Genomic DNA, 115,343 nt, shown 5'->3' on the forward strand with positions numbered 1-115,343 from the left:
TTTATGAGTAAGTTACTTTCACATTTTTACTGTTTTACTTCCTCATGGACCTGTTCTGAGTATGTTTTTCAACAAGAAAGAAAGTTCACCCCTAAATCAGGATGAACCTTCACTTGCAGAAAAATCAGATTATTTAATTGTTACATCGTTAATCTCTAAATAGCCTGAAGGGCTTATTGAGAAGCCTTTTACATTTTTCGAGATTGCAGCGACATTTTCGATTACTCTTACAGGAATATAAGGTGAATCATCCATTTCAATTTCTTGTGCTTTAGCGTAAATTTCTTTTCGTTTTGCTTCGTCTTTTTCTTTTCTTCCAGCATTAATTAAGTCATCAACTTTTGGATTGCTATAGAAGAATGTGTTTCCTGCAGCTCCGCGTGAGTCTGAGTGGAATAGGTTGTACTGATTATAATCAGCATCTCCTGTTGCGTTTCTCCAGCTTATAATAAACATTTCTGATTGTCCTTTATTTACTTTTTCAACAAACGAACCGTATTCCATCACTTGTACTTTTAAATTAATGCCAATTCCTTTTAATTGTGATTGAATAACTTCTGCTAAATTTACTCTTTCTTTACTATCCATCGTAAGGATCGTTGCATCAAATCCATTTGGATATCCTGCTTCTGTTAATAGTTTCTTTGCTTCTTTTAAATTGTAATTGTAAGCTTTTAATTGCTCATCGTATCCGAATACTTTTGAGCCCATTGCTGAATTTGCTTTTTTACCAACATTATTAAATACACCTTTAATAATCGAATCCATTTCAACTGCATGAGCGATTGCTTTACGTACTCGTACGTCATTAAACGGTTTTTTTGTTACATTGAATCCGATATACTCTGTTCCGTAACCTTCACTTCGGTATACTTCCATAGCCGAGGATGATTCAACTTGATTCATAACTGCTATTGGGAGTGGTTCTGCTATTTGAGCTTCTCCTGTTTCAATCATTGAAATTCTTGTTGAGTCTTCTGGAACGACCTTGAAATCAACCTTATCAATCTTTGGTTTTTTCCCCCAGTAATCTTCATTTTTAACTAGTATAATATCCTGTCCTGGAGACCATGATTTAAATTTAAATGGACCTGTTCCGTTTGGTTCTTGAATAATGTTTTTACCATATTTATCAATTGTTTTAGGACTTATAATTCCACCTTCATGATTTGCTAAAATTGAAAGAAGTGGTGAGAATGGTTCGCTTAAAATAAATTGAACAGTATATTCGTCGACTACTTTAACTTCTTTTACCATTTTAAATACAACTGCTCTTGGTGAAGCAACTTTAGGATCTAATAAACGATCAAATGTTTTCTTTACAGCCTCTGCATTAAATGGTGTACCATCGTGAAACTTCACATCATGTCGTAGTTTAAATTCCCAAGTTTTATCATTGATTTGATTCCATGACTCTGCTAGCATTGGTTGAATTTCATTATTTTCATCTCGTTGGACTAGACCTTCATAAATTTTATGATGGGTAACGCTTGCTGCATTTATTGTAGACATAAATTGCTGATCTAAATTTTCGGCATCTGATAACCGAGCAATTACTAGCGTGCTTCCTCCTTTGGAATCATTTGCTTGTCCATTTGCTTTCGTACCTACGTTTTGATTAGATGAACATCCTGTAATTGTGATAGCAGAAAATAATACTAGTAAACATTTACCTATTCCTGATTTTAGTTTCAATGGCACTGCCTCCCTGTTTAAAGTTTGTCTTACAAATATTTATCTAATTATATAAAATATTCTGATAATTATTTTTGAATATCTTTACCTGTTTTTTCAGTTTCTTTACTTATTTTTAATTATTTGACTTTGCTTCTAGTTCTTTAATTGATTCAAGCCTTTTAAAAGATGATGGAAATAGATCATTTTCAGGAAGTTGTTCGTAATCCCTTTCCATATATCCTCTTCTCATCTTATTAAAATACACTTGACCTTTTTGCTTTAAAACCTCTATATCAAGATTAGGAATTACTTGATCTTTCATCACAATTCTTCCATTTATAATTGATAGTTTTACATCTCTACCTGAACCACTTACAAACATAGTACGAATTGGGTCATCAATAACGCCCATATGGAATCCATTTAAATCAATCGCAATGATATCCGCTTTTGCTCCGACTGCTATTCGGCCTATATCTTCGCGATGCAGAAATGCCGCTGCTCCTAGAGTGATAGAATTGAAGAAATCAGCGTATGTCGATCCTTCAACTTCTTTTTCTACAAGTCTTGAAAGCATACTACCAGTACGTACATTTTGAAAAATATCTGGAGGGAAAGTATCAGTACCTAATGCAATATTGACTCCCTCCTTCCTATATTTTGCATATGATTCAAGTCCTTCTCCGTGTCTTCCTATAATAAGTGGACAATGGATAACAGTAGTATTTGTTTCTTTCAGAAGTGAAATGTCATTATCAATATTGTAATTCGCTCCACTATAGCCCGATACAAAATGAGCGTGGGGTATTCCTGTATTTGGACCTAAAAATCCAAGATTATATAAATATTTAATTGGTGTAACTCCGTGTTCTTTTAAAATAGTATTAAATTCAAAACTTCCTTGCGCAGCATGGAGCTTGATTGGAACGTTTAATTTGTCACTATAATATTTTGTTTTTATCAATATTTCTTCAGTCTGTGATTCTATTCTTTCTGGAGCTAACATCCCTCTGACCAATCCATCAAATGCACCATCGAAGGTTTCAACAAACTTTACTGCTCTTTCTAATCCTTCCTCGCCCGCTTTTTCATCCCAATGAATTTTAATGTTTCCATCTGGTTCGACAACTCTAATTCCAGCTTGATAGCTTGGTCCAAGGTAAATTCTCAATCCTAATTTTCCTGCATGATTCGCTGCAGCTTCCAACTCTTCAAAAGTTTCAGCCCAATTTTTGTAAAAAACGGATGTAATCGGCATAGCAGTAGTAATTCCATTTAAAATAAGCTGCGAATAAGCATATAAAGATTTAAATGCTTCTTCCTCCTCACTCATTAGCTCATGATGTCCATTTTTTACAAATTCCTCCGACCAAAGGAGATTTTTTTGTCTATTTGATTTCGCTTCTAAATGCAAAATATCATGGTCAATGTCACCTAAGGCATTTAAATCAATAAAACCAGGACTAAGGATTGCGTTTCCAACGTCAATTACTTGATCTACTTCTTCTGTATAGTTTTTTCCAACATACAAAATTGTCTCTTTTTCATATACAATCTCTGCATTTTCCAATATGACATGTTCACTTCCGTCAAACCCAATCACATATCTTCCCTTTAGCTTCGTTTTCATTTTTTCTCCCTTCGAATTTTTAATTTTTATTTTAGTTTTCAACATATCTCATCTCGTCAACATAGGCACGGGCATGTCCCCAGAAATACTTTGTAGGTTGCATATATTTTTCTAGTCCAGCGCGTTTAATCGTTGCAAAGGCTTCTTCATTTGCTTCATTTAAAACTGTGCTTTCATGAACGGTTTTTACATTTCTGCCTTCCATAATAAGTTTTCCATCTACAATGACATGGTCTACATCATTTGCTACTGTTTGAAATACTAAACGATGAACATGCATATATTCTGGAGTCAAATGTGGTTGATGAAGATTAACTGTTATGACATCTGCTTTTTTTCCAATTTCAAGTGAACCAATTTCATCATCCCAACCAATACATTTTGCTGCATCAATCGTGATCATTTCTAAAAGCTTTCCAGGTGGTAAATAGTAATAGTCTCTGAGCGCTGCTTGATGTACAAACTGTGTTTTCCTCATCGCTTGGAATAAGTCAAAGCTCGTAGATGGTGAGGTACCGTCTGTAGAAATGGCAACTGTTGCTCCCATTTCAATTAATTCTGTAATTGGTGTACGTGCATTAACTTGTCCAAAACCTGGAGAAGCACTAATATTTGTACCAGTTTCAGCTAATATTTTGGCTTCGTCGAATGAAATTCCTCGACAATGCTGAAGATGGACATCGGGACCTAATAGTGCATTTTCTTTATCTTGAATTGCTAAGTGAATCATTCCACCAAATGCATCTGAGTGAATTCTTGTATTATATTTCCTAGCAATCTCTCTTATTTTTTTAGCTTGATAAAGATCATGTTTTGTTAGTCCGTAAAGTCGATCTGGGGAAGTCGGATAGGAAGGATCTACGGACGTTACAATAACAAATGGTGTAATAAAGGCTCTTGTTCGATCATCATTTGCGTGATTTAATGCCTCGATAACCGCTTCGGCACCTTTTAAAACTTCTTCATATGTAACTTCTTTCTCAATTCTTTTCCCGTCAACCCATCTACTAAATGAATGTGGCCAAGGTGGGTTACACGGACCTGTACAAACTACTTCACGAACTCCTACTTCGTTGTAAGCTTTTGCATGATTTATTGCAAATATGGGATCATCAGATCTCGGCACTGAGCCTAACACACTAACGCCTGTTGTAATACCCGCTTTTAATCTTTCAAGTGCTGACAGCTTTCCTTCGTAGTACCAAAAATCATCCGTCACATAATGCTTATACGTTTTCGTCATAATCGGCATCCAAAAATCGATATTCTCCATCGCGATTGTTTTAAACATTGAATGACCACCATGACCATGAACATCTATTAATCCAGGTAGAATACATTGATGACTACAATCAATTACTTTTTTTGCCTCATACTTGGTATTCAAGTTTTCAGTCAAATCAACATCTACAATTCTTCCATTATGAATTGCAACTGCACCTTTTTCTATAATTCTTCTTTCTGTATCCATTGTGATAACAGTTCCATTAACTAATAGCAAATCAATCATTTTTATCCTCCTATTGCAAACTTCTCTTTAAAAACTGAAACAGCATAATAAATTATGCTGTTCCATTGAATTACTTATTTCACTGTTACATCATCAAGCATTAAATAACTTGCTGGGTTTAACCAAAGTCCTTTAACTGATGAGCCAGTAACTGCTAAATGCTCATAGTTACGAATAGGTACATATGGTACATCTTTGTTTTCAATTTCTTGTGCTTGAGCATAAAGTTCTTTACGTTTTTCGCTATCCGCTTCTTGACGAGCTGATTCAATTAATTTATCAACTTCTGGGTTGCTATAGAATGAACTATTTCCTGCTGCACCTTGGGATTTACTATCAAATAAGTTAAATTGGTTATAGTCGCCATCACCAGTAGCATTTCCCCATCCACCAATTGAAACTTGGTGTTGACCTTTTGCAATTGCATCAATATAAGCTCCGTATTCAAGTACTTGAATTTTCACATTAATACCAATCCCTTTTAATTGAGATTGAATAACCTCAGCCATATTTATTCTTTCTTTACGGTCACTAGTTGTAAGTGTAAATGATAGGCCGTCTTTAATTCCTGCTTCTTTTAATAGCTTTTTAGATTCATTAATATCGTAATTATAGCCTTTAATATTCGGATCATATCCAAATACTTTTGGACTCATTGTTGAATTTGCTTTTGTTCCAACATCGTTATATACACCTTTAATAATTGAATCTACTTCAATTGCATGTGCAATCGCTTGACGGACACGAACATCATTAAATGGTTTTTTCTTTGTATTGAAGCTTAAATATTCAACAGCTAGTCCATCTGTACGGTATAAATCCATTGTGTCAGAAGCTTCAATTCGATCGATTTCTGTTACAGGCACTTGATCAGTTACATGTGCTTCACCAGTTTCGATCATTGCTAGTCTTGTAGCATCTTCAGGAACTACTTTAAAGACTACACCATCAATTTTAGGTTTATTACCCCAGTAATCTTTATTTTTTTCAATTTTAATTTCTTCTCCTGATTTCCAAGATTTAAATACATAAGGACCAGTTCCAACTGGATTTCTCCCAATTTTATCACTGTTTTCTTTAATCGATTTTGGACTAATAATATCTCCTTCATTACTCATTAAAATTGATAAAAGTGGAGCATATGGGTATTTCAAAATAAATTGTACAGTTGAATCGTCTACCACTTTAACTTCTTTTATCATTTCAAATTTACCAGCTTGTGGTGATGCAGTTTTCGGGTCAAGAACTCGATCAAAATTTGTTTTAACTGCATCTGCATTAAATGGTGATCCATCTTGGAACTTAACGCCTTTGCGTAATTTGAATTCCCAAGTCACGTTATCTATTTGCTTCCATTCTGTTGCTAAAAGAGGTTTTGGCTCCATATTTTTATCTGGTTCAACTAATGTTTCATATACCTTTTCATAAACAACGTTAGCTGATGGTATATCAGTAATAAAATGTGGATCTAATGTAGTCGCATCAGATAGTCTAGCAACGACCAATGTTCCCCCTGCTTTTGCCTTTGTTCCTGTTGCACTACTGCTTGTTTGGTCTGATGTACAACCTGCAAGCGCAGTAGAAACTGTTAATAATGATGCAAATAATACTCCAGCTGTCTTTTTCTTCATTTTTTTCTTCCTCCTCTTATACTTGCCCCCATGATTCTCTTGTTCACCATTTTTCCTGAGTACGTAGGCTTATTCAAATTATAAAAAAAAATAAAATTTTATATTTTCAGAATCTTTACTCGTTTTTTAATTATCTTTACTGCTTTTCCGCATTATATTTACTTCAATTCTAATTTTGAATAAATTTAAACAAAGAAAAGGGGGAAAAAGAATGAAAACAGAGATTGTATTGAATAACAATGAAATCAAATTAGAAAAAAAAGAATCTCAAAAACTAAAAAGATGGAAAGTATTTTATAAGAAGTTTAAAAAAAATAAATTGGCACTAGTTGGTGGATATATCGTACTTTTTTATATTTTAGTAGCTTTTTTGGCACCACTTATTTCACCGAAGGATCCTTTTGCGATTGATTTAATGCATAAGCTACAACCTCCATCACTAGAACATTGGATGGGAACAGATGATAAAGGAAGAGATATTTTAAGTAGAATCATTTATGGAAGTCGTCTTTCAATTTCTGTTGGTTTCGTATCTGTCTTATTTGGTGCAATTTTCGGAATTACTCTAGGGTTGATTGCAGGTTATTACGGAAAATGGGTTGATACGATCATTATGAGAGTTGTTGATATATTACTAGCATTCCCAGGTATTCTACTAGCACTTGCGATCATTAGTGCACTAGGTCCTAGTCTAATTAATGTAATGGTTGCTGTCGGTATCTTTTCAATCCCAACGTTTGCACGAATCGTTAGAGGATCTACATTATCCGTCAGAAAGCTTGAGTATATAGACGCAATTCGTGCATTAGGTGCAACTGATTCAACAATTATATTCAAACATATTTTCCCGAATATTCTTTCACCAATAATTGTCCAAGCTACGTTAAAACTTGCTACAGCTATTCTTTCAGCAGCAGGCTTATCATATCTAGGATTAGGTGCTCAGCCTCCATCACCAGAATGGGGAGCGATGTTAAGCAGTGGACGTGATTACTTATTTACCGCACCACACATTGCCTTATTCCCGGGTATTGCGATTTCAACACTTGTATTAGGATTTAATATTTTCGGAGATGGACTAAGAGATGCTCTTGATCCAAGAATGAAAAAATAAGGAGGAAAGTACATGTTTCTATTTATTGTCAGAAGAATTATACAAACTATTCCAGTTTTACTTGGTGTAAGTTTAGTCGTTTTTTTAATCATGCAGATGGTTCCTGGTGATCCAGCAACACTACTTGCTGGTGAAGGTGCTACGAAACAAACAATCGAAATGATTCGTCATCAACTTGGACTTGATCGTCCTGTCATTATTCAGTATTTCGACTATGTTGTTCATGTATTACAAGGAGATTTTGGTGAATCGCTTCGAAATAATCGTCCAGTATTAGATGAGATTATGATTCGTTTGCCTATTACAATTGAACTTGCACTGGCTAGTATTTTCATTACAGTTGTACTTGGTATGCTAGCAGGAATTATATCAGCGACTAAACAGTACTCTGCAGCTGATATTACAATTATGATTGTCGCTTTACTAGGAATCTCTTTACCAAGTTTCTGGTTTGGTTTAATGCTGATCTACTTCTTTTCAGTTAATCTTCATATATTCCCAGTTGCTGGCTGGGGAACGTTTAAACATATGGTACTGCCAGCATTAACATTAGGTGCAGGTGGTGCTGCAATAGTAGCTAGAATGACTAGATCAAGTATGTTAGAAGTTGTTCGTCAAGACTATATGCGTACAGCAAGAGCAAAAGGATTAAAAGAACATGTCATTATTTATAAACATGGTTTAAAGAATGCTCTTATTCCTGTTATTACTGTTGTTGGACTTCAGTTTGGTGCATTACTTGGTGGTACCGTTTTAACAGAGTCAGTTTTTGCAATTAATGGACTTGGTAGATTAATTGTTGATGCAATTAGGACAAGAGATTTACCGATGGTTCAAGGTGGCGTATTAATCGCTTCAGTTATCTTTGTATTTATGAATCTAGCTGTTGATATTCTCTACCGTTACTTTAATAAACGAGTTGACTTGAATTAAGGAGGTACTACTATGAAAAAACAATTTGATGAAACAATTCTTGAGGTTAAAAATCTACAAACCTACTTTTATACAGATGAAGGAATAAGTAAAGCTGTTAATGGAATTAGCTTTAAATTAAAAAAAGGTGAAACACTTGGAATAGTAGGAGAATCTGGAAGTGGTAAAAGTATTACATCATTATCACTATTAGGATTAATCCCATCTCCTCCAGGAAAAATAACTGGTGGTAGTATTCTTTTTAAAGGTGAAGATTTACTAGCAAAAACGGAAAAGCAAATGCGTTCCATTCGAGGGAATGAAATTTCAATGATTTTTCAAGAGCCAATGACATCTTTAAACCCAGTTTATTCAGCTGGCGAACAAATTGCAGAAGCGATTCGTCTTCACCAAAAATTAGGCAAAAAGGAAGCTTGGGAGAAAGCAGTTGAAATGCTTCGACTTGTAGGGATCCCATCTCCTGAAAAACGTGCAAAGCAAGAACCACATGAACTTAGTGGTGGTATGAGACAAAGGGTTATGATTGCAATGGCACTTGCTTGTCATCCAGAAGTGCTAATCGCAGATGAACCGACTACTGCTCTTGATGTGACAATTCAAGCGCAAATTCTGGAATTAATTAAATCACTCCAAAAAGATTTAGGTACAGCTGTCATACTAATCACGCATGATCTAGGCGTCGTTTATGAAACTTGCGATCGAGTGGCTGTCATGTACGCTGGAAGAATTGTTGAATATACATCAGCAAAAGAACTTTATAATAACCCTAAGCACCCATACACAATCGGGTTATTAAACTCTCTTCCACGTCTTGATATGGATCAGGATGAATTAACAACAATACCTGGTACTGTACCTAGTCCATTTAATATGCCTAAGGGCTGTAGTTTTGCACCACGCTGTGCACATGCAAAGCCAATGTGTCATGAATCAGTGCCAGATTTACTAACACTCGACAAAAATACTGAAGTCAGTTGTTGGATGTATACATCACAATGGGAAACTGATCATACCATCATAGAGAAAGTAGGGATTGAATAATGGCATTACAACTAGTGGATAAAAAAATACTACTTAATGTAGATCATTTAAAACAATACTTTCCAATTAAAGGAGGCATTTTAGGAAGAACGGTTAATCATGTAAAAGCTGTAGACGATATTAGCTTCCACATTTACGAGGGGGAAACTTTAAGTATAGTTGGAGAATCTGGTTGTGGTAAGTCTACTACTGGTAGAGCCATTCTAAGATTAGACGAGCCTACAAGTGGGAGTATTCATTTTAAGGAAAAAGATTTATTAAGCTTAGGAAAAAAAGAAATGCGTAAAATAAGAAAGGATCTACAGGTAATCTTCCAAGATCCGTTTGCCTCACTTAACCCTAGACAAACAATTGGACAAATTTTAGGTGAAGCATTAGCCATTCAAAATGTCGTTCCAAAAGAAGAACGTAAAGCTAGAATTGAGGAATTATTAGGACATGTTGGGTTAAGACCAGAAGCAATGGAACGTTATCCTCATGAATTTAGTGGCGGTCAACGTCAGCGTGTCGGAATTGCACGTGCACTTGCTGTTGATCCAAAACTAATTATTTGTGACGAAGCAGTTTCTGCACTAGATGTTTCAATCCAAGCCCAAGTATTAAACTTATTAAAATCGTTGCAGAAAAAATTCTCACTTACCTTTCTTTTTATCTCACATGATTTAGGTGTAGTAAGACATATTTCTGATCGAGTAATGGTAATGTATTTAGGAAAAATTGTTGAGATTGCTGATAAAAAATCAATATTCGAAAATCCTCAGCATCCTTATACACGTGCCCTATTATCTGCTATTCCAGTACCGAACCCGGTACATCAAAGAGAAAGAATTATCTTAACAGGAGATGTCCCTTCTCCAATCAATCCTCCAAGCGGCTGCCGTTTTCACACAAGATGCCCTTTCGCGATTGATATTTGCAAAACAAAAGCACCTGAATTAAAATTATCTGAGCAAAATCATCAAGTTGCTTGTCACATCATTAATTAAATAGTATTCTTATAGGCATGAAGTGAAGGAAAAGAAGAGAATTGATCCTGCCATGTAGAGATTCTACTTCTAATAATTAGATATAAATGCTTATAAAATTGGATTATAAATCGAATGTTGATTCGATTAAGATATTGTAAGGCTCCTATGGAAAATACGCGAAGATTAGAGACTCCTCTAAGAAGCTCCAATAGGATGCTCAGCTTTCGTTCCCTTCCATTGGAGCAACTTTCGTTGAAATCACCTAATTATAAACAAAATTTTCAAAAAAATTAAAAATATTATTAAAAAAACTAATTGAGGTTCTTCATGCTTAGTTACGAGGGATTTACTTTACTAATTATGCTATTTATTTTAGCTCCTATTATGGGAGCTATTGCTTTATTATTTTTGTTTATCTTTGAAAAAAGAATTGACTTACTTGAAAATAAAAATAGAGAAATTCGGTTAGAACATGCATTACAAGAAGCTCAATACAATAAATTAAATCAGCAAATTCAACCGCACTTTTTATTTAATACACTTAATGTCATATTAAGCTTAGCGCGTTTAAATCGAACTTCGGAATTAATCCGAGCCCTAGAAACGTTCTCTCAATTTTTAAAATTTAAATATAAATCATCCGAGCCCTTAATCCAGTTAAATCAAGAAATACAATATACTCAATATTATTTAGACATTCAAAATCTACGGTTTGGTGATCGTCTTAAAACAGAGTTAGATTGTCCAAAAGATTTATTTAATGCGCTAGTTCCCCCTTTCATTTTGCAAACCTTAGTAGAAAATTCATTTAAACACGGTTTAGAAAAAAAGATTGGAGAAGCTTTACTGGATATACGATTTTATCAAGATTCCGAGCTAGTCTGTTTAGAAGTTATAGATAATGGTTTAATGGGAATGACTAATACTTTTTCTAATCAAGAAGGCCATGGATTAGATAATATAAAAAAGAGATTACAACTATATTTTGGTAATAGTGGTCATGTACTGATTACTTCAAATGAATCAGGAACAAATGTTAAGGTCGTCTGGCCTCTTATATATGAGAGTAAAGGAGGGAAAATAAATTGAATGTGTTATTAGTAGATGATGAACCATTAGAGCTTGAACAGATGGAATATTTAATAAAAAATATGTTTCCATTATGGAAGTTTTTTAAAGCTGCTGATGCATGCCAAGCCATCACAATTAACCAAAACCATAAAATTAATATTGCGTTTCTAGATATTAATCTACCTGGACGTTCAGGACTGGAGTTTGGTGAAGAGCTTAGAGCACTAAATAAAGACGTAGATATTATTATGGTTACAGCATATCAAAGTTTTGATTATGCACAACAGTCAATCCGAATCGGCGTTCTAGATTATTTAACTAAGCCAATAATAGAAAGTGAATTATATAAAGTTTTATCTAAATATAGTGAGACCGACACATCAAACCAATATTCTAGTTTAATCCATCAAACTCTTTTATATATTCATGATCATTTCGCTGAAAAACTTTCTCTTTCTGATGTTGCTCGAGAAGTTCATACGAATCATACTTATTTAAGTAGAAAATTTCACGAAGAAGTCGGTGTGTCGTTTTCAGAATATTTAATAGACTATAGAATACAAGCAGCCAAGCGATATTTAACAAATAATCCAAATTGGAACATTTCAGATGTAGCAGAAAACTCAGGCTTTAATAGTCAGCATTACTTTAGTACTTTATTCCGCAAAATTGAGGGCATTACTCCGAAAGAGTATCGTGAGAAAGGAAAATAAACCGTGAATTCACGTTCATTTAGAGAATACGTACAAGGACCTATTCAAATTGGAATGGGAATGGGAATTATTTCTCTCTTGGCACGTTGGGTAACAGGAACTACGATATTATCTTCGCCAGAATCAATGATTAAATATGGTGTATTTGGTGGAATTGGATATGCATTTTTAGGTGCGATTGCATTATTTGTATTTAGTTTTATCGGGAAAAAAGTTCGACAGGAGTACCCTGATGGTTTAACAATTGGAGATTATTTGAAGAAGAAACTACATCCACTTGGTTATTGGATTATGATTTGTATTTTAATATTAACTAGTTTACACATATTATATATACAGTCGATGACCGCATCTACGTTATTTCATTTTCTTTTTAATTTACCGTTGTACATAGAAATAATCATATTTATAAGCTTTTGTGTACTTTTTGCAGGTTTTGGTGGATTAAAGATGATACATGGATTAGCTGGATTCCAAGTCATTACAATGTTTGCAGCGGCAATTTTAATTCCGTTGTATTTTTTCGTAAAAGAAGGCGTTCAACCCGTATATGATGGGATTAAACTATACCATCCATACATGCTAGTCATTGATCATTACGATTTATGGGGTTTTTTATTTTCAGGTTTATTAGTTGGATTTGGTCAGTTTTTCTTTGACATTACTTCATGGCACCGATTATTTATGATTGAATCGAAAAAACTACCTTTAACATTCTCAATATCCGGCTTAATTTGGTGTATTTTCCCACTTTCATTTTCATGTCTTTTTATTATTGTTATATTTACAGGTGGATTTACAGATATTCAATCAATTTTAGTTGGTTTAGCAAATAAAATTACAACACCATTTTTTTTCATACTCTTTGTTTTATGTGCATTTAATGCGATTACATCAACATTTGGTGCGGTATTACATTCGCTTGCTAGTTTAATCATTATCAATATAATCGAACCATTTCGCACGATAAAAAATGATCAAAAAAAAATAAAACTTGCTTATCTTCTATCCGTGATGATTGGGGCGATCATCTTTTTCGCTACAATTATTCAATCAAAAAAAATTATTGAACTATTATTTTACTCAGGAAATGTCTATTCTGCATTGTTATTTCCAATTTTAGTTATTGTCTTTAGTAAGGGGAAAGTCGGTAATTACATTCCAATTAGTATTGTAATTAGTATCATACTTTCTTATATTGTTCAGCCGTATGTAGGTGAATTTCAAAGTATTTGGTTGAGTTTATTATTTTCTATTGTGATTATTATTTTAGGTTTTACAATCCAATTTTTTAGTAAGAAAGAGTCTGTAAATATGTCATAAAGAAGAGCTAATCAGTTGAATTGATTAGCTCTTTACGCTGTTGAAAAACAATCTTGTCAATTAAATTACCAANNGCACCCCTCCGTTCCAATCACCATATTCATCAAAAAAAGACTGCTATAAAAACCTAATCAACTATCCTTTACTTAGAGTAATAAAACAATTGTTTATTAATCAATTTGTAGGTCAATTAATATCAAACATTAATTTATAAACTAATCAATTGAATTTGTTTTTCTAAAAGATAGCTCAGGATTTTCTAATATTCACTTACATATTTTGAACGTTTATTTTTCAGTTTTAAATTGCTTAAAAATAATTTATCATTTATTATTTGCCCATGAGACTAAAGCGATGAAAATAGATTATGGAGGTTACATTATGAAGGTTTTACTTTTTGGAGCAACAGGAATGGTTGGTCAAAGTGTATTAAGAGAATGCTTACAAGATTCTTCTGTTAGCTCGATTTACTCAATTGGTCGTAGTATTACAGGGATTCAACATGAAAAATTGTATGAAATTAAGCATTCTAATCTACTTGATTTATCTCCAATTGAAAGTCAATTATCTGGATTTGATGCATGTTTTTTTTGTTTAGGTGTTTCATCATTTAGAATGACAGAGGAAGATTATCGTAAGATTACATATGACCTTACCCTATCCATCGCACGTACATTATCAATGTTGAATCCACAAATGACTTTCATTTATGTCACTGGATCAGGTACCGATAGTACTGAGAAAGGTCGTATAATGTGGGCTAGAGTGAAGGGGAAAACAGAAAATGACTTATTAAAGTTACCGTTTAAAGCTGCATACATGTTTAGACCAGGTGCAATTATTCCACATAAAGATATAAAATCAAAAACTAAACTATATCAATACGGCTATAACATAACGAAACCTATTTATCCGATCCTAAAAAAATTCTTTCCAAATTCAATAACGACTTCAGAACAAATAGGTCGTTCAATGATCAATATTGCAAAAGCTGGTTATCATAAGCCATTAATTGAGGTTGAAGATATTAATAAGACAGCAGAAAAAAGATAAGTAAAAAGAGAGTATAGGGAAAAGATATTTCCATCTTTCCCCCATTCCTCTCACCATTAAGTATTTAAATATGGAGCTCCTCGTCTTGTGTTAGCTGCAGAAGATGCGTCTTCACTTGTATCTAGGTATGGACTGCCACCATCGTCATAATTAATTTTATTAGAATCGTCGTTTTCACTCGTGTCTAAGTATGAGTTGGTAGCAACGTGGATATGGTTGTCATCAGTTTTTCTTGATCGATTATCTTTTGACATGATTATTTCACCTCTGTATTTATATTGTGTATAGATATAAATTTAAAATTACAGGTAGTTTGAGGGAATTAATTTTTAACTCTATTTCAAAGGTTTACTCTTCTTGAACTACTTATTTCTTAATAAGAAATCAGACAAAATTGCTCTTGGTAATAATAAAAAAGGATAGATAATCCAGATATATTCTAGATTATCTATCCTTTTATTTATTTTATCCTTAGTTAACAGCTACATCTTCTAATACTCGGACAAATTCACCTTTATTAACTGGATAACCAGCTTCAGCGATTTTAACTTTTACAATTTTACCGATCATGTCTTCTGTTCCTTCGAACACGACTTTCAGATAATTATCTGTGTAACCAATTAATAGTCCTTCTACACCATTTTCTGTATACTTTTCTTCCGGAATGACTTCTAAAACATCTCCATCAAACATTGAAGCGTATTCTTTTGCAAGCTGATTTGATAATTCAATTAAACGATGTACTCGTTCATTTTTAATTTCTTCGTCAACTTGATCTTCCATACGTGCAGCTGGAGTACCTGTACGTTTAGAGTATGGGAATACGTGTAATTCAGAGAATTTATTGTCGCGAATGAAATTGTACGTTTCCATGAACTCTTCTTCAGATTCACCTGGGAAACCTACGATTACATCAGATGTAATTGAACAGTTTGGTAATACTTCGCGTAGTTTTTCAATTCTTTCAGCAAATTCAGCCATTGTATATTTACGACGCATACGTTTTAGGACTGTATCTGATCCTGATTGTAGTGGTACGTGTAAGTGACGAACAACAATATTTGAATGACGAAGAACTTCAATTACTTCATCTGTGATTTGGCTAGCTTCAATTGAAGAAATACGAACACGTTTTAATCCTTCAACTGTTTCTAAATCTTTTAATAACATTGCTAAGTTGTAATCTTTCATGTCTTGACCGTATCCACCAGTGTGAATACCAGTTAAAACAATTTCCTTATAGCCTGATTCAACTAATTGCGTAGCTTGTTTTACAACTTCTTTTGGATCACGAGAACGCATTAAACCACGTGCCCAAGGAATAATACAGAACGTACAGAAGTTGTTACAACCTTCTTGAATTTTTAATGAAGCACGTGTACGGTCAGTAAAAGCAGGTACATCTAGCTCTTCATAAACTCGTGCTTTCATGATATTCCCTACGCCATTAATTGGCTGACGCTCTACACGATATTGCTCGATATAATCTAGCATTTTAGTACGGTCCTGTGTACCAACAACGATATCCACCCCAGGAATTGCCATGATTTCGGCTGGAGATGTTTGTGCATAACATCCAGTTACACAAATTACTGCATCTGGATTTTTGCGCACGGCACGACGGATTACTTGTCTACTTTTTTTGTCACCTGTATTTGTAACTGTACAAGTATTAATTACATAAACATCAGCTTTTGACTCGTATTCAGTACGGTCATAACCTGCTGCTTTAAACAGTTGCCAAATTGCTTCTGTTTCGTAATGGTTAACTTTACAGCCTAATGTATGAAAAGCTACTTGTGGCATTTCTTCACCCCATTAATTCAAAATGAAAGGAGGCAGCAGCTAAAACATAAAATGGTGCTGTTTCTGTTCGTAGAATTCTTGGTCCAAGTCCACAAAGCTTAGCACCTTTTTCTTCTAGCTGATTAACTTCTTTCTCCGACAAACCACCTTCTGGTCCGAAAACTACTAATAATCGTGATCCTTCTTTTAATGACTGGAATGTCTGAACAAGTCCTGCTGATTCTCCTGTTTTTGCACTTTCTTCATATGCAACAATACACGCATCATAATACTGTATTGAGTTAAGTAATTGTTGAAAAGATGCTGGCTGTTCCACGGTTGGTACAATAAATCGATATGATTGTTCAGCCGCTTCTTTTGCAATTTTTTGCCATCTATCAACCTTTTTACTAGCTTTTTTATCATCTAATTTAACAATTGATCTAGCTGCAGCAAAAGGTAAAAAACCAGAAGCACCAAGCTCCGTACCTTTTTGTATGATTAACTCTAGTTTATCACCTTTTGGTAGTCCACTAGCAATCGTAATTGATATTGGCAGTTCATTTGTATTCTCAACATATTCTACAACAGCTGCCGTTATTTGTTCACTAGAAATATTTGTAAGTGTACAACGAACAGTTGAAGAACCTGGAACTGTACAAATGATTTCTTGATCTAGCTTCATTCGCATAACATTTGCGATATGATGAGCATCATCACCAGTTATTGTAACAAGATCATTTTGAAGCTGCGTTTCTTCTATAAAATATCTTTGCATCTTACATTCCTTGTTCTGGCTTTTTTGCAATAATTGCAACCCAGTCCTCTAAATGTAATACTTCCTTCACTTCAAAACCAACTCGTTTAAGCTCATTTTCGATGTCTTCTTGTTTAGCACCAATAATTCCTGATGAAATAAATGTTCCACCTGGTTCTAAAACATTAAACACATCGTCTACGAAACGTAGAATAATTTCAGCAAGTAAGTTTGCAACAACTACTTGGAACGGACCTTCAATTCCTTGTAGTAAGTTACCTTGTCCAACTTTTATAACATCGTCAACTTTGTTTAATACAACGTTTTCTCTTGCACTTCGAACAGCTACATCGTCTAAGTCATAAGCTTCTATATTTGTAGAGCCAAGTTTAGCAGCTGCAATACTTAATACTCCTGAACCAGTACCTACATCGATTACACGGTCCGTTGATTTAACAACTTTCTCAAGTGCACGAATACACATAACAGTTGTAGGATGAGTACCAGTACCAAACGCCATTCCCGGATCTAGTTCGATAATTAATTCGTCTGATGATTTGACTTCATACTCTTCCCAAGAAGGTACAATTGTAAAACGATCTGAGATTGAAATTGGATGATAATATTTTTTCCATGCAGTGGCCCAATCTTCTTCGTTTACTTCATGCACAGCAAATGTATTTTTTCCTAAATCAATATCATATGAAATTAAATTATTAATTGCTTCTTTTATACCGTCGATTGTATCGTTTAAAAAACTATTCACAGGAAGGTATGCTTTAACGATTACACCTTCCTCTGGATAATCTTTTGGGTTAAGTTGGTAGATTTCACCGTAAACCTGTGCTCGCTCCTTCGTCAAATCAAACACATCCTCTATGACAACACCACTTGCACCAGCTTCGTGTAAAATGTTAGAAATCGGTTCAACCGCATCCTGTGTAGTGTGAATACTTAATTCTGACCATTTCATAAACTACCAACTCCATTCATACTCTCTTCTTTACTTGGCAATACCCTCTAATCATAGTCAGAATTAGAGGGTGCCATTTAAATTACTTCTTCTATTTAGTGTTTCCACTTTTTACCTTAACTAACGTACTGAATTAATAACTTCTTTATTGTTCGCCAAAATTCTTAACTGCACGCTTTAACTTTGTAAAGAAAGAGTCGTGTTTGTCGTCTTTTTGACCTTTGCCAATATTATAAAACTCCTCAAGCAATTCTTTTTGACGGCTTGTTAGTTTTGTTGGTGTGATAACTTTTACGATTACGTGCTGATCACCTTGACCATAACCACGTACATCCTTGATTCCTTTACCTTTTAAACGCATTCTAGTACCAGTTTGCGTTCCAGCAGGAATTTTCGTTTTTACTTTACCATGCAATGTAGGAACTTCAACTTCATCACCTAATGCAGCTTGTGCAAAAGTTAATGGAAGCTCGCAGTAAACGTCATTTCCATCACGTTCAAAGAATTCATGCTCACGAACATGGAATGCAATATATAAATCTCCAGCAGGACCACCATTTTTACCTGGTTCACCTTGGCCTGAAAGTCGAATTTGTTGTCCATCATCGATACCAGCTGGTACTTTAACCATAATTTTCTTACGAGTTTTCACTCGGCCTGCACCATGACAAGTATTACATTTATCTTTAATAATCTGACCAGTACCTTGACAGTGTGAACATGTCGTACGGTTCACAATACGTCCAAATGGAGTATTTTGTTCAACACTCATTTGTCCTGAGCCATGACAATGATTACATGTTTCTTTTGATGTACCAGGTTTTGCACCTGAACCACTACATGTATGACATGTTTCTTCAGTTGGAATTTCAATTTCTCTTTCCATTCCAAATGCTGCTTCTTCAAACTGGATCGTCATTGTATATTGTAAATCAGCTCCAGCTCTTGGTGCGTTCGGGTCACGACGACGTCCACCGCCACCGCCACCAAAAAACTGACTGAAAATATCTTCAAATCCACCGAATCCGCCGCCGCCAAATCCGCCGCCGCCGAAACCTTGGTTTGGATCTGTATGACCAAACTGATCATAATGAGCACGTTTTTGATCATCTGATAAATTTTCGTATGCTTCTTGCACCTCTTTAAACTTTTCAGGTGCATCAGGATCCTTATTAACGTCCGGATGATATGTTTTTGCTAATTTACGAAACGATTTTTTTATTTCATCTTGTGATGCACTTTTACTCACACCAAGCACATCATAGTAATCACGTTTACTCATAGTATTACAATCCGCTCCTTTCACATAAAGAATATTTTAACATATCCTGTGCATTTCTAAAAGAAAAAGAAAAAGTCAAAGCCAAGGCTACCCTGACTTTGACTTCCCTTTTTTAGATATATATATATTGTCTAGTTCCAGGCGTTAGCCCCTCGAGGTCATAAGCCCAATAACGGTAAAAGTTATAAACCAAACTTTTTCCGTTATTGTTCTTATGCTTGTCGGGGCTGACCGAACGCCTTCCACTTTTCGTTATTGTCTAGTTCCAGGCGTTACTGACCAAACGCCTTCCTCTTTTCGTTATTATTTTTCGTCCTTAACTTCAGTAAACTCAGCGTCTACTACATCGTCTTGTTTCGCTCCGCCTTCAGCTCCACCTGCAGCTTGCTGTGCAGCAGCAGCTTGCTCATAAAGCTTCATTGATAAAGCTTGAACGATTTCAGAAAGAGCATCTTTCTTCGTACGGATATCATCTAAGTTACCAGCTTCTAAAGCTGCTTTTAATGCGTCTTTAGCTTCGTTAGCTTTTGTAACCTCTGCTTCTTCAACTTTTCCTTCAAGATCTTTTAAAGTTTTCTCTACTTGGAATACTAATTGATCAGCTTCGTTTTTAAGATCTACTTCTTCTTTACGTTTTGCATCTGCATCAGCATTTAATTCTGCTTCTTTTACCATGCGTTCTACTTCTTCATCACTTAAACCTGAAGAAGATTGAATTACGATGTTTTGTTCTTTTTGAGTTCCTAGGTCTTTCGCACGTACTGTTACGATACCATTTTTGTCGATATCGAATGATACTTCAATTTGAGGAATTCCACGTGGTGCTGGTGGGATATCCGATAATTGGAAGCGACCTAATGTTTTATTGTCATTAGCCATTGGACGCTCACCTTGTAGTACGTGAATGTCTACAGCAGGTTGATTGTCAGCAGCTGTTGAGAAAACTTGAGATTTACTTGTTGGGATTGTTGTATTACGTTCGATTAACTTTGTAAATACTCCACCCATAGTTTCGATACCTAATGATAATGGAGTTACGTCTAGTAATACTACGTCTTTTACATCACCAGTTAATACTCCACCTTGAATTGCAGCACCTAATGCTACTACTTCATCAGGGTTTACACCTTTATGTGGTTCTTTTCCTGTTTCTTTTTTGATTGCTTCTTGAACAGCAGGAATACGAGTTGAACCACCAACTAAAATGACTTTATCAATTTGACTAGCAGTTAAGCCTGAATCCTTCATTGCTTGACGAGTTGGGCCTAAAGTTCTTTCTACTAAGTTGTGAGAAAGCTCTTCGAATTTTGCACGAGTTAAGTTTAACTCTAAGTGTAATGGACCAGCTGCACCCATGCTAATGAATGGTAATGAAATTTGAGTTGAAGTAATACCTGATAAGTCTTTTTTCGCTTTTTCAGCAGCATCTTTTAAACGTTGTAATGCCATTTTATCTTGGCTTAAATCAACACCATTTTCTTTTTTGAATTCAGCTACTAAGTAATCAATGATAACTTGGTCGAAGTCATCTCCACCTAAACGGTTGTCACCAGCTGTAGCTTTAACTTCAAAAATTCCATCTCCTAATTCAAGGATTGAAACGTCGAATGTACCGCCACCTAAGTCATAAACTAAGATTGTTTGGTCTTCATCCATTTTATCTAAACCGTATGCTAATGCAGCCGCAGTTGGCTCATTGATGATACGTTCTACTTCTAAACCAGCGATTTTACCAGCATCTTTAGTTGCTTGACGCTCAGCATCATTGAAGTATGCAGGTACTGTAATAACTGCTTTCGTTACTGCTTCACCTAAATAAGCTTCAGCAGATGCCTTTAAGTTTTGAAGAATAATTGCAGAAATCTCTTGTGGAGAAAAATCTTTACCTTCAATGTTTTCTTTATGTGTAGTACCCATATGACGTTTAATAGACATGATTGTGTTAGGGTTTGTAATTGCTTGACGCTTTGCTACTTCCCCAACTTGACGCTCACCATTTTTGAACGCAACAACTGACGGAGTTGTACGTCCACCCTCTGGATTCGGAATTACTTTTGGCTCTCCACCTTCTAATACTGCGACACAAGAGTTAGTTGTACCTAAGTCAATACCAATAATTTTACTCATTGCATGTTCCTCCTAAAATTTACATAAGTTATATTTTAGTTTTAAAAAATAATTTTATATTTATGTTAGCGATTTAAATAGACGCTTAACTAATTACTCGTTTACTTTTACCATTGATGGACGAATTACTCTGTCCTTTAGCTTATAGCCTTTTTGGAATTCTTGTAAAACTTCATTAGATGGCTTAGAATCATCACTTTCTTGCATTACAGCTTGATGGACATTCGGATCGAATTGTTCACCAAGTGCTGGGATTTCTTCTACACCTTCTTTTTTCACAGCTTCAACAAGTAAACGGTAAACCATTTCCATACCTTGTTTTAAAGAAGCAGTTTGCTCGTCTGTTGCTTCAACTTGTAGTGCACGTTCGAAATTATCTAGTACTGGTAATAAATCAGTTACTAAGCTTTGCGCACGATAAGTCATTAAAGATTGTTGGTCTAAAAGTGCACGACGTTTATAATTTTCGAAATCAGCATGTAGACGTAGGTACTTATTTTCCTTCTCATCTACTTCAGCACGAAGTTTTTGAAGCTCTTCTTCAGCAGAATTCACATTGTCAGTTTTCTCTTCTGTAAAGATTGAAGGCTCTTCAACAGTAGTTTCTTCATTCACTACTTCTTCATTTAAAAGTTCTTCCTGACGTTCTGTCATGTCACCTTCACCTCCTATTTTTTTATATGTAATCCATTGTTTCTTTTCACAATGGATTTATTCAACATCCTTAGATGAAAATAATAAATTCAATTGCCCTGTTATTAAATGCATTAATGAGATTACTCGGGAGTATTCCATTCGAGTTGGTCCTAATACTGCGATTGTACCAATTTGATCTTCACCTAATGAATAGGTTGCGCTAATGATACTTACATTTTCTAAGCCAGACTTTTCATTTTCCTTACCAATTTTGACACTTAAACCCATCTGTTCAAAAGGAATAATACTTTTTAGTTCATCCTGCTTTTCAATCATGTTTAACAAAACTTTCATTGTCTCCACATTATGAAATTCTGGTTGAGCTAAAATATTCGTTTTTCCACTTAAAATCAGCTTTTGTTCAATCGGTACGTCAATAGTGCCACCAATCATCTTAATAACACTCTCATAATTCGAAATATGCGTACGTAAAATCATTGCAATTTCTTTATAAAGTTTGTCATTTATTTGATGAATTGGAACATTTACTAGTCGCTCATTTAATATATTTACCATTTTCTCAATATCACTCATAGACACACCAGGTGGTATAGTTACTGTTCGATTTTTAACAATACCTGTGTCCGTCACAATAATTGATACTGCTGTATTAGGTCCTATTGGAATAAGCTGAATATTTTTAAGCTTATTTTCAGTAACTTTTGGTCCCAGTGCAATTGTTGTGTAATTTGTTAAATCAGAAAGTATATCAGCTGAATTTTTCACAAGCTTTTCTATTTCAAAAATACGCTCGGCAAAAATACCTTTTATCGAACGAACATCATCGTCATTAACAATTTGTGGTGATAATAGATGGTCTACATAAAAACGATACCCTTTTTCAGAAGGGATTCGACCTGCAGAGCTATGAGGCTTTTCAATATAACCAAGTTCCTCTAAATCAGCCATCTCATTTCGTATCGTTGCTGAACTAAATGAAATACCTTCCTTTTTAGATAAACTCCTTGAACCAACAGGTTGTGCCATGCGAATAAAGTCATCGATAATAATTTGGAGTATCAATAACTGTCTTTCAGTCAACATGTTTATCACCTCTATTAGCACTCTTATCTAGTGAGTGCTAAATATATTATTAACTTAACAAATCCTTTATACGATGTCAAGAAGTTAAGGGCAGGAATAAAGAAGTACAGAATTAATGGATTAAGAAATAGTAAATACATCAGATTGATCTATTCTCCCTTATCTAATCCGCTTTTCCTGCTGCTTACATTTACTGCTTTTATAGTAAAAATGCTTGAAATACTTCGTTTCCTAGTAACTTTCCTTTGTGGGATAATCGAAGATATTCTCCATTCATCTCGACTAATCCATCCTTCATTAGTTTTTCAATTACGTTCGGAAATACTTCATTAAAGTTTGAACCAAATTTTTCTTGGAACTTTCTTTCCGAAACTCCCTGCATTTTACGTAGTCCTAAAAACATTTCTTCTTCCATTTTTTCTTGCTTCGTTACCGTATGCTCATGAACAATTGGGACTCCAGTATCATCGATCAACTGGAAATATTTCTTTAATGGTCCTGCGTTTGAATATCGAATTCCATTAATATAGCCATGTGCTCCTGCACCAAATCCAAAATACTCTTCATTATTCCAATAAACAAGATTATGCTTACTTTCTAAGCCATTTTTTTCAAAATTGCTGATTTCATATTGATGAAAGCCATTTTTCTCTAAATAGTTCATTAAAAAGTCATACATAGCCGCTTCATCTTCTTCTGGGGCTGGTTTAAGCTTGCCCCTATTCATTTCTATGTAAAAAACCGTTTTTGGTTCAATAATTAATGAATATGCTGAAATATGTTGAATCGGTAACTTCATTGCTTTATCTAAAGAATCAACGAATTGTTCCATTGTTTGACCAGGTAATGCATACATTAAATCCAGATTAATATTATCAATTCCAACTTCTTTGGCAGTTTGAATTGCTTCTTCTATTTCATTTGGTGAATGTGTTCTTCCAATCTTTTTCAGTAAACCTTCATCAAATGTTTGCGCTCCAAAACTAATTCGATTCACACCACCATCTTTTAAAATCTGAAGCTTCTCTTTTGAAATTTCATTCGGATTACTTTCAAAAGTCATTTCGATTTCTTTATTCCCTTTAATGATGTGTTTATTAATCATATCAACTAACGTTTGAGTTTGGGGCAAAGTTAATGCTGTAGGTGTTCCTCCACCTACAAAAACTGTTTTCAAATCTATAATCGGATTTCTTTTTAAACTTTCAACAATTTCTTTCTCTAGATACTCTAAATACTGATCAACCGGCTGTCGGTCCATCATAAATTTATTAAAATCGCAGTAGTAACAAATCTGCTGACAAAATGGTATATGAATATAAACGGAAGATGCCATACCTTCTCCTCTTTTCTATATGAAAAGCCCCTGATCCAATACCATCTCCGGTGCAGATTCAGGGACTTTTGTTGATTTTAACTTTATGATTGTATATTTTCTTATCCTATTTGTCTAATTAATCGCTTTACTGTTATTAATCATTATTTACAACTTACTTTTTATTAATAACAATTTAAGTAAAAAATTAATGAATCTAAAATGAAAAATGCCACCATAAATAAATTACGGTGGCAACTTTAGATAATCATCAACTCTATAATTGATGAATCCTGTTAATTATTAGTCATCCATACGTAAAACAGCCATGAATGCCTCTTGTGGAACCTCTACAGATCCAACAGCTTTCATTCGCTTTTTACCTTCTTTTTGCTTATCTAATAGCTTACGTTTACGAGAGATATCCCCACCGTAACATTTTGCTAATACGTTTTTACCCATTGACTTAATTGTTGAACGAGCAACGATTTTTTGTCCGATTGCCGCTTGAACTGGTACTTCGAACTGTTGTCTTGGAATAAGTTCTTTTAATTTTTCAACGATAATTTTACCACGATCATAAGCAGCGTCTCTATGAACGATAAATGATAGAGCATCTACTTGTTCACCGTTTAATAAAATATCCATTTTCACAAGTTTAGAAACTTTGTAGCCAATTAATTCATAATCAAATGATGCATAACCTTTTGTACTTGATTTTAATTGGTCAAAGAAATCATAAACAATTTCAGATAATGGAATTTCGTAAGTTAACGTTACGCGGTTCGCATCTAAATATTGCATATCGATAAAGTTTCCGCGTTTCTTTTGGCAAAGCTCCATGATTGCTCCAACAAAGTCATTTGGAACCATGATTTTTGCTTTTACATAAGGCTCTTCTACTCGATCAATTGATTGAGGGTCTGGCATATGAGCAGGGTTATCAACGATAATCATTTCATCTTTTGTTGTGTAAACATTATAAATAACACTTGGTGCTGTTGTAATTAAATCAATTTTGAATTCACGTTCAATACGCTCTTGAATGATTTCCATGTGTAATAATCCTAAGAATCCACAACGGAAACCAAATCCTAAAGCTTGTGAAGTTTCTGCTTCAAATTGTAAAGCAGCATCATTTAATTGAAGCTTTTCAAGTGCATCACGTAAATCATTATATTTAGAAGTATCAATTGGATATAATCCACAGAATACCATTGGATTTAATTTACGATAACCTGGTAGTGGCTCAGTTGCTGGATTCTCCGCAAGGGTAATTGTATCACCAACGCGAGTATCTCCAACATTTTTAATAGAAGCTGTTAAGAAACCTACGTCACCTACAGTTAATTCATCTCGTTGTGTTGTACGAGGAGTAAACACTCCAGCTTCAACTACTTCGAATTCTTTACCTGTAGCCATCATTCTAATTTTTTGCCCAACTTTCACAGTACCTTCTACGATACGAATATAAGCTACAACACCACGGTATGGATCGAATAATGAATCAAAAATAAGTGCTTTTAAAGGCGCATCTGGATCGCCTGTTGGAGCAGGTACTTTTTCTACGATTTGCTCTAGAATTTCTTCTATTCCGATTCCTGCTTTAGCAGATGCTAATACCGCTTCAGATGCATCTAATCCAATTACTTCTTCAACTTCTTGTCTTACACGTTCAGGCTCTGCACTCGGTAAGTCAATCTTATTAATAACTGGTAAGATTTCTAAATCATTGTCTAAAGCTAAATATACGTTCGCCAATGTTTGTGCTTCGATACCTTGTGCAGCATCAACTACAAGAATTGCGCCTTCACAAGCTGCTAAACTACGTGAAACTTCATAAGTGAAGTCGACATGTCCAGGTGTATCAATTAAATGAAGAATATATTCTTCTCCATTTTTAGCTTTATATTGTAACTGCACAGCATTTAATTTAATGGTAATTCCACGTTCACGCTCTAAATCCATTGAGTCTAATAGCTGAGACTTCATCTCACGCTGAGTTAATGCATTTGTTTTCTCAAGAATTCTATCTGCTAATGTAGATTTTCCATGGTCAATGTGTGCGATGATTGAAAAGTTTCTAATTCTCTTTTGTCTTTCTGATCTTGACTCTTTATTCATTTCATCACTCCTAAATTTCTCGACAGCATAGATAGTTTTGATTATATCAAAAAAATAGGGAAATATTCAATCTCTATTAGCAGTATATGTCGAATGAAGTTTAGAAGGTCTAATTAAAGCTATCAATAATAGAAGGAATTTTTTCAACAATCTTAACCCCTTTTTCAGTTACATATGTAACAAAATGGGATAGTCCTTTACCAACAACTGTAAAATAATTAAATGCCCCTAATCTTTCTAAATGATCTTCTCTAATTGCTAGTCCTTCTTTCGTGTAATCTTTTCCAAAAAGTACTGGACCAGCTTTCCCATCTTCTTTTGAGATTTTTACTACATCGTCTACATGATAGTAATCAGTCGAAGTAACTTTACTTATTCCGTCTTTCGCAACTTGCATACAAGTAATGATTGTTATCGAAAAAATAATGATTAGCGTAAAATACCGAACCATATATTTCATTTGTTTCTCCTCACTTACGAAATATTAATGAGTATATGAGCCAATATTGTCTTGATTAATTTTAGAATGCAGAGCTGCGTTCATACCGCCAGCAATAATATTTGCCATATCTTCAATAAATGTATCCACTTCTTTTGGTGTAACCATTAAGTTATGACCGAGTGGTGATAGTACCTCATGAATTAATTTTCGTTTTTCATTCTCTTCAAGTGTTCCTACAATCCCCATAAATGCCATTCGTTCCTTTTCATTAGGCATATCTTCATCGGTATACTTTTTCTTTTCTCCAAATGCCATTCCTGAAGGGATTAACGCTTTAGCAGGCTTGTCTCCCTCTTTTATTTCTCGTCCAAAATGTTTTAAAATGAAGTCAATTGTATCACTTGTAATAGCAACAGCATCAACAACAGTTGGAACGCCTATAGCAACTACTGGAATACCCAGTGTTTCTTTGCTTAATTCTTTACGTTTATTCCCTATTCCAGAACCCGGATGAATACCGTTATCTGTAATTTGTATTGTTGTATTAACGCGCTCAATGGACCTAGCTGCAAGTGCATCGATCGCAATGACAAAATCTGGTTTTACTTTATCAATGACACCTGAAATAATATCGCTCGTTTCAATACCAGTTATCCCCATTACACCAGGGGATAGAGCACAAACTGGACGATAACCATCTTGTACACTCTCAGGCTGTAATTCAAAAAGATGCTTCGTAACTACTAAATTTTCAACAACCATTGGACCAAGTGCATCAGGCGTCACATTCCAATTTCCTAATCCGACTACTAAACAAGTTTGGTCTTCCGTAATGCCTAAATTTTTTAGGAATGCAGAAAACTCGTTTGCAAAAACTTTTTCAACCTTTTCTTGAAGTTCAGTATCTTGTTCACGAATACCTTGAACTTGAAGTGTTAAATAATTCCCTGGCTTTTTACCAATTCTTTCAGATGCCGATTCTTTAATATGAACATGAGAAATACTTACACCATCTTCTTCACGTTCTTTAACGATTACGCCGGTAATTTCTTCCTTAGATTGTTCACGCTCCTCGAGCATCTCTTTTGCCTCTACTGCTAAATCTGTTCGAACACTATATTGACTTAAATCTAACTCACTCATTTATCTAGCCTCCACAATACTCATCAAAATTTAACAATTCTCTTCTTAACTAGTTTAGCTAGATGTTACCAATTCTAAACGAGTTGTTTATTTTTCTTTTGAAAAGGCGAAAATAGCTTTATGAATTCTATTGCCAAATGGGACTTGTTTTGATAAAATAAGTTTTGTTCTATTTGTATTCGAGGCAAATTTCTCGACTGCATTCGGGAGGTGAAAGGTATGCCAAATATTAAATCAGCTATTAAACGTGTAAAAACAGCTGAAGCTCATCGTGCTCACAACGCATCTCTAAAATCAGAAATGCGTACTGCAGTGAAAAATGTTGAAGCTTTAGTTACTAATAACGAAACTGAAAAAGCGCAAGAAGCTTTATTAACTGCTTCTAAAAAATTAGATAAAGCTGTTAACAGCAATCTAATCCACAAAAACGCTGCTTCACGTCAAAAGTCTCGTTTAGCTAAAAAAGTTAACGCTATGAACGCGTAATGAATTAAATGGTGTCTCATCTGAGACACCATTTTTTCGTGCAATAAAATTACAGCTAGACGTTTTTTAAAATTTTGTAATCGATAGTATGTTATACCTTATCGAATAAGTTTATTACATTCTTTAATCATAAACTCCATATAGTCAATTGCATCTTTTCTTCTTGTAAAAATAGATTTGTAATATGATTTTTTATTATCGGTTCGTAATCTCATTGATTCCTTAATAATCTTATGCCACCTTTTGGGTACCGCCTCTAAAACATATTCACCTGCTCCTACTTTCGATGTAATATCTTTTTCTTTAAATGTGTAATAAAGTCGAGAAACTCCCAAAATTCCCCATTCAATACTTCTTAAACTTACAAATAAACTTAAGTATTTAACTGTAGGGAACTTCTTACTGTTTTTTAACCAGCTAAGCCAATATGAATTAAGATTATCTCTCATATTAGTTTGTATTGTATCCCAGTTTACCGAAATATCTACATGATCAATATTTAGCCCTCTTACAGTTATTCCGTATTTTTTTAATTGAAAAGCATCTATGGAGTTGATTTTAAATTTATGTAATCCTTGAAACTTCCCATCATTGAAGCGAATACATAAATTTCCTTCTTCGTTTAAGGACTCGATATCTTCATTAAGAATATACCACCCATCCAAAATTGAATTAGGAAACTTCCTTTGTACATCTTTATGAATTTCTTTCAGTATAATTAAATCGTCATCTGATACTTTGCGCTTAACAACAGCAATAAAATCGATATCACTAAATCCATTCTTAAAAGCACCTAAAGTAATCGATCCATAAAGATAAAAAGAATGAATTAAATTGGGTAATTTTACATCTAAATAATGAAAGTATGTATCTAATACAACGTTTATTTCTTTAGGAATTTCCTTCATACACCCATCCCCCAAATACTACTTCTTGGTAAATATTAACAATTACTACATTATAACAAATTGTAAAAGTTGTAGACTGAATTTCGTATTCTTTTTATAACACAAAAATGGCAGTCCATTTAACGCTATCGGACTGCCGTTTGATTTGTTATTTAATTATAATACTCATTCAAGAACTGGATTTCTTACTATTTTTTATTTAATTGAAGAATCAACATTTCAAGGATCATTAACTTATCTCCTTGACCAGTCTTCATTTTGTAATCAACTTCAGCAATTAATCGTATTGCTTCTTTCAATTCACTTGTTTGAAAGTTATTCGCTTGCTTTTGTCCATAAAACACTCTTCCTGGTGATACACCTACTGAAGAGGCAATTTGATTATTTGAATATCCACTACTAGATAATTGTTTTATTCCGTACAATAATCTAAACTGACTAGCTAATAATGCAACTATTTTTATCGGTTCTTCACCTATAAATAATAATTCATGAAGGATTTTAAGTGCCTCAGTTGTCTGTCTTACTGCTGTTTTTTCTATAAGAGAAAAAACGTTTTGTTCAATGGTTTTTGCTACCATCATCTCTACTAGATCAGCATCCACTTCTCCTTCATTCCCGATAAACAATTGTAGCTTCTCACATTCAAGTTTTAGAATTGATAAATTATTTCCAACGAGTAATTTTAATTGATTAATTGCTTCTTTCGTTATCGTTACATTCCCAGCAAACTGCTCTTTAATCCAGCCGTCTAAATTACTCGTTTCAACAGGATGACATTCAACTAGCTCTACTTGTTTTTTTATCGCTTTTGTTACTTTTTTCCGCTCATCCAATTTTTCAAAAGGAGCAACAAAAACAACAGTAGTAAAAGGTGCAGGATTTTCAATATAATCAAATAGTGGTTCTATATCTTGTACAATTTTTTCTTTTTGAGCTGTTAAAAACAAACATGATTTTATGATGATGACTTTGTTTCCACCGAAAAAGGACGGTGTTTGAGCATCCTCAAGAGCTTCACTTAAATAAGACTCTTTTAAATCATATGTTTGATAGTTAAAATCATCAATTTCTCCTTGTAAAGCTGCTTTCACGATTAAGTTTTCTGCTTCTTGAAGTAAAAAATCTTCAGTACCTACCAATAAATACATTGGAGACACATTCTTTTTCAATTTTTTATGTAAATCATTAATCATGTTTTGCACCTCTACACTAATTTTCTTAGTATAGTATAACATGTCCTACATGAGAAGGAAGAGATTAGTAAATACTAATCTCTAATTTATATTAACGTTTTAAATAAAGACCCGGTTTCTTCATTTAAAACGGTATAACTAAACAAACATACTATGGATTTTTTAGTTATATTGATTTATACTAAAATTGAATTAGGAGGGGTTATTTGTGAATACTTTTGAAAAAAATGTTCAAAGCAAACGTAATGATTCAACAGATTCTGGCGTTGGCTTTGCTGTTTCATTTGGTTTCTTCGCTACTCTATTTATCATCGCAACAATTGTGGAGTATGTTACGCGATAATACATAGAATCAAATGACTGGACTGCCTCGGCAGTCTTTTTAATTTCCTTCTTGGTTTCTGTTATTTGTTTTACGATATGCTTTAAATGTATATATGGTACCTTGTCCACTTTTAAATTCATAAGTTATTGCCCCAAATTCATCAGTACGTAAGATTTTAACATTGTACTTTTTTAATCGATCAATTACTTCTTTTGTCGGATGACCATATCGATTTTTTTCTCCAACTGAAATAATGCCAATTTTAGGCATAACTGCTTTAATAAATTTTTCGGAAGTAGATGTTTTACTCCCATGATGCCCTATTTTCAAAACATCTGACTTTAAATCAGGATATTTAGAGATCAATCGATTTTCTCCATTTTCATCTAAATCACCAGAAAACATCCAACTCTTCCCGCCTATTGCTGCCTTTAAAACAATTGACCCTTGGTTTTCCTCACCTTCATAGTCTTTAATTGGCGAAATCACTTCAAAATAATCTGCACTGATTTTCCAACTCATACCTTCGCTTATTTTTTTAATCTCGACTCCTTTTTTTATGGCTATATTCATTCTTTCTTTTTCTGCTGAAGTAAATTTTGTCTTGTCACCTACGATTAATTGTTTTACATTAAATGACTGTAGTACCTCTTTTCCACCTCCAATATGATCAATATCACCATGTGTAAATATTAATTTATCTATTTTACTAATACCTTCTCCTTTTAATATCGGGATCAATAAATCATTGCCAGTTGAAAATGGTTTTTTACGCTTCATCCATGTTTCTTCTTTTCCAGTTAACTTTCCTCCAGTATCAATTACATAATTCCCTTTATTAAAAGGTAATTTTATAAGTATACAGTCACCCTGACCTACATCTATAAACATAATCTTGCCAACAGGATTAAGAAAGGGATATAACAAATGCCCGAAAATAAGAATAAAAAATCCAATCAGGCAATTCATCAATAATTTCTTCTCTTTCTGTGTTTCCATAAAGTATAAAATTAAAAATATTAGCACGATATATATAATCAGAATTCCTTTTGAAGGATGTATAAAAATCAACTTAATAAACGGTAATTGCATGCAAATACTTAATAATTTATCTGACATGTTAATAAAGAATGATAATAGTAATGTTAACATTTCGCTAATTTCTAAATTAATAAAACTTAAACCAAAACAAAAAATACATAGTGGCATTATAATAAAACTAATATAAGGAATGAAAAGTAAGTTAATTATTATACTGTATGGTGATAATTCGTGAAAATTAAAAAGTAATATAGGGATTGATACTAATTGGGTAATACTCGATGTAAATAGAGCCCTTGCATACCAAGATTTGTAATTTAAAATTTGTTCAGAAGTTAAAATTAATACAAAACTCGTTACAAAGGAAAATTGAAATCCAATATCATCAATATAATTTGGTTTTGCAAATAACATGATTATACAAGAAGTGAATAATAATGAAGTAATGTCAACTTTCATTTTTGCTAACTTGTAGAAGCAAACTAGAACACCAATAATAACTGCCCTGACAACTGATGCTGAAGCACCTGCTAGAAAGCCGTAGGACATAATACACAAAATTGTTATAAATAAGCTGCTTTCCTTTGTTACACCAAATCTAATTAATAAAAAATAGATGCCAAGACTTAATAAACTAATATGCGAACCACTAATCGCAAGTAAATGCACAATTCCAACTATTTGATATTGAGATTCTGTTATTGCATTCATTTTTGAACGTTCCCCAAATAGTAGAGCATTAATATAACCTTCTGTATTAGAATTAAAATTAACCTCTACATATTTAGTTAAGGCATGTCGACTATAATTTATTGATTGAATGATGGTTCGTTTTCCATTTTTACAATCCCCTAATTCATCTGGATTAGTAGTAATAATCCAGTGAATCCCTTGATTTAATAAATACTTCTTATAATTAAATAAGTATGGGTTCGAGCTTTCTAAAGGCAATTCAACCTCACCTTTCACTTCACATATTTCACCTATTTTTCTTTTTTGAAAAACTTTTAATTGTTCTTTTGTATTAGCAAAACTATTTAGTAAGATTTCTTGATTTTGGAGTTTATATGTAAACGAAACCTTATTACCATCTATTATTGGAGTAGAAGTGATTTCACCACGAACATTTGCTGAGGGCTTTGGTTTAGGGGAATTCATATTATTGTTTTGTAGGTAACATATACTAGACGTAATACTTAGCGAAATAATACAAATCAATAAAAGGAGCCATTTTTTCTTTCCAACTAAAAAAATCATTAAAATGAGTAATATTAATATAAAGAATAAATTAAAACTGTTAAAAAAGACAATTGTTAGTATTTGTACAAAAATAATATAAGCCAGATAAATACTCATATTAATTTAATTTAGCGAATGACAATATACTGAGTTATTTTTTCAAGGGATTTTTTTCCGATTCCATTTACAGATTCTAATTGTTCTACTGAAGTAAATGGTCCGTTTATATCAATATAATCTAAAATATTTTTAGCTTTTGCTGGACCAACACCTGGAATTTTTTCCAATTCTGACTGTGATGCATGGTTTATATCAATCGTATCATTTTGTTTAGTTTCTTCTTCCTTTTTAGTAATTAGAGTTTGATCGGTTTCTTCACCAACAAACGGTACATAAATGACCATCTCGTCAATTATTTTTTCAGCTAAATTAACTTTATTAACATCAGCTTTTTCTTTAAATCCTCCCGCCAATCTAATCACGTCAAAAACACGTTCTCCTTCGTTACATCGGATTACACCTGGTTTTTGTATTGCACCTTTTACATCAACCATAAATACTTTCGAATTCACTGGCTTACTAACTTCTTTTTTCTGCTCATCGTTCTTTTTTACTATTTCTTCTTCAAGTGATTGCTTTGCAAAAACTACTTCATTTTTACGCTCAGTTTGATAAAAATTCACGACTAAAATACCGACAATTACGAGGCAAATCCAAACTAATTTATTATGAATTAACTTTTTCATTATTAGTCCTCCATTTTAACTTATATCATTATTTTCGACCTTGCTTCATATAGTGTAGGAGAGAATGTATGCAAAGGAAGGGATGTACTCATGAACGTAGGAATCATAGGTACAGGAAATATGGGCACCATTTTGCTCAATGGATTTATAAAATCAAATGCCGTGAAGCCCTCCGAATTAACTGTTACAAACCGTTCAATGTATAAAGCTTATGAGCTAAAAAATATATATCCTGATTTAAATGTTGTTGAGACAGCCAAAGAAGTAATTACGGCTTCAGAAATTGTATTAGTGTGTGTAAAACCTTTAGAAATTCAACCACTATTATCATCTTTACAAAAACATTTCACTAAAAAGCATTGTGTTATCTCGATCACTAGTCCGATTAATGTTGAACAATTAGAGGCGATATTACCATGTCAAGTTGCACGAGTTATTCCAAGTATTACGAATCAAGCTTTGAGTGGTGTAACTTTAGTCAATTTCGGGAAGAGGTGTACGGCCAAAAGTAAGGAACAAATAATCGAACTTTTTTCAAACATATCTAAGCCAGTCATGATTACAGAAGACATCACAAGAGTTTCATCAGACATCGCAAGCTGTGGACCCGCATTTTTTAGTTACTTGCTGCAAAAATTTATCGATGCGGCTGTTTGTCAAACCTCAATATCAAAAGAGCAGGCAACGATTTTAGCAGAAGAAATGATTATTGGTTTTGGAAAACTAATTGAACAAAAACATTTTACGCTTGAAACACTTCAAGAAAAGGTATGTGTAAAAGGTGGAATAACTGGTGAAGGTATTAAAGTATTAGAAGCACGAGTAGGAGATTTATTCGAAGAAATTTTTGAAAAAACACATGATAAGTTTGATAAGGAAATTGAGCGAGTAAAGGAACAATTTTGATTAACTTAAAAATGATTATACCGCTTTACTCCATTTGTAACAAAAATATAAAATACAATTTTGTACGACTAATAAAGTAAAAAAACCCTTTAAGAAAAGGAATTTTCTTAAAAGGGTTTTTTATTTTTTCATTGCTATAAAAAAGATTCGTTCAGAAGTATCATCTACAGCTTCATCGAAATCTGCTATGATTTCTTTCACTTCAAATCCAGTTTGATTTAACAATGATGTATACGTATTTATTGGAAATGTTCTTTGATTGTGATACTCTTCGAAGCGTTCATATAAATCACGATTTTCTTCTTTCATAAAGAAAACTAAATCATGTTCAACGCTTAATGGATGTTCCCCTTGCGTACAAGACCAGACTAAGCTTAACTCTGCATCATCAATAAAGAATGTCTCTTCACCAAAGATTTCTTCAATTTTATAAGGAGAATGGACATCAAATAAAAATAAACCATTATCTTTTAAGCTTTCATTTACTCTAATAAAGGTTTGTTTTACTTGATCTTCTGTTTCTAAATAATTAAGTGAATCACAGAAAATCGTTACACAATCTAATTGATTAAACCCTTCTAATTCCACCATATTTTGTTGAAAAAAAGGGATATTAACTTTTTCTAGCTCTGCTTTTGCCATTGCGACACTTAACATTTCCTCAGATAAATCAACCCCGCTAATTGAATAATTCAATTTTGCCAATGAGATGGGTAATGTACCTGTTCCACAACCAATATCTAAAATTGAAGGCTGAAGCATTTCATATTTTTGAAATACATCTTCTAGAAATTGAACCCATCTTTCATATGGGACATCATTCATTAATTGATCATACAAATACGCGAAGCGATTGTATGTCATGAAAGAAGCTCTCCGTAAACATCAAGAGAAGGTGCATCTCCCCAAAGTTTTTCTAAGTTGTAATAATTTCTTTCGTCACGATGGAAAATATGAACAACAACGTCACCGATGTCTACTAAAACCCAACGAGCTTCGTCAAATCCTTCTAAGCGTTTAACATCTAGACCATTTTGTTGAGCTTGATCTTTCACTTCTCTTGCAATAGCCTGAACTTGCTTATCTGAATTACCGTGACAAATAATGAAATAATCTGCAATCGCAGAGATCCCTTTCATATCTAATACGACTAAATCCTCGGCTTTTTTATCGTCAGCAGCATTTACAGCTAGCATCATTAATTCTTTTTCATTCATTCTTTTATTCCCCCTGGCTTTTAACTTGCTTTAATATTGAGTTATATGTTTTAACCGTTAATGGGTAGACTGTTTGTTCTTTATCAATCAAAAATGTAATTGTATTTTTTAATGCAAATAATAAAGCTCGATCTAAATCTTGATCCGCTAATTCACGAGCTTCCTCTACACCTGGAAAACTACGGTTAGGTTCAATATAATCTGCTACATATATTACTTTATCTAATAAATTCATCTCTTTATGACCACTTGTATGATATGTGATTGCTTGTAAAATCTCTTGATCATCAATTCCATATTCATGTTCAGTAAGATATGCACCAACAGGAGCATGCCATAATTCTTTATTGTACTTTAAAAGCTTTAATGAAAGTTTATTTTCTTCCATAATTGATTTTAAGTCCTTAATCGGCATGCACTTTGCGACATCATGGAAAATTGCAGCTAGTTCTGCTTTTTTTACATCCGCACCGTACTTTTCGGCTAGTCTAACTGCAGTTTCCATCACACCAATAGTATGTGTAAAACGCCCGTTCGTTAGTTTTTCTTTTACAAGTGAAAGTGCTTTTTGTTTATCCATTAATCCGCTTCTCCTCTAATTAACGGTATTTTCCATATTAAGGTAGTACGATTGTTTTATTTTCTTCAGACTCTTTATATAAAACAATTGTATGTCCAATTACTTGTACTAGTTCAGCGTTTGCACCTTCAGCTAGCTGATCTGCTACATCATAACGATCATCATCACAATTTTGAAGTATACTTACTTTTAAAAGTTCTCTTACTTCAAGCGCTTCTGAAATTTGCTTAACCATATTTTCATTAACTCCACCTTTACCTACTTGAAAAATAGGGTTTAAGTGATGAGCTTTCGAACGTAAAAATCTTTTTTGTTTACCTGTTAACATTTTGTTCCTCCAAGTTTTCTTTCTAATAATGAGTATGCATCAATCGTATTTGGAAAAATTCCCGTCCACTCTTGAAATGCTAATGCTCCTTGATAAATAAACATCGGTAATCCGTTTTGTATAGTCGCATTTCTTTCTTCAGCTTCTTTTAAGAATACTGTTTTAAATGGGCTATAAATTAGGTCCGATACAATTGCATCTGGTGATAAATTCGTTAGTGCTAATGGCGTACTATTTTCATTTGGCTTCATTCCAACAGAAGTTGTTTGAATGATAAGAGAAAAGTGACCTAAATGTTCTTCAGCATCTGAAATAGACATAATATTAACTTCATTCATCAGCTTACCATCTAGTAGATCTTCTGCTTTTTCTAACGTACGGTTAGTGACTGTAATATGCTTAACACCTAAGTGCAGTAAACTATAAAGAATTGCTCTAGCAGCACCGCCTGCACCGATGATTAAAATCTTTTCATCTTCAATCGGATTTTTCAAAACATAAGATAAGCCTCTACAATAACCGATTCCATCAGTATTTTTACCATAAAGTTTTCCATTTTTATTGATGACAGTATTAACTGCCCCAATTGCTTTTGCTAATGGATCAATTTCATCTAAGTACTGCATAATTTCTACTTTTAGTGGTGCTGTAACATTAAATCCTTTAACAGTTGAACGAAATTCTGTCATAACTGATTTTAATTCTGTTATCCCAACTTCTTTTGCAGAATACTGACCCGAAATATGATTAGAGCCAAACCATTCATTATGCATAGTTGGTGACATTGAATGACCAATCGGTTGACCGATTACATAATATTGGTCTTTCATTTCTCTTTAGCCCCCAATTTATTCTTATATAATAGAATTACGAAGAGTAACAGCTACACCTTTTGGTACATAAGCAACAATTATAGCACCTGGTTCATTCACTGTAATCCAACCTAACCCTGAATAAACTATATCAGTTTTAGCATCCTTTATCATAAATTCATGCTTCACTAATTTTGGAAGCTCCTCTATTTGTTCACCATATGGTGGAACTAATAATTCCCCAGCTTGTCTTTCATATAAATCATCAGCATTTTCTTGTTTAGTACGATGAATTGATAATTCGTTAGAGAAGTGACAAGTAAAAGAACGTCTTCCACCTTCTAAATAATCAAAACGAGCTAATCCACCAAAGAATAATGTTTGTCCTTCATTTAATTGATAAACCATAGGCTTAATTTCTTTTTTCGGTGTAATTATCTTTAAACCTTTTTTATCAACGAAATGAGCCATTTGATGGTGATTAATTATACCTGGTGTATCAATTAGATCACTCTGATCATCAAGTGGTATTTGAATCATATCAAGCGTTGTACCCGGAAAATGCGATGTTGTAATGATATTACTATTTTCTTCACTATAACGTTTAATCATCGTATTGATAAATGTTGATTTTCCAACATTTGTACAACCTACTACGTATACATCCTTACCTTCACGGTACTTCTCAATACTTTCAGCTAATTCGTCGATACCAGTGCCTTTTACTGCACTAATTAAATGAACACCTACAGGTTTAAGTCCCCAACGTTTTGCCGTTCCGCTCATCCATTGCGTAAGCTTATTTTTCTTAACTGACTTCGGAATTAAATCTGCCTTATTACCAACTAATAATATTTTGTTGTTTCCAACGAATCGATTAATTCCATTTAACCAGCTGCCAGAAAAATCAAAAACATCAACTACTTTAATAACAAGACAATCCTTAGAACCTATCCCATTTAAGATACGAATAAAGTCCGAATCAGTCAACTCTACATCTTGAATCTCATTATAGTTTTTTAAACGGAAACAACGTTGGCAAATAATCTCTTCTTTTTCTAATGAAGATGGAGGTGCATATCCAAGCTTGTCCTTATCCTCTGTTTGAATTTCAACTCCACAACCAATACATCTTACTTCTGTATTACTCACTTTTTATCCTCCCATTGTAACAATCCTTGCTTCCTTAAGGATGAAAGAATTCTACGTTCTACCATTCGATTAAATCTTGTCCAAATTCCATCTGTACTTGCAACCGGAACAACTAAAATTGTATGAATGCCTTGACGATTACCACCAAATACGTCTGTAAGCAATTGATCTCCAATCATCACGACTTCATTTGGTTTTAAATTCATTTGTTTATATGCTTTTTTATATGATGTAGCGAGTGGCTTACGTGCACGATGAATGAAAGGAATTCCTAAAGGATCACAAAACTTTCCAACACGCTCCGCATTGTTATTCGATACAACTGTAATTTTAATACCTGCATCATCCATGCTTTTGAACCATTTCGTTAGCTCTGGAGTTGCTAATGGTCGGTCCCACTCTACTAACGTATTATCTAAATCAGTAATAATCCCTTTTATTCCTAAGCCTTTTAAATGCTCAGGCGTAATTGCATAAACATTATTAACAGTTTCACTCGGTAAAAATTTATTAAACATAATTACACCTCAATATATTCTTAAAATCGTTCGACAAATAACTACAATCATTCTAACTGTGGATAAATCTTATACACATTATCCTTAGTCCAAGAACCTACCTTTTCAGAATATATAAACAAATTACCCACAACTTATCCACTTATTTCTGTGGATAAACGAACGATTGTTCTATTTTTAAAAATTTGATACATTAAGTTTAAGAAGAAATTCAAAAAACTTTTCTCACTCGGAGGTGAATGCCCAACCGGGCAAAAAATATGTACAAATTAAATGATGAGTTGTTACTTGAGTCCTACAAAAAAGCTCTAGGTTTACAGCTTGATCCTGCCTTCATTTATTTAATTGAAAAAGAAATTAAACGAAGAGGTCTAGATTACTATATAAAAAAAACATCTTAAACATTTTTATTATTTTCAATATATGCAAATAATACAAGTGAAATAAAAATACAAGCACTCTTTACAATAACAGAAAAAGAACCATCTTTCTATACGATGGCTCCCATTTCGTGAAAAAAAGTGCATACTTAGTGTAATTTACCAAGATTTTGACCAACTCTGATTGCTTGGCCAGATTGAAGTTGCAAATTTGGTGAAAAACTATTAGCTTCAAAAAGTAAAACAACGGTAGAACCGAAAGAAAAATACCCTACTTCTTCACCTTTTTTCAAACGCTTTTCTTTTTTGGTTACTACGATTGTGTTAACAAACATAGCACCAACTTTAATCATCGCAACATGTTTATTGTTTTCAGAGCATAATACTTCTGAAATAACTCGATAATTTTTTGAAAGTGGATCTTTACCATACGTTAATCCTGCTTTATTCACGGGATAAGATTTAGCACCTAATTCGAATTGTGATACAATTTCGCCTTCGATCGGGCTATGTATACGATGATAATGGCTAGGACTTAAATACAATACCATATAATAACCCTCATCATATTTATCTGCCATTTCCTTTGAACCTAACATCTCAATAATGCTATATGTCTTTCCCTTAACGACAAATTTAATATCCATTTCAATTTTCCCACTAGACTCTAACACACCATCTACCGGACAAGCTAATTCACTTTCACCAGCATGAATCGGTCTCGCATTTTGCTTTAATTCTCTAGTAAACAAGGCATGTAAAGTAGGAAAAACAGTCTCTTTACTTTCATCCATATTTAAATTAAACGCTTTAATATAAGGATTAATAAAAACCCTACTAAATCTAGAAGTAGCAAGCCTACGTAAAAGACCCGAAGTAAAACGATTATTCGTTAACTCTATAAACAAACGATAAAAACTCTGTTTCATCAATGTACTCCTAACTAAAATTATATATATAAATTTATAACATATTATTCCAAAACTAACAAAACACTAAATGATCTTTCTGTCGTTGCTATAAATTGTTTATTCTTCTAATATAACTTGTACTCTCTACTTCTTTAATCCTTATCTAATGATCCTACCATTGCTACCCTTTACCTAAAACACTTAGAATCCCTTAATCTACTTGTCACTAACTGTTCACCAAGATTTCACACTGAGTTCACATTAAGCTGATACAATTACTGATGTAATATACATTAGGAGGTTGCCTATGTTGAAAGATCAAAGCTTAGGTGAATGGACTAACACACTTTTAATATATAAATTTGCGTTAGATGAAATCAATACTAAAATTAGAATTTTAAATGAAGAATTTACTTTAACTCATAATCATAATCCAATCGAACACGTAAAATCACGATTGAAAAAACCTGACAGTATAATAGAAAAACTTGAGCGAAAAGGTTTAGAACTAACTCAATATAATTTGGAAAATTATATGAGTGATATAGCTGGAGTGCGTATTAGTTGTTCATTTATTAGTGATATTTATATGATCTATGAACTATTAAAACAACAAGACGATATTCATATAATAGAAATAAAAGATTATATAAAAAACCCAAAACCAAATGGCTATAAAAGCTTTCATATGATTATTGAAATTCCAATTTTCCTTGCTTCTGAAACGAAGAGAGTAAAAGTAGAAATCCAAATTAGAACAGTTGCCATGGATTTCTGGGCAAGCCTCGAACACAAGATTTTTTATAAATACAATAAAAAGGTCCCAAAAGCAATTATAGAAAGCTTGAATGAAGCTTCCGCAACAGTAAATTCTTTGGACTATAAAATGGAAATGATTAGAGACCAGGTTGAACAGTTGAATTGATTTGGGCAGATTTTTAAAGTCTTAGAAGATAAAAATTTTACTATCTCCCATTTCATTCCTGTAAACCCGAATAGTAAATTAGTATTGAAGAAACAAGGTATATTAACATACCTTGTTTTTAGTGTGTTGAAATATATTGTAGTCAATATAAAAAATACGAACAATAAATAATTTACGATGAAATTGCATTATTTTTATATATGATGATTTTCTATCGTATCTACCTGAAAGACAATTGAATGATAGTATATTTTTTTAACAAACTTGCAAAAATTCAACATAATTAACATCGTTATAATTAAAATATCTTTTTTGAGGGTCACTATTAATAATGATTTGTAAGTCGTGGGTTATCTATCACTTACAATTAGATTAATACAGGGAAATTCATTCGTTTAATAGACTAATCTATTGTTTTTAAGATTATTCTTTTTTATTAAGAAGTTGATTGGAACGAAAGGGTGATCGACTCCTATGGGATTAGCGGGAAGGCTGAGACCCCACAGGCGGAGCCGAGGAGGCTCAGGTCTCGCCCCATGGAAAGCGAGCACCCTGTAGTGGAAATCATAGCACACAACTATTTATAAGAGCTAAAATTAATTGACAAAGTTCCTTTTTAACAGCATGAAAACAAGGTATATTAACATCCCTTGTTTTTTATTTTATAATTTCAAATACTGTTTCAGCTATCATATAATGCACTCATTCTTTCATATATTAAATAACAAAGATTTTAAAAGAATTAGACTCATCTATTCTATTTCTAGTTCTTTCAGCTTTAAATTTAAGATAAAATAGGATATGTTAATATAAATGTAAATAAGAAAGTTTATGAACATAGATCAAAAAATTGGAGGAGCCGATTTGGATAATGAATTAAACTATAAAACAATCATTCCAGAAAATATTCCGAATGAACGTAAGTCCGCCTTAAAAACACTTGCCTACTATTTTTTAATATTTATTGTAGGTTTGAACTTACTAATCCTGATTGCTTCAATATGGGGTATGATTTTTGTTAGTGTTGCGGATATAAACCTTACTGAAAAACAATTTGATAATCTTATAAATACCGTTTCAATTTATTCGGATTCCATTTTTGGTGTCCTCAGCTTATTATGGCTCTATTATTATACGAAGAAAAAAGGACTTCTAACTTTAAGACGAATAAATATAACTGTAATTGACGTTGTTATCGTTTTAGGAGCATATGTGGTTCTTATGGCTTCCTCACAGCTTCTTGATGTTATTTTTCAACATTTCAATTATTCAATTGCTACGCCTGATAACCAAAAAGCAGTGGAAGGCTTATTGCGAACTAATCCAATCCTTATGATTATATCTGCGGTTATTCTTGCACCAATTAAAGAAGAATGGATTACACGTAAGTTAATTATTGGATCAATTTTTAAAAACTCGCCGATTATTGGTTTAATTGTAAGTTCATTTGGGTTTGGTTTATTGCATATGCTTGCTGGTTTTTCAATCTATGCATTACTATCTTATTCTTTAGCTGGTTTAATTTTTGGTATTATCTATATCAAAACAAAAAAAATCGAAGTTACAATTTTTGCCCATTTTTTAAATAACTTAGTTTCAATTATTGCTTTTTTTATTGTAAACTAACAAAAAAAACGCTCCTAGGGGCGTTTTTATAATGTATTTATGAGGTGTATAATGAGTTATTTATTGATACTAATTGGAGGATTTTTTGGAGCAATTCTTCGTTACCTAATAGGTCTATCAATCCATCCACTTTCAAATGGATTTCCAATTCAAACATTTTTAATTAATATAATTGGATGCTTCTTTTTAGGTTTCTTTTTGCCGATGGCTAAAGTTAAAATAAAACCTGAATATACATTACTAATCGGAACTGGATTTACTGGAGCATTTACTACATTCTCTACTTTTTCACTTGAAAATGTAGCTCTGATGGATGCAAAAAAATTGCTAGTAAGTCTAGTCTATATCATCTCAAGTTTAGTGATCGGAATAAGTTTGGCGTATCTTGGTTTTAAAGCGGCTGAGAAATTCAATAAAGTAAAAGGAGAAACCTCATCATGATTGTTATTGTTGGAATAGGTGGGGGAATCGGAGCAATTTTTCGCTATGCCCTTGGAAACTTTGTTAATAAAAAAGTTAAAACAAATTTTCCTTTTGGAACTTTCGTTATAAACATACTTGGATCGTTTATTTTAGGTTTTATCAACCATTTATACCTCGATAAATCGCTTTCTACTACAATGTGGCTGTTTATTGGTGTAGGAATATTAGGTGGGTTTACAACCTTTTCTACTTTTGGATACGAATCAATTCAATTACTGGTTGCAAAAAAGTATAAAACTGCATTATCTTATATCATTTTATCTACTATTATTAGTATTTGTAGTGCATATATCGGTTTTCATATTTTTAGATGAACCGAGAAATTAGATCTAAAAAAAACCTCTGTTCCCAGAGGTTTTTTATTTTTTCAATTTTATCAACCAAAATCTAATGTTTTACCGGTCTCTGCATATGTTTTTACATTACTTAAAATCATTGGCCAGGTTGATTTTGTATTTTCATATGAAGGGTGATTTTCTGGCCATTGGTCGTTAACTAGTGTTAATTTTGTACATTCACCCATCTCTTCAAGTGTAAGTGTAATTTTAGTTTCTAATTCAGCATGATTTTCACGGTAAACTGGACCTGCATGTTCTGTATAACTCATCATTTTATGAGGTTCAAATGCTAGAATTTTCCCATAAACATGCACTGTATGTTCTCCCGCTTCTCCTGGTCCAATATATTCATACTGTGCTCCGACTTCAAATGTTGATTTTAAAATACAACCAAAAAAGATAGCTTTAGTTCCTTCTGGCGAAACAAATATGTTCCACACCTCTTCAGGTTTAGCCCCAATATAAAACTCATACTTAAGATCTTCCATTTTCTCATCCTCCATTTGTTTTATGTGTAGAATGATGAAATTGATTCTAGATGATACTTCCATTATATACCAAAAGTAGATCAACTACTGATTTCATTTGTTTTCATGAATTTTTATATTAAAATTAAATCATACGAAATTTATTTATAGCTAAAAACAATTTTTAATGCGGGGTGACAAGATGAATTTAACTTATGAAGTAATTGACGAGGATCAAATTGGATTATGTAGAGATTTATGTAATGAATTAATGACATTTCAGAAGTCAAAAGCGAAGATCAAACCAGAGTTATTTGATAGTATGAATTTTGATACACGTATGGTTCCTTCAGTAAAAAAAGCTATACATAATTATATTGTTATCGTGAAAGATGGAGATCAAATCGTTGGTTATGTTTATTCAAATATTTCTCCAAAAGAAGTATATGTAAGCGAATTTGCAACTTTTTTTGACCTTTCTTCAGTCCATAAAAAGAATGTAGGATGTTTATCTCAATTTTACATTAAAGAAGAATATAGAAAATATGGAGTAGGCTCTGTACTATTCAAAATGTCAATGAACTGGCTAAAACAATTTGAAGATGTAGAGGATTATTTTATCTATGTTTCAAATGGTAATGAAGACGCTCTAGATTTCTATAAACGTAAGGGATTCTCTGTTAGCCATACCATATTAGATGGTTTTATAACAGTTTTAAGAAGTAACGATCAATTTCAAACAATATAAGAAAAGTATAAAATAAAGGGGTGTCTCAAAAGATCTTTCGAGACACCCCTTCTAATTTATTTACTATTAAAATGCCCAGTTACCATTTCTCATGATTGGTTCAACTGTACCATCTTCTTTAATACCATCGATATTTAATTCCGCTGATCCGATCATGAAATCAACGTGAGTTAAACTTTGGTTGATTCCTAATTTTTCTTGCTCTTCTGAAGGTAATTTTTCTCCATCCTTCATATTGTTTGGATATGCTTTACCTAAAGCTAAGTGGCAAGAAGCATTTTCATCATATAATGTGTTGAAGAAAATTAAACCTGTATTTGAAATTGGTGAATCATGTGGTACTAATGCTACTTCACCTAGACGGCGAGCACCTTCATCAGTATCTAATAAGTGTTGTAAAGTATCATAGCCTTTTTCAGCTGTAAAATCGACAACTTTACCATCTTTAAATGTTAAAGAGAAGTTCTCAATTAGATTTCCACCGTAATTTAATGGTAAAGTTGCTTTAACAGTACCATTTACGCCATGGCTATGTGGCATAGAGAATACTTCTTCAGTTGGAATATTAGGATTAAACCATTTTCCATCTTCACTGTTCGCTCCGCCACCTTTCCATACATGATTATCTACTAAATCAAGTTTTAAATCAGTACCAGGTGCTGTGTAATGTAATGTTTTGTAACGTTTGTCATTTAATTGAACAACTTTTTCTTGTAAGAAATCGTTGTGTTTAACCCAAGCTTCAACTGGATTTTCATTGTCTACTCGGCAAATTTTGAATACTGAGTCCCAAAGTAATTCCATCGCTTTATCAATTGGTTCATTTGGATAAACTTTTTCAGCCCATTCAACACATGGAATAGCTACGATTGACCATCGAATTCTATCAGCCATCATGTATTCACGATAATTATGTAGTGCTTTGCTAGCTGTTTTATTAAAAGTTGCAATACGTTTTGGATCGATCCCTTTTAATAATTCTGGATTTGGTGAAATTACTGATAAAACAGCACCACCATTTTCAGCTAATTCTTCCATAGCTGTTACTTTCCAGCCTGGGAATTCTCCAAAAACTTCTTCAGGAGCTAGTTCATATTTAGTACGAGTAATTACATCATCATTCCAATCAATGTTTACATTTTTTGCTCCAGCTTCATAAGCGAATCTTACAACTTTACGAACGAATTCTGCAGCTCCGATTGGCGCATTTATTTGTAATGTTTGTCCTGATACGATATTAACACCACTTTTTACCGCAAGTTCAGCATATTTTTCTAATGATTTTTCAAACTGAGACATTGATATCCCTCCATGTTTAACGATTTAAAAACCTAACCTACTAAATTATAATATAAAGTTCAGAAAATTGGTACATAAAAGAGACTGACTATTCATTTTTATTTGAAATGTCAGAGAGACTTTGGCAGACTAGTTAATTACTTGATCTCGTTGTCGCTCTTTAAACAAAAAAAGCACCCTCAAAAAGTGCTTTTTTGTTTAAATAAGTCTAAAATTTTTTATGAAACAATGTACGTTTCATAACCATTAACATTTAGGAATTTTTCAGCTTTCTCTCTGTCATTTTCTGTTTGAAGACTTATTCTTAGTACACCTGGTAACCCTTCACGTGATTCTATGATCCTTAGATTCGTAATGCTTACTTGATGAATCGATAAGATGGTCGTGATGTTAGCAAGCTCACCGACTCGATCTAAAACGTCTACATACAAATCAAAATAACTTGGGATGGCGCCATTTGCTTTTGCTGGCATGTTGTCTCTAAAATCTTTTGATTCCTTGAAATAATGAAAGATATCTTCTTTATCCTGGCTTTCAACAAGCTGATACATTTGTTTCATATCATCAATCCAATTCGAAATTAATGAAAGCAATGTATCCTTATTTTGAATCACAATATCTGTCCACATTTTTGGGCTGCTTGATGCAATCCTAGTAATATCCCTAAACCCTCCGGCAGCTAAAGCTGTTACTAAAGGCTCGTCCTTCGAGTAAGTTTTAACTTGCTTTACAAGATTAGATGCAATGAGGTGTGGAAAATGGCTTACCACTCCGGTGATTTGATCATGTGTTTCTTCATCAATTACAACAAAATGTGAACCTGTTCCTTTAAGCCATTCTTTTAATTCATCAATTTGATCATTTTTAGTATTTTCACTTGGTGTCAAAGTAAAATATGCATTTTCAAATAAATGAACTTTTGCACTCTCGATGCCAGTTTTATGGGAGCCTGCCATTGGATGACCTCCAATAAAGCAATAACCTTTATCTGTAAGAGTCTTTGAATGCCTCATAATTTCACTTTTCGTACTACCTACATCAGTTAATATGACATCATCTTTGAGTTCATATTCACTTAACATATGTATATATTTTATTGACTCCTCTACAGGACAAGAAAAAATGATTAGATGAGCCTTCTCGGCACAGTCTTTAAGCTGTACCGAGATTTCATCTAAAACTTGAATTCTCTTACCAATTTCAAGTTGTTTTTCGTTTATATCATATCCAATTATATTTACATCATGAACTTTTTTTATTGCCAAGGCAATTGAGCCTCCGATTAATCCTGTGCCAATTAAAAGGACGTTCTTTTTCAAGGCATTCACCGCCTATCCTTCATTAAGTAATATTATTTATGATTGTAGTTTTGCACGGAAGTCTTTTAACTCAAACATAAATTCTTCAAATTGTGGGATATTCATTTGTTGAGCTGAATCTGATAACGCAACTGCTGGATCTGGATGTACTTCAGCCATTATTGCATCTGCTCCAATTGCTAATGCTGCTTTTGCTGTCGGTAATAGTAAGTCTTTACGACCTGTAGAATGTGTAACATCTACTACAACAGGTAAATGTGTTTCTTTCTTTAGAATAGGTACTGCTGAGATATCTAATGTATTTCTTGTAGCTTTCTCGTAAGTACGAATTCCTCTTTCACAAAGAATAATTTGGTCATTTCCTTGTGAAATAATGTATTCTGCTGCATTAATAAATTCTTCAATTGTTGCTGACAGTCCACGTTTTAATAATACTGGTTTATTTACTTGACCAACTGTTCTCAGTAAATCAAAGTTTTGCATATTACGTGCACCAATTTGAATTACATCAACGTATTCTAAAGATCTTTCAACATCATTTGGATTTAGAATTTCACTTATTACTGCTAAATCAAATTCATTTGCTACTTCTCTTAAAATTTGTAGCCCTTCGTATCCAAGTCCTTGGAAATCGTATGGAGAAGTTCTAGGTTTAAATGCACCGCCTCGCATCATTGTTAAACCTTGTTGTTTCATAGCTTGTGCCACTGCACGTACTTGTTCATAGCTTTCAACTGCACATGGACCCATAATAAATGATTGAGAACCATCACCAAGGACAATATCATTTTTCACTTTTACAATTGTATTGTCAGGCTTTTTCTTTCTTGAAACTAAAAGAGCTTTTCTGTGATCATCCTCTTGTAACTCTAAGCTTGCCTGGAAGATCGTCTTGAAAATATGTTGTAAAGTAGAAGTTTCAAATGGACCTTCATTTACATTTGCAATCATATCTAATACTTCACGCTCACGAACTGGATCGAAACGCTTAATACCATGTTTAATCTTTTGCTGACCAATTTCTTGAACAACTTTTCCACGCTCGTTTAATAATTCAACGATTTTTAAATTAATCTCATCAACCTTATCACGTAATTGCACTAACTCATTATTTGTACTCATTTCTTTTTCCTCCTCAAATTTTAAATGTCTATTCCAATACCACTTCTTTTATCAAGAAGTAAGTATGTAAAAAATGAAAACAAAAAGTCCCTACTGAATAAACAGTAGGGACGAATTATTTAATCGCGGTACCACCCTAGTTGTGAACAAAAACTCTGTTCACCACCTTCATTTTGTTAACGATCAAAATGACCGTTTCTATTTTCATTAAATGAAATAGAAATTGCTCCAAGAATGTAATTCAGCATACCTTATGTACTGACTCGCAGCTTCCGTCAGCTCTCTTAAACAGGGAAGTTATGCCTACTGTGCCCTTATCAACGCAAATATATTTAATTGTCAAAAGATTCATTAAAAAAGTTATTAATGAGGATTATAAAGCACTTTTAAATAGACTGTCAATGCATTTTTTTTCTAGAATATGTAACGATTTTAAAAAAGATACATCGTTATTGGAATGGTAGCGCTTACTATTTTCAACATTTTTTTTATACTGCTTACATTTTTTTTATGGTACAGACACACAGAATTTGTACATTACATAAATATATAAATAACAACTAACCTTACCTTCCTTAGGAGTGATTATATGCCTGGTCTATTTACCGCCTTAAGTCTTTTCTTAAAAGAAGTGTTTGTGTTTGTTTCCTATGTTAAAAATAATGCCTTCCCTCAACCTCTTTCACAAGCTGAAGAAACGCTCTATTTAAATCGTATGGCAAATGGAGATGGAGAAGCACGGAATTTATTAATTGAACATAATTTAAGGCTCGTTGCTCACATCGTCAAAAAATTTGAAAATACCGGAGAAGATGCGGAAGATTTAATTTCGATTGGCACAATAGGTTTAATAAAGGCAATTGAGAGCTTTGTTCAAGGTAAAGGAACTAAATTAGCCACATATGCTGCTAGATGTATTGAAAACGAAATACTTATGCATTTACGTGCTTTAAAGAAAACAAAAAAAGATGTCTCCCTTCATGATCCAATAGGTCAGGATAAAGAAGGCAATGAAATTTCACTTTTAGACATATTAAAAACTGAGACAGAAGATGTAGTTGATCAAATTCAACTTAATATGGAATTAGAAAAAATCAAGCAATATATTAAGATTCTAGACGACCGTGAAAAAGATGTAATTATTCAGCGCTTTGGTATTGATATGGATAAGGAACTAACTCAACGTGAAATCGCAAAGAAATTAGGTATCTCAAGAAGTTATGTTTCGAGAATTGAAAAACGTGCATTAATGAAAATGTACCACGAGTTTTTAAGAGCTGAAAAAGAAAAGAAAAAAGATAAAAAATAAACCACTAAAGATGAATATGACCTCCAATTGTTAGTCAGATCTAACAATTGGAGTGAATTCATTTTTAGTGGTTTTATGCTTGCTCTTCTTTTTGCATTTTGCGTTTAAAATAATTGGATGTCAGAAAGAAACCTAATGCAAAAATCAGCATTGTAAAAACGATACTTTCGACTATTAATATTTTATGTTGGGTTAATCCGTCCTTTGGAAGGAGAGTCCCGATATAGAAAAAAGTAGCCAATGCTGTTGTTATTGCTCCAAATGTTTTAAAATCGTTAATTTTCGCCTGTAGCTTTTTTAAATTCACGAATACTACACCTTCCCTTCTTGTTGACTTAATAACTTTAACATACTTTATACAAAAAAAGTGAAGGTAATTAAAGGCAGTATATGTAGAGATTAGTAAGTACAATTTGTCAAGGAGTTAATTATTGTCTTGTTGATTTTTGCGTTATGCTTTATCACTAAAACTATATTGCTAAAATATTACCAGTATCTATTTCAACACAAAGAAGAAAGGAATTATTTTAAATCCCTTTCTCTTTCAAATGCGTATACTATCACATATTCTTAAGTTATTTTAGACCATTCTTAATAAACTCAATCGTACGTTCAGTTTCCTGTTCTTCGTTCCAAAAAGGTGTATTTTCTAGGACAATTGAAGAGATAACTAGACCAACTACTGTTGAGATAATTAGTCTTAGTACTGTCGGTATCGGTAGTTCTTTTATTTGCCCTTTATCGATAAACGATTGTAATACAGTGGCTACTTTAGGGTACATTTTATCTTTAAAGAGTCTTTTTAGCTCTTCTTGCATATCGTCTTGGAATGGCATTTCTTGTATGATTATTTTTACAACTGCCTTATTTTTCTTTGCAAATTCCATACGATTTTTAATAAGCGCATTAAGAAAATCTTCAAATGTTTCGTACTCTAAATGAAATACTGCTTTAGAAAAACGATCCATTTCAAAAGGAGCAATTGTTTTTACTAATGTCGGTTTAATAATACTTTTTAATAAATCCTTTTTTGTTTTAAAGTAACGAAAAATAGTACCTTCAGCAACATTTGCTTTTTTGGCAATTTCATTGGTAGATGTACTAACGAATCCTTTTTCTGCAAAAATTTCAATAGCAGCTTCAAGGATTTTTATTTCTTTTTCATTCATTTCTTGTAATTTTTCTTCTGGAAAAAACTCTTCTAATTTAATTGGTAACACTCCTTAAATTGAACGCTGTTTCTTTAATGCAACTATATTTAAAGAAATAAATAATATTGAAAATCCAAGTAGGATTAATAATTGATATACAACATCAGAAAGTGACTGCCCTTTTATCATAATTCCTCTAAGAGCTTCTGCTCCATATGTCAGTGGTAAAATACCCCCGATAAATTTGAACCAATTGGGTAAAAATGCCGTTGAGAAAATACCTGAAAAAAGTATTTGCGGAACAGCAATAACTGGAATAAATTGTACAACCTGAAATTCATTATTTGCATATGCCGATAACAGCATACCAAGTGTAAGAGCAGTTAAAGATAATAGAATATTAACTACACAGACTTCCCATGCACTTCCTACATTATACATATCTAATACACTGATTGAAAAGACTGTTATGATGATTGATTGGATTAAAGCAAAAAATCCAAAGCCTAAAATATAACCAACAACAATTTCCCATCTTTTGACTGGTGTAACGAGTAATCTTTCAAGTGTTGTTGTTAATCTTTCCCTTACAAATGAAATACCTGATAAGATAAAAACAAATAAGAACGAGAAAAATCCAATAAAAATTGGTCCAATTGAATCAAATGATTCCATATTTTTGCTACCATAAATTGGGTCCATTACTATTTTAAGATTAGAAGGGGTATTTTCCTTAACTGCCGATTGAATTGCATCCATTACTGCAGTTGATCTTGCTTTATCTGTCCCTTCAAACTGTACAACTATTTCTCCTGATTTGAACAAAACAGCTCCGTCAAGATCCATATTTTTCAATTTATCTTCAATGTCTGAAGGATTTACATTTTTTACTTTCGCATAATCTTTTACAATTTGCTCAAATGCTGGAGGCGCATCTACTAGTGCTAAAGTTGGTTTTGTGTCATCTTGTTTTAAGATATAAGAAAATAAAAACAATAATACGATAGGAGCAACAAAAATCATTGCAAGGGATCTTCTATCTTTTAAAAATTGTTTTATTATACGTTTAGAAATAGCAAAGACTCTCATGAGCTCACCTCAGTATTAAAATATAGGTCTTCGATTTTGCCTGTTTTTGATTGCGAGATTAAAATTTCAGTAGTATCTAAAGCGATTAATTCACCTTCTCTAATTAATCCGATTCGTTCACATTTTTCAGCTTCTTCCATGATATGAGTTGTAATAATTATTGTAGTACCTTGTTTTTTCATCTCAAAAAATTGATTCCAAATTTGCTTTCTTAGAACTGGATCAATTCCAACTGTCGGTTCATCAAGGATTAATAATGTAGGTTTATGAAGGATTGAAATTGCAAGAGAAAGTCGTTTTTTCATTCCACCAGAATATTGATTAACTTGCTTGTTTAATGAGTCCTCTAACCCAACGATTTGGGCTACTTCTTGAATTCTTGATTTAAGTTCTTTACCTTTTAGATTATATAGGGCACCAAAGAAACTTAAATTATCAGCACCCGTTAAATCGCTATATAAAGCGTCAGATTGTCCCATATAGCCTATTGAAGGAAGGACTGTGAAATTAGGCATTTCATTATTGTAAACTAATACTTCGCCATTTGAACTTTTATCGATCCCAGCAATTAATTTTATTAAAGTTGTTTTACCAGAACCTGATGGACCTAAAATCCCAAATATCTCTCTTTCTTGAATGCTCATTGAAATATTTTTTAGCACAGCTCTTTTTCCAAATAAACGGTCAACATTTTGGATTTGAACAACATTGCTCATCTTATTCCTCCGTTCAAGTCTATTTCTTTTAAAGTACACCATAATGAGTGAGTACTCACTTTATATCTTTATCTTAATCCACTTTTTATTGCCAGTCAACAAAAAGTGAGTACTCACTCAATTGTATTTTAATAAAAAAAGAAAGATGACTATAAGACATCTTTCTTTAAACAATTTATAACGCTTTAATCATTTCCTCAACCATTAATGTAGAATTAACAGCAGCAGTATGAATGAATTGATCAAATGAAATATTTGATTCTTTCCCTGCAATATCAGACAATGCTCTTGTTACAACAAATGGTACTTTAAAAGCATAACAAACTTGTGCGATTGCAGCTGCTTCCATCTCTACAGCATACAGATCACCAAATTTCTCTTTTACAAAGTCAACTCTTACTGGATCGTTCATAAATGAATCACCAGTTACGATTAATCCTTCAACAACTTGGATACCATTAATTTTTTCAGCGCATTTTTTAGCGATAGACTTTAATTTATCATCAGAAGGGAATGCAGCTGGCATACCTGGAACTTGTCCATATTCATAATTGAATGCGGTAACGTCTACGTCATGATGACGCACCTCAGTTGAGATAACAACGTCCCCAACATTTAAATCCGTATGGAGTCCACCTGCAGATCCTGTGTTAATAACAACATCTGGCTGGTATTTTTCTAAAAGAATTGCTGTTGCCATTGCTGCATTAACTTTACCAATGCCAGACTTTAATAAAATTACTTCTTTTCCTTCGTATGTACCTATGTTATATTCTGAACCCGCAACTTCTTCTTTTCTTACATTGTCTAATTTATCGCGTAATACATGTACTTCTTCTTCCATTGCTCCAATAATAGCTATTTTCATTCTTTTAATTACCTACTTTCTCTTTCAAACTTTAATTATTTTACCATATAGCGACATATCATTCATCTTTAAGAATACGTACAACAAAAAACACTTTAATTCTTAAAAAGAAGGACATTCTTTTACTTTACCGGAGCTAGCTTACTATGTGGCGTAAGCTTACCATTTCTCCTGTAGGGCCTAAAAACTTCATTCCCTCGTTTAATACTTTAACTCATTTACTTCTTGTACCAAAATAGGTAGCCAGCCTTCTTTTACAACCCAGTGTAAGTATACGACATATTTATAGCTTAAGTCGTTTGTGGCAACGTATACTTTTATACTTTGTTGATCGAATCCTTGTTCAATATGCCAAACTGAATAATCTTCTTTTGTTAAAGAAATCGCATTTGATACTGCTTCTTCCATTTCATAAAAATCCTGAGACTTATGACTATAGTGAACTGTATGAGGTTCAATTTGTCTTGTTTTGTTAGGTGTCCATTCTTTTACAGTCGATTCTATAATATTTTCATCGTTTATTGAATCTTTAATGATCTCATTTACTTTTTCACGATATTTCGCTTGATATGGATTCGGTATATCAGTCATTTGCTTTGGTTCTTGAGCAATCGTAGTAATCTTAGCTTTTGCCGTATTAGGCTCTATCTTTTGTTGGTTAACAATCGGTAAAGCTATTTTTATCCCTAAATAGATGATTCCAAAAAGAAGTGGAATAAGTAATATTCTGTAAAAATAATTCCCACTTCGTACTCGTCTTAATTTTTGGACCCTTTTGTTTGGTTCAATCGAAGACATTGACAAAATCCTCCAAAAACAACTAATTTTTCCCTATTTTAACATAGAGTTAATTAATTAAAAAAGCTATTTTGTGTGGTTTTTATCAAAGTTATAGATAGATTTTATTAAACTTGTAACTGTGTCAGAAGTAGATGTAACTTCGTTTGAAACATTTAAACTAACTACAGCGAATGCATATCTTGGCTGATCATATGGAAAATACCCTGCAAACCATTTGTTTTGTTCGACTATTTTACCATCAACTACTTTTGTTTCAGCTGTACCACTTTTCCCTGCTAAAGTGTAAGGTAAACTAGTATATCGATTTCCTGTTCCTTTCGCATCCGTAACGACACCACGAAGTAACTCTCTTAATTGTTGCATTGAATCCGGAGCTAAATAATCATCTACTAATGTCTGTTCTGGAAATTTAAACATTTCTGTACCATTTTTATATAATACAGAATCGACTACTTTTACTTGTTTTGGGCTACCACCTCTTGCAATTGTAGCCATCATATTAGCTACGGCTAAAGGGGATACTTTTACATCCTGTTGCCCAATGGAAGTATTTAAGAGCTTATCACTTAAATAGTTTCCTACAAAATAAGTTGGTTTCCCTTCGTTTTGAAATTGACTAAAACTAGACTCATGATAGACAGATCCTGTCCATCCTACTGGACCATCTAAACCTAGCTTTTTGGCATATGTTTGAAACATATCTTTATTTTTTAAAGTTAATTGTTTACCTAATTGACCAAATGTGTAATTACAACTTTCATAGAAACTTTGTTGAAAAGTTAAATTTCCTTTACGCTTTTTCTCTTCATCTTCGTATTTACCAACTAGATTATTATTACAATTATACACTTGATTTTCTTTCACAATTCCTTGATCTATTGCGGCAGCCGCTACAACTGTTTTAAAGACAGAACCTGGTGTACTAGCTAATAGTGCATAATTAGTCGCCGTATTATCATTCGAAGAAAATAGTTTTTGGAAATTCATATTTGGTCGGCTAACCATTGCTAATAAATTGTTAGTCTTTACGTCAATTAACACTGCTGCACCTTTTTGAAGTTTAGCTTGATCAACAGCCTGTTCTAATATTTGTTGTAAATCTTTATCTAATGTAGTTGAAAGGGAAACTGGATAAAATGGATTACTAGGTTTCGCATATTTTACTTCATTTCCAAACATCGGTTTACCTAAATTATCTACGTGAAGCATTAAATTAGATGTGCCATCAGATTTTAAGAAATCTTCAAACTGAGCCTCTAAGCCAATTACCCCAAATTCTTTAGGTTTATAATCTCGATCACTTTCATACTGTTTTTCATATTGTTCTTTATTTTCTCTAGCTATTCCAATTAGGTGTTCTGCCAATTGTTTATCGTCTTTGTCTTGAGACAACATGGAAATAAGTCCAGAAACATGTAAATTATTTATTTCATCAATTTGTTCCGATGATAATGTTTTTGTCATTCCTTCTAATGTAAAAGGTTCTTTTTTACCGTTAAACTGATTTTTAATAGCTGCAACCGGTACTCCTGTAATCGACGATAATTTATCAATCGGCCAATCGATTGTTTTTAAAAATGGAAATAAAATAACTTTTGGAGTGTAAGCTGCACTTAATAATTTTCCATTTCGGTCAAGTATTTTTCCACGTCCATTATCAATCCGAAACTGAAATGTTCTTTGAGCAACACTTCGTTCGATTAGATTTACCTTTTGTGGGCCAAAATTCTTTTGATGTAGTACACTAATATCTAAACATCTGTATACGATTAAAGAAAAAAGTAACGAAATTATAATTAATATGGCTTTTATCCGTCTATGCATATAAAAAACACCTCATCTACAGTGTAGACGGGGTGTTCTTTTTTCAAACAATTAAATTGTTAAACAAATCAAATTATTTAACAGCAAGAATTCTTACTTGCATATCTCCACCTGGAGTATTAACTGTCACTTCTTCACCAACAGTTTTGCCTAATAAGCTTTTTGCGATTGGAGAATCATTTGAAATTTTACCTTCAAATGGATCAGCCTCAGCACTACCTACAATTGTGTAAGTTTCTTCGTCACCAGCTGGCAATTCTAAGAAAGTTACAGATTTACCTAAAGTTACTGTATCTGATGCATCATTATTTTCAGTAATAATTTCAGCATTACGGATCATATTTTCTAAAGTTGTAATACGACCTTCAACAAATGCTTGTTCATCTTTTGCAGCATCGTATTCAGAGTTCTCTGAAAGGTCACCAAAGCTACGAGCAATTTTAATACGCTCTACTACTTCAGCACGCTTTACTGTTTTTAAGTTTTCTAATTCTTGTTCTAATTTTTGTTTCCCAGCTAAAGTCATAGGGAATTTTTTTTCGTTAGCCATTTTGTACACTCCTTTTAGTATCCACCGTTTCTTTTATGTAGAACTTCTAAATATATGTTTATACAATGTAGTTGTACAAACAGTGTATGAGAATAATTTATGAAACATTCAACTTATGAAAACGCATTCTTTTATATAGAAAGATGAAGAAGTTAGTGCTTCTCCATCTTTCCAAAATTATATTTAGGAATTATTCTCTCATATGAACGTATTATAATACACTTACTCTTTCAAGTATAGTCTGAATTTTTGTAGCCATTAAATCAATAGCCACAAAGTTCTGACCGCCTTCTGGTATGATAATATCTGCGAATTTCTTAGATGGTTCACAGAATTGATTATGCATAGGGCGTACAACATTTACATATTGATCTACCACAGAATCAACTGTTCTTCCACGTTCTTTTATATCTCGTTGTATTCGACGAAGTATTCGTAAGTCAGCATCCGTATCTACAAATATCTTTATATCCATTAAGTCACGTAAACGCTCGTCTTCTAGTACTAGAATACCTTCTAAAATTATAACTTCTTTTGGTTCTACAGGGATTGTTTCTGAAGATCTTGTATGAATTGTATAGTCATATACAGGTTTTTCAATTGCTTTGTATTGCAATAAATCTTTTATATGCTCAATAAACAAATCATTATCAAATGCTAATGGATGGTCATAATTTGTTTTCAATCTTTCTTCCATTGGTAAATGCGTTTGATCTCTATAATAAGAATCTTGCTGAATCATTAAAATTGAATGACCTTTAAATTGATCATAAATTGCTTTTGTTACAGAAGTTTTACCAGAGCCAGTCCCTCCAGCAATTCCAATTACAATGGGCTTATTCCCCATACTTCAATCCCTCTTTCTTATCAAACTAACTTTTTTCTCATCATGTTGTAAGGATAAACTTTTTGATCCACTTTAATTTTTACAATTTCTAATGGATGTCTTGCAGCGTCTACTTCTGTTTCATCTTCATTGACAATTACACCAACTGTTTGTTTGAAGTTTTCAATTTCAGGTCCAAAGAATTCAATTTGATCACCTGGCTTGAAGTAGTTACGTTGTTGGATTGTTGCGATACCAGTTTCATCATCATAGTCTAATACAAGACCTGCAAAATCATACGTAGTTTTTTTGCTATGATTTCCATACATTTGCTCTTTCATTCCTGGGAATCCTTCAAAGAATGAAGAAGCAGTGTCACGATTAGCACATTTATCTAGTTCTTCAACCCATTCTTCTTTAAATTCAAAGTTTTCTGGGTCAGCACAATATGCATCAATTATTTTACGATAAACGGATACAACTGTTGCTACGTAATGAATTGATTTCATACGGCCTTCAATTTTTAAACTATCTACACCCATTTCAATAAATTTAGGAATTGAACGTAATAAATTTAAATCTTTCGGGCTCATTGCAAATGGTGCATCTTCTTCAGCAAATAAAGCATTTTCTGATGCATCCGGATTTTGTGACTCAGTTTGGACTAAATCATAATCCCAACGACATGATTGACAGCATCCACCACGATTCGAATCACGTGCAGTCATATGATTACTCAAAGTACAACGGCCAGAATAAGCAATACACATTGCTCCATGAATAAATGTTTCAATTTCAACGTCTACTTTTTCTTTAATTTCTTTTATTTCTTCATAGCTCGTCTCACGTGCTAATACTAATCGATGTAATCCTTCTTCTTTCCAGTACTGAGCAGCACGATAATTTGATAAAGATTGTTGTGTACTTAAATGTACTTCTAATTTAGGTGCAGCTTCTTTACATGTTTCAATAATATATGGGTCAGCTACAATAATACCCGTAACTCCAGCAGCTTCAATTCCTTGTAAATACTCAACTAATCCGTCCATGTTTTCGTTATGAGCAAATATATTTGTTGTTACATAAATTTTCGCATTAAATTTGTTTGCAAATTCTACTCCTTCAGCCATTTCTTCAATAGAGAAGTTATCTGCATTCGAACGTAAACCGAACTCTCTACCACCAATAAATACAGCATCTGCGCCATATCTTACTGCAATTTTTAATTTTTCTAAATTACCAGCCGGTGCTAATAGCTCAGGTTTCTTCACGATTACACGTTTGCCATCAACTATTTTATCTAATTGTCCAATTGCCATTATTAGTCCTCCTCTTTAATACAGGGAAGGTACAAGGTTCTAGGATACTGTTTTTACTGATTTCTAGAATTCCCTGGCTTTCCTGCTTTTCCATCATTAATCTAAACTCTATTAATACACTGTTTCTTTAAAGAAAAATCCTGTATCCAGTGGTCTGTTAATAGGTTGGATTGCTTCGATTTTGTCGAAAAGTTCGTCTTTGATTTCTTCGTAGGCCCCGCGGTCTTCTACACATAGGTCTATAGCTTGTCTATATAGTTTTGTAACTTCAATGATATACTCTGAAGATTTTAAGACACCATCAATTTTGAATGAATCAATACCTGCATCAACTAATTCTTCTAACTCGTTAACAATACAAATATCATTTGGACTCATAATATGAGTACCATTTTGATCTTCAAAAATTGGATATTTATTATTACGTTCGTGGTCAACTAAGAACATATTTTCTTCATATTTTTTTTGTTCAACGATTTCTAAATTCTTACCTTGGTATTCAAAATAGTTACCAACAAGTGAACGTTTTGATTGGAACATAGCAGTCATTCCATGTACTTGTACTTCGATTTCTACCTTAGCATTTTCTTTAATTTCAGCAACAGCTTCAAAGCTTAATTCTCTAGCTAATACCGCACGTTTTGATCCACGTTTACCCCAGTAATTACAAGTAAACCAGTTTGTAGCCGTTGTTTCCGTATTCCAATGTAATTGCATATTAGGTGCAATCGCACGCACTGACATAAGAACTGCAGGATCTCCGAATACAATTGCATCTACATTTGCATCTCTTAAAAAAGCAATATAATCTTCAATTTCATCAAGAATTTCATTATGGTAAACGCCATTCATAGCTACATATACTTTTACATTTTTTTTATGTGCAATTTCTACCGCTTCTTTTACAGCTTCACGATTAAATTCGCCCGCTAAGCGTAATCCAAAACGTTGTTCACCAATAATAACTGCGTCTGCACCTGCATCAGCTAATTTATCTATATCACTTAGGTTAGTTGGCGTAACTAATAATTCAGGCTTAATCATTATTAACTCCCCTTTTCTTACTAATAGCAACTCCATCACCTATTGGTATAATTGTCGAATCATACTTAGGGTGATTCATTAGCCATTCATTGTAATTTTGAATCTTTTTTATTAAAGCTTTCTTTCGTCGATCATCAACTAAATCCGCACTTTCAGCAACTTGGCCTTTAAATAAAACATTATCTGATATGATAACGCCTCTGTCTGATAACAAAGGCTCATATAATTCAAAAAATCGTTTATACTGAGCTTTAGCTGCATCGATAAAAATAACATCATATTGTCTGTTTTCAGGCAATTTTTCTTTTAAAAGTAAAGCATCACCTTCTAAAAGTAGAATTCGATTACTGTAATCACTTCGCTCAATAAACTCTTTTGCTTTTCGAATTCTCTCTGCGTTTCGCTCCATTGTAACAATCTTCACATTTGGAAACTCTTTTGCCATTCGAATACTTGAATAACCTATCGCACTTCCAATTTCAAGAATTGAAGTTGGCTGTATTAAATAAAGTAAACCAAGCATAAATTCCATGCCTGCTTTATCCATGATCGGCACATGATGCTCAAATGCATATGTTTCCATTTCTTCTATAAAAGGTTCTCTATGTTTATAAAAATTCGCCAAGTATTGACGAACTAAAACGTCATTCATTGCTTATAAAGCCTCCAATAGAAATACAACCTTGTCTTAAAACAAGGTGTAAGTAAAATTTCTGTGTATCTGAATTTTTTTAGACCCGTAATATTCTAACATAAAAAAAAGACCCTTGGCTAGTACCAAGAATTGTAGCAACGCTTTCACTGTTTTTTAATTTACAAAATTCCTCAGTAGACTATTTATACTACTGAGGAATTTAATATTTTGTATACAAGTATTTCCAACTTTTTATTTTATATGCTTTTCTTTTTCAGTATTGTGCTCTGCTAACGATTTTGTAAAGATTACTTTACCTGTTTTATCTGCAAGGAAATATAGATAATCTGATTTAGCAGGCTCAAGAGCGGCTACTATACTATCAACGCCAGCACTTGCGATTGGTCCTACCGGTAACCCTTTAACGTAATAGGTATTATAAGGAGATTTAACTTCTAAATCTTTATATAATACACGTTCTTTATGTTTACCAAGTGCATACAAAACTGTTGGATCCGTTTGTAACGGCATTCCTATTTTAAGTCGATTATAAAATACACTTGAAATTAACTTTCGATCGGTTGTACCAGTTGCTTCTTCCTCAATTAACGAGGCCATTGTTAATGTCTGATGAGGCGTAAGTTTTTTATTACTCATTTCTGCTTTATATTGGTCTAAAATTTTCACTGTTTCATTTAGCATAGGTGTGATAATTTCCTCTAAGCTCGGAGTAAAATCCCCATACATATAAGTTGAAGGATATAAGTACCCCTCTAATGGATAGCGAATTCCAGGTTTAAAAATATCATTCGTTATTAATTGAGGGAACTTTTTTTGTAGCCCCTGAATAAATGATTTATCATTCAACTGTTTTAGTACAGCTGCTTGATCTAATTTAAATTCTTTTGCAATAATCGCTGCAATTTCGTTTATTTGAGAACCTTCGGGAATCATTAAATCCTTTACAGCAACCTGATATTTACCACCTACCTGTAAGTGGTTTACAATCGTTGCAACCCCTTGGTTTTCGCTAAAATGATAATTCCCTGATTTTAGACTAGCTTTGTTATGCAACTTCACATATAGTTTAAAAATTGATGTATTTTTTATTAAGTTTTTCTTTTTAAAAATTGCTGCAATATTATCAACAGAGCTTCCTTCAGGAATTGTTACCAATTTAATTTGTTTATTTGCTGAATTAACAGGTTTTAACATATATTTATAAGTTGCAAAACCCGCTCCAACTACGACAATACAAGCAATAATTAAATATGTAAAAATAAGCATACCTTTGCTTTTTTTATTTGTATTCTTGTATCCATTCTTATCAAAATCATTAAATGACAAACTTATCTACCTCCTTTTCCACGTTATAGTATACTACAAATATGTGCTAAATCGGCAATTTTCTACATAAAAAAAAATGCTAAACACTTTTATAAGCGCTTAGCATTTTTAAATCCAGAGATATTATTCTCCTTCTTCTTCGTCAAAGAAAGTGTTTAATACTTCTTCAACCATTTCCCACTCTTCGTCAGATTCGATTGGATATAACTCTCCATCTTCTCCATCTTCTGCAGGAATGAAGCTAGATGCATGATAGATTGGGTCTCCATCTTCATCAAACTCTTGTCCAACTGGACTATAAATTACGTATGATTTACCATAATCATCTGATTCAAAAGTCATGATAATATTACAAAGAATCTCATTACCTTCCTCATCGATGATTGTAATTTGTCTGTCTTCACCGTGTTCCATTTATATCACCTCAATTATTTTAATCCTTTTATGTATAAGTGAATAGTTGGAGGGGCCGACCATAAGTACTAATGCAAATACTCTTGTTGTCGGCCAATCTCCATTCTACTTTATCACTTTATACTATCTAAGTAGTTTTGTAAAATAACTACTGCTGCCATTTTATCAATTACTTGTTTTCTTTTCTTACGACTTACGTCAGCAGAGATTAGAAAACGTTCGGCAGCCATTGTTGAAAGTCTTTCATCCCATAGTATAACCGGAAGATTGAATTCTTCTTCAATCATTTTTCCAAAACGCGTACAAGCTTCACCGCGTTCTCCAATACTTCCGTTCATATTTTTAGGTAAGCCTACAACTATTTTTTCGATTTCGTAGCTGTCGATGATTTCTTTTAGTCGGTCTAGTCCAAATTTCTGACGTTCTTCATCAATTTTTACTGTCTCAATACCTTGAGCTGTCCAACCAAGAGCATCACTTACAGCTACACCAATTGTTTTAGTACCTACATCTAGCCCAAGTGCTCTCATTAATTATTCTCCACGATGTTGTAGTAAGTAAGATTTAACTAATTCTTCAATGATTTCATCACGTTCTAATTTTTTCATCATACTTCTTGCGTCATTGTGACGAGGAATGTATGCAGGATCACCTGATAATAAGTATCCTACTATTTGATTGATTGGATTATAGCCTTTTTCTTGTAACGCGTCATGAACCTTTAACAAAACTTCATTAACTCGTATATCTTGACCTTCATCTTGCAAACTAAACTTCATCGTTTTATCAAATGAATCCATACAAAGCACCCCACTTATCCGTATATTTTTAGCTAATTACATTGTACCATTTTTATTACGCAGTTACGAATCAGCTAAAAATTTTTATATCTGTTATTGTACACGATTTTTGTATTATTTTGAAATCGTGTTCATCCATTTTTCAACAAAAGCAACAGCCTCGTCTAATTTTGAAGGATCTTTACCGCCAGCTTGAGCCATATCAGGACGGCCTCCGCCTCCTCCACCACAAATTGAAGCAGCTTCTTTTATTAGATTTCCTGCATGATATCCTTGACCTACTAAATCTTTTGTAACACCAGCAATTAAGTTAACTTTACCTTCATTAGCAGAACCAAGTAATACAACAACAGAACCAATTTTATTTTTAAGGTCATCAACCATTGTGCGAAGACTATTCATATCTGCTCCATTTACTTTAGCAGCAACGAATTTTACTCCATTTACTTCTTTCACGTTATTACTAATATTTCCTGCTTCAATATTACTTAATTTTGAAGAAAGTGATTCATTCTCTTTTTGTACTTGTTTTAAATCTGATTGTAAAGTTTCAATACGAGCAACAACGTCTTTTGTATTTGATTTTAAAAGGCTAGCTGCCTCTTTAAGTTGACCAATTTGTTCTTGCATATATTCATAAGCTGATTTGCCAGTTACTGCCTCTATACGGCGCGTACCAGCTCCAATACCTGACTCAGAAATTATTTTAAATGTACCGATCGATGCTGTGTTATCAACATGACAACCACCACATAGTTCAAGACTATAATCTCCAACTTGTACTACTCGTACTACATCACCATATTTTTCACCGAATAATGCCATTGCACCCATTGCTTTTGCTTCAGCAATTGCTTTTTCAGAAATTTGAACAGGGATGCTTTCCCAAATTTTTTCATTCACAATTTTTTCTATTGTTTCAAGTTCTTCAGACGTTACTTGACCGAAATGCGAGAAGTCAAAACGTAAACGTTCTTGGTTTACTAATGAACCTGCTTGATTTACATGAGTTCCAAGTACATCCTTTAATGCTTGGTGTAATAAGTGAGTAGCTGTGTGGTTCTTTACAATGCTTGAACGGTTAGCTTTATTAATTGTTGATTCAACTTTAGTACCAACTGATAACGCACCTTCAACAACTTTCACTCGATGTAAATTTTGACCGTTTGGAGCTTTTTGAACATCAAGCACTTCTACCTTTAAACCAGGAGCAGTTAAAGTTCCACGGTCTGCAATTTGACCCCCACTTTCAGCGTAGAAAGGCGTTACATCAAGAATTAAATGAGCTTCTTCTCCATTTGCTACATCTTCAACTTTTTCTCCGTCTTGTACTAGAACAAGTACTGTAGATTCAACCGAACCTTCGCTATACCCGACAAAAGCTGAAGTTTCTTTGATTTCACGAAGTGCTTCACTTTGTACCTGCATTGAGTCAACATCTTGTCTTGCAGAACGAGCACGCTCACGTTGTTTTTCCATTTCAACTTCGAAACCGTCATGATCAACTGTTAATCCTTCTTCTTCTGCATATTCTTCTGTTAATTCAATTGGGAATCCATATGTGTCATAAAGACGGAAAACATCTTCACCTTTAATTACAGTACTTCCTTTAGCTTTTGCATCTTTCATTACATTTGTAAGAAGTGATAATCCTTCATGTAATGTTTCATGGAAACGCTCTTCCTCATTTTTAATTACTTTTTGAATGAACGGTACTTTTTCTTTTACATTTGGATAGTAGCTTTCCATGATTTCAGCAACAACTGGAACAAGTTCAAACATAAATGGACGCTCAATACCTAATTTTTTAGCAAAACGAACTGCACGACGGATTAATCGACGTAATACATATCCACGACCTTCATTTGAAGGAAGAGCGCCATCTGCAACAGCAAAAGATACTGTACGTATATGGTCAGCAATTACTTTAAAAGCAGTATCTTGATCTAATTGTCCATTTCGATATTTTTTACTAGAAATTGTTTCAACAACATTGATAATTGGCATAAATAAATCAGTATCAAAGTTTGTGTCTACTTCTTGTATTACACTTGCCATACGTTCTAAGCCCATACCAGTATCAATGTTTTTATTTGGTAATTCAGGGTATTCTTTACGGTCTAAACCATCTTTTGAATTAAATTGAGAGAATACAATATTCCAAATTTCTAAATATCGATCATTTTCTAAATCCTCTTTTAATAATTTAATTCCAATGTTTTCTGGATCATATTTTGTTCCACGATCATAGAAAATCTCTGTACATGGTCCACATGGTCCTTCACCAATTTCCCAGAAGTTACCTTCTAACAGGATAATATGCTCAGGATTTAATCCTAATTTAATCCATAAATCATACGTATCTTTATCTTCTGGATAAACAGTAACGTATAATTTTTCTTTTTCAAAACCAAACCATTCAGATGAAGTTAAAAGCTCCCAACCCCATGTTACAGCTTCTTCACGGAAATAATCTCCGATTGAGAAATTACCTAGCATTTCAAAAAATGTATGGTGACGAGCTGTTTTCCCAACATTCTCAATATCATTTGTTCGAATTGATTTTTGTGAATTTGTTATTCTTGGATTCTCTGGAATTACTCGACCATCAAAATATTTTTTTAATGTCGCTACACCACTATTAATCCATAATAAAGTTGGATCTTCTACTGGTACTAAAGATGCACTTGGCTCAATAGAGTGACCTTTTTCTTTAAAGAAGTCTAAGTACATTTGGCGAATTTGAGCAGCAGTTAGCTTTTTCATTATATTAACCTCCATTTAGTAAATTTATAATGTTATAAAAACAAAAAAATCCCGTCCCTAAAACAGGGACGAGATGTACTCGCGATACCACCCTGATTATGAATAGAAAGCTAGTTGCTTAGGCAAAATGCCTCAAAGTCTATTCATCACCTCAAGAGACCGTAACGTGGTCTGACGCGTCAGTGATTAGCTGCATTCAGGAGTAGCTTTTCTGTCACCCTTCATTAAAGTTTCTTTCAGCCTAGGAAACTTCTCTCTTTTGCATAAGCTTAAATGGTTTAGTGACATACTTGTTCCTTCAAAATTTTGCAAATATAAATTGTATGAAAAAATAGTATCATTGTCAAAAATGAAAGTCAAGTTGAGAGACGTTCTTTTCTATTGCTGTAATAGCGAATAACAGAAATAATGACAACTAATAATGGAACTGCAATTAACAAACCAATAAATCCAGCTATTTCACCTGCAACTAATAATGAAAACATAATAATAACTGGATGAGTATGAATTGATTTTCCTATTATAAGCGGAGAAAGGACGTTACCTTCAATTAATTGTAAAACAATTAAAGTAATACCTACTCTAATTAATAAACCGGTCCCTTCCGAAGCGGCTAAAAACAAGGTTGGTACAGCTCCAATAACCGGTCCGAAATACGGAATGATATCTGTTATTCCTATGACCACTCCTAATACTAGAGCATATTTCATTCGAACAATCCATAGAAAGATTGTTGCTAATACAAACAATAAAAAGCAAACTAATATTTGACCACGAATATATTTTCCAAATGTATTATTTAGTTCTTTTGCTAAACCTTTTGCTTCATATCGCCATTTGTAAGGGATAATTTTCCAAAACATATTCGATAAGACCTTATAGTCTTTTAAAAAGTAAAAAACGATAAACGGAATGATAAAGAGTGAAATAATATTATTTACTAATTGCTTCATCCATTCACCAGATTTACTCAATAATGATAATCCCGATTTTTCAGCACCATTAATCATTAAATCAATACGATTATGAAGAAAAATTGGCATCCTCGAAGTCTTTCGTTCGATTTTTGATAAAAAATTATCATATAATGCCATTACTTTAGGAAAAGCTCTTAAAATATCTTGCCACTGTTGTTTAAAAATAGGGAGTAATAAATAAAGCCCAAGTACACACCCTCCAAAAAATAATAAATAAATCAATAAAATCGCAATTACTCGTTTTATCCCTTTATTATGAATATATTCAATTGCTGGATGTAGCAAATAAGCAATGATTAACCCAATCAAAAATGGAACCATCGATTTTAAAACACCAATTACAATATGTAAATAAACCGGTTTTAAATAATAAAAAACGATTCCAACTAATCCAATTAACAAAATTAAACATAGTCGATATATCCACTTTAACTTTAAACCGTCCATAAAAAACCTCCATACTGGTAATAGTATGGAGAATTTCGATTAAATTATGTGACTCATTAAAAAATTTGCGAAGTCTTCCCTCTTCACAACATTCAATTCACATTTCGTTTTTGCTTCTTTTTCAATGATTGCTAGTTCTTTTGGAAATTCTTTCTCTACACCAATTGTCATAAAAGCTAATTTCTCTTGTGCTCGCCTAGATCTAGTATTTGACGCTTTTGCACCAGCAAAAACATAGTCCATTTTCAACTCGTTAAAAGCAATTTTTAAAATTTCAATTTTCGAAGCTTCATTATACCCTTGTCCCCAAAATGGAACCCCTATCCAAGTGCCGATATGACAAATTCCATCTCCTCGGTCAATGTGCTTTAAACTTGTTATACCGACAACCTCATCTTGCTCATTTAAAATTATCCGATTTATTACTTTACCGTCTAATTCCTGCTGAACAATATAACTTATAAATCCAATTGTATCCTCAATACGATCTACTTTTATTCCCAAAACATCTTTCACACCTGGATCTGATGATAACTTAAAAACCTGCTCTGCATACTTTAAATCATTCTTAACAAGCTTAACTCCCACTCCCATATTTACCATCTCTTTTCCATGTTTTTATAAATGATAAAAGAAGATGATCATTTTCTCAATGAAAAGATTTTAAATATATTGGGAATGTATGATTAGGATTGGATTTAATACATTGATTTAATACATTGAAAAAAACAAAGCACATGTCGTAAATATGGTTATATTATCAACAAACTAAGTAATTGTTTTATTCTTGAGAAGTTAAAAATTTTTAGAGTTAATTATTAGAAAACAAGTTCAAATTATTATTATAAGTTGATACTCGATCTTAATTGAACTATATACTGATTAGCTGTTAAGCTACTCTAGTAAAAGGATATTAAATTAGGTTTTTTAGTGTAACTTTTTTCGATGAATAAGTTGATTGGAACGGAGGGGTGCTCGACTCCTATGNNCGAGGAGGCTAAAGAATCTCGCCCCATGGAAAGCGAGCACCCCGTAGTGGAAATCAACCTCACTCGGCTCCTTTTACGAAAATTTGATTATTTTTTTGACAGTAAAAAAGCACATGCCCCTATAGACATGCGCTAAAAAAATTAAAGCATTTTTTTCAATGACTTTCTCATACGTTTCATATTCTTTGAAGTAAGCCATTTGTTATCGTACATTAACTTCATCGCAAGTGCACCTGCACCTAAACCTAAACCTAATAAAGAGCTTTTTCTAGCCATCAATTACCCACTCCTACATACTAAGTTTTCGATCCTCTTCGTCAAATAAATCATCCAACGAACTTAACGTACCATCTTCTTCAACTTGGTGGGTATAAATTATCCCTTTATTAATTGTTAGTTCAATATAACATCCCCAACAATAATATTGATTTACACCTATTTTCCCTAAGTCTTTACTATGACAATTTGGACAAATCACAACGCTCGCTCCCTTAGCCTAAAAAAGGCAATGTTTCTAAGCATTGTGACCAAATTTTCATAAAAATATACGTTAGTACAGGAATCGTCTTGCACTATATATTCTTAGTCATTTACATGAAATCATAAGGTGAAAGATTTGGTAATTCGTCTGAAAGCTGAAATGGTAAATCTTCGTTTAGTTGCACTTCACCATTTTCAATCCCTTTTAGTTTCATACATAGAGTAGTTTGTCTTTGACCATCATCTGTTCTTCCAATACCTTGAATAAATGCATCTTGTTCACCGCACATGATTAAGAACTTCTTGCTTCTTGTCACTGCAGTGTAAATTAAATTTCTTCGAAGCATTCGATAATAACTTTTGACAATTGGAAGCACAATAATATCAAATTCACTACCTTGAGACTTATGAATTGAACAACAGTAAGCAAGAGTTAATTGAGAAAAATCTGGTCTAGTATAAGTCACTTCATTTCCATCAAATGAAACGATTATAATATCTTGTTGTTCTACATTTTCTTTAGCGAAAAAAATGTTTACAATTTCACCCATATCTCCATTAAAAACATTATTTTCAGGAACGTTTACAAGTTGGAGAACTTTGTCACCTGTACGAAAAGTAGTATCACCAAAATTCATTTCACGTTGCTTTTCCCTTTTAGGGTTAAACACTTCTTGCAGCCCTTCATTTAAAGCATCAATTCCTGCTGGACCACGATACATCGGCGCTAATACTTGGATATCTCTTACAGGAAAACCTTTTTTATTGGCATTTTCACACACTTTTTTGACGACTTCAACAACTTGTTGGCTTGAACAACCGATAAATGAACGATCTTTTCTTTGTTCAAATAAATCCTCAGATATTGTTCCATCTTTTATATAATGTGCAAGCGTAATAATCGAAGAATCTTCTGATTGACGGTAAATATCTTTTAATCGTACGGTTGGAACTGTACCAGAGTTTAATAAATCCTTTAAGACTTGACCTGGACCAACAGAAGGTAATTGATCCTCATCCCCTACAAAAATGACTTGGCATCCTTCTGGAATACTTTTGAGTAATTGATTCCCTAACCAAACATCGACCATTGAAAACTCATCAATGATTAGTAACTTTCCATTTAAAGGATTTTCCTCATGATGGCTAAACTCCCCTTCTCTTGTCCAACCGAGTAAACGATGGATTGTTACTGCCGGTAATCCAGTTGCTTCACTCATTCTTTTTGCCGCTCTACCTGTAGGTGCAGCAAGCAAATAAGGGAATGGATCATCTTTCGGGTAAGAATGCTGATCTAATGATAAATCATGGATTGTTGAAAACAGATTAACGATTCCTTTAATAACTGTCGTTTTACCTGTCCCTGGTCCACCTGTAAGGACCATCATAGCTGACTCCATTGCCTTTTTGATTGCTTGTGCTTGTGAAGGGGCATATTTTACATTCATTTTTGATTCGAGGTCTTCTAGCTCTTTTGCAAATCTAGTTTCAGTCATTTCACCTAAATCTGGAGCACTGCTTAATAATTTTTGGATCGCATTTACAATGCCCTTCTCAGCGTAATAAAGAGCGGCTAGATAGATTCTCTCGTCTTCCATTACTAGCTTTCCGTCTGCTACCAATCGTTTCATTTCCCGAGAAATGTCGACTGGTTCGACAAGCTCTTTATCTTGTTTCATTAATAATTGTCTAGTTTCATCAATAAACTGATCTTGCGTTATATAAACATGTCCTTCTTGCATCGATAAATGTTCTAAAATATAAATACAACCCGCTCGTATCCGATCTGGATGATTTCCTGTAATACCGATTGCCCGACCAATTTCATCTGCTCTCCCAAACCCAATCCCATCTACATCTTCAATTAACTTAAATGGATTTGTTCTGATAACATCTAGAGTTGATTCATTATAGGTCTTATAAATTTTAATCGATAAACCCGTTCCAATACCGTAGCTACTTAAAAAGCTGATTACTTTTTCAAGACCTTGATGAGATAAAATTGTTTCATAAATTTCTTTAGCTTTAGATTTTGCCAGCCCGGGAACACCTTCTAAGCTATCAGCATTATCTAAAATTTTATTAATTGCACCTTCACCTAAATGGTCAACGATTTTTTCAGCTGTTCTTTTTCCAATTCCTTTAAACAAATCTGAGGATAAATATTGAATAACACCTTTTTTAGTAGATGGAAGCTCTTTTTCAAATGATGATATTTGAAATTGTTTACCATACCTCGGATGGTCTTTTACAATCCCTTTAAATGTATATGTTTCATCTTCATTCATCCTTGGAATATTCCCAGTAATTGTCATTTCCTGTTCACAATTTGATAAATTTGTATCAACTACTTTTATCTTTGCAACAGTATAAAAATTTTCTGCATTATAAAAGATGATTGTTGTGATATGCCCTTTAATATATGGTGTCTCATCAACAAACAATTCCATTTCACTTTGGGTTTGCACTTCTCTACCTCCCCGAACTTACACAACTAAACTAGCTTCATTCTACTTCTTTATTTTCAATTACTTTTAAAGCATGCATAGCAAGCATATGATCATCTTGGCATTCAATCGCTTTATTAAAATGGTCTTTTGCAGTTGTAACTTGATCATTAAACATCGCAATTATGCCTAGATTATAATGTGCATCAGCATGAAGTTCATCTAATTGTAAAACCTTTTCTAAATTAACCTTTGCTTCATCTAACATTTCCAATTTAGCTAAAGTAAGGCCGTATTGGAATAATGCGTCTACATCTTGATCATCTAGCTCAATCGCTCGTTGAAAAAATGGAAGTGCAAAACGATCTTCGCCATTATTAACACAGCATAAACCAATCATAAAATGGACATCACTATCATTCATGCCAAGTTTCACACAATGTTGAAAATGTTTTTTAGCTAATTCAAATTTACCATCTTCAAAATACACTGTTCCAACTGCATAATGCGCTGCTGCCAATTCCGGATCAATTTCTAAAGCCTTTTCAAAAAAAAGACAAGCTCGTTCTACATCTCCCATCGATAGTAAAAGTTGACCAAAATTAACATACGCTAATGAATTAGTAGGATTTTCTTCAATTTCTTTCGTTAAAAAATTAGCTGCATCCTCTAAGTTCCCCTCTTGCAGGGCTGCTACGCCACGTTCAAAATTATTCATCTATAACACCTCTATGTATTTTCTTTCAATTATTTTTGACAGACTCCATTTTCTATACTAATCAGTTTAAGAAACTTAATATATCTATTTAACACTATCACACCATAGTATACATTTCAAAGGAACGTTTCTTCAAAATTCCTGCGAAAAATTATGTATTTCCATTCAAAAAAACAACCCCAACCATTATGATTGGGGTAAATAGATTTATCTTAAATAAGTTAATTCATTACCATCGATAAATGCACGATCAATTGTTCCTCCACCTAGACAGTCTGTCCCATCGTAAAATACAACGGCTTGGCCAGGAGTGATTGCACGAATTTTTTCGTGGCAAAGAATTCTTACAGAGTTATCATCTAAGATGTGAACTGTTACTTCGTTATCTTCAGAACGATAACGGAATTTAGCAGTACATGTAAATGAACCTTCTTTCGGTTTATCTGATGTCCAACTAATATCAGAAGCAAGTACTTCATTACTATAAAGTAACTCATTATGAAAACCTTGTTCAACTAATAAAATATTATTTTTTAAGTCTTTTCCTACAACGAACCAAGGGTCTCCATTTCCACCGATTCCAAGTCCATGACGTTGACCAATTGTATAATACATAAGTCCATCATGTTTACCTTTAACTTCCCCGTTCATTGTTCTCATTTCACCAGGTTGCGCAGGTAAATAATTACTTAGAAATTCTTTAAAGTTACGTTCACCTATGAAGCAAATTCCAGTACTGTCTTTTTTCTTAGCTGTAGCTAAATCTGCCTCTTCAGCAATTTTACGAATTTCAGGCTTTAAATAGCCTCCAAGTGGAAACATAACTTTCGATAGTTGTTCTTGGCCAAGTTGATTTAAGAAATAAGTTTGGTCTTTATTGCTATCAATTCCTCGTAACATTTTAAATTCATCGTCACGGAACTCAACTCCAGCATAATGACCTGTCGCTACATAATCTGCTCCTAGATCCATTGCATGTTCAAGAAATGCTTTAAACTTAATTTCTTTATTACACATTACGTCTGGGTTTGGTGTTCTACCTTTTTTATATTCATCTAAGAAATAGGTAAACACTTTATCCCAATATTGCTTTTCAAAATTCACTGCATAATACGGAATTCCTATTTGATTACAAACTGCAATTACATCTTCATAATCCTCAGTTGCTGTACATACGCCAAATTCATCTGTGTCATCCCAGTTTTTCATAAAAATACCGATGACATCATATCCTTGTTGTTTCAATAAATATGCTGTTACAGATGAATCTACACCACCTGACATTCCTACTACTACGCGAGTGTCTTTTGGATCTTTTTTATTCATAAATAATATCCCCTCGCACTATAAAAATTTATATTTTAACTAATCGTTTTACAATTGAAGATACACGTTCTCCAAGTATACGGATTTGTTCTTCTGTATTTCCATAACCAAAGCTGAACCGAACCGAAGAACGTATTTTAGGTGAATCTATTCCAAACATTTCAACTAAAACATGTGATGGATCTATACTACCAGCAGTGCAAGCAGACCCGCTTGAAGCTGCTATACCTGATAAATCAAGGTTTACCAAAAATGATTCAATTGAAATATCTTCGAAGGATAAGTTTAACACATGCGGTGCAAAAAACGACTCATTTCCATTCTTTTCAAAACGAATTCCATTTTCTTTTAGAACATTCATTAAAATTTCATGGAAACGCAAATAGCTTTCTATCCGTTCATCTCTTCCGATGTGAATTACTTCTACTGCTTTAGCTAATCCAACAATACCAGGTACATTTTCTGTACCCGCACGACGTTTACGCTCTTGCTGACCGCCATATTGTAATTGTGTAAAAATTGCATTTTCACTTACATAAAGAAAACCTACACCTTTAGGTCCATTAATTTTATGTGAGGAAATGGATAATAAGTCGACACCAAGTTCTTCAACATTAATTGGAATTAAACCGTAAGCTTGTACTGCATCTGTATGGAAATGAGCTTTATGGTCACTAAGAAGTTCACCAATTTCTTTAATTGGTTGAACTGTTCCTATTTCATTATTAACCATCATAATTGATACTAAAATTGTATCATCACGAAGTGCAGCCTTTACATCCTCTACATTTACGCGGCCTGTATGATCAACTGGTAAATACGTAACCTCAAAGCCTTTCTTTTCAAGAGCCTGGCATGTATGTAATATAGCATGATGCTCGATGCTAGAGGTAATAATGTGCTTACCATATTTTTGATTCGCATAAGCAGCGCCTAAAACAGCAAGGTTATCACTTTCCGTTCCACCACTTGTAAAAATAATTTCGTTAACTTTTGATCCTATACTATTAGCACAAATCATGCGTGCAGTATCAATCTTTTGACGAGCTTGTCGGCCAAATGAATGAATACTAGATGGATTTCCAAAAGTCTCTTGCATTTCTACAACCATCTTTTCAATTACTTCTGGATGCATTGGAGAAGTCGCAGCATGATCTACATAAATACGTTCCATTTTTATTAAATCCTTTCTTTATGAAGCGTTCACCTATTTTGAACGCACTAAAATTAAATATAAAACATATATCCATTTAAATCATCAGATTCTAATTTTGCTAAATCCTCAAGACTCGTATGGTCTAACACTTCATTAATCGCTTTTTGAACACGTGTCCATAACTCTCTTTGTGCAGGATTTTCATCTTCAAGATTTTCGATTGGAGATAGTGAACCTTCAAGTGCAGTTATTACTGCACCTGCAGAAATTTCATTCGGTTCCTTTGTTAAAATATACCCACCATATGCCCCGCGAATACTTTTAACTAATCCTGCATTACGTAATAATGAAATAATTTGTTCTAAATAATGCTCTGAAAGATTTTGTGCTTTCGCAATACTCTTGAGTGAAATTGGTTTATCACAATATCTTTTAGCTAATTCAATCATAACTGTCAGTCCGTATCTTCCCTTAGTTGAAATCTTCATTAATTCACTCCGTTCAATAAACTGTATCTCTTATTTTTATCAGATTTATCCTATTTTTAAACTGTAGTAATACAATTATTGTACACTATTTATCCTATAAATTCACATACCAGGTAAAAAATGCACTATACCAATTGGAAAAGTGCAATATCGATCTAAAAAACAGTAAGTAAGATTTTTTAGTTTACTAGTCTAACTTTTTAACAAACCGTAGAATAAAAACGTTTAGTCTTACTCCTCCATTTTCACAAATAATCTACTGTCCTAAAAATCCGCCCAATTTCTTTCTACACGAAATGTTGTTAATTCAAGGTTTCACTAAATTGCTTACACTTTAATCAGTTAAAATTAACAAAAATGCATCAAAAATAACCCGCCTTTTATTCAAAGAATATTCTGTAAAATAAATACTAGTAGTTTATTAATTGAGAAAGAAGTGGGGAAAAAATGCGAAAATCAAAGAAAAGTAAAACGAATCACCTTACAACCATTGGATTAAGTACTTGTCTACTGTTTGGAACCTTTGCACCTATTACTAATCATTTTAATGCAAATGCTGAAACAATTTCTTCAAGTGAAGCGATATTAGCTACATTGACACCTGAACAAAGAGCGGCACTTCAAACATTAAATTCGAACGAATTCAAAACGGGATTGCATCTTTCATCAGATGTAGATTTAAATAGTACAAAAGAAGTTTCCGTAATTGTTGAATTTAAAGCTCTTCCTGCAAAAACTGAACAGTTAACAGAAGCTGTCAAAGGAAAAAACATTTCACTTGATACCGCTAAGGCCAAAGTAGAGAAATCTCACATTCAATTTAAAAAAGATTTACAAGAAAAAATAGGTAAAGATACGAAATCGAATCGAACTATTTATCAAATTAAACATACTTATAAACATTCACTTAATGGAGTCTCATTAACTCTCCCTGCAAATCAAATTAAAAAATTATTAAAATTTAATGATGTGAAAGCAATTTTCAGTGATTCTCAAGTTCGAGTAAATCCTCCAAAACTGATTGATGAAACAAAGGACAAAACAAACGTTGACAGTATACCATTTTTAAAAGTAGATCAGCTTCATAAAGAAGGCATTACTGGAAAAGGAATAAAGATTGGCGTAATTGATACTGGTATTGATTTTAATCATCCTGATTTAAAGGATGCGTATAAAGGTGGATATGACTTCGTAGACAACGACAACAATCCAATGGAAACGACTTACGATGATTGGAAGAAATCTGGAAAACCTGAATTCTATAATGGTAATGCTTATTATACCGAGCACGGTACGCACGTTTCAGGTACGATCGCTGGACAAGCTAAAAACGATTCAGATTTCAAAGTAACAGGCATAGCGCCTGATGCTGATTTATATGTATATCGTGTTCTAGGTCCCTATGGTAGCGGCGCAAATTCTTCGGTAATTGCTGGAATTGATAAGTCCGTAGAAGATGGCATGGATGTGATAAACCTATCATTAGGAAGCGATTATAATGACCCATTAGCCCCTACAAGCCTAGCAATTGATAATGCTGTACTAAGTGGTGTCACAGCAGTTGTTGCAGCAGGAAATTCAGGCGAGTACGGAATGTCTACATTAGGCTCGCCGGGTGCAGCTGCACTAGCATTAACCGTTGGGGCAAGCTCAGCATCTACTAAAGTAACAACCTTTAAAAGTAGTTTTAACGTAGGAAAAAGAAAAATAAATGGAACTTTACAGTTAATGACTAAAAAATGGACCGATGACTTTAGCAATCTTTCTGGAAAATCATTTGATATTGTCAATGTTGGAGAAGGTGGTCCTAATGATTATTCTGGAAAAGATGTAAAAGGTAAAATAGCATTTGTTGTACGTGGCACATATGCTTTAATCGATAAAATGAAGTATGCAAAACAAAACGGTGCAACAGGAATTATTATATATAACAACAATAGTAACGAGGGGCAAATTCCATACTTTTTAGGAGAGAGTAATGACAATATTCCAGTCTTTTCGTTGGATAATAATACTGGCTCCGCAGTTAGGGATTTATTACCAACTGGTCCATTAACTGTTTCATTAGGTGCATTAGGAGAGAGTGAAATTCCCGGTGATGTATTAGCAGACTTCAGTTCAAAAGGTCCATCAGGAACTTTATACGATATAAAACCAGAAATAACAGCGCCAGGCGTAAATGTACTTTCAACAGTTCCTTCCTATATCAATAATAAAAATGATAAGAATGATTATTCATCTGCATATGAAAGAATGTCAGGTACATCAATGGCGACTCCCCATGTTACAGGTATTGCAGCACTTTTACTGCAAGCAAACCCAAGCTATAAACCTGCTGATATTAAAACAGTATTAATGAATACAGCGGACCCATTAAACGGTAAGAATAGCGTATTTGAGATAGGCGCAGGCAGGGTTGACCCTTATGAAGCTATTCATTCTGATACAGAAATATCAGTTTTAGATGAAACACCTTATATTGAAAATGGACAAGAGCATATGATTCAAGAGCAAACAGGTGGTCTTAGCTATGGTTTTATTCCTATGAATAATGAAACTTCTTTCAACCAGTCAAAGAAACTTGTAATCTCTAACTCAAGCAAAAAAATGAAAAAATACGTTATTTCTGTAGAATATAATGTAGGCGCGCAAGGTTCATTGGATGCTGAAAAAAACGGTGTAAATGTAAAATTAACAGAGGATTCTTTTAAGGTAAAATCAGGTACTCAAAAAGAACTTTCTGTCTTATTAACAGTTCCAAAAACAGCTGAAAAAGGAACGTATGAAGGATACATTCGTATTGAAAATGAAAAAAATCCTGAAGAGAATTATCAAATTCCATTTGGCGCACGTGTTGTTGAAGAAGGATTTAAATATTTTGCGACCCACTCTCCATCTATCTCAAATAATCGTGTAATCGCACAATATAGTGTTAAAGATACTGATTTAGATTTCAATTTAAATTCACCTATGAAAACCATCGATTTTGTTTTAGTTGATCCAAAAACAGATAAAGATTTAGGGTTAATCACTTCAATCAACACGACAGGTGCTGCTGTAGACTATGATTATTATTTACAAGATGGATTTGCAGGTAGATATTTCCCCTTTACTGGAAATGCTAAAAAGCCGATTGGATTTACTTCTATTTCAGCTCCAGATGGCGTTTATAAAATTAAAGCCATTGGAACAAATCAAGCTGGTAAACAATTTGTCAAAACTGATAAAGTCTATATCGATAATAACGGTGCAACGCTCTCATTAGATCAAACAAATGCTATACCAAAAGGAGATCTTCCATTTGTTGAATTAGCACCAGATCAAAAAACAGTTACGTTATCGGGCACGGTAATCGATAACGAAGTAAGTGAAATTCAAAAGAACGGAATGAATATAACACAATCTAATAACAAGGTATATTACGGCTCTAATGGACCAGCATTAAGTATAAGCGTAGATGAAAATGGTAAATTCTCGAAAGAAATTTCTGTAACTGGCTCTTCGTCTGCTACAATGCTTCAATTTGTAGGTGCTGATCGAGCTGGTAATTCATCTGTTGCACCAAAGGTAATTTACTATGTAAAAGCTGGTTCGCAATACATTTATGCTAAGCCCAATAAAGAATCAATAACTATGGGTGATAAAGTAACCTATACTTTGTTTAGCCATGGATTAAAGAACGCTAAAGAAATGAGCTTTTCGATAAATTACTTGAATAAATATTTTGATTCTGTTGAGATAGAAAAAAACAAAACATTACCAGATGGTTCAGATCTTACTACTTCTACTAGTGGTACAACTAGCTTAACTTCAAACATTACATTGAAAATGCCTAACGATGGTATTTCAGGGGATGTGCCATTAATCGATCTAGTATTTGATACTAAAGCAGATGAATATGTAAATGTACTTAGTCAACTATTTAATATTTACGGAGGGGCATACAAAGATTTTAGTGGAGCAACTGTTAGACCACTGATGCAAACAGGTCTACTTCCAATCTTTGCACCTTATTCAAAAGTACAAGCTCAGCTTGGAGCACAAGGCCTATACAAAGAAGATGGCACTTACAATTATTCAACGGATTACACAACTGTTGGTGCAAGTGTTAAAGTACAAGATTCTAAAGGTAATTTATATATAGGTGAAATACAAAAAAACGGCCAAATCTTTATTAACAACCTGCCTTCGAACGAACTTCTTTACACTGTTATTGTAGATGTTCCAGGACATTTTACTACTTACACTCCGCTTGAAGTTGGAAGAAAAGCTGGAAATATAAGTATTGGAGAAAGCATTTATTACTACACTGCTAAATCGAAAGCTGGAGATATCAATAAAGACAACGTGGTCGATCTAAATGATGCACTTTTGCTAGAAGCAAACTGGAATAAAAACAATCGAAATACTGACATTAACTTTGATGGCATTACCGATGCGAAAGATTTTAAATTACTAGAAACCAATTATTTAAAAGAAAATGATTATGTTTTAGATACACCGAGTCCAGTCCAAGAGCTTAATGGTCAAACAATCCAAACAATTAAAGCAAAACTAGGAATTAACTAAAATAAAGAACTGGAACTCTAATTTTGAGTTCCAGTTTTTAGTTGCTAAATAAAGTCAATTAAATGCTTGCTTAACTTTTCAATTTACCAGCACGTACGAATTGAGCGGCTGCCGCTTTTTCATCGAAATCTTCAACATTTTTTCTAGATTCTTTTATGTTGTTTAAAAAGCTTATGACTTGGAATTCGATACTTTTAATTTCGTATTCAGTATCAGCATTTAATAAATCCTCTAATAAATCTAAATAAATTGCTTTCTCTTCGGGTGTTAGCACTAGCCTCATTACATGCCTCCTTCATCTTTTGCCAAGTAAATTATTGAAAATACTACACAATTTGCTTAGAAATATTATGCAGTGAACTTACCCTTTCCCGTTCAGTGTTAAGTGCTCTGCTTAAAAGAAAGCTTTGAGATGAGAGACCAGCTAATATACAGTATCCGATTACCATACGCATATCTTTTAACATGTTTTCTGGTATAAATAAAGAAACAAATAGTGTCGCGGCTGTTGCTCCAAATAAAATATCTGCAAGAAAACCTAAATAAAAGCCTTTCTTTCGTCTCACCGGAAGCATAATCGTACCTTTGTTAAACAGGATGTGAAAAATAAATCCGGTCACTCCACCAATGACAACCGCCAGGACATAGAGCTTAACCATGTTCATCCTCCTCTATTTTTAGGTACAAAAAAAATTCCTACTTTCGTTTCGAGAATTAGTTAATCGAAATGATCGCTAGGATTGGACAAGTTCTATATAAAATATGAACAGCTTGTTCTTATTATTATAAAAGCTTAAAAATAAATTATCAAAACAATTTGTAAAATTTATCCAATTATGACAAAAAATAAGGTAAAAGACCTGAGTTTTCATTTAAACAAATACACTACAAGACTATTTAACTATTTCTCATTACCCTTATTATGATATATTGGAATTAAAAAGAAGCTAGAGGAGGTTTTAAGTTGGCTGTACAAAGAAAATTCAAGAAAATAGTAAATCAATTACGCCACCAAGATCTATATCAGCGTGCAAAAGGCATAGACCAACTTAGAAAGTCTCTTCAATCAGGTGCTTCTATTGAATCATTAAAATATTTATTAGAAGAAGCGGGAAGCAATTTCCCGAAATCAATAGAAGATTGGGATGATGGAAGCTATCACTTAGTTGGGTTTTGTTCAGAGTTTGCACTCCAAGAATTAATAACTCCAATCGAAAAGAATTTTGAAGCATATAGTGAACGAGCAAAACTTCAAGCTCTTTATTTATTAATAAGTCTAAAATCAGAGTTAGCTAGAGATGCTTATATACGAATCATTGAAAAAAATAGTAAACGGTACTCGCTTGATATCGATGTTCAATTCATTTTCGAAGAGACAAATTGGGCTCCAGAACTTGTAAAAAAACTATTACATTTAATCGAAAATGAAGAAACTGCAGTTTCAATTTTCCATCTGATTCTATTGTGTAAAAGAAATTCAATTTCTTTACCATTTTCATCCGCTGAGAATGATTATATAATCGAACAAATTAAAGTTTTATATAAGCTTAAACGAGATTCATATTTAAATTATGATCAAGATTACAACTTAAAATATGTGTACCAAGCTTGGAAAGAATCTTACCTCATCGTTCGCACAGAAATGGGTATTTACCTTCAATTAATGCAATATTATTTTGACGATAGCATGCATGAATATTTAAAAGAAGCACTTGAGTATAAAGATCCTTACTTAAAAGTGGATGCTGTTATTTCACTGATGGAACATGGTGTACAAATTGAAAAAGAAATCCTTGATTATTGTGCTCATAATATTGAATCTGCGGTATGGTTTTATACAAAATTAAATGAATTTTCAAAGAAAGATATGTACACATTTACAGAAGAACATCAACATAGTTTTGTGAAAAACAGACTGTTTCTTTATTTAATTACTCATGAAGATTTTGGTGTGATTCCCGACGAGATAGAAATTATAAAACGCTATGATACTTCCAACTATTATGAACAAGAAGTAACTTATTATTTAACTAAATTTCGTAGTCAGCAAGAAAACTGGGCAGAAAATGATTGGATGGCTGCATATGTAGGGGCTTATATTTCTGAACAAATTCCTAGTCCACGATTTTATGATGAAACAATTACGGCATTTACAAAATGGGATAAATATACTGAGGATGAACATAAAGCTCAACTTGAATTATTAAATAAAGAAGAAAACGATAAATTAGGTCAAGAAGTCATTTTGGAATCAAAGCCTAACTGGCATTTTGGTACTTATTTCCTCGGATTTCTAACTGCTGTTAGAACAGGTACTGCTTTTGGAAATCACGATCCTATTTATTTTTTATTACTAGCTTTACTATGGATTATTTTCTTATATAAAGTGTAAGCAACAATTCAACTTCGCAAAGAGTCTAAGTTAATTTTAACAAGTAGACAACTAACTTTAAAAAAAGGTAATGAATTGAAGTCGATCGAGCTTCATAAGATAAATCGGATGACAATCGAACTCCGAAAATGGGGTAAAAACGAAGGCAAAATGGCAGCATATCAACGAAAAGTAAATTATATTGTTTTCTATGATAAAGATGATGAAGAGATTTTATCAATCCCTTCAACTTTTATTAAACCCGATTTACTTTTCCTTGAGATAAAATTATTAACTAGTCATTTAGTTGATTCTCCAACTATTGAAGTTTTTGAAAATGATGTTAGTGCTTAAAAGTAAAGTCGGGACTCGAATCTCGACTTTTTTTATTCATGTTCCGTTCATAATATGTTGTTATGATATTACTTAAAGATTTTATACATATTATCAACTAAATATCGGGGGACAGGTTTATTTATGAATGCTAAAAAAAGTTGGTGGATTTTATTTATTATTTCTCTTTGTGTCATTATTCCATTTATGGCTCCTTATTTTCTTATTGATCCTGAGAAAAGTCGTATCCAAATTAGTTCAACTTCAATTCAATATCCTGCTTTAATTACACATATCTTTTTTGCGTTTATTGCTTTAATTGCTGGATTTTTACAATTTGTAAAAAAGATTAGATCTCGTTATCCAAGAATCCATCGAATGATTGGAACTATTTACTATACTAGCGTTTTTATTAGTGGAATTTTGTCATTGATCGTAATATTTTATATTGAAAATTTTTCAAAAGTAATGTCTTTTCTTGTTTTAGCTATACTTTGGATTTTCACTACCATAAAAGGTATTCATAGCGCTAAGAAGAAAAACTACAATGCTCATCAAATCTGGATGACTCGAAGTTTTGGAATCACTTTAGTAGCAGTAAGTGGTCGAGTTTTAGTGCCATTTATATTATTAGCCTACTTTTTGCTAAATGGATTGCATCTACCTGGTGGAAGAGAACAAATGGTTGAGGAAGCCCTAAATGTTAATATATGGGTAGGTTTATTAATAAATTTAATCACAATTGAGTGGATTATATTAAAAAAGAAGGTAGATTAAGCGACCAATTTCGCTTTATATCTACCTCCTCTTTAATTACGATTTTTCTTAAACTGCTGTAGTTTTTCAAAAATAGCCCCGTAACGTTTTTCGTTACCTGCTTCTTTTGGTTTATAGTAAACTTGATTTACTAGTCGATCTGGAAGATATTGTTGATTTACCCAACCGCCAAAATTACCTAAAGGATGATCATGCGGATAAATATAACCAACCCCATGCCCCATATCCTTTGCTCCAGCATAGTGCGCATCTTTTAAATGTGCTGGAATATCATCATGTAGCCCACTTCTCACATCATTTAATGCTCGATCAATTGATGTGACACTAGAATTCGATTTGGATGACAAACAAAGTTCAATTACTGCATTAGAAAGAATAATTCTTGCTTCAGGAAATCCAACTTGCTTTGCGGCTTCACAAGCCAGGACAACCTTCCATGGATCGCCGGCTAATCCGATATCCTCATAAGCAATCACTAATAATCTTCGAATAATGCTAGTTAAATCGCCCGCTTCAATGAGCCTCGCCAAATAATAAAGTGCTGCATTTACATCACTTCCACGAATACTTTTTTGGAAACCAGACAATGTGTCATAATGAAAATCTCCATTTTTATCATGATTAAAACCTTTTGAACGTAGAAATTCATCAATAATTTCATCTTGTACTACAATCGTTCCGTCTGACTCTTTTGTTGAGCCGTATACAATTGATTCCAAAATATTTAATGATGATCTTGCATCTCCGTTTACTCCATGAGCAATTTTTAAAATTTGTTCCTCTGAAATTTGGATTTGCAAATTTCCTAATCCTCTATCCTCATCTCTTAATGCTTTATCTAATAATTTATAAATATGTTTTGGTAAGAGCGGTTCTAATTTTAAAATGTGGTTACATCGAGATCGTATTGCACTGTTAACATCGTGGTATGGGTTCTCAGTTGTTGCCCCAATTAACGTGATAAACCCGCTTTCTACATATGATAATAAATAATCCTGTTGCAACTTTGACCAACGATGAATTTCATCTGCAAAAAGAATGATCTCACCGAACATTTTCGCCTCATGAACGATATCCTCAAGTTCTTTTTTACCAGAAGTAGTCGCATTTACAGTTACAAAACGTTTATCAACAGTACCAGCAATTGCATGGGCAAACGATGTCTTACCTATTCCAGGTTCCCCGTGTATTAACATTGAAGGAACTCGTCCGTTATGTATTAATCGATATAACGCTGATTCTTTTCCGATAATTTTTTCCTGACCAATTAATTCATCAATCGTTCTTGGTCTCATACGGTATGCTAGAGGTTCATGACTCATTTTTCTCCCTCCTTTATAACTCTTTTTACTATTGTAATTGAATTGGAAACATTTTTCATCTGCACCTAGCAAATATTTCTTTTGACTAACAATTTATTTGGTGAAGATAATAATAGATGAAATAAAGAAGGTGAAAAAATGAATGCCCCAAAAACAAAATGGTCACTTGAAGATGAAAACACATTAATTGAACTAGTTGAAAAATACGAAAGTAAAGGTAAATCGAAGCAAGAAGCATTTGAAATGGTAGCAAATATTATCAATCGGACAAAGACAGCATGTGCTTCTAGATACCGAAAACTATCAAAAAATCAATTTAGAGAAATAAACAAACCTAAAGAAGTTAGTAAGTTAAATATGCTTATAAATCCTCCTTCACTGAATATTGAAATGGTCATCCAATTCTTAATGAATTTAGAACGAAACAATCAAGCTTCGAAGGAAAATAAACAGTTAAAAGAAAGAGTAGTTAAATTAAAAATTGACAATGAAAATTTAAACAAACAAATTGTTAATCTAAAAACATTAATCCAAAAGAAACAAAATGTTTTGCTCAATCTAACAGAATAAATTTGGACAAAATAATGTAAAACATTCACAGTATATCATCACTTGTACTATTGTATAATGAAGTAACAATATGCAAAGCAATAGTAAGGAGTATAATGAAATGAATTGGAAAAAAGGCGGTTTATGGATTATTATATTTTTTATTATTAAAGGTACGTTATCTACATTATTAATAGTTACCGGTGCCAAATACTTTAACTTATCATATCTCCAAATTCTACTCCTTGTAGTTGGACTATTAGTTATTTCACTAATTGGACGTCAATTTATGAGAAGACGGAAAAATAATGCTAAAAATGAGAAGGACTTAAATATGTAACCCCTTAGCCTATAAAGTAATGTGTCCGAGCAGATTGATTGAAAGCGCTGGTCTTTCGTGGCGTGAAGCCTAGTGAGGAGCGGAGTTACCCTAGACGGTAATGAACACCGCAGACTGGTGAAGCAACGAAGAAAGCGAGCGTTTTCGGGCAGTCTGAAACCCCCAAGAAATTTGGGGGTCTTTTTTATTTATTAGGCTTACGTTTATTCATTTCAATCGATTCCATATCGTTTACAACGCCATCTTTGCCAACCTTACCGTTTTTCTCAACTACATTATTTTTCCTGTTATACTTAACATTTAAATGATTGGATAAATTATCTACACTATGCTGTTTTGAATCTTTTTCCACGTCACTTGTACTATTACAAGCAGTTAATATTGATAATGATAATCCGAAAGTACAAAATACTTTCAATGCTCTATTCAATATCAAACACCTCCTATTGAAGGTAGTTTTTACATTAATAAATAAAAAAACTGTAGGAAATTAATTCCTACAGCTAGTATTATTAGTTATTCTTTACCTACACGCTGAATTTCAATATCCTTTATTAATTCACGTACTGCATGACTAGCTGCGATTAAGCCAGCAACTGATGGTACAAAGGCGTTTGAAGAAGGTGGCATTTTTGCTTTACGAATTTTTGTATTTTCATCTGGTACGATTTCTTTACGTACATCTTCACGAATAACAATAGGACTTTCATCTGAATAGACAACTGTTACTCCTTTTTGAATACCTTCTTTGCGAAGTTTAGTTCGAATAACCTTTGCAATAGGATCGTGAGTCGTTTTTGATATATCAGCAATTTTAAATCGAGTTGGATCCATCTTATTCGCAGCACCCATACTTGAAATAAGTGGAATTCCACGACGACGACACTCTTTAATTAAGTGAATTTTATATGTAATTGTATCAGAAGCATCAATTACATAATCTAATGGAATTTCGAAAAACTTTTCAAATGTTTCTTCTGTATAAAACATTCTATGTGTAATTACTTCGCACTCAGGATTAATCTCAAGAATACGTTGCTTCATCATTTCTACTTTAGGCTCTCCAACAGTTGATAATAAAGCATGAATTTGTCTATTCACGTTTGTAATATCAATAACATCTTTATCCACTAGTATTAAACGACCGACTCCAGAACGCGCTAAGGCTTCGGCAGAAAATGAGCCAACGCCTCCAATACCTAAAATAGCTACCGTACTGTTTTGTAATCGCTCTAAACCTGCTTTACCAAAAGCAAGCTCATTACGAGAAAATTGGTGTAACATTTATTCAACTCCCACTATCTTAATCAGATTACAATGATTTAAATATACATGATACAAGCTATTTACATCAAGCTTGAATTAAAGAAAAACCGAATTTTTCTTAATCCTTCAACAAGAAAAAGGAAAGGATTAAGAAAATTAATTCCTTCACCCTTCCTTTTTATTTTACTCTTCTACAGTTGTTTTTAACGCTAATTCTTCTAATTGTGCAGAAGAAACTGGACTTGGTGCATTTGTTAATAAGCAACTTGCTGATGCTGTTTTAGGGAATGCAATTGTGTCACGTAAATTTGAACGACCTGCAAGTAACATAACAATACGGTCTAAACCTAAGGCAATTCCGCCGTGTGGTGGAGTTCCGTATTCGAATGCTTCCATTAAGAAACCAAATTGCGCTTGTGCTTCTTCTTCAGAAAATCCTAAGCATTTGAACATTTTCTCTTGTATGTCTCTTTCGTAAATTCGAACTGATCCTCCACCAAGCTCGTAACCATTTAGCACTAAGTCATAAGCTTGAGCTTTAACACTACCTGGATCTGTATCTAATTTATCAATATCTTCACGAACAGGTGAAGTGAATGGATGATGAGCAGCAAAATAACGATTTAAATCTGCATCATATTCAAGTAATGGCCAGTCAGTAACCCATAAGAAATTGAATTTAGATTGATCAATTAAATCTAAGTCTTTACCTAGTTTTAATCGAAGTGCACCTAAGCTATTTGCAACTACTGAAGCATCTGAAGCTACAAATAAGATTAAGTCTCCTGCTTGTGCCTCTACAGCTAATTTTAATGTAGCAAATTCTTCTTCACTAAAGAATTTAGCAATTGGACCTTTGAAACCATCTTCTTCAAGTTTTAACCAAGCAAGACCTTTTGCTCCATAACGACCAGCATATTCTTGAAGACCATCGATGTCTTTACGAGAATAATTTGCTGCTTGACCTTTTACATTTAAACATTTTACTTGGCCACCGTTTTCAACAGCTGATGTAAATACTTTGAATCCACTTTCTTTAGCGAAAGAAGATACATCAATTAACTCTAATCCGAAACGAGTATCAGGCTTATCAGATCCATAGCGATTCATCGCTTCATCATAGCTCATACGAGGAAGTGGTGTAACTAGTTCAACACCTTTTGTTTCCTTCATCATTTTAACCATCATTCTTTCAGACATTTCCATTATTTCCTCTTGAGAAAGGAAGCTCGTTTCAATGTCTATTTGAGTAAATTCTGGTTGACGGTCAGCACGTAAATCTTCGTCACGGAAGCAACGTGCAATTTGGAAATAGCGTTCAAACCCTGAAACCATTAATAATTGTTTAAAAATTTGAGGTGATTGTGGTAATGCATAAAACTCACCAGGATGTACTCGGCTAGGAACTAAATAGTCACGAGCTCCTTCTGGTGTACTCTTTGTTAAAATTGGCGTTTCAACTTCTAAGAAGTCTTCACCATCTAAGAAATCACGAATTGATTTTGTAATTTTTGAACGTAATTTAAAAGTGTCATACATAACTGGACGACGTAGATCTAAATAACGATATTTTAAACGAAGGTCTTCTGCTACTTCCGTTTTATTTTCAATTGCAAATGGAGGATTCTTAGCTTTATTAATAATCTCAAGCTTTTCAACAGAAACTTCAATTGCTCCCGTTTCAAGATTTGTATTAGCTGTACCTTCACCACGAGATACTACTTTCCCGTGAACGTGAAGAATAAATTCATTACGAACAGTTTCAGCTAGAGCTAAAGCTTCACCTGAAGTTTCAGGATTAAAAACGATTTGTACAAGTCCAGAACGGTCACGTAAATCAATAAAAATTAATCCACCTAAATCACGTCTTTTTTGTACCCATCCTTTAAGTGTTATACTTTGACCAATATGTGATTCTCTTAGTTCTCCACATAAATGCGTTCGTTGTTCCATTTTCAATTCCCCCATTTGTTTATTTAGAGCTTACGTATTTTACAAAGATGTCTAATGCAACTTCTTCTTGTACACCAGTCTCTTGGTCTTTTAAATTAATGACTCCTCGAGATAATTCTTCTTCACCTAGAACCGCTACATATTTTGCTTTATAACGCTCCGCTGCTTTGAATTGCCCTTTTATTTTACGATCTTGGTAATCTTTTTCACAAACAAGACCAGCTTTACGCAATTGATATAAAATAGCCGTCGCTTCTTTTTTCACTTCTTCTCCAAGTCCAATTAGGAATACATCCATTTCTTGTTGGATTGGAAGCTCGATTCCTTCTGTTTCAAGAGCTAATAATAAACGCTCTATACTTAATGCGAAACCAATACCAGGAGTATTAGGACCACCGATTTCTTCAACTAATCCGTTATAACGACCACCACCACTTAAAGTTGAAATTGTACCGAATCCTTTACCTTCTAACATGATTTCAAATACAGTGTGATTATAATAATCTAAACCACGTACTAAATTTGAATCGATCTCAAACGGAATTTTCATAGCTGTTAAATAAGATTGTACAGCTTCGAAATAGTTCATAGATTCTTCATTTAAATATTCTAAAATGGATGGTGCTGTCTTCATCGAAGGGTGATCGTGATCCTTTTTACAATCTAAAACACGTAATGGATTAGTTTCTAAACGATTATTACAATCACTACATAACTCATGTGCTACCGGTTTAAAATGCTTCACAAGCGCTTCACGGTGTGCTTTACGGCTTTCTAAGTCACCTAAACTATTAAGTACTAACTTAACATTTTTCAATCCAAGACCACGATATAAATCCATTGATAGAGCTAATACTTCTGCATCGATCGAAGGATCATTACTACCTAAAGCTTCGATACCGAATTGTACGAACTGACGATAGCGACCAGCCTGTGGACGTTCATAACGGAACATAGGACCGATATAGTACAACTTTGTAGGTTGATTGCCATTTCCGTACATTTTATTTTCAACATAAGAACGAGCGATTGATGCAGTTCCTTCTGGACGTAATGTTAATTGACGATCTCCACGATCAGTAAATGTATACATTTCTTTTTGAACAATATCCGTTGTATCTCCAACACCACGTTGGAATAATTCAGTATGTTCAAAGATTGGTGTACGAATTTCGTTATAGTTATATCGTTTGCATAAGTCTCTTGCAAACTTTTCAATATACTGCCATTTTTCAACTGTACCAGGTAAAAGATCCTGAGTACCTCTTGGGATATTAATCGACATTTTAAATCCTCCTAAATAATAAACCTCTATAAATACAAAAAACCCTCGTCCCTACTGAAATAAAAACAGTAGGGACGAGAGTTATAAGCCCGTGGTGCCACCCTAATTGAAGAACAATAAACTGTTCTCCCACTTTCATCGTTAACGCCGATTACGTTTATCCTTACTAGAAATCGTTCAGAATAAAGCCTCAGGAGTGTCTTTCAAATAGTCTACTTGTGGAAATGCTCTCAGCCACGGCACTTCCTCTCTATACAAGAGATCCTATCCTACTTTTCTCCGTCTATGGAATGTTACTATGTATCAATATGTTATTTTATATCTTACGTTCGGATACAACAAATGTCAAGAACAGTTAAATATTTTTTACGAACGCTCCAACTGTCTTTTTAAATCACGCACTTCTCTTAAAGTTAAACCAAACTCACTTGCCATCTCTAATGAATTCGATTCTTGCCCCCTATTTTGAAACTCATGAAAATCCATATTCAAGACACCTTTTCTACCGGATCCTAGACTATTACGATTATTTATTCTCATGCTGCAGTCTCCTTCCAAGTATGTTGTTATATAGGATGTCCAATTAATTAATGGATTAAACAATCAAAATATTACCTGAATACTTTGGGAAGCTTTTAATTGAATTAATATTTTTTGTACATCACTTATATAGTTCTATGGATTCAGAGAAAACGAAATGGAATCTAATCAATTTTGAGTAGTATTTAATGTGGATATTCTTGAAAGTAGATTTTATTTAGTAAAATTTGATGTTTTTATTGATAATTACATAAATCTATTGAGATTAATTGTGTTTATCAGGGTTTTATTTGCGATTTCTGATTTTTAATTGCGATTCTCTATTTTTATTTGCGATTCCTAGTTTTTATTTGCCATTCCAAAATTTTATTTGCCATTCCTAGTTTTTATTTGCAATCCCAGGGTTTTATTTGCGATTCCCTATTTTTATTTGCCATTCCTAGTTTTTATTTGCCATTCCCAGTTTTTATTTGCGTTTCCCAAATTTTATTTGCGATTCCCGAATTTTATTTACCATTCTTAGTTTTTATTTGCCATTCCAGGGTTTTATTTGCCATTCCCTATTATTATTGCGATTTCCAGTCATTACTTACTATATCCAACAAATCTTCCTCTCAACTAAAAAAACCATGGTACATACCATGGTCTAATGAAATATTCTTAAACTAGATTGAACACTTTCAACTGATCCGTCTATGAAATACATTAATCCGTAATAAACTAGGATGATTAAAATAACAAATAAAAGTGCTTTAAAGAAACTTTTGAGGATTGTAAACAAAATTACACCAGCGATTAGAATTAACACGATTGTAATTATGTCCATATAGTTACCTCCTCTGAATTCTTTGTAAGAACCCGTGTACTTCAGTATATTCGTTAAATGAAGTTATTATTTTAATAATTAAGTCTATCAAAAAAAAATGCCTCCTTTTTGGAAAAGGAGGTTAAAGATTAGCTTATTTACTTTCAATCATAATGGTAATTGGTCCCCAGTTTGTAAAGGTTACTTCCATATCTGCACCAAATATGCCCGTTTGTACTTCGTATCCTTGTTCTCGTAAATATGAATTAAAATATTCGTATAATTCATTTGCGATTTCTGGTTTAGCTGCATCTGTGAAGCTTGGGCGTCTACCTTTTCTCGTATCGCCATATAAGGTGAATTGAGAAACGGATAGAATCTGGCCTCCAACATCATTTAATGATAAATTCATTTTTCCGAGTTCATCTTCAAAGATTCTTAGGTTAACTGCTTTGTCAGCACAATATTTAACATCTTCTATAGTGTCTTCATGCGTTATTCCGACTAACAATAATAACCCTTTAGGTATTTGACCTACTACTTTTCCATCTACTACGACTTTTGCTTCTTTTGTGCGCTGTAATAATACTTTCATAAGCGGCACCTCCTATTAGTGGAAAATACGTCTCACAGAGTAAATGTCTGGAATTTGTTTAACCTTATCCACTACTTTTTGCAGGTGGTTTATATTACGAATAGACAAACTCATTGTAATAGTTGCCATTTTATTTCGATCATTTTTTCCTGTTACTGAAGAGATATTCGTTTTTGTTTCATTTACAACTGAAAGAACTTCATTTAAAAGACCACGACGATCGTAACCGAAAATTTCTATATCAACGTTATAATCACGTTCAAACGTTGGGCTTTCTTCCCAATCAACTTCAATAAAGCGATCTTCTTCACTATCATTTAACATGTTTACACAATCGCTTCTATGAACTGAGATTCCTCTGCCTTTTGTGATATAGCCAACAATATCATCACCTGGTACAGGATTACAGCATTTTGATAAACGGATTAATAAATTATCTACACCTTTTACAGAAATTCCAGCATCTTTTCGACGTGATGGAGCTTTTTTAAGATCCGAGGAAAGTTCTTTTAATCGGTCTTCTAGCTCAATTTCTGTACGTTTACGGAATCTATCTGTTAAACGGTGAGCAATCTGTGTTGCAGTAATTCCATTGTATCCAACGGCTGCATACATATCTTCTGCATTAGAGAAATTAAATTTCTCTGCGACGCGTTTTAAATTTTCAGATGTTAATACTTCTTTTAAATCACATTCTAAAGCCTTAATTTCTTTTTCAACTAATTCCTTGCCCTTTTCAACATTCTCTTCTCTTCTTTGCTTTTTAAAATATTGACGTATTTTATTTTTAGCATGTGAAGACTGAGCGACCTTTAACCAGTCTTGGCTAGGTCCATACGAATGCTTCGATGTCATAATCTCAACGATATCACCGGTTTTAAGTTTATAATCAAGTGGTACCATTTTTCCATTTACTTTTGAACCAATTGTTTTATTTCCAATTTCAGAGTGAATTCGGTAAGCAAAATCGATTGGAACAGATCCTAGTGGTAATTCAAAAACATCACCTTTTGGAGTAAATACAAAAACCATATCAGAGAATAAATCCATTTTTACTGATTCCATGAACTCTTCTGCATTTGTTGAATTATCTTGCCATTCGATAATTTCACGGAACCAACTTAATTTATTTTCTAACGTTTTTTGTGAAGTAAGATTTCCATTATCTTCTTTATATGCCCAGTGTGCTGCAACACCATATTCAGCAATTTGGTGCATTTCTTGTGTACGAATTTGTACTTCTAGTGGTTCACCTTTTGGTCCGATTACAGTCGTATGAAGAGATTGATACAGATTTGCCTTTGGCATGGCAATATAATCTTTAAAACGACCTGGCATTGGTTTCCAGCTTGTATGAATTACGCCTAAAACAGCGTAGCAATCTTTAATACTATTAACAATTACACGTACGGCTAATAAGTCATAGATCTCGTTAAATTGTTTATTCTGCTTAGCCATTTTATGATAAATGCTATAAATATGCTTAGGACGTCCAGAAATTTCTGTTTTGATTTCTACATCTTCAAGTTGAGTTGAGATTTCGTTTATAACCTCTTCTAAATATTGCTCGCGCTCTGCTCTTTTTCGCTTCATTAAGTTAACGATTCGATAGTATTGTTGTGGATTTAAATAGCGTAATGCTGTATCTTCAAGCTCCCACTTTACTTTACTAATCCCTAGTCGATGAGCTAGCGGTGCAAATATTTCTAACGTTTCATTTGCAATTCGCATACGTTTTTCTTGAGGTAAGTGTTTTAACGTTCTCATATTGTGAAGGCGATCGGCTAATTTAATTAATATAACTCTCAAGTCCTGTGCCATCGCTACAAACATTTTGCGATGATTTTCAGCTTGCTGTTCTTCCTTCGATTTAAACTTGATTTTACCTAACTTTGTTACACCATCTACAAGCATAGATACTTCTTTGCCAAAATGGGTCTCTAAGTCCTCTTTAGATACTTCAGTATCCTCTACTACATCATGAAGAAACCCAGCACTAATGGTTGTAGCATCCATCTCTAAGCCAACAAGGATACCTGCTACTTGAACCGGATGTATAATATATGGTTCACCTGACTTACGAAATTGCTCACTATGTGCGTCACGAGCATATTCATAAGCACGTTTAATAAACGCCACATCATCCTCTTTTAAATAATGGGTCGCTTGCTCTAAAACCTGTTCTGCTGTCAAAACTTGCTCAGTAGCCATCTAATCACCTTAAATCATTATTTCTTTTATTATCATGAAAATTTCGTTTTTTGTAAAGCAGGAGTCGTCAAATTTCATTTTTTTTTGCAGATCTTTGATAGAAAAAGAGCACTCTGATTAATCAGAGTACCCCGTTTGGATAACATTATCATATGTTAAAAATTAATATGTCATTAGTGTAAATATATCATAACCTTCTAATTTTTTACGACCTTCTAAGTAAGAAAGCTCAATTAAGAAAGCAATACCTACTACAATTCCACCTAATTCTTCAACTAGTTTGATTGTAGCTTCAATCGTACCACCAGTAGCTAATAAATCATCAGTGATCAGAATACGTTGACCTGGTTTAATAGCATCTTTATGCATTGTTAACGTATTTGTACCATATTCTAAATCGTAGTTGTAGCTAATAACTTCACGAGGTAATTTACCTGGTTTACGAACAGGTGCAAAACCTATTTCTAAAGCGTAAGAAATTGGACAACCAACGATAAATCCACGAGCTTCTGGTCCAACTACTAAATCAACATCTTTTTCTTTCGCATAAGCTACGATTTGATCAGTTGCTTCTTTATAAGCTTTTCCATCATTCATTAATGATGAAATATCTTTAAACTGAACGCCTTCTTTTGGCCAGTCTGGTACGATCGTTATATAATCTTTTAAATTCATTAAATAAGTGCCTCCCCATTTTCGGAAAAATGACTTTTCATATTTTGAAAAAATGTAGTTAATTCATCACATTTTGAGTACAGAAACAAACGTTCTAGTTCAATACTAGCTAATTTTCTTGCATAGGTATTAGATAAAGAGAGATCTTTCTTCTCAGTTTGTGGCAACAAACGAATTTTTCCATCCTCTATTGTAACAAATTCTAAATCAAAAAACACCTTTGTCATAAAATCGACTTGTTCTTTTTTCCATCCCATCTTACGACATAATGCCACTTCATACATATTCATGTCAAATGGATTGGTATTCGCTAAGATTGAATAGAATTTTTTAAAACTTTCTCTACTCGGAATTGGTGAGAAGAAATGTAATTCTTCTTGATTAAAAATTAAGTAGATACGCTCTGATAATCCTTTTCGAAAAACCTCTTTCAAATCATTTTCAGAACTAGGTAAATCAAGTAGGATCACATAATTATTTTGTATATTAATATCTAAGTTTAGTACATCTTCGTATGCAACAAACGTAGAAATAGGATATTTAGTCTTTAAATTTTCATATTCATTTGATGATTGATGTAAAAATATGAATTTTTCTTCGGTATGAGGTAAAGTTAATCGATGTGGCTCTTGACCTCTTAAGTCAAATAACTGCCAATGATTTACTTTAATATCATGAATCATTAACTGTGGCTTTCGTTTACCATTCCATTCATTGATAGAAGCCATTCCTAAGCAGGATACTTTTGAACCAGCTGCAATTTCATTAGCAACATGTCCAAATCCGAACCCTACAGCATCAAGGAATGTAACGTCATCTTTTAGTTGTACTTTAAGATGTGCACCTTCATTACCGATTTGTTTAATATTTAGAGCATCAACCTCATTTATTTCTAAAACAGGTTTTGGATTATGCATCCCAAAAGGTGCCAGCATATTTAATTCATTAATAAATGAGATTGAAACTTCACTAGCCTGACATTTTAAATCGACTTCTTTTAATGGGATAAAATCTTCATCTGTCATAATTTGATCTGCATATTCATTTAAACGATGTCTTAATAGCTCGACATCTTCAATAGCTAATGTCATACCAGCAGCAAGTGTATGGCCTCCAAAATGAGGTAAAATATCTTTACATTTTGTTAAGTTTTCAAATAAAGAAAAACCTTCAATGCTCCTTGCAGAACCTTTTGCAATTCCTTTTTCATGATCAATACTTAGAACAATTACTGGTTTGTAAAAGCGATCAACTAATTTCGAAGCTACGATTCCAACTACTCCTGCATTCCAGCCTTCTTTTGCGACAATAATCACTTTATTTGAACAAGATGAATCAAGTTCGTTAACTTGCTTAATTGCCTCTTCTGTCATACGTGAAACTAATTCTTGTCGTTCCTTATTTAAGATTTCAATTTGCTCTGCTCTTTTTTTAGCAATAGCTCTATCATTTTCTAAAACTAAATCTACTGCAGGCTTAGCATCGCCAAGTCTACCAACTGCGTTAATTCTAGGACCAATTGCAAATCCAATTGTTTCTTCCGTAATTGAATCTGTTGTGGTTCCACTAATTTCTAAAAGAGCTCTTAGTCCTTCACGCTGAGTTTGCTTTAGTTGCCTTACACCTTTTTTTACGATTAAACGATTTTCATCAACTAATGGTACTAAATCAGCAACTGTCCCAATCGAAACTAGTTCCAAATATTCCTCTGGCTCCCTACCTAATAATGCGGAAGCGAATTTAAACACAACTCCTACACCTGCTAATTCTTTAAAAGGATAGCTAGGACTTAGCTTTGGATGAATAATTGCAATAGCGTTTGGTAATACTTCTGGTGGTTCATGATGATCCGTAATAATTACATCCATACCTAGTTCATTTGCAAAATTAACTTCCTCAGCTGCAGAAATACCTGTATCTACAGTAATGATTAATGAATAACCTTGTTCATTTGCCCATTTAAATGCATTCTTATTTGGACCATACCCTTCAGTAAAACGATTTGGTATATAAAAATCTACTTTTGCTTCTAGTTCGATTAATGTTAAATACAATACTGAAGTACTGCTAACTCCATCTGCATCATAATCGCCAAAAATTAATATTTTTTCATCTTCTTCAATTGCTTGAAACACTCTGTCAATTGCAAGATCCATACCCTCTAATAAAAACGGGTCATGAAAGCTCATTTGATCTTCATATAAAAACTTACTTGCTGCATCTACTGTATTAAATCCACGAGTAACAAGTAGCTTAGCTAATAGAGGGGAAATCTGTAATTCTTTACTTAATAATTGCTCTTCTTGGTGATTCGATAATTTCGGTTTCCAACGTGCTTTTGACTTTAACAATACTCTCACCCCTAACTGTACTATTATACTAAAGTAAACTTATTGGATGAAAGAGTTATTTTTATCATTATATGGATTAATATGGACAAAAACATTTTCCACATCTTTTTGTTCCATCAACTTTGCTTTAACATTTTTACCAATCTTATGTCCTTCTTCAACGGTTATATATGGATCTACTGAGACTTTTATATCGATGATGACGTAATAGCCGTGTTCTCTTGCATAGAGAGAATTTATCTCTTTAACTCCTTCTACATTCCTAACTACTTCTTTATATGGTTCAATATCTTCTTCATGAAGGACATGATCCATTGTTGTATGTATTGATTCTGCTCCAATATCCCACGCCATTTTTAAAATCATAATTGCTACAATAAGCCCAGCCGCAGGGTCTGCATATAAAAGTACTGGCATATTAAATTTAGTACCAAGAATTGCAATACCAATACCAACCATAGCTGCAGCAGATGAGTATACATCAGAGCGATGTTCATATGCATTAGCGATGATTGCGTCACTATTTAACCTTTTCCCTAAAGCATATTTATAGCGAAACATCCATTCTTTTAAAAAGATAGATATAAAAGCTGCTAATAAAGCAATTAACTCTGGTGGATGAACTGGCTTAAAAAACGCGGTTATAGATGATTTAGTTATTTCAATTCCAACGATAAATAAAAGTACGGCAACAATAATAGCAGCGATTGATTCAGCTTTACCATGGCCATAAGGATGGTCCTCGTCCGGTGGCATTTTTGCAGCTCTTAAACCAAATAAAACCGCTATCGAACCGACCACATCTGACGCTGAATGTACTGCATCGGCCATTAAAGCTTTACTATTTCCAATATATCCGATAATTGCTTTAACAATTGCTAGAAGTAAATTTCCATATATTCCGATATAAGCCCCTTTCTTGGCTTCCTTATAACGCTCTTCCTGTTCCATATACTTTACCTACTTCCCTTTTTCTAACTGTAAAAAATACACTTATCATTATTAACACATTATATTAGTATCTTCAAATCATAATGAATTTAATACAAAAAAGAGTATAAGCATGAGCTTATACTCTTTTAAATTTATTTAGCTTCTTCAACATCGATTACTTGGTTTTTATCAAGTTGGCGACCTTTAATAAATAACCAAATTTGTGAAGCGATAAAGATTGAAGAATATGTTCCAACAACTAAACCTATTAATAATGCAAGTGAGAAGTTAAGAATTGCATGACTTCCGAATAAAAGCAATGCAAGTACTGCTAATAGTACAGTAAGAACTGTTTTAACAGATCGACCTAAAGTTTGACGAATTGATTCGTTAACAACCTGTTTCAATTCTTCTCTAGAACGAATTTTCTTCTTAAGCTTCATATTTTCACGAACTCGGTCAAATGTAACGATCGAGTCATTAATCGAATAACCAACAATCGTTAGAACCGCTGCGATGAATGTGATATCTACTTCTAATCTAAAGATACTAAATACTACAACAATGAAGAATGCATCATGTAGTAGGGCAATTACTGAAGCAATTGCATATGAGAATTGGAAACGTAATGATACGTAAAGAATAATACCTGCTGATGCGATAATTAATGCTTTAATGGCATTAGCTGCTAATTCTCTACCAACAACTGGATCAACAGTACTTACGTTTGGTTCTACCCCAAATTTAGCTGTAAAATCCTTTTTCAAATCATTAATCTGATCTTTTGTTAATACTCCTTTAAATACGATTGAACCTGTTTTTGCATCATTTGTAGAAACAGTAATACTTTCAGGCTTCAAGTTCATTTTTGAAATTTCATCATTAACAACTTGTTTTGTAACTGCTGATTTTGATTCAAATGTTACACGTGTACCACTTGCAAAATCAATTCCTAAATTCAATCGGAAAATAGAAAGTATAATAACCCCTACAACTACTGTAACGATTGAAAAATAAACAAATTTTCGACCAACGCTTACAAAATCGACTTTATCATATTTTGTAGGAGGATGTGCTAAGTTATGATTTAAACCAAGAATTTCACTTTGTTTAATACCAAACCATGTTTTCTTATTATTTAAGTAACGACTTTGAACTAATAAAGAAAGTAATAAACGAGTACCGAATACTGCAGTTAAAAAGCTTACTAAAATACTAACAATTAAACTTGTTGCAAAACCTTTTACTGAGCTTGTACCGAATGAGAACAATACCACAGCAGCAAGTAAAGTTGTAATATTAGCATCAAAGATCGTTCCAAATGAACGCTGATTACCTGCACGATAAGCAGATGCTACTGATTTTCCTAGTTTAAGCTCGTCCTTCAATCTCTCAAAAGTAATAATATTGTTATCAACCGCAATACCAACACCAAGGATTAATGCCGCAATACCTGGAAGTGTTAATACCGCATTCATGCCGTCAAATACAAGTAATGTTACGTAAGTATAAGCCATTAACATGATGCTTGCGATTAAACCTGGTAAGCGATAGAAATAAAGCATAAATAAGAAAATAACTGATACACCAATAATTCCAGCAAAAATTGTTTCATGCAGAGCATCTGTACCAAATTTTGCACCGATTGATGTTGAATACATTTCTTCAAGGTGTACTGGAAGAGCCCCTGCATTTAATAAATCTGAAAGTTCTTTTGCACTTTCAACCGTAAATGTAGAGCCTACAATAGAAAGTGAATCGTCTGTAAATACTTGATTTACACTAGCTGCAGATAAGAATTTAGGTTTTGCTTTTGCAGATTCCTTTTTGAAAGAGTCTTGTCCTTCTTTGAAATCTAACCAAATAACCATCATATTATTTGGAGCACCCATTTTTAATACTTTACTTGTAACATCTTTAACCTTAGAAGCATCCTTAAATGTGATTGATACACTAGGTTTACCCATTTGGTCAAATGTTTGCTTTGAAGCGCCTTCTTTTAAATCCGCCCCAGTCATTAGAACCTTATCATTTACGTCACGAATTGTTAAGTTCGCTTCAGTAGAAAGAATATCACGTGCTTTAGCTTGATCTTTTACACCAGCTAATTGTACACGAATACGATCTTTCCCTTCGATTTGAATGTTAGGTTCACTTACTCCTAATACGTTTACACGTTTTTCAAGAGCTTTTGCTGTACTTACTAAAACATTTTTGTTAATTTTGTCGCCTTTCTTAATCGGCTTAACTTTGTAAAGTACCTCAAACCCGCCCTGTAAATCCAGACCAAGCTTAATATTTTTCGCGGTACCAAATACAGTTGTGCCGATTACTGCTGCTAATACAGCAATAATTAAGAAGAAGGCAACAATTCTGTTACGCTTCACCATGTTGTGAATTTCCTCCTCTAACTAGTTCAAGTTCTAGTACGAAAATGGTATGTTTTCATTCTTATATTATACAAATGCAATTTTTTTATTGTCAATTAATGGTTAAACTGACTCTCCAAACTGCCAAGTAGGTGATTTAAATGCTTCGATTCGAATGTAATTCATATAATCGTTTACAGTTAATGAGAGTATGTCTTCTACCAGTTGAAAAAGCTTTGGTTCATCCTCTTTCTTTCGCCATAAGGTTCTTTCGAGGCATTCCCATAAATCATCCTCACTGACAGTATCGAATCCAAGCATTCTAAATTCATCCAGTTTACTTTCAATTACCACCTGTAGCTTAGGTTTAAATTCTGCAGCTTGTTGATGAAAAGTCGACATACTCTTCCCCCCTAATTTTCTGTATTTTTAGAAAAATGATTTTAGACCTTCACATTCATTTCCTAGATGTTGAACTAACTTGTCATGCTTGCCTACATTTCTAGCATATATATAATTGTAAATCATTCTAGGCTGTTTGAGAAGGTGGTAAAAGTAATGACAAAGCAAACGTTTTTAAGAGGAACGTTTTTTTTACTTATTGCAGGGCTTATCACAAGAATATTAGGATTTTTTAATCGAATTGTTGTAGCAAGAATTATGGGTGAAGAGGGCGTAGGATTATTTATGATGGCAGTCCCGACACTATTTTTGGTCATGACGCTTACACAGCTCGGCCTCCCAATTGCCATCTCAAAATTAATTGCAGAAGCAGTTGCTCAAAATAGACAAGATCGGATAAAAAAGATTTTAGCTGTTTCAATGTCAATAACTGGCATATTAAGTATTATTTTTACAACAGCAATGATTTTTTTATCCCCTTTCATTGCGAAAAACTTATTAACGGATGCAAGGACTATGTACCCACTAATTGCCATCGCTCCTGTTGTTCCAATTATCGCAATCTCATCAGTTTTACGAGGATATTTTCAAGGCGTACAGAATATGCGACCTTCCTCCTTTTCCCAAGTTATTGAACAAGTTGTTCGTATAGTACTAGTTGCAGTTTGTACTAAAACTTTTTTACCATATGGCGTTGAATTTGCCGCTAGTGGCGCCATTATCTCTTCTGTATTAGGAGAATTAGCTTCATTAATTTATATGCTGTATGTATTTAAGAAAGAAAAAAATGCAAAGTTCATTTCAGGATTTAAGAACAATATTAAAGATGGAAGAAAAACACTTAGTGACCTACTAAGTATTGCATTACCAACAACTGGAAGTCGTTTAATTGGTTCAATATCAATGTTTTTAGAACCAATCGTTGTCTCACAAAGTTTAGCGATTGCAGGTGTAAGTGCAGCTGTTGCAACTAAACAATATGGATTACTTGCAGGATACGCTTTACCTCTATTACTTTTACCAGCGTTTATTACTTATGCATTATCTACTTCACTTGTGCCAGCGATTAGTGAAGCAATGGCCAAAAAGGATCGTGTAACTGTTGAAAGAAGATTGCAGCAAGCACTACGTTACTCAATGATTGCTGGTGGTTGGTCCGTTGTCATTTTATACGTATTTGCTTCACCGATTTTAACACTAATGTACAAAAGTGACCAAGCTACGAATTTTATATTACTTTTAGCACCTTGCTTTATTTTTTACTATTTCCAAGGACCACTACAAGCTGTATTGCAGGCACTTAATCTGGCAAATTCAGCTATGATTAATAGCTTTGTCGGTTCAGTCGTTAAAATCGCTAGTATTTTATTACTAGCTACAAATCCAAAGTTCGGTATTAACGGTGTTGCCTTAGCTATGAATATTAGTATTGTAACAATAACAGTTCTTCACTATTTCACTGTATTAAAGGCCATTAACTTTTCGATTTTTGTTAAAGATTATGTTTATTGTTTAATCATTTTAGGTATTTGTATTTATGTCGGAAAGTTCATCAAAGAATATGTAGTTTTTTCATCTTCTTTATTAGTACAAACCTTAGTAAGTATTTCTGTTGTTACATTAATGTATATCTTATTAATTTTATTATTTAACCTAGTTAAGAAAGATGAGATCATCCGAATCCCATTCTTTAAAAAGCTGATTACAAGATGATTGATAATAGAATAGATCATAACAAAACCACAAAGTAATTAATGTACTTTGTGGTTTTGTTGTTGTTGAAAAAAGGTTTAAATAATTTTTTTTTAGCGAAATAACATTAATTTAATTAAAAACGTAAAAAAACTATTTTATCAATGAGAATCAGAAACCTTATGTACCATGGAACATAGTGTTCATACTTTTCATATTGACTCTAAAGTATTTCAACACTCTGACCACAATATTTAATGTTATTTTCCACTTCAAGATACCGTTATCTCTTACTCCTGCATTATTCGTCTTTTTTATCAAAAAATATTTCTCCGCCTCGTAAGCTGCAATATGATACTTGTTTAAATTCATCATAACCATGTTTTTTTAACTGTTCTAGTAACCATTGTTTATCTTTATGATACTGATTTAAATTATCTTCTTGTACGATGCCATCTAATATTAATGGAAATGTGAGTGAACTATAATTTATATCACCGTTTATTTCCTTTTTGAATATTGATAATTTTCCTGTAGGCTCTAGTAGTGCATAATCAACATCTCGTACGTCTCCAATATCCTTCTCTCTAAGTTGGAGTAATAAGTCGTCAAACGTATATCTCTGTTTTTTCATCTCTTTCTCTAAAACTTTACCTTTACTAATGATTAATACGGGATGTCCATCTAATATTTTTCTAAATTTAACACTTTTTAGCGAAATTAAGGAAAAAATTATTTGGATAACAACAATTAAAAACATTGGATAAATCACTTTTATAATCGGTTCATTGTGGGTTTCAATTCCGATGGCTGCTATTTCAGTTAATAATATATAGACGACTAAATCTAATAAACTTAACTCTCCTATTTCTCTCTTACCCATTAACCGAAAGAAAAATGCAATAATTAAATAAATTAAAATGGTACGAACCGTCATAGAACCTAATTCCATTTTACTTACCCTCACATCCAAAACTTGTTGATTTTAAAAAACATGTTCTTTAGCTAGCGCTTAAAACCTGTAAATATGAGTCCAAATACAACTAATTTTCCATAAAGAAAATAATAGTAGAATTTTGTTCATAATTTTACTATTTGTAATTGCTCTATAAGTATTCTAAAAATTCATCTCATGAATATGCTTGTATTAAAAGAGTGTACAAGGGGGAATATGAATGAAAAAAACAGCTGTAGCTGTCTCTTTTGGCTTTTTAACTATTCTATTATTAGTATTGTCAATTAGTTTGATTTTATCATTATTACTTAAACTAACTTCTCTTACAGAAGCAAGTGTTACAACGACAACTCTTATCCTATCATTTATCGTAATGTTAATTGGTGGTTTTGTTACAGGAGCTAAAGGGAAAGAAAAAGGTTGGATTCTAGGATTATTAACGAGTGGAGCGTATTCTATTTTTGTATTTTTTGTACAGTTTCTTGGCTATGACCGAACTTTTTCACAGGAACAAATAATGTATCATGGTATTTTCTTAGGTGTTTGTATGTTAGGGTCTATTTTTGGAGTGAATGCAGCAAGTAATAAATCTTATAATAAATAATCAGTCTGATAATCAACTTTTTTTGAGTTTTTCCACTACAGACTTAATTTAAATTTCTTATAAAATAAACAAAACGCTAGTTTCCAAAATGGAACTAGCGTTTCTTACGATACAATTAATAAAAATTAAGCTTGTGTTCTTGTTTCACGAATTGCGTTTTTTTCAAATACCATACGTGATCCATCAGCAGTTTTTAAAGTGATTGTATTATTTTCTTCGTTAACAGCATCAACTAAACCATGTAATCCACCGATTGTTACAACCATATCGCCTTTGCTAATTCCAGCTTGCATAGCAGCTGTTTGCTTTTGACGCTTTTGTTGTGGACGGATTAGTAAGAAGTAGAAAACTATGAACATTAATATTAGAGGTAAAATCCCCATTAAACCATTACCCATCTTAATCTTCCTTTCAATATGTAAATTTTAGAAGTTCCTAGCGTTCGGCTTATTAAAACCGTATTGTTCAAAAAACTCTTCTCGGAAATCACCTAAACGGTCTTCGCGGATTGCTTGGCGAACTTGTTCCATTAATTGTAACAGAAAATGTAAGTTATGGTAAGTAGTCAAACGCATTCCAAACGTCTCTTCACATCGGATTAAATGACGGATATATGCTCTTGTATAGTTTTTACATGCATAACAATCACAATTAGGATCAAGTGGAGAATAGTCCTCTGCATATTTTGCATTCTTAATTACTAATCGACCTTCACTAGTCATACATGTACCATTTCGAGCGATACGCGTTGGAAGTACACAGTCAAACATATCCACTCCTCGAATTGCGCCATCAATTAATGAGTCAGGAGAACCCACTCCCATTAAATATCTTGGTTTATCTGTTGGTAGGAAAGGTGTCGTAAACTCTAAAACTCTATTCATTACATCCTTTGGTTCACCAACTGATAATCCACCAATTGCATAGCCTGGGAAATCTAAAGAAACTAAGTCTTTTGCAGATTGTTTACGAAGGTCTTCGTATTCTCCCCCTTGTACAATACCAAATAATCCTTGATCCTCTGGTCTTTGGTGTGAATTTAAACAACGCTCTGCCCATCTGCTAGTTCTCTCAACTGAACGTTTCATATAATCATACTCAGCAGGGTATGGTGGACACTCATCAAACGCCATCATGATATCAGAACCTAATGCATTTTGAATTTCCATCGCCTTTTCTGGTGAAAGGAATAATTTATCGCCATTTAAGTGATTTCTGAAATGTACGCCTTCTTCTTCTATTTTTCGGAATTGACTTAAGCTAAATACTTGGAATCCTCCTGAATCTGTTAAGATTGCACGATCCCAGTTCATAAATTTATGTAAGCCACCAGCTTTTTTAATAATCTCATGACCAGGTCTTAACCATAAATGGTAAGTATTACTTAAAATAATACCTGATCCCATTGCTTTTAAATCTTCAGGAGCCATTGTTTTAACAGTGGCTAAAGTTCCAACAGGCATAAATGCGGGAGTTTCAAATGAACCATGTGGAGTATGGACAATTCCTAATCTCGCACCTGTTTGCTTACAAGTTTTAATATGTTCATAACGAATTGCTGTCATTTTTCGATTCCTTTCAATTCTTAAATTATTAACATGGCATCGCCAAAGCTAAAAAAGCGATATTTTTGTTCTACTGCTTCTTTATAAGCAGCTAAAACTGGTTCTCTACCAGCTAAGGCACTAATTAGCATAATTAGAGTTGATTTTGGTAAATGGAAGTTCGTAATCATCCCGTCAATTCCCATAAATTTATATCCTGGGAAAATGAAGATAGACGTCCAACCACTAGCCCCTTCAAACTTACCGTTATTAGCTGTAGCAATCGTTTCAACTGTGCGAGTAGAAGTAGTTCCAACAGTAATGATTCTACCACCGTTTGCTTTCGTTTCATTTAACAGTTTAGCCGTTTCTTCAGACATATAGTAGTATTCCGAGTGCATATCATGTTCTTCAATAGATTCTACACTTACCGGTCTAAATGTACCTAAACCTACATGTAACGTAATAAATGCTAACTTTACACCTTTTTCTTGAACTTTAGCTAAGAGTTCTTTTGTAAAATGTAAACCTGCCGTAGGTGCTGCCGCTGAACCAATTTCTTTTGCGAATACAGTCTGATAACGATCTTTATCTTCTAATTTTTCTTTAATATATGGGGGAAGCGGCATTTCACCTAGTTGGTCTAAGATTTCATAAAATATCCCATCGTATTGGAATTTTAATTTTCTTCCACCTTGATCACTAGAACCTACACATTCTGCCTTTAATCTTCCATCTCCAAATAAAATGATTGTACCTTCTTTTACTCTTTTAGCAGGCTTAACTAATGTTTCCCATACATCCTGCTCTTCTTGTTGAAGTAATAATACTTCAATTTGGGCACCTGTATCTTCTTTCACACCAAATAATCTAGCAGGCATGACTTTTGTTTCATTTAAAACTAAACAATCGCCCTCTTGTAAATAATCTAACACATCAGGAAACTGTTTATGCTCTACATTTCCAGACTCTTTATGTAATACCATTAGTCTCGATGCTTCTCGGTCCAACAAAGGCGTCTGAGCAATCAATTCTTCAGGTAAATCAAAATCAAATAAATTTACATCCATTTCTATACACCTCATATATTTCAGGAGTATGGAGAAAGGAAGATTATAACAATCCCCTTTTCCAAACTCTATTTATATTCGTACTCATTTATTTTCTCCCAAATAGTGAAAAAATAAGTGAAAGTAAAATACTTATGATAATACATGTTACAATCGGAAAGTAAAACGATACATTTCCTTTTTTTATAAAAATATCGCCTGGAAGTTTCCCTACAAATCGAATAAACAATCCAACAACTAATAAGATAATTCCTAACGTAATTAAAATTTTTGACAAATCAATCATTGCTCCGGCACCTGCAACCCAAAATGTTTGTATGTTAAATCCGTAACAATTCGTCCCCTAGGAGTCCGCTGAAGAAATCCAATTTGAAGTAAATATGGCTCATATACATCTTCAATCGTTTGTGACTCTTCGCCAATTGAAGCTGCAATCGTATCAACCCCAACAGGACCGCCCTTAAATCGCTCAATAATAGCTAATAACAATTTATGATCGATATGGTCTAGACCTGCTTCATCTACCTGCATTTGAATTAAAGAGTCTTTTGCTATTTCAAAGGTAATGATTCCACTTCCTTGAACTTGAGCAAAATCTCTAACTCTTCGTAATAAACGGTTTGCAATTCGAGGTGTGCCTCGAGACCTTCTAGCTACCTCTAAAGCAGCGTCATTTTCAATTTCCATTCCAAATAACTCTGCTGTTCTTTTAACGATCAATGCTAGCTGTTCAACTGTATAAAACTCTAACCGATTTAATACTCCAAAACGATCTCTAAGTGGTGAAGAAAGAAGTCCTGCTCTAGTTGTTGCACCTATTAATGTAAATGGTGGCAAATCAATCCTTACCGACCTAGCAGTTGCATCCTTGCCAATTACAATGTCAAAGAAAAAGTCTTCCATTGCTGGATAAAGTACTTCTTCTACTGTTCGAGGCAGTCGGTGAATTTCATCGATAAATAATACATCACCTGGTTGAAGTGAAGTCAAAATAGCTGCTAAATCTCCAGGACGCTCAATTGCTGGACCTGAAGTCGTTTTGAATCCAACACCTAGTTCATTTGCAATAATCGCTGCTAAAGTAGTTTTACCTAATCCAGGAGGACCGTATAATAAAACATGATCTAGAGACTCATTTCGCATTTTTGCAGCTTCAATAAAAACTTGCAAATTCTTTTTAACTTTATCTTGCCCTATATATTCCCTTAATGATTGAGGCCGTAGTGAAAGTTCTTGATCAAATTCCTCGCCACTACTTTCACTTGATAAAATTCGGTCATCCATATTCATCACCTCTTAGCTTGCAAAAGTAATTGAAGTGCTTTTTTAATATATTCATCAGTTGAAAGTTTTTCATTCTTTAATAATGGTACGATCTTTTTAACTTCTTTTTCTGCATAGCCTAATGCTTTTAAAGCTTCAATTGCATCATCTAATGAAGATGCTGCACTTTCTTTCTCTTCAATAGCATCTATGTCAGTAAATAAATCGACTTGAACTGCTCCAAAGACTTTTTCAAGTTTACCTTTTAAATCAAGGATCATCTGTCTTGCTGTCTTTTTACCAACACCAGGAAATTTTGTTAAAAATGCCTCGTCCTCTTCTTCTATCGCATGAACAATTTGATTTGGCTCTCCAGTCGCAACAATTGCCAAGGCACCTTTAGGTCCGATTCCTGACACACTTAACAATTTTTGAAATAAAGTACGTTCATCTAGTGTTTTAAAACCATATAACATCATAACATCTTCTCTTACATAATGATGAGTATAAACTTTTAAGATTTCGTTTGAAGGTCTAAAAACATACGGATTAGGTGTAAATAATTGATAGCCCATTCCATTATGATCAATTACAATATATTCTGGTCCAACCCATTCTATCTTTCCAATTATGTATTCGTACATGGTTTTCTCCCCTTTTTACATGTATTCCATTGTACCATAGATAGAAGAAGGAGAAAAATAGTCGGCTGTCGAAAATAAAAATTTTATACATATGATTTAACTAAAAAGTTCATATAAAAATGACTAAAAAATATAGCAAATTTTTAAAAGCTCGATACTTAAGAAAATACATAGGGAGGCTATTCGATTTGAACATGTTTCCAGTTCTAACTACAGAGAGACTTTATTTAAGAGAAATCAAAGTCACTGATCTTAATCGAATGTTCAATATTTTATCAAGAGAAGATGTCACCAAATATTATGGACTAGATGCACTAAAAAATAGTAGTGAAGTATTGGACGTAATTCACTATTTTAGAGAAATGTATGAAACGCGCAATGGCATCCGTTGGGGAATGATTGATAATGAAACAAACAAATTAATTGGAACCTGTGGATTTACAGCCTACCAAGAACGAAACAAAAGGGCAGAAGTTGGCTATGAACTACACCCAGACTATTGGAGAAAAGGTTTTGCGACAGAAGCTTTAAAAGCATTATTATCATATGGATTTGATATTCTTCAACTAAATCGAATTGGAGCAATCGTTTATCCAGAAAATCTCCCTTCCCAAAAACTCCTTGAAAAAATAGGATTTACGAATGAAGGTCTACTACGTGAGTATTTAATACAAGGTAGTACAGCGCATGATACGTATGTTTATTCAATTTTGCGAAACGAATGGGAAAGAGCTCAGGAAAAGGAAGTTCGCGATCGGAAAAATGACTTGATCCATAAAAATACAAAAAATCCACAAGGAAAATAAATCATCTTTGTGGATTATTTTTTATATTTAGTTAGTCGTTACCGATTGACCACAGTCGAAATACGAATTTCAATTTACGATTCTTTCATACTCTTTTAAGTAATGTAATAGATAATCGTAATGATTTTTGGTCGAAATTTTAATCCCTCTCTCAAGCTGCTTTTGTTTATTTACTTCTAATTTATTCGTATCTATTTGAAAAAAAGATTCAATAATATTATTACCACTTGGCGCTCCAATATATAAATTCAAAACTCCATTTGAATTTATTCCTAAATAACCTTTGGATTTTAAAGTAGGAGAAAGATCATTAATTTTTTTCATTAATACGATTTGATCATCATTTTCTTCTATGACTTTCCAACCCTTAAATTCTTTTTTGACTTGCCCCAGGGTTTTGTGTTGATTAATATAAATTTCTTCAATCACTTCACCGTTTATATAGACTTTATGTAAAATGATTGTAATCCCCTTTTTGTTCGAACTAGGATGAATATCATTATGAGCTGCCAATGTTTCAGTTTGTGCCGGTATTAATAAAGCTAGTAAACAAACAAATATTAAAATGAACTTTTTCACAAACATCCACTCCTTTAGACAAAATCATACAAGCTTTTTTAGTTTGACCATTCCTTTTATCTTTATCCAAACTGTTTAAAATTTTTATAGTAAATGGCCATAAATATCTAAACAAAAAACCCTAAAGCGTTGTCTTTAGGGAAGGGGGATGAAAGCTAATGATCTTCATCTTTTCTAATGAAAGAATCTTATCTTTTTAACTTTGTAATTTTATCTTTAATGATCAGATAGATTTTCAAATAGAGATATAAAAAAATTAGGTGCCACTTCAATTTTCTTATGAAATTTAAAACCAAAAGTTTTATATAAGTTAATGGCTGGTAGGTTATCTGATCCTGTTGAAACAATTACCTTTTTCTTTTTTGCAATTTCATTTAAAAAATAATGAACTAATTTTCTTGCAATTCCCTGCTTAAAGCAACTAGGATGTACTACCAATCTACATATTTGATATTCATTATCGCCTTCTGAATAGGCCAAAAATCCTTTTAAATCATGTTCAATCACATAACCGATAAAGACTTCTTTGGAATCTCTAATACTTTCGACATTGTCCTTTAATTGTGGTATTCCTTCAAAATTGATTAACTTTGCCTCTTCCATATATGCAGGTAACTGTACATTTAAAATTGAATTTGCCATTTTTTTATCTTTATTGTCTAGTTTTAAAATCAAAAATTTTCTCCTCCTAATCCTCTGACCTTACTCCTACGCTTTTGATAAGCCATTTAGGATATAAAAGTTAAATAACTCTGTAATTTTTTTAGGACTTAGTGCTACATGCTCTTTCTCCCATTCGATTTTAAGTGTTGTATAAAGTCGAAACATGACTAAAGCGGTGATTTCGGGATCACATTCAACAATTTCTTTCTTTTCTATTGCTTCTTCAATTTTTTTCTGTATGTATAGAATGATTGAATGATTCAATCGTTTTAAAGCGTCATGTACTATAGTCGTTCCAATTTCTTTTTGTTCCTGAAGTAACTTTATTGTTAATTCATGTTCATTATGAAAGGCTATAAAAACTTCAATTCCTTTATGTGCTTTTTCAATGAATGAATCTTCATCACGAATGGATTGTTCAGCTAAAAATTTCATTTCAGTAATCAAATTATTGATGATTTCATCAAACAATTCTTCTTTATTTTTAAAGAAAGTATAAATCGTTCCCTTTCCAACATTTGCCTGTTTTGCGATTTGACTCATTGTAGTTGCTTTATAGCCAAAAATGGTAAATGACTTTGTGGCAGCTTGTAAAATATTTTGCTTTTTCAAAAAACTCACCTCAACTTCTCTTGTTACCCAATTGACCATTTCAAACTTTTGGTCAATATAAAAATCACTTTACCATATTGTTGAACCCTCATCAAACGAATTATTTAACAATTCTAAGAACTAAAAGTAACTAATCTTTGGGAATTGTCCCTAAACTGAAATTTTAAAAAAGGAAGAAGCAAGAGCTTCTTCCTTTTCAATGTAAAAAATTATTATTTATCGGTTTGGATTAGTTGCATCCTTCACATCATTTTTTACATTACGATACATATGTTTAACATTTTGTTTTGTATCGTATAATACATTTTTAGTGGCATTTGGAACATTATTTGTAATGTTATTTAAATTATTTCTAATTGTTCCATCGAATGTTACATATACTTTTTTACCACTAGTGTATGGTGATAAAGCGTCTTTAATTTTTGATCTAAATGCGCTTTCATCAACATTTTTATTTACCAAATCTACTGCAACAAGAACCTGATCACCAACAGCAACCGTGCTTGCTTTGGATACATTTGACATTTGTTCTACTCGTTTAGAAATTTGGTCAGCAAACTTTCGTTCACCCGCATTCATATTAGTGTTTGTACTAATATTTGTATATGGTACAAGAGGAGCTGTATTTAGATCGTTATTATAGCGAACTTGATCCATGTTGTAGTTTCTATTCATATTGTTGACATTTCTTCCATACGTTCCGTCATGGATAACGCCATCATTAGAATACTCACTACTTAAACCTTCATTTATACGATCATTTCCGTAGTGATTATTTTTCTTTGTGAAATAATCTTGGTTATTAGGATAGTTTACGTTTTCATAACGATAATTAACAGCATAAGGGTTTGTCGGTCTATTGAAGTTTACTTTTTCATAACCAACATTTCTTTTATGGTCATTCATGGCATTATTGTTTGTTCCACAAGCAGATAATGTTAAAGCTGTTAGCACCGTACCTGTAGCAACGATAAGACCTTTTTTATTCAATATAAAACCCTCCCTTTATTTACACCCAATTGTAATACCAAAGTTGTATTACAAAGTTAGGTTGACCTTTTTAGGTGGATTTTAAATTGTTAATAGATGGTTTGAAACTCATTTTAAGTAAAAAAGTAGCCTTTATAGGCTATTACATGTGAACTTAATTTCTACTCCAATTAATTCCAGTATGAAATAGTTAAAATAAAAAAAAGACGATTAGAAAATAATCGCCTTTTTAAATAAAATTCATTATTGTTCATCTTCCTCAAAATATGGCACTCCGTATGAAGACTGATTTTGTGCATAAGGAGTAAATAATTGCGAATTTGGATCAAAATAAGGTTCTGATGCATCACGATACATTGGTGCCGGTCCAGTAGCATACGGTGAAACAACTGGTCCGCCTTGGAACTTTGGATAGTCCATAGCTGGCAATGTTTGTGGGAAGTTTTCATTTGGTCCCATATATGCTGGCATTGTTTGTGGGAAGTTTGCGTTTGGTCCCATGTATGCTGGCATTGTTGCTGGGAAATTTGCGTTTGGTCCCATGTATGCTGGCATTGTTGCTGGGAAGTTTGCGTTTGGTCCCATGTATGCTGGCATTGTTGCTGGGAAGTTTTCATTTGGTCCCATATATGCCGGCATTGTTGCTGGGAAATTTTCATTTGGTCCCATATAGGCTGGTAATGTTTGTGGGAAATTTCCGTTCGGTCCCATGTATGCCGGTAATGTTTGAGCTAAATTCGGATTCGGTCCCATATAGGCTGGTAGCGTTTGGCCTGTATTTGGATTCGGTCCCATATACGATGGCATTGTTTGCCCAGTATTTCCTGGCATTGGTGCTGGTAAAGGTGTTGGAACAGGTGCAGGTAATGGCATTGGCATCGCAGTTGGCGGAACTGGTGCTACTGGCACTCCTCCAGTCGCTCCTGTTACTTCTCCTCCTGGCAACATCGGCATAGCTCCAAAACTCGGTAATGTTGGTAATGCCCCTCCTTCACCTCGTGGATAATATGGGAAGCCAGCGTTTGGTCCCATATAGGCCGGTAATGTTTGAGGGAAGTTTGCGTTTGGTCCCATATATGCTGGCATTGTTTGTGGGAAGTTTGCGTTTGGTCCCATATAGGCCGGCATTGTTTGTGGGAAGTTTTCATTTGGTCCCATATATGCTGGTAATGTTTGTGGGAAATTTCCGTTCGGTCCCATGTATGCTGGTAATGTTTGGGCTGCGTTTGGATTTGGTGCTGCATATGCTGGTAACGTTTGGGCTGCGTTTGGGTTTGGTCCTACATATGCTGGTAGCGTTTGAGCTGCGTTTGGATTTGGCCCCATATATGCTGGTAATGTTTGCGGTACATTCGGTCCTGAGTATGCTGGTAGTGTTTGTGGTGCGTTTGGTCCCATATAAGCTGGTAAAGTTTGTGCTGCATTATTTGGCCCCATATAGGCTGGTAATGTTTGTGCTTTGTTAGTAGCTACTGGTGATACTTGCGCATTTGGTTTTCCTGTTGATACTGGCGATACTTGCATATTCGGTTTTCCCGTTGCCACTGGTGACACTTGCATATTTGGTTTTCCTGTTGCTGCAGGTGAAACTTGCATATTTGGTTTCCCTGTTGATACTGGTGATACTTGCATATTTGGCTTTCCTGTTGATACTGGTGATACTTGCATATTTGGTTTTCCTGTTGATACCGGTGATACTTGCATATTCGGTTTTCCTGTTGCTACTGGTAAGACTTGCTCTTTCGGTTTTCCAGTTGATACTGGTGATACTTGCACATTTGGTTTTCCTGTTGCTACTGGTGATACTTGCACATTTGGTTTTCCTGTTGCTACTGGTGATACTTGTTGATTTGGTTTTCCTGTTGCTACTGGCGATACTTGTTGATTTGGTTTTCCTGTTTCCGCTGGTGATACTTGCGGATTTGGTGTTGACGGAGAAACCAATGATCCTGGGAAGTAGTTCTTTTTCTCTGACATGCTTTGTCCTCCCTTGGTGTTCACATTTGATTTATTTTCATTTATCGGATTTTTAACTGCCACTGGCGAAACAACTTGCGGTATGTTCGCATTTGGTTTTCCAGTTTGAACAGGAGATACTTGTTGATTCGCATTATTTGTCGCAGGTGATACAGTCGGTTTCGCAGGTGGAATAGGTACCTGAATTACAGGTTTTACTGTCGGTGTAACCTCTACATTAATATTCAAATTATTATCAACTGGCTTTGTATTCGGCATGACAGCAGGTTGTGTCTGAGCTACAGGTTGAACATTTCCTTCTTCTACCTCCAAAGCAACACTTGGCTTAGGTTGCTGTACCTCCTTTTTAGAACCTAATGGGGCTGGTTTTTCTCCCCTTTCTGGCACT

General features: G+C 33.4%; 113 protein-coding genes and 2 other annotated features (1 of these 115 running past the window's edge). Of the genes, 27 read left to right on the plus strand and 86 right to left on the minus strand.

The genetic code is table 11. The annotated features are described in order from the left end of the window. Positions 1-129 precede the first annotated feature (129 nt). The 4 genes from COE53_RS04935 to COE53_RS04950 form a co-directional block, all read right to left on the minus strand. Entirely contained in the window at positions 130-1,695 is a 1,566-nt protein-coding gene (locus COE53_RS04935; RefSeq protein ID WP_069035081.1) for a glutathione ABC transporter substrate-binding protein, read from the minus strand. 115 nt (positions 1,696-1,810) lie between these two features. Then, positions 1,811-3,307 carry an amidohydrolase family protein gene (locus tag COE53_RS04940; protein WP_069035224.1) on the minus strand — a complete coding sequence of 499 codons (1,497 nt, stop codon included), beginning with the start codon at positions 3,305-3,307 and terminating at the stop codon, positions 1,811-1,813. Positions 3,308-3,338: 31 nt separating this feature from the next. After that, the gene (locus COE53_RS04945) at positions 3,339-4,817 is read right to left on the minus strand and encodes an amidohydrolase family protein (protein WP_098947518.1); all 1,479 of its coding nucleotides are present in this window, start codon (positions 4,815-4,817) and stop codon (positions 3,339-3,341) included. A gap of 74 nt (positions 4,818-4,891) precedes the next feature. Next, the gene (locus tag COE53_RS04950) at positions 4,892-6,448 is read right to left on the minus strand and encodes a glutathione ABC transporter substrate-binding protein (RefSeq protein WP_069035082.1); all 1,557 of its coding nucleotides are present in this window, start codon (positions 6,446-6,448) and stop codon (positions 4,892-4,894) included. A gap of 211 nt (positions 6,449-6,659) precedes the next feature. On the opposite strand from COE53_RS04950, the gene nikC reads away from it, so the two are divergent. The 8 genes from nikC to COE53_RS04990 all read left to right on the plus strand — a co-directional run bounded on the left by nikC (position 6,660) and on the right by COE53_RS04990 (position 14,664). Further along, positions 6,660-7,562, plus strand: a complete 903-nt coding sequence (gene nikC / locus COE53_RS04955) for a nickel transporter permease (RefSeq protein ID WP_069035083.1) — start codon at positions 6,660-6,662, stop codon at positions 7,560-7,562. 12 nt (positions 7,563-7,574) lie between these two features. Beyond that, a complete protein-coding gene (locus tag COE53_RS04960) occupies positions 7,575-8,495 on the plus strand; it encodes an ABC transporter permease (protein WP_025569271.1) in 921 nt (306 codons plus the stop codon). A 12-nt stretch (positions 8,496-8,507) separates the two neighbouring features. Beyond that, positions 8,508-9,536 (plus strand): ABC transporter ATP-binding protein, encoded by a 1,029-nt coding sequence (locus tag COE53_RS04965; RefSeq protein ID WP_069035084.1) that lies wholly within the window; start codon positions 8,508-8,510, stop codon positions 9,534-9,536. Then, complete coding sequence (locus tag COE53_RS04970) at positions 9,536-10,522, plus strand: ABC transporter ATP-binding protein (RefSeq protein ID WP_025569167.1); 987 nt, start codon at positions 9,536-9,538, stop codon at positions 10,520-10,522. Before COE53_RS04965 ends, COE53_RS04970 begins: the two co-directional genes overlap by 1 nt. 309 nt (positions 10,523-10,831) lie before the next feature. Next, positions 10,832-11,593 carry a sensor histidine kinase gene (locus COE53_RS04975; RefSeq protein WP_025569165.1) on the plus strand — a complete coding sequence of 254 codons (762 nt, stop codon included), beginning with the start codon at positions 10,832-10,834 and terminating at the stop codon, positions 11,591-11,593. Beyond that, positions 11,590-12,288 (plus strand): response regulator transcription factor, encoded by a 699-nt coding sequence (locus COE53_RS04980; protein ID WP_069035085.1) that lies wholly within the window; start codon positions 11,590-11,592, stop codon positions 12,286-12,288. Before COE53_RS04975 ends, COE53_RS04980 begins: the two co-directional genes overlap by 4 nt. 3 nt (positions 12,289-12,291) lie before the next feature. Next, positions 12,292-13,611 carry an SLC5/6 family protein gene (locus tag COE53_RS04985; RefSeq protein ID WP_025569163.1) on the plus strand — a complete coding sequence of 440 codons (1,320 nt, stop codon included), beginning with the start codon at positions 12,292-12,294 and terminating at the stop codon, positions 13,609-13,611. A gap of 381 nt (positions 13,612-13,992) precedes the next feature. Then, on the plus strand, positions 13,993-14,664 hold the full coding sequence (locus COE53_RS04990; RefSeq protein ID WP_098947519.1) for a Rossmann-fold NAD(P)-binding domain-containing protein: 672 nt from the start codon (positions 13,993-13,995) through the stop codon (positions 14,662-14,664). Positions 14,665-14,720: 56 nt separating this feature from the next. On the opposite strand, the gene COE53_RS04995 is transcribed toward COE53_RS04990, so the two are convergent. The 12 genes from COE53_RS04995 to gpr all read right to left on the minus strand — a co-directional run bounded on the left by COE53_RS04995 (position 14,721) and on the right by gpr (position 28,352). Continuing rightward, positions 14,721-14,918: a hypothetical protein gene (locus COE53_RS04995; RefSeq protein ID WP_098947520.1), complete on the minus strand. Its 198-nt coding sequence runs from the start codon at positions 14,916-14,918 to the stop codon at positions 14,721-14,723. Positions 14,919-15,135: 217 nt separating this feature from the next. Then, entirely contained in the window at positions 15,136-16,470 is a 1,335-nt protein-coding gene (mtaB, locus tag COE53_RS05000) for a tRNA (N(6)-L-threonylcarbamoyladenosine(37)-C(2))-methylthiotransferase MtaB (protein ID WP_069035088.1), read from the minus strand. A 4-nt stretch (positions 16,471-16,474) separates the two neighbouring features. Next, complete coding sequence (locus tag COE53_RS05005; protein WP_098947521.1) at positions 16,475-17,227, minus strand: 16S rRNA (uracil(1498)-N(3))-methyltransferase; 753 nt, start codon at positions 17,225-17,227, stop codon at positions 16,475-16,477. A 1-nt stretch (position 17,228) separates the two neighbouring features. Continuing rightward, positions 17,229-18,179: a 50S ribosomal protein L11 methyltransferase gene (prmA, locus tag COE53_RS05010; protein ID WP_097978147.1), complete on the minus strand. Its 951-nt coding sequence runs from the start codon at positions 18,177-18,179 to the stop codon at positions 17,229-17,231. A gap of 145 nt (positions 18,180-18,324) precedes the next feature. Beyond that, positions 18,325-19,461: a molecular chaperone DnaJ gene (gene dnaJ / locus COE53_RS05015; protein ID WP_069035091.1), complete on the minus strand. Its 1,137-nt coding sequence runs from the start codon at positions 19,459-19,461 to the stop codon at positions 18,325-18,327. 303 nt (positions 19,462-19,764) lie between these two features. After that, positions 19,765-21,588 (minus strand): molecular chaperone DnaK, encoded by a 1,824-nt coding sequence (gene dnaK, locus COE53_RS05020; protein WP_069035092.1) that lies wholly within the window; start codon positions 21,586-21,588, stop codon positions 19,765-19,767. 93 nt (positions 21,589-21,681) lie between these two features. Next, positions 21,682-22,242, minus strand: a complete 561-nt coding sequence (gene grpE / locus COE53_RS05025; RefSeq protein WP_069035093.1) for a nucleotide exchange factor GrpE — start codon at positions 22,240-22,242, stop codon at positions 21,682-21,684. Positions 22,243-22,299: 57 nt separating this feature from the next. Next, positions 22,300-23,328, minus strand: coding sequence for a heat-inducible transcriptional repressor HrcA (gene hrcA / locus COE53_RS05030; protein ID WP_069035094.1), 1,029 nt, complete (start codon positions 23,326-23,328; stop codon positions 22,300-22,302). A 199-nt stretch (positions 23,329-23,527) separates the two neighbouring features. Further along, entirely contained in the window at positions 23,528-24,664 is a 1,137-nt protein-coding gene (gene hemW, locus COE53_RS05035; RefSeq protein ID WP_069035095.1) for a radical SAM family heme chaperone HemW, read from the minus strand. A 282-nt stretch (positions 24,665-24,946) separates the two neighbouring features. Next, on the minus strand, positions 24,947-26,767 hold the full coding sequence (lepA, locus tag COE53_RS05040) for a translation elongation factor 4 (RefSeq protein ID WP_069035096.1): 1,821 nt from the start codon (positions 26,765-26,767) through the stop codon (positions 24,947-24,949). Positions 26,768-26,876: 109 nt separating this feature from the next. Further along, positions 26,877-27,227 carry a DUF3679 domain-containing protein gene (locus COE53_RS05045; RefSeq protein WP_069035097.1) on the minus strand — a complete coding sequence of 117 codons (351 nt, stop codon included), beginning with the start codon at positions 27,225-27,227 and terminating at the stop codon, positions 26,877-26,879. A 24-nt stretch (positions 27,228-27,251) separates the two neighbouring features. After that, positions 27,252-28,352, minus strand: coding sequence for a GPR endopeptidase (gpr, locus tag COE53_RS05050; RefSeq protein ID WP_098947522.1), 1,101 nt, complete (start codon positions 28,350-28,352; stop codon positions 27,252-27,254). A 219-nt stretch (positions 28,353-28,571) separates the two neighbouring features. Between gpr and rpsT the strand changes: the two genes are divergently transcribed. Then, positions 28,572-28,838 (plus strand): 30S ribosomal protein S20, encoded by a 267-nt coding sequence (gene rpsT / locus COE53_RS05055; RefSeq protein WP_069035099.1) that lies wholly within the window; start codon positions 28,572-28,574, stop codon positions 28,836-28,838. Between the two features lie 98 nt (positions 28,839-28,936). Here the strand turns inward: rpsT and COE53_RS05060 are convergent, their stop codons facing one another. Together COE53_RS05060 and holA are read right to left on the minus strand one after the other, a co-directional pair. After that, entirely contained in the window at positions 28,937-29,746 is an 810-nt protein-coding gene (locus COE53_RS05060; protein WP_098947523.1) for an aminoglycoside adenylyltransferase domain-containing protein, read from the minus strand. Between the two features lie 188 nt (positions 29,747-29,934). Then, on the minus strand, positions 29,935-30,942 hold the full coding sequence (gene holA / locus COE53_RS05065; protein WP_180242389.1) for a DNA polymerase III subunit delta: 1,008 nt from the start codon (positions 30,940-30,942) through the stop codon (positions 29,935-29,937). 208 nt (positions 30,943-31,150) lie between these two features. Between holA and COE53_RS05070 the strand changes: the two genes are divergently transcribed. After that, complete coding sequence (locus tag COE53_RS05070; protein WP_069035101.1) at positions 31,151-31,285, plus strand: YqzM family protein; 135 nt, start codon at positions 31,151-31,153, stop codon at positions 31,283-31,285. 39 nt (positions 31,286-31,324) lie between these two features. Here the strand turns inward: COE53_RS05070 and COE53_RS05075 are convergent, their stop codons facing one another. Together COE53_RS05075 and COE53_RS05080 are read right to left on the minus strand one after the other, a co-directional pair. Next, complete coding sequence (locus COE53_RS05075) at positions 31,325-33,664, minus strand: DNA internalization-related competence protein ComEC/Rec2 (protein WP_069035102.1); 2,340 nt, start codon at positions 33,662-33,664, stop codon at positions 31,325-31,327. A gap of 11 nt (positions 33,665-33,675) precedes the next feature. Continuing rightward, positions 33,676-34,293, minus strand: a complete 618-nt coding sequence (locus COE53_RS05080; RefSeq protein ID WP_098947525.1) for a helix-hairpin-helix domain-containing protein — start codon at positions 34,291-34,293, stop codon at positions 33,676-33,678. 90 nt (positions 34,294-34,383) lie between these two features. Here COE53_RS05080 and comER point away from each other — a divergent pair, with 90 nt between their 5' ends. Then, the gene (gene comER / locus COE53_RS05085; protein ID WP_069035104.1) at positions 34,384-35,199 is read left to right on the plus strand and encodes a late competence protein ComER; all 816 of its coding nucleotides are present in this window, start codon (positions 34,384-34,386) and stop codon (positions 35,197-35,199) included. A gap of 120 nt (positions 35,200-35,319) precedes the next feature. On the opposite strand, the gene COE53_RS05090 is transcribed toward comER, so the two are convergent. The 7 genes from COE53_RS05090 to COE53_RS05120 are packed head-to-tail and all read right to left on the minus strand — an operon-like array spanning position 35,320 to position 39,806. Then, a complete protein-coding gene (locus tag COE53_RS05090; protein WP_069035105.1) occupies positions 35,320-36,063 on the minus strand; it encodes a class I SAM-dependent DNA methyltransferase in 744 nt (247 codons plus the stop codon). Beyond that, complete coding sequence (gene rsfS, locus COE53_RS05095; protein ID WP_069035106.1) at positions 36,060-36,416, minus strand: ribosome silencing factor; 357 nt, start codon at positions 36,414-36,416, stop codon at positions 36,060-36,062. Before rsfS ends, COE53_RS05090 begins: the two co-directional genes overlap by 4 nt. A 4-nt stretch (positions 36,417-36,420) precedes the next feature. Then, entirely contained in the window at positions 36,421-36,996 is a 576-nt protein-coding gene (gene yqeK / locus COE53_RS05100; protein ID WP_069035107.1) for a bis(5'-nucleosyl)-tetraphosphatase (symmetrical) YqeK, read from the minus strand. A 37-nt stretch (positions 36,997-37,033) separates the two neighbouring features. Then, positions 37,034-37,324: a ribosome assembly RNA-binding protein YhbY gene (gene yhbY / locus COE53_RS05105; protein ID WP_069035108.1), complete on the minus strand. Its 291-nt coding sequence runs from the start codon at positions 37,322-37,324 to the stop codon at positions 37,034-37,036. Beyond that, positions 37,318-38,154 carry a shikimate dehydrogenase gene (aroE, locus tag COE53_RS05110; protein WP_069035109.1) on the minus strand — a complete coding sequence of 279 codons (837 nt, stop codon included), beginning with the start codon at positions 38,152-38,154 and terminating at the stop codon, positions 37,318-37,320. Before aroE ends, yhbY begins: the two co-directional genes overlap by 7 nt. Positions 38,155-38,178: 24 nt before the next feature. After that, entirely contained in the window at positions 38,179-39,288 is a 1,110-nt protein-coding gene (gene yqeH, locus COE53_RS05115; RefSeq protein WP_069035110.1) for a ribosome biogenesis GTPase YqeH, read from the minus strand. After that, positions 39,285-39,806 (minus strand): YqeG family HAD IIIA-type phosphatase, encoded by a 522-nt coding sequence (locus tag COE53_RS05120; RefSeq protein WP_069035111.1) that lies wholly within the window; start codon positions 39,804-39,806, stop codon positions 39,285-39,287. The genes yqeH and COE53_RS05120 overlap by 4 nt, the downstream gene beginning before the upstream one ends. 260 nt (positions 39,807-40,066) lie before the next feature. Between COE53_RS05120 and sda the strand changes: the two genes are divergently transcribed. Then, the gene (gene sda / locus COE53_RS05125; RefSeq protein ID WP_069035227.1) at positions 40,067-40,207 is read left to right on the plus strand and encodes a sporulation histidine kinase inhibitor Sda; all 141 of its coding nucleotides are present in this window, start codon (positions 40,067-40,069) and stop codon (positions 40,205-40,207) included. Positions 40,208-40,335: 128 nt separating this feature from the next. On the opposite strand, the gene COE53_RS05130 is transcribed toward sda, so the two are convergent. Continuing rightward, the gene (locus COE53_RS05130; RefSeq protein WP_069035112.1) at positions 40,336-41,115 is read right to left on the minus strand and encodes a phosphatidylserine decarboxylase; all 780 of its coding nucleotides are present in this window, start codon (positions 41,113-41,115) and stop codon (positions 40,336-40,338) included. Between the two features lie 289 nt (positions 41,116-41,404). On the opposite strand from COE53_RS05130, the gene COE53_RS05135 reads away from it, so the two are divergent. The 4 genes from COE53_RS05135 to crcB (COE53_RS05150) all read left to right on the plus strand — a co-directional run bounded on the left by COE53_RS05135 (position 41,405) and on the right by crcB (COE53_RS05150) (position 44,445). Further along, positions 41,405-42,022 (plus strand): GTP pyrophosphokinase, encoded by a 618-nt coding sequence (locus tag COE53_RS05135; protein ID WP_069035113.1) that lies wholly within the window; start codon positions 41,405-41,407, stop codon positions 42,020-42,022. Positions 42,023-42,886: 864 nt separating this feature from the next. After that, positions 42,887-43,648, plus strand: coding sequence for a CPBP family intramembrane glutamic endopeptidase (locus COE53_RS05140; protein WP_069035114.1), 762 nt, complete (start codon positions 42,887-42,889; stop codon positions 43,646-43,648). Positions 43,649-43,699: 51 nt separating this feature from the next. Continuing rightward, positions 43,700-44,089: a fluoride efflux transporter CrcB gene (gene crcB / locus COE53_RS05145; RefSeq protein WP_098947526.1), complete on the plus strand. Its 390-nt coding sequence runs from the start codon at positions 43,700-43,702 to the stop codon at positions 44,087-44,089. Further along, entirely contained in the window at positions 44,086-44,445 is a 360-nt protein-coding gene (gene crcB, locus COE53_RS05150) for a fluoride efflux transporter CrcB (protein ID WP_069035116.1), read from the plus strand. Before crcB (COE53_RS05145) ends, crcB (COE53_RS05150) begins: the two co-directional genes overlap by 4 nt. A gap of 62 nt (positions 44,446-44,507) precedes the next feature. On the opposite strand, the gene COE53_RS05155 is transcribed toward crcB (COE53_RS05150), so the two are convergent. After that, entirely contained in the window at positions 44,508-44,957 is a 450-nt protein-coding gene (locus COE53_RS05155) for an SRPBCC family protein (protein ID WP_069035117.1), read from the minus strand. 181 nt (positions 44,958-45,138) lie between these two features. Between COE53_RS05155 and COE53_RS05160 the strand changes: the two genes are divergently transcribed. Further along, positions 45,139-45,684: a GNAT family N-acetyltransferase gene (locus tag COE53_RS05160; RefSeq protein WP_069035118.1), complete on the plus strand. Its 546-nt coding sequence runs from the start codon at positions 45,139-45,141 to the stop codon at positions 45,682-45,684. A 66-nt stretch (positions 45,685-45,750) separates the two neighbouring features. On the opposite strand, the gene COE53_RS05165 is transcribed toward COE53_RS05160, so the two are convergent. The 3 genes from COE53_RS05165 to COE53_RS05175 all read right to left on the minus strand — a co-directional run bounded on the left by COE53_RS05165 (position 45,751) and on the right by COE53_RS05175 (position 49,424). Continuing rightward, on the minus strand, positions 45,751-46,983 hold the full coding sequence (locus COE53_RS05165) for an aminopeptidase (protein ID WP_069035119.1): 1,233 nt from the start codon (positions 46,981-46,983) through the stop codon (positions 45,751-45,753). Positions 46,984-47,201: 218 nt separating this feature from the next. Next, entirely contained in the window at positions 47,202-48,302 is a 1,101-nt protein-coding gene (locus COE53_RS05170) for a prephenate dehydrogenase (protein ID WP_069035120.1), read from the minus strand. 36 nt (positions 48,303-48,338) lie between these two features. Then, positions 48,339-49,424, minus strand: a complete 1,086-nt coding sequence (locus tag COE53_RS05175; protein WP_069035121.1) for a bifunctional 3-deoxy-7-phosphoheptulonate synthase/chorismate mutase — start codon at positions 49,422-49,424, stop codon at positions 48,339-48,341. A 103-nt stretch (positions 49,425-49,527) separates the two neighbouring features. Continuing rightward, positions 49,528-49,754: a binding site (T-box leader), on the minus strand. A 259-nt stretch (positions 49,755-50,013) separates the two neighbouring features. On the opposite strand from COE53_RS05175, the gene sigK reads away from it, so the two are divergent. After that, the gene (gene sigK / locus COE53_RS05180; protein ID WP_069035122.1) at positions 50,014-50,733 is read left to right on the plus strand and encodes an RNA polymerase sporulation sigma factor SigK; all 720 of its coding nucleotides are present in this window, start codon (positions 50,014-50,016) and stop codon (positions 50,731-50,733) included. Between the two features lie 73 nt (positions 50,734-50,806). On the opposite strand, the gene COE53_RS05185 is transcribed toward sigK, so the two are convergent. From COE53_RS05185 to cymR, 26 genes are all read right to left on the minus strand, one after another. Then, complete coding sequence (locus tag COE53_RS05185; RefSeq protein ID WP_069035123.1) at positions 50,807-51,040, minus strand: YrhC family protein; 234 nt, start codon at positions 51,038-51,040, stop codon at positions 50,807-50,809. Between the two features lie 268 nt (positions 51,041-51,308). Continuing rightward, positions 51,309-51,953, minus strand: a complete 645-nt coding sequence (locus COE53_RS05190; RefSeq protein ID WP_084007012.1) for a TetR/AcrR family transcriptional regulator — start codon at positions 51,951-51,953, stop codon at positions 51,309-51,311. 3 nt (positions 51,954-51,956) lie between these two features. Then, positions 51,957-52,973 carry an ABC transporter permease gene (locus COE53_RS05195; RefSeq protein ID WP_069035124.1) on the minus strand — a complete coding sequence of 339 codons (1,017 nt, stop codon included), beginning with the start codon at positions 52,971-52,973 and terminating at the stop codon, positions 51,957-51,959. Next, the gene (locus COE53_RS05200; RefSeq protein WP_098947527.1) at positions 52,970-53,689 is read right to left on the minus strand and encodes an ABC transporter ATP-binding protein; all 720 of its coding nucleotides are present in this window, start codon (positions 53,687-53,689) and stop codon (positions 52,970-52,972) included. Before COE53_RS05200 ends, COE53_RS05195 begins: the two co-directional genes overlap by 4 nt. A gap of 175 nt (positions 53,690-53,864) precedes the next feature. Beyond that, positions 53,865-54,557, minus strand: a complete 693-nt coding sequence (gene mtnN / locus COE53_RS05205; RefSeq protein WP_069035126.1) for a 5'-methylthioadenosine/S-adenosylhomocysteine nucleosidase — start codon at positions 54,555-54,557, stop codon at positions 53,865-53,867. Between the two features lie 201 nt (positions 54,558-54,758). Next, on the minus strand, positions 54,759-55,355 hold the full coding sequence (locus COE53_RS05210) for a YrrS family protein (RefSeq protein ID WP_069035127.1): 597 nt from the start codon (positions 55,353-55,355) through the stop codon (positions 54,759-54,761). A gap of 66 nt (positions 55,356-55,421) precedes the next feature. Further along, positions 55,422-57,182 carry a peptidoglycan D,D-transpeptidase FtsI family protein gene (locus tag COE53_RS05215; RefSeq protein ID WP_069035128.1) on the minus strand — a complete coding sequence of 587 codons (1,761 nt, stop codon included), beginning with the start codon at positions 57,180-57,182 and terminating at the stop codon, positions 55,422-55,424. Positions 57,183-57,255: 73 nt separating this feature from the next. Beyond that, the gene (gene greA, locus COE53_RS05220) at positions 57,256-57,732 is read right to left on the minus strand and encodes a transcription elongation factor GreA (protein ID WP_056472726.1); all 477 of its coding nucleotides are present in this window, start codon (positions 57,730-57,732) and stop codon (positions 57,256-57,258) included. 211 nt (positions 57,733-57,943) lie between these two features. After that, positions 57,944-58,579: a uridine kinase gene (gene udk / locus COE53_RS05225; protein ID WP_056472723.1), complete on the minus strand. Its 636-nt coding sequence runs from the start codon at positions 58,577-58,579 to the stop codon at positions 57,944-57,946. 20 nt (positions 58,580-58,599) lie between these two features. Beyond that, positions 58,600-59,877, minus strand: a complete 1,278-nt coding sequence (locus tag COE53_RS05230) for a peptidase U32 family protein (RefSeq protein ID WP_069035129.1) — start codon at positions 59,875-59,877, stop codon at positions 58,600-58,602. A gap of 111 nt (positions 59,878-59,988) precedes the next feature. Beyond that, positions 59,989-60,921, minus strand: coding sequence for a peptidase U32 family protein (locus tag COE53_RS05235; protein WP_069035130.1), 933 nt, complete (start codon positions 60,919-60,921; stop codon positions 59,989-59,991). Next, complete coding sequence (locus tag COE53_RS05240) at positions 60,914-61,573, minus strand: O-methyltransferase (RefSeq protein ID WP_091022697.1); 660 nt, start codon at positions 61,571-61,573, stop codon at positions 60,914-60,916. Before COE53_RS05240 ends, COE53_RS05235 begins: the two co-directional genes overlap by 8 nt. A 234-nt stretch (positions 61,574-61,807) precedes the next feature. Beyond that, a complete protein-coding gene (gene mltG, locus COE53_RS05245; protein WP_069035229.1) occupies positions 61,808-62,842 on the minus strand; it encodes an endolytic transglycosylase MltG in 1,035 nt (344 codons plus the stop codon). A gap of 183 nt (positions 62,843-63,025) precedes the next feature. Further along, a complete protein-coding gene (locus tag COE53_RS05250; RefSeq protein ID WP_056472710.1) occupies positions 63,026-63,316 on the minus strand; it encodes a DUF1292 domain-containing protein in 291 nt (96 codons plus the stop codon). A 113-nt stretch (positions 63,317-63,429) separates the two neighbouring features. Continuing rightward, positions 63,430-63,846, minus strand: a complete 417-nt coding sequence (gene ruvX / locus COE53_RS05255; protein ID WP_069035132.1) for a Holliday junction resolvase RuvX — start codon at positions 63,844-63,846, stop codon at positions 63,430-63,432. Positions 63,847-63,849: 3 nt separating this feature from the next. Continuing rightward, positions 63,850-64,116 carry an IreB family regulatory phosphoprotein gene (locus COE53_RS05260; RefSeq protein ID WP_069035133.1) on the minus strand — a complete coding sequence of 89 codons (267 nt, stop codon included), beginning with the start codon at positions 64,114-64,116 and terminating at the stop codon, positions 63,850-63,852. Positions 64,117-64,230: 114 nt separating this feature from the next. Continuing rightward, complete coding sequence (alaS, locus tag COE53_RS05265) at positions 64,231-66,882, minus strand: alanine--tRNA ligase (protein WP_098947528.1); 2,652 nt, start codon at positions 66,880-66,882, stop codon at positions 64,231-64,233. A gap of 356 nt (positions 66,883-67,238) precedes the next feature. Continuing rightward, positions 67,239-68,306, minus strand: coding sequence for an AI-2E family transporter (locus tag COE53_RS05270; RefSeq protein ID WP_098947529.1), 1,068 nt, complete (start codon positions 68,304-68,306; stop codon positions 67,239-67,241). 39 nt (positions 68,307-68,345) lie between these two features. Then, complete coding sequence (locus COE53_RS05275; RefSeq protein ID WP_098947530.1) at positions 68,346-68,900, minus strand: GNAT family N-acetyltransferase; 555 nt, start codon at positions 68,898-68,900, stop codon at positions 68,346-68,348. Between the two features lie 536 nt (positions 68,901-69,436). Then, entirely contained in the window at positions 69,437-69,571 is a 135-nt protein-coding gene (locus tag COE53_RS05280) for a DUF3918 family protein (protein ID WP_082459514.1), read from the minus strand. A gap of 13 nt (positions 69,572-69,584) precedes the next feature. Further along, entirely contained in the window at positions 69,585-69,773 is a 189-nt protein-coding gene (locus COE53_RS05285) for a hypothetical protein (protein WP_069035137.1), read from the minus strand. Between the two features lie 112 nt (positions 69,774-69,885). Beyond that, positions 69,886-72,243, minus strand: a complete 2,358-nt coding sequence (gene recD2 / locus COE53_RS05290) for an SF1B family DNA helicase RecD2 (protein WP_439097798.1) — start codon at positions 72,241-72,243, stop codon at positions 69,886-69,888. A gap of 37 nt (positions 72,244-72,280) precedes the next feature. Next, positions 72,281-72,940 (minus strand): tetratricopeptide repeat protein, encoded by a 660-nt coding sequence (locus COE53_RS05295; protein ID WP_069035138.1) that lies wholly within the window; start codon positions 72,938-72,940, stop codon positions 72,281-72,283. 207 nt (positions 72,941-73,147) lie between these two features. Further along, a complete protein-coding gene (mnmA, locus tag COE53_RS05300; protein ID WP_098947531.1) occupies positions 73,148-74,266 on the minus strand; it encodes a tRNA 2-thiouridine(34) synthase MnmA in 1,119 nt (372 codons plus the stop codon). Positions 74,267-74,294: 28 nt separating this feature from the next. Beyond that, the gene (locus COE53_RS05305; protein WP_069035140.1) at positions 74,295-75,440 is read right to left on the minus strand and encodes a cysteine desulfurase family protein; all 1,146 of its coding nucleotides are present in this window, start codon (positions 75,438-75,440) and stop codon (positions 74,295-74,297) included. A 53-nt stretch (positions 75,441-75,493) separates the two neighbouring features. Further along, positions 75,494-75,910, minus strand: a complete 417-nt coding sequence (gene cymR, locus COE53_RS05310) for a cysteine metabolism transcriptional regulator CymR (protein WP_098947532.1) — start codon at positions 75,908-75,910, stop codon at positions 75,494-75,496. A gap of 447 nt (positions 75,911-76,357) precedes the next feature. Here cymR and COE53_RS05315 point away from each other — a divergent pair, with 447 nt between their 5' ends. Continuing rightward, complete coding sequence (locus COE53_RS05315) at positions 76,358-80,479, plus strand: S8 family serine peptidase (RefSeq protein ID WP_098947533.1); 4,122 nt, start codon at positions 76,358-76,360, stop codon at positions 80,477-80,479. Positions 80,480-80,549: 70 nt separating this feature from the next. Here COE53_RS05315 and COE53_RS05320 read toward each other — a convergent pair whose 3' ends face one another. After that, on the minus strand, positions 80,550-80,762 hold the full coding sequence (locus COE53_RS05320) for a hypothetical protein (protein ID WP_056472680.1): 213 nt from the start codon (positions 80,760-80,762) through the stop codon (positions 80,550-80,552). 43 nt (positions 80,763-80,805) lie between these two features. Then, positions 80,806-81,138 carry a DUF4257 domain-containing protein gene (locus COE53_RS05325; RefSeq protein ID WP_056472677.1) on the minus strand — a complete coding sequence of 111 codons (333 nt, stop codon included), beginning with the start codon at positions 81,136-81,138 and terminating at the stop codon, positions 80,806-80,808. Positions 81,139-81,443: 305 nt separating this feature from the next. Between COE53_RS05325 and COE53_RS05330 the strand changes: the two genes are divergently transcribed. The 3 genes from COE53_RS05330 to COE53_RS05340 all read left to right on the plus strand — a co-directional run bounded on the left by COE53_RS05330 (position 81,444) and on the right by COE53_RS05340 (position 83,960). Then, positions 81,444-82,871, plus strand: coding sequence for a hypothetical protein (locus COE53_RS05330; RefSeq protein ID WP_098947534.1), 1,428 nt, complete (start codon positions 81,444-81,446; stop codon positions 82,869-82,871). Positions 82,872-82,946: 75 nt separating this feature from the next. Continuing rightward, positions 82,947-83,204 (plus strand): hypothetical protein, encoded by a 258-nt coding sequence (locus COE53_RS05335; protein ID WP_142350394.1) that lies wholly within the window; start codon positions 82,947-82,949, stop codon positions 83,202-83,204. Between the two features lie 123 nt (positions 83,205-83,327). Next, the gene (locus COE53_RS05340) at positions 83,328-83,960 is read left to right on the plus strand and encodes a DUF2306 domain-containing protein (protein WP_098947536.1); all 633 of its coding nucleotides are present in this window, start codon (positions 83,328-83,330) and stop codon (positions 83,958-83,960) included. A gap of 32 nt (positions 83,961-83,992) precedes the next feature. On the opposite strand, the gene COE53_RS05345 is transcribed toward COE53_RS05340, so the two are convergent. After that, positions 83,993-85,282 (minus strand): replication-associated recombination protein A, encoded by a 1,290-nt coding sequence (locus tag COE53_RS05345; protein ID WP_091022709.1) that lies wholly within the window; start codon positions 85,280-85,282, stop codon positions 83,993-83,995. 138 nt (positions 85,283-85,420) lie between these two features. Between COE53_RS05345 and COE53_RS05350 the strand changes: the two genes are divergently transcribed. Together COE53_RS05350 and COE53_RS05355 are read left to right on the plus strand one after the other, a co-directional pair. Continuing rightward, a complete protein-coding gene (locus COE53_RS05350; protein ID WP_098947537.1) occupies positions 85,421-85,852 on the plus strand; it encodes an SANT/Myb-like DNA-binding domain-containing protein in 432 nt (143 codons plus the stop codon). 100 nt (positions 85,853-85,952) lie between these two features. Beyond that, positions 85,953-86,171: a hypothetical protein gene (locus COE53_RS05355; protein ID WP_098947538.1), complete on the plus strand. Its 219-nt coding sequence runs from the start codon at positions 85,953-85,955 to the stop codon at positions 86,169-86,171. 184 nt (positions 86,172-86,355) lie between these two features. Here the strand turns inward: COE53_RS05355 and COE53_RS05360 are convergent, their stop codons facing one another. From COE53_RS05360 to COE53_RS05420, 13 genes are all read right to left on the minus strand, one after another. Beyond that, positions 86,356-86,601, minus strand: a complete 246-nt coding sequence (locus COE53_RS05360; protein ID WP_069035147.1) for a hypothetical protein — start codon at positions 86,599-86,601, stop codon at positions 86,356-86,358. 86 nt (positions 86,602-86,687) lie between these two features. Continuing rightward, positions 86,688-87,455, minus strand: a complete 768-nt coding sequence (locus COE53_RS05365) for a tRNA threonylcarbamoyladenosine dehydratase (protein ID WP_069035148.1) — start codon at positions 87,453-87,455, stop codon at positions 86,688-86,690. Between the two features lie 165 nt (positions 87,456-87,620). Continuing rightward, the gene (aspS, locus tag COE53_RS05370) at positions 87,621-89,390 is read right to left on the minus strand and encodes an aspartate--tRNA ligase (RefSeq protein ID WP_069035149.1); all 1,770 of its coding nucleotides are present in this window, start codon (positions 89,388-89,390) and stop codon (positions 87,621-87,623) included. 19 nt (positions 89,391-89,409) lie between these two features. After that, positions 89,410-90,675, minus strand: coding sequence for a histidine--tRNA ligase (gene hisS / locus COE53_RS05375; RefSeq protein WP_069035150.1), 1,266 nt, complete (start codon positions 90,673-90,675; stop codon positions 89,410-89,412). Between the two features lie 67 nt (positions 90,676-90,742). Continuing rightward, positions 90,743-90,970, minus strand: a binding site (T-box leader). Between the two features lie 71 nt (positions 90,971-91,041). After that, a complete protein-coding gene (locus tag COE53_RS23850; RefSeq protein ID WP_088013656.1) occupies positions 91,042-91,215 on the minus strand; it encodes a hypothetical protein in 174 nt (57 codons plus the stop codon). Between the two features lie 646 nt (positions 91,216-91,861). Beyond that, entirely contained in the window at positions 91,862-92,041 is a 180-nt protein-coding gene (locus tag COE53_RS05385; RefSeq protein ID WP_069035151.1) for a hypothetical protein, read from the minus strand. Positions 92,042-92,174: 133 nt separating this feature from the next. Next, positions 92,175-92,615, minus strand: coding sequence for a D-aminoacyl-tRNA deacylase (gene dtd / locus COE53_RS05390; protein ID WP_091022713.1), 441 nt, complete (start codon positions 92,613-92,615; stop codon positions 92,175-92,177). Positions 92,616-92,630: 15 nt separating this feature from the next. Next, entirely contained in the window at positions 92,631-94,826 is a 2,196-nt protein-coding gene (locus COE53_RS05395; protein WP_069035153.1) for a RelA/SpoT family protein, read from the minus strand. Positions 94,827-94,988: 162 nt separating this feature from the next. Further along, on the minus strand, positions 94,989-95,501 hold the full coding sequence (locus tag COE53_RS05400) for an adenine phosphoribosyltransferase (RefSeq protein WP_069035154.1): 513 nt from the start codon (positions 95,499-95,501) through the stop codon (positions 94,989-94,991). Then, positions 95,501-97,852, minus strand: a complete 2,352-nt coding sequence (gene recJ / locus COE53_RS05405; RefSeq protein WP_098947539.1) for a single-stranded-DNA-specific exonuclease RecJ — start codon at positions 97,850-97,852, stop codon at positions 95,501-95,503. Before recJ ends, COE53_RS05400 begins: the two co-directional genes overlap by 1 nt. 39 nt (positions 97,853-97,891) lie before the next feature. Continuing rightward, positions 97,892-98,803, minus strand: coding sequence for a cation diffusion facilitator family transporter (locus COE53_RS05410; protein WP_069035156.1), 912 nt, complete (start codon positions 98,801-98,803; stop codon positions 97,892-97,894). Positions 98,804-98,937: 134 nt separating this feature from the next. Then, positions 98,938-101,175 carry a protein translocase subunit SecDF gene (gene secDF, locus COE53_RS05415; RefSeq protein WP_091022717.1) on the minus strand — a complete coding sequence of 746 codons (2,238 nt, stop codon included), beginning with the start codon at positions 101,173-101,175 and terminating at the stop codon, positions 98,938-98,940. Positions 101,176-101,277: 102 nt separating this feature from the next. Next, positions 101,278-101,556 carry a post-transcriptional regulator gene (locus COE53_RS05420; RefSeq protein ID WP_069035158.1) on the minus strand — a complete coding sequence of 93 codons (279 nt, stop codon included), beginning with the start codon at positions 101,554-101,556 and terminating at the stop codon, positions 101,278-101,280. A 156-nt stretch (positions 101,557-101,712) separates the two neighbouring features. Here COE53_RS05420 and spoVB point away from each other — a divergent pair, with 156 nt between their 5' ends. Next, positions 101,713-103,269 (plus strand): stage V sporulation protein B, encoded by a 1,557-nt coding sequence (spoVB, locus tag COE53_RS05425; RefSeq protein WP_069035159.1) that lies wholly within the window; start codon positions 101,713-101,715, stop codon positions 103,267-103,269. A gap of 280 nt (positions 103,270-103,549) precedes the next feature. On the opposite strand, the gene COE53_RS05430 is transcribed toward spoVB, so the two are convergent. After that, positions 103,550-104,200 carry a DUF421 domain-containing protein gene (locus tag COE53_RS05430; protein WP_069035160.1) on the minus strand — a complete coding sequence of 217 codons (651 nt, stop codon included), beginning with the start codon at positions 104,198-104,200 and terminating at the stop codon, positions 103,550-103,552. A 223-nt stretch (positions 104,201-104,423) separates the two neighbouring features. Between COE53_RS05430 and COE53_RS05435 the strand changes: the two genes are divergently transcribed. Continuing rightward, on the plus strand, positions 104,424-104,807 hold the full coding sequence (locus COE53_RS05435; protein WP_069035161.1) for a TIGR04086 family membrane protein: 384 nt from the start codon (positions 104,424-104,426) through the stop codon (positions 104,805-104,807). 125 nt (positions 104,808-104,932) lie between these two features. On the opposite strand, the gene yajC is transcribed toward COE53_RS05435, so the two are convergent. The 6 genes from yajC to ruvA form a co-directional block, all read right to left on the minus strand. Then, positions 104,933-105,205, minus strand: coding sequence for a preprotein translocase subunit YajC (yajC, locus tag COE53_RS05440; RefSeq protein ID WP_254664636.1), 273 nt, complete (start codon positions 105,203-105,205; stop codon positions 104,933-104,935). A gap of 27 nt (positions 105,206-105,232) precedes the next feature. Further along, positions 105,233-106,372 carry a tRNA guanosine(34) transglycosylase Tgt gene (gene tgt / locus COE53_RS05445; RefSeq protein ID WP_069035162.1) on the minus strand — a complete coding sequence of 380 codons (1,140 nt, stop codon included), beginning with the start codon at positions 106,370-106,372 and terminating at the stop codon, positions 105,233-105,235. A 20-nt stretch (positions 106,373-106,392) separates the two neighbouring features. Further along, a complete protein-coding gene (gene queA / locus COE53_RS05450) occupies positions 106,393-107,421 on the minus strand; it encodes a tRNA preQ1(34) S-adenosylmethionine ribosyltransferase-isomerase QueA (protein WP_098947540.1) in 1,029 nt (342 codons plus the stop codon). Positions 107,422-107,509: 88 nt separating this feature from the next. Continuing rightward, on the minus strand, positions 107,510-107,707 hold the full coding sequence (locus tag COE53_RS05455) for a DUF2905 domain-containing protein (protein ID WP_056472616.1): 198 nt from the start codon (positions 107,705-107,707) through the stop codon (positions 107,510-107,512). Beyond that, on the minus strand, positions 107,704-108,705 hold the full coding sequence (ruvB, locus tag COE53_RS05460; protein ID WP_069035164.1) for a Holliday junction branch migration DNA helicase RuvB: 1,002 nt from the start codon (positions 108,703-108,705) through the stop codon (positions 107,704-107,706). Before ruvB ends, COE53_RS05455 begins: the two co-directional genes overlap by 4 nt. A 5-nt stretch (positions 108,706-108,710) precedes the next feature. Continuing rightward, a complete protein-coding gene (gene ruvA, locus COE53_RS05465) occupies positions 108,711-109,328 on the minus strand; it encodes a Holliday junction branch migration protein RuvA (RefSeq protein WP_091022719.1) in 618 nt (205 codons plus the stop codon). Positions 109,329-109,522: 194 nt separating this feature from the next. Between ruvA and COE53_RS05470 the strand changes: the two genes are divergently transcribed. Next, complete coding sequence (locus tag COE53_RS05470) at positions 109,523-110,134, plus strand: GNAT family N-acetyltransferase (protein WP_091022855.1); 612 nt, start codon at positions 109,523-109,525, stop codon at positions 110,132-110,134. Positions 110,135-110,203: 69 nt separating this feature from the next. Here the strand turns inward: COE53_RS05470 and COE53_RS05475 are convergent, their stop codons facing one another. From COE53_RS05475 to COE53_RS05495, 5 genes are all read right to left on the minus strand, one after another. Next, on the minus strand, positions 110,204-110,713 hold the full coding sequence (locus tag COE53_RS05475; RefSeq protein WP_175495599.1) for a BofC C-terminal domain-containing protein: 510 nt from the start codon (positions 110,711-110,713) through the stop codon (positions 110,204-110,206). Positions 110,714-110,929: 216 nt separating this feature from the next. Beyond that, positions 110,930-111,388 carry a GNAT family N-acetyltransferase gene (locus COE53_RS05480; protein WP_286162536.1) on the minus strand — a complete coding sequence of 153 codons (459 nt, stop codon included), beginning with the start codon at positions 111,386-111,388 and terminating at the stop codon, positions 110,930-110,932. Between the two features lie 33 nt (positions 111,389-111,421). Continuing rightward, on the minus strand, positions 111,422-111,997 hold the full coding sequence (locus COE53_RS05485; protein WP_098947541.1) for a TetR/AcrR family transcriptional regulator: 576 nt from the start codon (positions 111,995-111,997) through the stop codon (positions 111,422-111,424). Between the two features lie 207 nt (positions 111,998-112,204). Further along, positions 112,205-112,978, minus strand: coding sequence for a YhcN/YlaJ family sporulation lipoprotein (locus tag COE53_RS05490; protein ID WP_069035170.1), 774 nt, complete (start codon positions 112,976-112,978; stop codon positions 112,205-112,207). Between the two features lie 243 nt (positions 112,979-113,221). Next, positions 113,222-115,343, minus strand: partial view of a LysM peptidoglycan-binding domain-containing protein gene (locus COE53_RS05495; protein ID WP_142350395.1) — the 3' portion only. 137 nt of this gene lie beyond the right edge of the window; the window shows 2,122 of its 2,259 coding nt (coding positions 138-2,259); its start codon lies off the right edge, out of view; the stop codon is at positions 113,222-113,224.

Origin of the sequence: Bacillus sp. AFS029533, from assembly GCF_002585125.1 — a bacterium.
Taxonomy (GTDB): domain Bacteria; phylum Bacillota; class Bacilli; order Bacillales; family Bacillaceae_G; genus Gottfriedia; species Gottfriedia luciferensis_B.

Bases quoted from the DNA above. Each gene is read 5' to 3' on its own strand.
- COE53_RS04940 (WP_069035224.1), bottom strand. From the start codon at position 3,307: ATGAAAACGAAGCTAAAGGGAAGATATGTGATTGGGTTTGACGGAAGT.
- COE53_RS04945 (WP_098947518.1), bottom strand. From the start codon at position 4,817: ATGATTGATTTGCTATTAGTTAATGGAACTGTTATCACAATGGATACA.
- COE53_RS04950 (WP_069035082.1), bottom strand. From the start codon at position 6,448: ATGAAGAAAAAGACAGCTGGAGTATTATTTGCATCATTATTAACAGTT.
- nikC (WP_069035083.1), top strand. From the start codon at position 6,660: ATGAAAACAGAGATTGTATTGAATAACAATGAAATCAAATTAGAAAAA.
- COE53_RS04960 (WP_025569271.1), top strand. From the start codon at position 7,575: ATGTTTCTATTTATTGTCAGAAGAATTATACAAACTATTCCAGTTTTA.
- COE53_RS04965 (WP_069035084.1), top strand. From the start codon at position 8,508: ATGAAAAAACAATTTGATGAAACAATTCTTGAGGTTAAAAATCTACAA.
- COE53_RS04970 (WP_025569167.1), top strand. From the start codon at position 9,536: ATGGCATTACAACTAGTGGATAAAAAAATACTACTTAATGTAGATCAT.
- COE53_RS04975 (WP_025569165.1), top strand. From the start codon at position 10,832: ATGCTTAGTTACGAGGGATTTACTTTACTAATTATGCTATTTATTTTA.
- COE53_RS04990 (WP_098947519.1), top strand. From the start codon at position 13,993: ATGAAGGTTTTACTTTTTGGAGCAACAGGAATGGTTGGTCAAAGTGTA.
- COE53_RS04995 (WP_098947520.1), bottom strand. From the start codon at position 14,918: ATGTCAAAAGATAATCGATCAAGAAAAACTGATGACAACCATATCCAC.
- mtaB (WP_069035088.1), bottom strand. From the start codon at position 16,470: ATGCCACAAGTAGCTTTTCATACATTAGGCTGTAAAGTTAACCATTAC.
- COE53_RS05005 (WP_098947521.1), bottom strand. From the start codon at position 17,227: ATGCAAAGATATTTTATAGAAGAAACGCAGCTTCAAAATGATCTTGTT.
- prmA (WP_097978147.1), bottom strand. From the start codon at position 18,179: ATGAAATGGTCAGAATTAAGTATTCACACTACACAGGATGCGGTTGAA.
- dnaJ (WP_069035091.1), bottom strand. From the start codon at position 19,461: ATGAGTAAACGTGATTACTATGATGTGCTTGGTGTGAGTAAAAGTGCA.
- dnaK (WP_069035092.1), bottom strand. From the start codon at position 21,588: ATGAGTAAAATTATTGGTATTGACTTAGGTACAACTAACTCTTGTGTC.
- grpE (WP_069035093.1), bottom strand. From the start codon at position 22,242: ATGACAGAACGTCAGGAAGAACTTTTAAATGAAGAAGTAGTGAATGAA.
- hrcA (WP_069035094.1), bottom strand. From the start codon at position 23,328: ATGTTGACTGAAAGACAGTTATTGATACTCCAAATTATTATCGATGAC.
- hemW (WP_069035095.1), bottom strand. From the start codon at position 24,664: ATGGCATCTTCCGTTTATATTCATATACCATTTTGTCAGCAGATTTGT.
- lepA (WP_069035096.1), bottom strand. From the start codon at position 26,767: ATGAATAAAGAGTCAAGATCAGAAAGACAAAAGAGAATTAGAAACTTT.
- COE53_RS05045 (WP_069035097.1), bottom strand. From the start codon at position 27,227: ATGAAATATATGGTTCGGTATTTTACGCTAATCATTATTTTTTCGATA.
- gpr (WP_098947522.1), bottom strand. From the start codon at position 28,352: ATGAGTGAGTTAGATTTAAGTCAATATAGTGTTCGAACAGATTTAGCA.
- rpsT (WP_069035099.1), top strand. From the start codon at position 28,572: ATGCCAAATATTAAATCAGCTATTAAACGTGTAAAAACAGCTGAAGCT.
- COE53_RS05060 (WP_098947523.1), bottom strand. From the start codon at position 29,746: ATGAAGGAAATTCCTAAAGAAATAAACGTTGTATTAGATACATACTTT.
- holA (WP_180242389.1), bottom strand. From the start codon at position 30,942: ATGATTAATGATTTACATAAAAAATTGAAAAAGAATGTGTCTCCAATG.
- COE53_RS05075 (WP_069035102.1), bottom strand. From the start codon at position 33,664: ATGAGTATTTATCTGGCTTATATTATTTTTGTACAAATACTAACAATT.
- COE53_RS05080 (WP_098947525.1), bottom strand. From the start codon at position 34,293: ATGAAAAAGTTAATTCATAATAAATTAGTTTGGATTTGCCTCGTAATT.
- comER (WP_069035104.1), top strand. From the start codon at position 34,384: ATGAACGTAGGAATCATAGGTACAGGAAATATGGGCACCATTTTGCTC.
- COE53_RS05090 (WP_069035105.1), bottom strand. From the start codon at position 36,063: ATGACATACAATCGCTTCGCGTATTTGTATGATCAATTAATGAATGAT.
- rsfS (WP_069035106.1), bottom strand. From the start codon at position 36,416: ATGAATGAAAAAGAATTAATGATGCTAGCTGTAAATGCTGCTGACGAT.
- yqeK (WP_069035107.1), bottom strand. From the start codon at position 36,996: ATGGATAAACAAAAAGCACTTTCACTTGTAAAAGAAAAACTAACGAAC.
- yhbY (WP_069035108.1), bottom strand. From the start codon at position 37,324: ATGTTAACAGGTAAACAAAAAAGATTTTTACGTTCGAAAGCTCATCAC.
- aroE (WP_069035109.1), bottom strand. From the start codon at position 38,154: ATGAAAGACCAATATTATGTAATCGGTCAACCGATTGGTCATTCAATG.
- COE53_RS05120 (WP_069035111.1), bottom strand. From the start codon at position 39,806: ATGTTTAATAAATTTTTACCGAGTGAAACTGTTAATAATGTTTATGCA.
- sda (WP_069035227.1), top strand. From the start codon at position 40,067: ATGTACAAATTAAATGATGAGTTGTTACTTGAGTCCTACAAAAAAGCT.
- COE53_RS05130 (WP_069035112.1), bottom strand. From the start codon at position 41,115: ATGAAACAGAGTTTTTATCGTTTGTTTATAGAGTTAACGAATAATCGT.
- COE53_RS05135 (WP_069035113.1), top strand. From the start codon at position 41,405: ATGTTGAAAGATCAAAGCTTAGGTGAATGGACTAACACACTTTTAATA.
- crcB (WP_098947526.1), top strand. From the start codon at position 43,700: ATGAGTTATTTATTGATACTAATTGGAGGATTTTTTGGAGCAATTCTT.
- crcB (WP_069035116.1), top strand. From the start codon at position 44,086: ATGATTGTTATTGTTGGAATAGGTGGGGGAATCGGAGCAATTTTTCGC.
- COE53_RS05155 (WP_069035117.1), bottom strand. From the start codon at position 44,957: ATGGAAGATCTTAAGTATGAGTTTTATATTGGGGCTAAACCTGAAGAG.
- COE53_RS05160 (WP_069035118.1), top strand. From the start codon at position 45,139: ATGAATTTAACTTATGAAGTAATTGACGAGGATCAAATTGGATTATGT.
- COE53_RS05165 (WP_069035119.1), bottom strand. From the start codon at position 46,983: ATGTCTCAGTTTGAAAAATCATTAGAAAAATATGCTGAACTTGCGGTA.
- COE53_RS05175 (WP_069035121.1), bottom strand. From the start codon at position 49,424: ATGAGTACAAATAATGAGTTAGTGCAATTACGTGATAAGGTTGATGAG.
- sigK (WP_069035122.1), top strand. From the start codon at position 50,014: ATGCCTGGTCTATTTACCGCCTTAAGTCTTTTCTTAAAAGAAGTGTTT.
- COE53_RS05195 (WP_069035124.1), bottom strand. From the start codon at position 52,973: ATGAGAGTCTTTGCTATTTCTAAACGTATAATAAAACAATTTTTAAAA.
- COE53_RS05200 (WP_098947527.1), bottom strand. From the start codon at position 53,689: ATGAGCAATGTTGTTCAAATCCAAAATGTTGACCGTTTATTTGGAAAA.
- mtnN (WP_069035126.1), bottom strand. From the start codon at position 54,557: ATGAAAATAGCTATTATTGGAGCAATGGAAGAAGAAGTACATGTATTA.
- COE53_RS05210 (WP_069035127.1), bottom strand. From the start codon at position 55,355: ATGTCTTCGATTGAACCAAACAAAAGGGTCCAAAAATTAAGACGAGTA.
- COE53_RS05215 (WP_069035128.1), bottom strand. From the start codon at position 57,182: ATGCATAGACGGATAAAAGCCATATTAATTATAATTTCGTTACTTTTT.
- greA (WP_056472726.1), bottom strand. From the start codon at position 57,732: ATGGCTAACGAAAAAAAATTCCCTATGACTTTAGCTGGGAAACAAAAA.
- udk (WP_056472723.1), bottom strand. From the start codon at position 58,579: ATGGGGAATAAGCCCATTGTAATTGGAATTGCTGGAGGGACTGGCTCT.
- COE53_RS05230 (WP_069035129.1), bottom strand. From the start codon at position 59,877: ATGGCAATTGGACAATTAGATAAAATAGTTGATGGCAAACGTGTAATC.
- COE53_RS05235 (WP_069035130.1), bottom strand. From the start codon at position 60,921: ATGATTAAGCCTGAATTATTAGTTACGCCAACTAACCTAAGTGATATA.
- COE53_RS05240 (WP_091022697.1), bottom strand. From the start codon at position 61,573: ATGAATGACGTTTTAGTTCGTCAATACTTGGCGAATTTTTATAAACAT.
- mltG (WP_069035229.1), bottom strand. From the start codon at position 62,842: ATGCTTATTTTTACATATTTAATTATTGCTTGTATTGTCGTAGTTGGA.
- COE53_RS05250 (WP_056472710.1), bottom strand. From the start codon at position 63,316: ATGGAACACGGTGAAGACAGACAAATTACAATCATCGATGAGGAAGGT.
- ruvX (WP_069035132.1), bottom strand. From the start codon at position 63,846: ATGAGAGCACTTGGGCTAGATGTAGGTACTAAAACAATTGGTGTAGCT.
- COE53_RS05260 (WP_069035133.1), bottom strand. From the start codon at position 64,116: ATGGATTCATTTGATAAAACGATGAAGTTTAGTTTGCAAGATGAAGGT.
- alaS (WP_098947528.1), bottom strand. From the start codon at position 66,882: ATGAAAAAGCTAACTGCTGCTCAAATTCGCCAAATGTACTTAGACTTC.
- COE53_RS05270 (WP_098947529.1), bottom strand. From the start codon at position 68,306: ATGGACGGTTTAAAGTTAAAGTGGATATATCGACTATGTTTAATTTTG.
- COE53_RS05275 (WP_098947530.1), bottom strand. From the start codon at position 68,900: ATGGGAGTGGGAGTTAAGCTTGTTAAGAATGATTTAAAGTATGCAGAG.
- COE53_RS05280 (WP_082459514.1), bottom strand. From the start codon at position 69,571: ATGGCTAGAAAAAGCTCTTTATTAGGTTTAGGTTTAGGTGCAGGTGCA.
- COE53_RS05295 (WP_069035138.1), bottom strand. From the start codon at position 72,940: ATGAATAATTTTGAACGTGGCGTAGCAGCCCTGCAAGAGGGGAACTTA.
- mnmA (WP_098947531.1), bottom strand. From the start codon at position 74,266: ATGAATAAAAAAGATCCAAAAGACACTCGCGTAGTAGTAGGAATGTCA.
- COE53_RS05305 (WP_069035140.1), bottom strand. From the start codon at position 75,440: ATGGAACGTATTTATGTAGATCATGCTGCGACTTCTCCAATGCATCCA.
- cymR (WP_098947532.1), bottom strand. From the start codon at position 75,910: ATGAAGATTTCAACTAAGGGAAGATACGGACTGACAGTTATGATTGAA.
- COE53_RS05315 (WP_098947533.1), top strand. From the start codon at position 76,358: ATGCGAAAATCAAAGAAAAGTAAAACGAATCACCTTACAACCATTGGA.
- COE53_RS05320 (WP_056472680.1), bottom strand. From the start codon at position 80,762: ATGAGGCTAGTGCTAACACCCGAAGAGAAAGCAATTTATTTAGATTTA.
- COE53_RS05325 (WP_056472677.1), bottom strand. From the start codon at position 81,138: ATGGTTAAGCTCTATGTCCTGGCGGTTGTCATTGGTGGAGTGACCGGA.
- COE53_RS05340 (WP_098947536.1), top strand. From the start codon at position 83,328: ATGAATGCTAAAAAAAGTTGGTGGATTTTATTTATTATTTCTCTTTGT.
- COE53_RS05345 (WP_091022709.1), bottom strand. From the start codon at position 85,282: ATGAGTCATGAACCTCTAGCATACCGTATGAGACCAAGAACGATTGAT.
- COE53_RS05350 (WP_098947537.1), top strand. From the start codon at position 85,421: ATGAATGCCCCAAAAACAAAATGGTCACTTGAAGATGAAAACACATTA.
- COE53_RS05355 (WP_098947538.1), top strand. From the start codon at position 85,953: ATGAATTGGAAAAAAGGCGGTTTATGGATTATTATATTTTTTATTATT.
- COE53_RS05365 (WP_069035148.1), bottom strand. From the start codon at position 87,455: ATGTTACACCAATTTTCTCGTAATGAGCTTGCTTTTGGTAAAGCAGGT.
- aspS (WP_069035149.1), bottom strand. From the start codon at position 89,390: ATGGAACAACGAACGCATTTATGTGGAGAACTAAGAGAATCACATATT.
- hisS (WP_069035150.1), bottom strand. From the start codon at position 90,675: ATGTCGATTAATATCCCAAGAGGTACTCAGGATCTTTTACCTGGTACA.
- COE53_RS23850 (WP_088013656.1), bottom strand. From the start codon at position 91,215: ATGAGAATAAATAATCGTAATAGTCTAGGATCCGGTAGAAAAGGTGTC.
- COE53_RS05385 (WP_069035151.1), bottom strand. From the start codon at position 92,041: ATGGACATAATTACAATCGTGTTAATTCTAATCGCTGGTGTAATTTTG.
- dtd (WP_091022713.1), bottom strand. From the start codon at position 92,615: ATGAAAGTATTATTACAGCGCACAAAAGAAGCAAAAGTCGTAGTAGAT.
- COE53_RS05395 (WP_069035153.1), bottom strand. From the start codon at position 94,826: ATGGCTACTGAGCAAGTTTTGACAGCAGAACAGGTTTTAGAGCAAGCG.
- COE53_RS05400 (WP_069035154.1), bottom strand. From the start codon at position 95,501: ATGAATTTAAAAGATTATATAACGATCGTACCAGACTGGCCAAAAGAA.
- COE53_RS05410 (WP_069035156.1), bottom strand. From the start codon at position 98,803: ATGGAACAGGAAGAGCGTTATAAGGAAGCCAAGAAAGGGGCTTATATC.
- secDF (WP_091022717.1), bottom strand. From the start codon at position 101,175: ATGGTGAAGCGTAACAGAATTGTTGCCTTCTTCTTAATTATTGCTGTA.
- COE53_RS05420 (WP_069035158.1), bottom strand. From the start codon at position 101,556: ATGTCGACTTTTCATCAACAAGCTGCAGAATTTAAACCTAAGCTACAG.
- spoVB (WP_069035159.1), top strand. From the start codon at position 101,713: ATGACAAAGCAAACGTTTTTAAGAGGAACGTTTTTTTTACTTATTGCA.
- COE53_RS05430 (WP_069035160.1), bottom strand. From the start codon at position 104,200: ATGGAATTAGGTTCTATGACGGTTCGTACCATTTTAATTTATTTAATT.
- COE53_RS05435 (WP_069035161.1), top strand. From the start codon at position 104,424: ATGAAAAAAACAGCTGTAGCTGTCTCTTTTGGCTTTTTAACTATTCTA.
- yajC (WP_254664636.1), bottom strand. From the start codon at position 105,205: ATGGGTAATGGTTTAATGGGGATTTTACCTCTAATATTAATGTTCATA.
- tgt (WP_069035162.1), bottom strand. From the start codon at position 106,372: ATGACAGCAATTCGTTATGAACATATTAAAACTTGTAAGCAAACAGGT.
- queA (WP_098947540.1), bottom strand. From the start codon at position 107,421: ATGGATGTAAATTTATTTGATTTTGATTTACCTGAAGAATTGATTGCT.
- COE53_RS05455 (WP_056472616.1), bottom strand. From the start codon at position 107,707: ATGATTGATTTGTCAAAAATTTTAATTACGTTAGGAATTATCTTATTA.
- ruvB (WP_069035164.1), bottom strand. From the start codon at position 108,705: ATGGATGACCGAATTTTATCAAGTGAAAGTAGTGGCGAGGAATTTGAT.
- ruvA (WP_091022719.1), bottom strand. From the start codon at position 109,328: ATGTACGAATACATAATTGGAAAGATAGAATGGGTTGGACCAGAATAT.
- COE53_RS05470 (WP_091022855.1), top strand. From the start codon at position 109,523: ATGTTTCCAGTTCTAACTACAGAGAGACTTTATTTAAGAGAAATCAAA.